Source organism: Streptomyces sp. NBC_00249, assembly GCF_026342355.1.
Classification (GTDB): domain Bacteria; phylum Actinomycetota; class Actinomycetes; order Streptomycetales; family Streptomycetaceae; genus Streptomyces.
This window is the reverse complement of the sequence record NZ_JAPEMV010000001.1, coordinates 1-114,667: the sequence shown is the minus strand read 5'-3', so window position 1 is coordinate 114,667 and position 114,667 is coordinate 1. Positions and strand designations below refer to the sequence as shown.

Below are 114,667 nucleotides of genomic sequence, written 5' to 3'. Positions count from 1 at the left end.
ACCGGTACCGGACGGCGCAACCCGCGGCAGCAGCTCGACAGCCTCAACGCGTACATCGACGGCAGCCAGGTGTACGGACCGGACGAGGGGCGGGCCGCGGCCCTGCGCGCAGTCCAGAACCTCGGGCCGGTAGCCGTCTACACGAGCACGCTGAAAACCGGCGTCGGCGTCGACGGGCCGGCCCTCCCGCTGAACACGGCAGGACTGTTCAACCAGACGGTCGGGCCGACGGCCGGCTACTTCCTGGCCGGCGACGAGCGGGCCAACACCGGCTACGGACTGATGAGCATCCATTCGCTGTTCGTCCGGGCAACGACGGCCAGGTCCTGCAGACCGTGCCGCACGGCCAGGCGCTGCTCAACATCGGGATCGTCAACCAGTACGGCATCGGCCCGGTGTTCAAGGGCTTCGCGTCCCAGATCATGCAGGAGGTCGACGTCTCGGTGATCGAGGCGATGCGCAGCATCCGGCTCCCCGGGGCGCCGCCGCTGGACCTGGTGGCCATCGACATCCAGCGCGCCCGGGACCACGGCATCCCGGACTACAACCAGTGCCGCAAGGCGTACGGCCTGCCCCCGCGCGCCACGTTCGCCGAGCTCACACCGGACCCGGGAGTCCGGGCGAAGCTGACCGCCGCGTACGGCGACATCCGCCTGCTCGACCCGTTGATCGGCGGGCTGGCCGAACCCCACATCACGGGCACGGCGTTCGGCCCGCTCCTCACCGCCGTCATCACCGAGCAACTCACCCGCACCCGGGCCGGCGACCGCCTCTGGTTCGAGAACGACCCGGCCCTCACGCCCGCCGAGGTCACCGCGATCAAGAGCACGAAAATGTCGGACGTGATCAAGCGCAACACGCAGATCACCAACATCCAGGACGACGTCTTCCATCTGCCCCTGCCCTGATCCTGCCGTCAGGTGGTGTACCCCCTCGATCTGCTGGGGCCACCTCGCGCGCTCGGTCCACCGCCTGGACGTACGTCGGCGCAACCGCCGCCCCCGCGTCAGCCAGCCGAGGCGGGCGCAGGGGTCTTCGGCCAGCAGGCGACAACGCTCAGGACGGCTCGCCGTAGCAGGTGACGATCGCGGCGGCGCGGTTGCGCAGGGAGGTGCGCAACGACTGCGGGGCCAGGGCTTCCGCATCCGTGCTGAGCTGCCACAGCGCCCATTCCGCGTGTCGTGAATCCTGGAAGGTCACCTCCAGCCGAAGCCATCCGTCCGCGTCGGGTTCTTCTGCGCGGACGGCCAGCGCGGTGTCCAGCAGTTCCTCCCGCCGCACCGGGTTCATCCGCAGCAGCACGGTGATGTGGTCGCCGCCGGAGAGGAACTGCGTGGAGCGTTCCCGCCAGATCCGGTCCAGATCGACCTGGTTCGGTCGCTGTGCCGTTTCGGGAAGTTCCTCGGCGGCCAGCACCCGCGACAGCCGGTAGGTGCGGTCCTCGCCGGATCTCGTGGCCAGCAAGTAGCCCCGGTCCCGTACGGTGACCAGGCCGATCGGGTCCACCGTCCGCCACTGCGGTGCCTGGCCCGTGGCCGCGTAGTGGATGCGCAGCTTGTGTCCGGCGAGCACCGCGCGCCGGACCTCGATCATCGTGGAGCCCGGTACCTCCTCGGAGACCAGTCGGCGCGAGAGCAGGTCGGCCTCCGGGTCGACGAGAAGTCGCTGGGCCGCGTCGCTCGCGGTGGCCCGGTGGCTTTCGGGCAGCGCGTCGACCACTTTCCGCATGGCCGAAGCGAGCGCCGAGCCGAGGCCGAACGCCTGCTCGCCGCGCGTCGATCCGGCGGTCAGCAAGGCAAGGGCTTCGTCGTGGTTCAGACCGGTGAGCTCGGTCCGGAAGCCGGGCGACAACGCGAAGCCGCCGTGCCGGCCGCGTTCGGCGTACACCGGGACACCGGCCGTGGACAGCGCCTCGATGTCGCGCAGCACGGTGCGGGTGGATACCTCCAGCTCGCGGGCCAGCGTGTCCGCGGTCAACCGACCGCGCTGACGTAGCAGCAGCACCAGCGAGACCAACCGGTCTGCGCGCATGCGGGAACTCTATCGGAATACATGACTAAGGATGTCGTGATTTCCTGCGAGGCTCGTTCCACGACGTCGAAGCCGGCGGCTTCCGAGCAGCCGAGCCGATGGACGTCCGTACTCCCCATGGATCGAATGGAGCTGAAGTGGCAGTGGAACGAACGGCGGTCAACCCGGTGACGTGGTCGGAGGAGTTGGGGTTCAACCAGGGTGAGGTCGTCTCCGGGCACACTCGGACCCTGTACATCTCGGGGCAGACCGCGATGAGCGGCGAGGGCAAGCCCCAGCACGACGGTGACATGGCGGCGCAGTTGGCGCTGAGCATCGACAACGTGGAGGCCGTGCTCGGCGAGGCGGGCATGTCTCTCGCGAACCTCGTCCGGCTCAACGTCTACACGACCGACGTCGATCTGCTCTTCCAGCACTACGGCGTGCTGGCGGCGCGCTTGGGCGCTGCCGGGGTGGCGCCGACCTCCACGATGCTCGGGGTGACGCGGCTGGCGATCCCCGGCCAGATGGTCGAGCTGGAGGGCACCGCCGTCGCGTGATGCGACCTCGCCACCTCTGCTGCTCGTGCCGGCTGAACCGGCACGAGCAGCAGGCGGGCGGCGACCTCGGCACGTCTCTCGCCGGCGGCGTCGCCAGTGGGGGGTCGAGCTGGTGGGCCGTGCCGTGGACGGGCCGGCCTTCTCACCGGGCGGGGGCAGGGTCGGTCAGAGGTAGAGGTCGATCGTGAAGCGCCTGCCCGCCTCGACCGTCTCGGCGTGGACCGAGCCACGAGCCCGGTCGTATTTCCCGGTGCCACCGGTGATCGCGTTGTCGAACGGGGGGCGAGGGCCCGGGTTGAGGATGCCGAAGTACATCCCCTGCACGGTGAGCTGGCCGTCCGGGAGGGTGTAGGTCACGACGCACTCCTCCGCTCCGCCGCTGTTCCCCGGCACCGCCGCCCGGGTGAGGGTACAGAAGCCGCCGGGGTTGACGGGCCTCGGCTCAAGGGCCGCCCGGAGCGTCCCGGCGCGACTCACCGGCAGATCCGACCGATCGGACCAACCCACGACGAGAGACGGCCCGCCCGACCGGACCAGTCGCGCCGGCGGGTCGACACCGGTGGAGCGGAGCCGTGTGAGGAGGTGCGAAACGGCTGGAGCGTCAGCCGGCGGCCGTGCGCCAGATCTGGATGAGGCAGTACTGATCCGTACCGCTCACCTTCTCTTCGAGACCCGGCGGCATGGGCAGCGGTTCCCGGATCCCCGCCAAGGGAGAGGTGAACCGCCCGCGCTCACGGTTGAATATCCACTGCCATCGCATCCTGTACAGACCGGACGAGGGAAGGACCAGGGGGATTTCCTGCTGCCCGCCGTCGATGGTTTCCAGCGCGAGCTCACCCTCGGGAAGCTCCACTTCCACGTCCTCCGCGCCGGACCACGAGGCATCGCTTGCCGGAGGAGCGGTTGACCAGCTCTCCAGACGGACCGACGCCCGAAGCACCTGGGGCGGCACTTGCAGATACACCATGCCGGGGGCGGAAAGGAGCCATTTCGTGCGATCCGCGTGCGGCGAGTAGGTATCGACGCTCGTATCGACCAGCCCGAATATGCGATAGCTCGGAGAAACCGCGGTCTCGAAGCTATCCAGCAGCCTTCTCAAGGGTCACCTCACGTGTCGTCATTCGAGTCGCGAGCAGCAGTATGCCCACGGTTTCGTGGACGGCTTTGTGGACGGTGAGTCGAGTCCAACGAGTCCGCGAGCAACGAATCGCCGGTGGCGGGAAAATGCTGAAGCTCCTGTCCTACTGCCCGGCCAGGGAATCCGCCGCTCCACTCACCGCAGAATCCCGCTCGCTTCGCAGCGTTCCCAGCGGAGCAGATCGCAACGGCGAGACACGGGGCCGCCTTGCTTGCGATCACGATCCGCATGCGCCGGGAGGCAACCCTGCGGGCGCGGACCGGGCAACGGGGTGGGGCAGGGGCTCGCGGAGGCGGGTCCGGATCCGGTGCTCCAGCGGTGGCTCGGCCTCGCGCACGCGGCCGAGGAGGACGACGACCACGGTGCCGAGGGCGGGGCTCACCGACGGGAGAAGAGCTGACGCAGCCAGCCATCGCGGCGCTTCACGGCGAGCGGCCAGGGGCCGTGGGATTCGAGCTCGTCGGCCAGCCGGGACAGGAAGTCGCGGAACTCGGCTTCACCGAAGGGCTCTTGTCCTTCGTACGGGTCGAATGCGCTCGCCAGCGGTGTGTCCGTGGCCAGCACCGCCCGCAGCGCCGCCACCTGCTCGGCCATCGGCCGGTCGTAGAGCGGTTCGACCTGCATGGCCACCGCGTACCGGCGCACCAGCTCCTCATCGAGCGCCGCGCCGGCCTCCCGGTACATCGCTTGGTACAGGATGCAGTTGACCAGCCCGAACGCCCATTCCCCCACCGCAGCCATCGCTGGGTCCTCTCCCTCTGGCAGATGACAGACGGCCATCAAACCAGCTGTCATCTGCGATGTTCCCGACGGCTGGGGATCAATGGGGTCAGCGGGGAAGGCGGCGATAGCCTGCTCGCAGGCGATCCTGTGCTGCTGGAAGGCAACGACGACGGCTGCGGCCGCTTCTCTCGCTCCTCACCCCGGGCCGGCCCCGCGCCGCGGCGTGGTCGAGCCCTGATACCCCGAGGAGAACCTCACCCTGCTTACCGCGGACGCCTGGCCCCCGCGCGACGGGACCACCGTAGGGCTACCTCCAGCGGATCCGGGCCAGCGCGACCACTACCCGGTCCGCCGGCCCCAGCGCCGGACCGTGGCGTTGTACTTCTGCGGTGCGCCGGATGCCGTCGCTGACGAGGTGGGCGGCCACCACATACGCCCGCGGGGTCGCCCCGCGCAACCGGCTTCAGCACCTGCCAGGTCGAGACAGCCCGCGACGGCAAGATCTACGTCTACGGCGCCCCCAGAGGCGTCCAGGCCCTCCGGCAGTCGCGAAAGGGGGCTGCGGCCCTGTGGCGGACCTCCCCGACTGGATACGGCTGCGCGGGGCGGCCTCGCTGTTGCGCCCGCCTCGCCGCCTCGCCTGAAGCACCGGGGTACGACAGAAGGGCCCGGATCCTTGCGGATCCGGGCCCTTCTAGTCAGTAGCGGGGACAGGATTTGAACCTGCGACCTCTGGATTATGAGCCCAGCGAGCTACCGAACTGCTCCACCCCGCGTCGGTGAACCCCACCCTACGGCACTGCGGGACTGCCCCTGACCAGTTACGACCCGCCGAAGACGTCGTTTCGTACGGCGTGATCATCAATAACGCATCGACGCCCGCAGGGCGGGGGCCGGCGTCGGGCCGGTGACCGCGAGGACCTGGCCGCGATGGGCCGGCCGGGCTGACCGGGGCGGGCGGGGTGCTCCCGGGCCGGGTCCCGGTGTCGGGAGCACCCCGTCCGGATCAGGTCACGGGCAGCCCGGGCCCGTTCCGGGGTTGGTGCAGACGTCGGTGCCGGGGCCGCCGTTGTTGAGGTTCGTGCCCGGGCCGCCGTCGAGGTCGTCGTTGCCGACGTCGCCGAACAGGGAGTCGTCGCCGGGGCCGCCGGTCACGGTGTCATTGCCCGGGGAGCCGTGGAGGGTGTCGTCGCCCGTGCCGCCCGCGACGCGGTCGTTGCCGGGGCCGCCGGTGATCGAGTCCGCCCCGGGGCCGCCGCATACGAGGTCGTCGCCCGCGCCGCTGTTGACGGTGTCGTTGCCGCCGCGGGCGAGGATGACATCGCGTGCCGGTGTGCCGTTGATCTGGTCGTCGCCGGGGGTGCCGGTGATGGTGGGCTGTTCGCCGAAGCAGGTGACCGCGTCGACGGTGGTGGTCTCCGTCGCGGTGTCGTTGGTCGGGTCCGGGTCGGAGACCGCGCCGGCCACGCCCGCCGTGTCGACGGCGATGTCCTCGGACGTGGCCGTCGCGGTGATGGTCCGCGCGGCGCTCGCTTCGGCGGTGAGGGTGCCGATGCCGCAGGTGACGACGTCCGGGGTGGTGCCGGACGCGGTGCACCCGGGGGACGCCGAGATGAACTGCAGTCCGGCCGGGAGCGTGTCCTGGAGGACGACCCCCTCGGCCGTCTGCGGGCCGTGGTTCGTCGCGGTGAGCGTGTACGTCACGTTCTGGCCCACCACGACGGGGTCGGAGCCCGTGTCGGACTTCGCGACGGCCAGGTCGGCGTCGGTCAGGTGGAGGTGCCCGATGAAGCTGGCGGTCTCGGCGAACCAGATGTCGTCGTCCGGGCCCTTGGTGATGCCCCAGGGGCCGCGCTCCGAGGAGGGCAGGGGGAACATGGCGATGACGCCGGACGTACTGATCCGCCCGATCTGCCCGCTGTTGCGTTCGGTGAACCACAGGCTGTCGTCCGGTCCGGCGACGATGTCCTGGGGCTGGGGCGCGAGGCCGTTCTCCGGTACGGCGTACTGGGTGATCACGCCGGACGGGGTGATCCGGCCGATCCGGTTGCCGCCGAACACGGTGAACCAGAGGTTCCCGTCGGGGCCGGTGGTGATGTCGGTCGGGCCGCCGCCGCCGGGTACCGGGAACTCGGTGACGACGCCGGACGGGGTCATGCGGCCGATGAGGTTGTCGCCGATCTCGGTGAACCAGAGGTTCCCGTCCGGCCCGGTGGTGATGTAGGACGGCTGGCCGGAGCCGGTCGGCAGCGGGTACTCGGTGAGGGCGCCGGTGGTGGTGATGCGGGCGATCCGGTGGGCGTTCTGCTCGGTGAACCACATGGCCCCGTCCGGGCCGACGGTGATGCCGGTGGGCTCGACGAACTGCTCGGGGAGGGGGTACTCGGTGACCGTGCCGTTCGTGTCGATCTTCCCGACCCGGGAGTCGAAGTGCTGCATGGTGAACCAGACGTTCCCGTCCGGGCCGGTGGTGATGTCGTGCGGGGTGCTGAACTCGCCGGGCAGGGGGTACTCGGCGATGAGGGTGCCCGCCGGGCTCATCCGGCCGATCTTGTTGCCGACCGCCTCGGTGAACCACAGGTTGCCGTCCGGGCCGGTGGTGATGCCGACCGGGGTGCTGGGGGTGGGCACGGGGTATTCGTCGACAGCGACGGCGGCCCGGGCCTGCGGCGCCCCGGCGGCCAGGGGCAGGGCGGCAGCCATCAGGATGCCGGTGAGCAGCGCCGCCAGACCGCGTCGACGGCGGGGTTTCGGCTGTTGGGGCGTCCCTGGCTCTGGCGCATTGCGGGTGGTGGGAGGCATGGGCGAGCACCTTTCGGTCGCGTCGGAACGCGCCCGTCGTACCAGGGCCCGATCGTTTCTTCGGATGCGGAGGCACCAGCGGCGCGCCGGATCCCACCCGCATTCCACCCGTTCGGAGCTGTGCCGGACCGGCGGGGACGGCGGGGCCGCTCTGGCCTGTGCGGCCGTTCGGCGTCATGGGTTGCACCGGTTCTGCGTCGGTCTTGGCTGCCTGCCGCGTGTCTCCGACTGGACCGGCAGCTCGCCGGCGACCTCGCCTGCCTTCGTGGCGCAGTGGGGTGCGGGCCCTGAGGTGTGGGAGCCACAGGCGCAAGGCGCCGGCGTAAGGCGCCGGCCTGGGTGTGGGCACCTGCACAGTGGGGGAGGGGCAGGTGCCCACGGTGGCGACCGGGGCCGCTCACCGGCCGGCCGCCACATTTCAGCGTAGGCCGGGGCTGCCCGGAGCGCCCGGGTTCAGTCGAGGACGCCGAGGGCGGTGTCCGGGCGGCGGCTGATGCGCGCGGGGACGCCGTCGGTCAGGGCCCCGCGCGCAGCCTCCACCGCGATGCGCTGCGTCGCGATGTGCGTCACCCGGGCCACTCGCACCTCGTGGGCGATGCACGCGAGCGTCGAGCGCACGACCTGCGCACCGCGCTCCGCGCGTTCCTCGGCACCCGGCTGCCCGGCACCGCCGCCCTCGACGACCGTCTCCTGTGACCGCCCCTCCCGACCGGTTCACTCGGCCGCCGCAGCCAGCTCCTCGTCGATCTCGACGGCCGACCGCAGCCGTATCGCCCGGCCGAACAAGTCCCTGAGCTCGGGGCACTGGCCGTACGGGTACCGGATGTGCCAGTGCGCGGCGACGTACTCCAGGAGGTCGAAGCGGCCCGCGTTGGCGATCGTCGACGCGGCCAGCAGGCTCTGCCGGACATCGAGCACGGTGGTCGGCGGGTCCTGGTAGTTGCTCTGCCGTACGAACATCATGGCCTGCATGGCCAGGGCGGGTTCGGGGGAGTTGTAGAAGTGCGGGTTGGCGGTCCACTTCGGCAGCTCGGCACCGCAGTCGGGGTTCCAGTCGGCGAAATCGGCCCGCAGCCCGGGCAGTACCGGTACGGGCCGCTCGCGCGGGCCGAAGGGGCGCCCCGCCAGCACGGCGCTCGTCAGGGCCGCGTGCTGGCTGTTCGCCCCGGCGAACGTCCCGCGCACGAGGCGGGCGTTGAGCCAGGGATCGTCCTGGGCGAGCAGCGCCGGGACGACCACGTCCTCGCGCAGGCCCCGCGGGCCACGGGAGTCCGGCGTCTTGACCGGCCAGCGCACCCCGGGGGCGTCGAGCAGCGCGTCCCACACGAGCCGGTCGCCGTGCTCGGCCAGGGCCAGCAGGGTGTCCGGGCTCCGGGTGGTCCGCACCAGTGCGACGCGGGCGGCCACATCGAGTTCACCCACGGCGGCGTCGATCACCTCACGGGGGGCGAGCCCGAGGAGGGCGGCCGGCGCACACCGCAGGAGGGTGTCCCGGCCCGGCTCCAGAGGCAGCTCCGACGCGGCGGCGTCGAGGAGTTCGGGCAGCGTGCCGTCGAAGCCCGCGGTGAGCAGGCGTACGGCGTGCACCCAGGGGCCGGCGGTCCCGCCCAGCCTCTCGCGGATCATGTCGGCCGCGTCGTCCCGCTCCGGCCCGACGAGGAAGTCGGCGGCGGGCACCACCTCGAGCGGGGCGCCGCCCCCGGCCAGCCGGACGGCGGTGCGCAGCAGCTGGGGCAGCGGGCCCGAGGAGTACCGGGTGAGGCGCCGCAGCGCGAGCCAGAACCCCGCCTCGGCGGTCGGCCCGCCCGCGCCCGCTTCCGTTTCCGCGCTGCCGAAGCACTCCTCGACGATCCGGCCGATCACCTCGCCCGGAGCGCCGCCGAGCACGCCCTGCGCCGGGCGGGCGTGCCTCAGTACCTCCTCGGGGGTGACCGCGGGCGCCCAGCCGGGCCGGGGGACGGCCAGGCCCACGACGTGCCAGGACTCGGTGCCGGGGAATCCCGGCCCGAGGTTTCCACGGGTCAGTGTCGCGAGGGCGGTGTCCCGGTCGGCGTACAGCCGCAGCAGGTCGAACGTGCCGGGCTCGGGATCGGCCAGGGCGACCGCGACGTCCGGCGGGCAGTCGGCGTGCGCCAGCAGGACCCCGTACCGTTCGCGTGCGCGGGCACGGTGGTGCCGTACGTCCGGATCGGCGAGGCGACTGCGTACGAGGTCCCAGTCCACCCGGTACGAAGGGTCCTCGGTGATGGCCCGGCTCGTGGCGGCGAGCTCGGCCCGGCTGAGCAGGCCCAACGCGTAAGGCTTCAGTCCGGACGGCAGACGCAGCCCCCATGTGCCCAGCGCCTCGTCCAGGAGGTCGCCCTCCCGGAGCGCCCGCGCGGCCGCTTCCAGCGGCTGCGCGGAGCCCTCGGCCAGCGCGCGGGCGAAGGCTTCGCGCACGGCCTCGTCCCGGATGCCGTCGCCTCGTGCGGCCAGCAGCGTACGCAGCCGGTCGGCCCAGCCCGCCTCCCACATCCGGATGCCGGCGGTCAGCTGCTGGTACGGGGTGAGCAGCGCCTCCTCGGTCTTGGGACCCTTGAAGGAGGCGGCCAAGGCCTGTGCGGCCAGACCCGGTTCGCGCGAGTCGAAGCACAGCCGCAGCAGGTCGCCCTCCCACGGCGCGGACGGCAGGGACGCGATCAGGGCGTGCACGGCGGGTGTGCGCGGCAGCGGGTCCGCGGCGTCCGGTGCGAAGGGACGGCCCTCCAGCAGGGCCAGCCGGGTGGCGGGGGCCAGCTCGTACCCCTTGTCCCGCGCCGCGCTGACCAGGCTGGTGAGCAGCCATTCGTTGATCTCGGGATCGTCCCGGAAGAGGAAGGCACGCTCGATCTCGGCCTCCCTGCCACCGGTGCGGGACTTCATGCCGTACGTGGCGTTGAACAGGTCCGCCCAGGCCTTGCGGTCGCCGGTGTCGATCAGCGGCTGGGCGAGCTCCGTGCCGGCGCTGCCGGAGGCGAGCATGTGCAGGGGCCACGGGGCGAAGCGGGCCAGGAGCCGTCGGGGCAGGTCGCCCGGCGCGAGCCGGATCAGCCAGGCCACCTCCTTCTCCGGGCTGACGCCCACGGCAGGGACGAGCTCGTCGGTGTCAGGGCGTACGGCAGCGTCGAGGAGGTCCGGCACGGTGCCCGTGAAGCCGGCTGCGAGCAGCTCGAAGGCCCGCTCCCAGGCCCGCTCGTCGCTGCCCAGGCGGGCCCGTACGCGTCTTTCCATCTCCGGCGACGGCGCACCGGTCCATCCGAAGCCGTTCCGGAGCTTCCCGGCGGGCGTGGTGAGCCACTGAGCCTCGTCCCTCCCGGCTGCCATCTCGGCCTGCCCCGTTCCCACCGCCGCGGCGAGCGCGGGATCGAGGTCGGACCGGGCGGCGACGAGCGCGGCCTGACGGCGGGTCAGTCCCCAGTGTTCGAGGAGAGCCGCCACTTCCCGGCTCTCGCCGTGCTCGGCGACCCAGTCGCGAAGCCCCTCCGGCAGTGCGTACCACCGTTGGTCCAGGATCTCCGCGCGCCCCTGAGGGCCGAGGGCTTCGGCGACCTGCGCCGCGGCGTCCTGCCCGGCGTACCGGAACAGGCGGAGGAACGCGGTGTCGGGCTCTTCGATTTCTGATGTGCTCACGCCATGACACGCTACCGGCCGCCGCCGCCGTGTGGATCAGGGGGACCGGCGGGCGCCCGTCAGACGGCGAGGCCTTCGATCAGCTCGGCGCCGGGGAGCTCCGCGAACAGCTTCCCGGGCGCGATGAGCTTTCCGCGCCGACGCCCGCTGCCGATCAGCACATGCGGCATGTCGCGGACGGCCGTGTCCACCAACAGCGGCCAGTCGTCGGGCAGTCCCAGCGGGGTGATGCCGCCGTACTCCATCCCCGTCAGCTCCACGGCCGTCTCCATCGGGGCGAAGGAGACCTTGCGGGCCCCCAGGTGACGCCGGACGGCGCCGTTCACGTCGACCCGGCCGGCGGAGGGCACCAGGCAGGCCGCGAGGGTGGTCCGGCCACCGCGCTTGGCGGCCACCACCACGCAGTTCGCCGACTGATCGAGCAGTTCCGGCCCGAAGTGCGCGACGAAGGCGGCGGTGTCGGCGATGGCCGGGTCGGTGTCGACGTAGAGGATCTGCCCGGCGGGCACGCCTCCGCGCCAGCCCCCGACCGCTCGGGCCACGGGCGGGACGAGCTCGGCGAGACAGTCGGGAGCGGGCACGGCGTTGCCGAACGGCCCGATGGGAGCACGCATACCCGCACGCTAACACCGAGTCAGCGCCGACACCGCGCCCCGTCAGGCCGTCGGTGAGCGCCCCGACGGACCGGGTGTGCGTCCGAAAGAAGGTGTCTGATAATTGATCACGGCGCGGTGGGGGTGAAACATGGCGGTGCGACAACCGGTAAGCGGCTGGAGCGCTGCCATGTCGAAGTGTGGGGGATCGCATGGGATTGCTGGTTGTGTCGGATGCTGCCGTGGCGCGTGGGGACAGGTTCGACTGGTTTTGTGAAACGGTGTCCACCGACGTGATGCCCGTCATGCTCAGTACCCGGCATGCAGCCGATTTCCGGGGGACCATCACCGACCTGGATCTCGGCGTGGTGGGGCTGTCCACTCTGGCTTGCTCACCGGTGCGCTCACGCCGCACCTTGACTCATGTCCGGCGTGGCGACCCCGAGCACTTGCAGCTGGCACTCATCACACAAGGTGCTTTCAGGATCTCCCAGCGAGGCACCGACTCGCTGATCACGGGGGGACTCGTGCTCACGGACACCTCGCGGCCGAGTGAGGGGGCATGCACAGGCGGGCAGATCGAGGCGGCGGTCCTGCAGATTCCCCGTCAGGCCCTGGCGTTGCGCGCGGACCGTGTGGACCGCCTCCTCGCACGGGGCCTGGCCGCGGACACGGGGTCCGGGGCGATCCTCGCCGCGTTCCTGAAGTCGCTGCTCTCGTACGGCCCGGGCTGTCGCCCGGAGGAGCTGCGCGGGATGGGGGCCGTCGCCCTCGACCTGGCCACCGCGTTCCTCGCCCACCAGCTCGGTGACCCCGGCGAGGCGCCCGCCGAGGCCCGTGCGCAGGAGACACTGCAGCGGATCCACCGCTTCATCGAGAACAATCTCGGCGACCCGGGCCTGACTCCCCAGATGATCGCTGAGCGGCACAACATGTCCCTGCGGCGTCTGTACTCCCTCTTCGGCGACCAGAGCCTGAGCATCGCGGCACGTATCCGCCAAAGCCGGCTGGAGCGCGCCCACACCGACCTCGCACGCGGGGAACTGAGCGGCCAGCCCGTTCAAGCGATCGCGGCTCGCTGGGGCTTCTCGAGCGCCACCGGTTTCAGCCGGGCATTCCGCGAAGCCTACGGAATCACCCCTACCGAACATCGTGCGCTCTCCCTGGCCGCCTCACGGCGCGCAGGGGACAGAAACCCTGCACGCCACGCACACCCCCGCGCGCTGCCCGGGCCTACATTCTCCTCCGGAGACACCGCCCCAGCGTGAACGGGCCCAGGGGGCAACAGCCCGGCCCGATGCCTTGGCATGCCGTCGACAGCGGCGGCCCGTAACAGCGGCGGAGTTCGACCCCCGAGCCGGCCGGCGACCCCTGGACGCCCAAGAGATTGAGATGCCCATGACAACCAAGATGGTCAAGTTCGTTCGCCGCGCTGTCGGGATAGCCGCGGCGGGCGTGTTCGTGTCCCTGTGTCTTCCCGCGTCGCCCGCGTCCGCGAGCATCGGCAGCAACTGGCAGAGGCTCAGCAACTACAACAGCGTCAAGTGCCTTGAGGTCGCGGGCTGGAGCACTGCCAACGGTGGTGCGGTCGGACAGTGGGACTGCCATCCGGGGAACAACCAGCTGTGGTGGTTCTGGGACAAGGGTGGCGCGGGAGACTTGCTGTACAACGCTCACAGCGGTAAGTGCCTCGAGGTCGCGGACTGGAGCGGCGCGAACGGTGCTGCGGTCCGGCAGTGGGACTGCCATGGCGGGGCCAACCAGCAGTGGAACTGGATGGGCACCACTGTCGACGGAACCGACTACGTGGTCCTTCAGAACGTACACAGCGGCAAGTGCCTCGAGATCGCGGACTGGCGCACGGACGATGGCGCTCCGGCCCGCCAGTGGGACTGCCACTACGGGGGGAATCAGCTGTTCTTCGCTGCCGACGCGTCGTGATCGGAACATGAGCGTTCCGGCATAGGCCGCCTGCCGGAAGCCGGGCAGGAATGCGAAGCGCCCGCAGGCGATGCCGGCAGGGGCGCTTCGCAGCATGTGCACGCTCAGACGGCACACGGGTCCGACGTCGAGCGGGGCGCCGACACGGTTCGAGCCCGTCATGGCCCGCATCCGCATCAAGCGGTGCGGGCCTGCCCGTCCCGACCCCTGCGGGCGGCCGGGGACAACGACCCCTCGTCCCGCAGGATCCGCGCCCGCCCGCGCAGACGGGCATCGCCCCCAAACGATCAGTCAGAGGGAGCCGCGCGGCGGCTTGAGGCTGCTGAACATCGCGCCGGCAACCAGGACCGCGACGCCCGCCAGAAGGGCGGGCCCACTGGTTGCGGGGTGCAGGACGACGGCCCACGGCTGCGCTCCGCCGCTGCCGCTCCTCCATCCCCCGACGGCGAGGACCAGGGGTACGGCGGTGAGGACCGGTGCTGCGATCCGGGCGCCGGTGAGGGGGTTGAGGACGAGCGCCAGGCCGAGGTAGAAGGCGGTGTTCCGGCCGATCGCCAGGGCCACGGCATCGGCGCCCGCGAAGTGTCCGAGGACGGCCATGCCCAGGGCGAGGGTTGCGCAGGCGGCGGCTAGCGAGGTGTCGAAGCGGTGGACGGCCCGCACGGCGACTGCTTCCGTGACGGCCCGGGCGCGGCCGGTGAAGGCGAGCCATGCCACGGCGGGGATGACGGTGATCAGCGCGGCGAGAAGGAAGTGCCCGGCCCCGCCGACCATCGCGGGTACGGGGATGAGGCTCTGCCCGAATGCCAGGCCCGCGCCGGCCGTCACAGCGGTGACGGCGGCGAGGGCGGAGACGCTACGGGATGCGGCCCACCAGTTCACCGGCCTGCTCCTTCAGGATTCAGGGCCGGCTTCTGGTCGCAGCCGGTGAGCGCGGCCCGGTTCGCTTCGTACCAGGCGCGCTGACGCTCGGAGGGCAGCGTGAGGACCTTCTGGGCGAGTTTGGCGTCGTCGGGGGAGACGCGGCCCTGGACCGGAGCCGGGGCGGCTTGGGTGGCGATGGCGGTCAGCCATGCGGTGAGCGGTCCCCGGGCGGGGTACGCCGGGTACTTGTGGCTGATGCGGGCGCATTCGGGGATCGGGGGCAGGAGGGTGTTGGCGAGGTTGGCGGTGATGTCCTGTTCGCGGACCTGGCCCTTGCCTCCGAAGCCGGCCTGCCCGGGCTTGAGCTCACGGTTCTGGGTGAGGGAGGAGACCATGGGAAGGCCGGCGTCCTTCAGGCGGCCGCTGTAGGTGCGGGTGGTCGCCGTGACCCGGGTGCGTCCCGGGGTCTCGGGCCACAGGCACACTTCCGGGACGCCGGCGGTGTCGCAGACCAGAGCGTCGGGGTTCCGGTCGGCGACCGGGTCGTAGTCCATGTCCACGACCAGGAACACCGAGGCCACGGACGCGGCGACAAGCACGGCCAGAGACTTCCAGCGGCCTGCCCGGGCTATCGCGAGGAGGCATGCGGTGATGATCCCGCCGGCGAACAGGAGCGGCGCCCACACGGCCACGGGGTCGATGACCGATCCGACCGAGCAGCAGCTGTCGTAGGCGCCCGCGACCAGGTGGCGGGGCCACGGGGTGTCCCAGGATCCGGGGAACGCGGTCAGGCAGAACCCGGCGATCATCGCCAACGGCGCGGCCGCAAGGTGCGGAAGACGGCCGCCCAGGAGGTACCCGGCCAGCGTGGCGGCCGCCATCAGCAGCGCGTACACCACGAACATGCCCAGGTGGGAGAAGGGCGGAAACGTTCCCGCGGCCGAGACCGCGACAGCGACCGCGATGAGCATCCCGACAACGCCCATCGCCCACACCGGGACCAGGAGCGGCAGCGCGATGGCGAGTCGGCTGCGGGAAGGAGCCTGCCCGAAGACGTTGCCCCGGCGCAGACGAGCGCTTTCCCACGCTCCGCTCGCCGCGCACGCGGCCGCGGCGAAGGGGATCGTGTAGGAGGCGTTGCCGAGGACGGACGGCCCGTAACCGGGGACGGTGCCCATGGTGATCGGCTCCGACAGGAGCAGCAGGACGTAGCCGGCGAGGAAGACGAGCATGAGTCCGGCGGAGGAGGACCGCAGGAGAGTGGCGATACGCATCGGTCAGATCTCCCGTCCGACGAGCGTCACGTAGGCGGCTTCGGCCTGCTCGCGTCCGCCTGCGGCGGCCGGCGCCAGGGCGTGGAAGTCGGCGGGGCTGCCCTGGAAGCAGATCTCGCCGTGGGTGAGGACGGCCACGTGCGTGTACAGGTCGGCGAGGTCTTCGGTCTGGTGCGTGGAGACGATCACCTGCACGCTGCCGGCGAGGTCGTCGACGAGCTCACGGAACACCAGGCGCTGCGTGGGGTCGAGGCCGGCGGTCGGCTCGTCCATCAGGATCAGCTCACTGCGATGGGTCAGCGCCCCCGCGATTCCCATGCGGCGGAGCTGCCCGCCGGACACCTGGTGGCTCTTGCGTTCCGCGAGGCGGGTGAGGTCGACGCGGCGCAGCGCCTCCTCGGACGCCTTCCACGCCGCGTCCTTCGGCATGCCCTTGAGCCATCCCGCGTAGGCGACCTGTTCGCGTACGGTCAGCCCGGGCACGGGGGTGATCTGTTGGGGTATCCACGCCACGCGTTCGCGGTAGGCGGCCAGATGGCGGCCCTTCGCGGCGCCTCCGTCGAAGGTGACCGACCCGGAGGAGGGGGGTAGGTGGGAGGCGGCGATGGCCAGCAGCGTGGACTTGCCGGCTCCGTTCGGGCCGAGGAGGACCGTTGCCCGCGCATCGATCCGGAGACTGAAATCATTGAAAACAGGCGTCTTTCGACCGTATCGGAACGAAACGTGATCAAAAATCAGAGACATGGAGGAACGCACAATCCGCCACTCCGCTGCCGGCGGGATGGCTTGGGTCGTGGGACAGTGGACGGGAGAGGGTCCCGGTGCTGAACCCACCGGGACCCTCGTACTGCTTGTTCAGCGGCCGTACTACCAGGCGACCTTCACGTACCCGACGCTCAGGAACGTGCCGCTGTGAATGTCCGTCAGCTGGAAGTAGTAGTTGCCCGCGTCGTCCGGGTCGCCGAAGTCGACCCACCCGCAGTAGTTCGTCCGGAACCCTTTGGAGCGGTCCGGCGCGGAAGAGATGTCCTTCCACAGCCGCAGCTCGGCGAAGTTGAACCCGCTACCGCCGTCCGAGACGCAGTTCGAGAAGTAGATGCCCGTGTAGTCCCAGGTGTCGTTGTTGTCCCACCAGCGGCGCGACTCGTCACCCCTTCGCCACCCGGTGATGGACGACTCGAACTGACCCTCCGCCGCGTGCGCCGGTATCACCGACACCGCACCGAGCAGCGCGGCACCGGCCATCGCTCCGGCCCACGACTTCAAACCGATCTTCACTTGATCCCTCTTTCCGTGTGTTCGGCACCGCCCCCACCGGGCGGCGCCCTCGGTGGTCGGAAATCCGGCCCTCCGACCCTTGATCCGGGCTGCGACTACCAGGCGACCTTGACGTAGTCGATCTTGATGTAGTCGCCGTTGCCGACGTCCGACAGCTGGAAGTAGTAGTTGCCCGCGTCGTCCGGATCGCCGTAGTCGACCCACCCGCAGTAGTTGTTCCGGGTGCCCTTGCTGCGGTCCGGGGCGCTGGAGATGTCCTTCCACAGGCGCAGCGACGCGTAGTCGTAGCCCCGGTAGCTGTCATCCGACTGGCATCCCGAGAAGTAGATGCCGGTGTAGTCCCAGGTGTCGTTGTTGTCCCACCAGCGGCGGGACTCCGTCGGAGCCGTCCACCATCGGATTTCGGACTCGAACTGGCCTTCCGCGGTGACGCCCGCGTTCGCCGGCGTGACGCCGCCGAACCCGAGGAGCGCAACACCTGCCATCAGACCGGCCGCTTTCTTGCGCCGGGTACTCATCGATTTCCCCTTTCCCTGCTCATTGGCCCTGTATGGGGGCATGCGGGAGGGAGGAGACGTTGTTGCGGGGCCTCCCCCCGAGGCGACCGAACGCTAACCGCGGAACACCCCGTTCTGTAAAGGGAGTTCGCGTATGGCTCAAACTCGATCCTCGCCTGCCCCTGCGTAGGAACAGGCCATATCCGCAGACCACCGCCCGGTCCACCTCGCCCGACGCGCCGCCGCTTTGGCCGAGACCCATCGGTTCAGGCGGAGGGTGGAGGGTGGACGGGCAGTCCGAACCCTGCACGGAATATCGAGAAACCGTGCATTGAGCGCACATTGCAGCCATCCCCGGAAGGGTTTAATCGGGTGCTGGCCGACCGGCAGCGGTACGCCGTGTGCCGCGACCAGGGAGGCCGCCTCTTCTGTAGCCAGGTCTGGTTCCGGCCTGCGTAATCGACGCCTTGTCGGCGGGATTAAAGAGATCACGTTACATTCGCCCGATTTGGGTGAAAGGCCGACTGTTATCGGCCATATGAGGGGGATTTTTTCGTGCGCCTGAACATCACCAAGTCCGTCCGCCGTGTCCTGAGTGCCGCCGGCGGCGCCCTGCTCATCTCGATGGCCCTGCCCGCCGCGCCCGCCTCCGCCGCCGACCTGTCCGGGTGGGGCGAGCTGATCAACTGGAACAGCGGTAAGTGCCTGGAAGTGGGCGGCTGGTCCACTGCCGACGGCGCCGGTGTCAACCAGTGGGCCTGCCACAACGGCGCCAACCAGCAGTGGACCGGGATCCCCCACGGCGCAGGGGTCCTCATCTACAACGCTCACAGCCTCAAGTGCCTTGAGGTCCAGGGCTGGTCCACCGCCAATGGCGCCGCCATCGGCCAGTGGGACTGCCACGGCGGCGCCAACCAGCAGTGGAAGGCCTCCTACGTGGAGGGAAGCGTCCTCCGCCTGGTCAACGTGAACAGCGGCAAGTGCCTGGAGATCGGCGGCTGGCGGACCGGCAACGGCGCCGCGGCCACCCAGTGGGACTGCCACTGGGGCGAGAACCAGACCTGGTACTAGACCACATCCGCCCTGAAGGAGAAGAACCCCATGCGATTCACAGCAGCCAAGAACCTCCGCCGCGCCCTGGGCGCGGCCGTCGGCGCCCTGCTCATTTCCCTCGTCCTGCCCGCCTCCCCCGCTGCCGCCGTCGACATGTCCGGGTGGGTCACGGTGGTCAACCTCAACAGCAACAAGTGCCTGGAGGTGGGTGGCTGGTCCACCGCCGACGGCGCCGGCGTCAACCAGTGGGACTGCCACGACGGCAACAACCAGAAGTGGCTCGCGGTCCCCTACGGCTCGGGGGCCCTCATCTACAACGCTCACAGCCGCAAGTGCCTTGAGGTCAAGGGCTGGTCCACCGCCAACGGCGCTCAGATCGGGCAGTGGGACTGCCACGGCGGCGCCAACCAGCAGTGGCAGGTGCGCCAGGGCACGCATCTCCAGAACCTGATCAACGTGAACAGCGGCAAGTGCCTGGAAATCGGCGGCTGGAGCTACGACAACGGCGCCCCGGCCACCCAGTGGGACTGCCACTGGGGCGAGAACCAGTGGTGGGCCTAGTCCGCACCGCCAGCCCCCTCCAGGAGAACCCCATGCGATTCACAGCAGCCAAGAACCTCCGCCGCACCCTGGGCGCGGCCGTCGGCGCCCTGCTCATTTCCCTTGCCCTGCCCGCCTCCCCCGCTGCCGCCATCGACCTGTCCCAGTGGGCCCAACTGGTCAAGGTCGACAGCAGCATGTGCCTGGAGGTGGGCGGCTGGTCCACGGCCAACGGCGCCGGTGTCAACCAGTGGAACTGTCACACGGGTGCCAACCAGCAATGGGCCGGGGTCGAATACGGAGGTGGGTACCTCATCTACAACCGGCACAGCGGCAAGTGCCTGGAGGTCAGGGACTGGTCCAAGGCGAACGGCGCCACCATCGGCCAGTGGGACTGCCACGGCGGCGCCAACCAGCAGTGGAGCCCGCGCTACGCGGGCGAATACCTGGTGACCCTGGTCAACGTGAACAGCGGCAAGTGCCTGGAGATAGGCGACTGGCGCACGGACAACGGCGCCCCGGCCACCCAGTGGGACTGCCACAACGGCCTGAACCAGCTCTGGTACTAGTCCACCCCGCTACCCCTAAGGAGAACCCGATGCGATTCAGAACAGCCAATAACCTCCGCCGCACCCTGGGCGCAGCCGTCGGCGCCCTGCTGATCACGCTGGCCCTGCCCACCTCCCCCGCGGCCGCCGCCGACCTGTCGCGATGGAACCCGGTGTCCAACTACAACAGCGGCAAGTGCCTGGAAGTGGGCGGCTGGTCCACCGCCAACGGCGCCGGCGTCAACCAGTGGTCCTGCCACGGCGGCAACAACCAGCTGTGGATGGGCGTTCCGTACGGCTCCGGTCAGCTCATCTACAACGGCAACAGCGGCAAGTGCCTGGAGGTCCAGGGCTGGTCCACCGCCAACGGCGCCGCCATCGGGCAGTGGGACTGCCACGGCGGCGCCAACCAGCAGTGGAAGGTCGTCGAGGTCGGCGACAACGAGCAGAGTGCCTTCCTCGTCAACGTGAACAGCGGCAAGTGCCTGGAGATAGGCGGCTGGAGCAAGGACAACGGCGCTCCGGTCACCCAGTGGGACTGCCACTGGGGCAAGAACCAGCGCTGGTACTGACCCGCACCCCCACCAGCACGCCAGACAACAGCCTTCGCTGCTGACTGCGGAACGGGCTGGTCCAGGAGGCGGAGCCGCCAGAAAAGCACGCGGCGAAGCATGATCACCCCGCGGCCGCAGCTGTCCGAGGTCACCAAAGGCGCGTGCAGCGCGGCCGCCGCCCCGGCGACGGTCTTCAAGCTCGTCGAAGATGCCGTGAGCCACCGCCCGGCTGGTCAGCGTGAGCGCGCCGACACGTACCTGATGTCCGCCTGGCCGGGCACGTGGCAGCCGTCGGCTTGGCCCCGGAGTCCGGCCGACCGCTACCGCACTATCCCGCGCTGCGCGGCGGCAATCGCTGTGTGATCCGGTCGAACAAGTCCGTCAGTGGATCACCGATGTCCTGGCCGAACTCAGTCAGCCCATAGGTGACTTGGGGCGGCGTCGTCGGCTCGACCTTCCGCCAGACCAGGCCGTCCTGAACCAGCGCGCGCAGTGTCTGAGCGAGCATCTTCTCGCTGACGCCCTGGATGCTGTCGCGCAGCTCGTAGAACCGAAGGTCGTTGCTCCGCAAGGAGATGAGAACCCAGATACCCCACCGGCTGGTCACGTGGTCGACCACGTCGCGCGCAGGGCAGTCGGTGTGAAACACCTCATACCGAGTGGCTGCCTCGGCCTGCGTCAGCTGCGCGCCTTCACTCATGTCCGGAGCTTACCTCTGGGTACGTCCTTACGAAAAGTAAGCCCGACTCCTAGCGTCAATTGCCGCAGCACACAACGGACTAGGAGCTGAACATGATCGTGGTGACCGGGGCTACCGGGAATGTGGGCCGGCCTTTGACGCAGGCCCTGGCCGAGGCGGGCGAGCAGGTGACGGCGGTCTCACGGCGCGCGGCGGTGGTGCCGGACGGGGTCCGGCACGTGCCGGCCGACTTGGCCGAGCCGCAGGGCCTGACCTCCGCGTTGGACGGGGCGAAGGCGCTGTTCCTCCTGCTGTCCGGCGACCTGCACGCCCCGGGCGCCAGGCCGGCCGACATCATCGCCCTGGCTGCGGCCAGCGGGGTCCGCCGGGTCGTCCTGCTGTCTTCGCAGGGCGTGGCGACCAGGCCGCTCGGCCCGTCGCGGATCGCGATGCGCGCGGTGGAGGACGCGTTGCGAGAATCCGGCCTGGACTGGGCCGTCCTGCGACCGGGAGGCTTCGCCTCCAACGCCTTGGCCTGGAGGGAGTCCGTCCGCACGCAAGGGACGGTCGCCGCACCCTTCGGCGATGTCGGGGTTCCGATCGTCGACCCGGCAGACATCGCCGAGGTCGCGGCAGCCTGCCTGCTGGACGACCGGCACACCGGCAAGGTCTTCGAACTGACCGGGCCCGAGGTGATCACGCCGCGTCAGCAGGCAGAGGCCATCGCCGCCGCGCTCGGCTCACCGGTGCGGTTCCACGAACTCACCCGCGAGGAGGCCAAGACCGCGATGACCCAGTTCGTGCCGCCGGAGCTCGCCGACGACACCCTGGACATCATCTCCGCCCCGAACCCCGCCGAACTGCGGATCAGCTCGGACGTGGAAGGAGTCCTCGGCCGCGCCCCGAGCCCCTTCCGCGACTGGGTCACCCGCAGCATCGCCGCATTCAGCTGAGGCACGACTCAGCTGAAGCACCCGGGTCGTCCTGCGCCGGAGATCCCGGATCCCGCTCACCCGACCTGCCAGAGCCACACCGTGTCATTGCTCCCGACGCTCGTGCCGCCGCTGCATCCCGCGGCCAGCGACTTCCCGTCCGGGCTGAAGGCCAGCGCCTCGACGGAGGCGCCGGGCTCGTAGGTCGCGGTCGAGGTGCCGGAGACGGTGGACCAGACGATCACCTTGCCGTCCCGGTCACCGCTGGCCAGCGTGGTCCCGTCCGGGTGGAAGGCGACCGCCTGGACCGGGGAGTCGTGGCCTTCCAGGGTGGCGACGTCCTGCCGGGTGGCGGTGTTCCACAGGCGCACCCCGTCGCCCTGGTCGCCGAAGGCCAGGAGCTGACCGTCGGGGCTGAAGACCGCGCCGGTCGCGACCGTGGCATCGAGGGTGGCCAGGACGGCGTCGGCCGAGCCCTTCCGCAGCTGGACCGGCGATCCGGCGAGCAGCATGGCCCCGTCCGGACTGTAGAGCGCCGGGCCGTTCTTGACGTCCTGGAGCAGGGCGAGCCGGGATGCGGAACCGGTGTCCCACAGATACAGGCCCCGGCCGCTGCTGGCGGCCAGCGTCTTCCCGTCGGGGCTGAGCCCCAGCCCGTGCACGAACCCGTCCTGGAGCTCGCCCGTGGTCTCTCCGGTGAACGTCCCGACCGTGCGGCCCGTGGCGACGTCCCACTTCAGGATCTTGTGCTCCTCCGCCCGGTAGAGCGTCTTGAGGTCCCGGCTGAAGACATGCGGCTGGATGTACTGGGCGATGCCGATCCGGGTGGTGCTGCTCTCCTTGCCGGGCAGCGACCAGCGCCAGATCTCGCCGCCCCCTCCGACGGCGGCGATCGTCTTCCCGTCGGGACTGAAGGCGAGCTCGTACGCGCTGCTCGGGCCCTCGAGGGCGTCGCTCTTCCGTAGCAGCAGGTAGGCGGGGACCCCGATCGCGGCCACCGCGGCGACCGAGGCGCCGCCGATGAGCAGCGCCCGCCGCGAGGGCCCACGGCGGGCCGGACCGGGTACGGGGGTGGTCGGCCGCCCAGGGACGGGGCTGCCGGGGCCGGGTACGGCGGCCCCGAAGCCCGGCGCCGCGGGGCCCGCCGGTGGCGCGTAGGTCCGCGTCACCGCGGCGGCCAGGGCGCGCGGGTCCTGACCCGCGCCCGCGGCCGGTCCCGGGCCCGCGGCACGGGCCCGGTCCGTGGGCGGCGGCTGCGGGCTCTGCGCGCTCCGCGGAGCCTGCCGGGTCTGTCCGGACGGGGCCGCCACCACGGTCGGTTCGCGGCGCGGCGGGTGGATCCGCGCCGCACCCGCGACGGCAGCCGCGAACCGGGCGGGCAGGCCCTCGACGGCGGGACGGTGGGCCGGGTCCTTGGCAAGGCACTCGGTGAGGATGGCCCGCAGCTCGCCGTCGATCCCGTCGAGGGCGGGCGGTTCGTCCAGGATCCGCTGGACGACGGCCAGCAGGGAGGGCGCGTCGAACGGGCCACGGCCCGTCGCGGCGAAGGCGAGCACCGAGCCGAGGGCGAACACGTCGCTGGCGGGCCCGGCCCGGTCGGCGCGGATCTGCTCCGGCGACATGTAGGCGTAGGTCCCGATGACCGATCCGGTCGCGGTCAGCGAACTCGCGTCCACGGCCCGCGCGATCCCGAAGTCGATGACGCGCGGCCCGTCCTCGGCCAGGATCACGTTGCCCGGCTTGAGATCACGGTGGACCAGGCCGCACCGGTGGATCGCCGCGAGCCCTTCGGCGAGCCCCGCCCCGAGCCGCAGCGCCCCCGCCGGATCGACCGGCCCGTGCTCGGCCACCGCCCGGTGGAGGGTCGGGCCCGGGATGAACGCGGTGACCAGCCACGGGGATTCGGCCGAAGGATCCGCGTCCACGACCTGCGCCGTGTGGAACCCGCCGACCTGCCGTGCGGCCTCCACCTCCCGCGCGAACCGCTCCCGGAACTGCGCGGTACCGGCCAGCTCCGCGCGGATCAGCTTCACCGCGACCCGGCGACCGCCCGGCGACGTACCGAGGAAGACCTGGCCCATGCCGCCCTCGCCCAGCCGTCCGTCCAGGCGGTAGGGGCCGACCCACCGCGGATCGTGGGGCAACAACGCGTCCATGAATACCGTTCCTTGAGACGAAGAGAGGGACAGCCGGTCAGGCGAGCTGCCAGAGCTGGATCGTGCTGTCCCACGGGCTGAAGGCCGCCGCGAGGGTCTTGCCGTCCGGGCTGAACGCCAGGGCGGAGAGCAAAGGAGCGGCGACCGACTCCTCCATGTCGGCGGTGAGGGTCAGAGCGACCCGCCCGGTGTTCAGGTCCCACAAGCTGATCGTGCCGCCCGTGGCGGCTCTGGCCTTGTCCTTGACATCGTCGTCCGGACCGAGCCCGAAGCCGCCACCCGCGATCATCGGGTGGCCCGGCCGGTACGCGGCCTCCTCAAGGCGCCGGTGCGGCGAGGTGAGGGTGGCGGTGGGTCGCCCGGTCTCGCGGTCCCACAGATGGACGCCGGGTCCCGCACCGCCGATGGTCTTGCCGTCCGGGCTGATCAGCACCCGGTTGAAGCGGAACTCGACGGAGTCGTCGGTGAACGTCCTGGGCTGTTCCCCGCCGTCGACCTCCCAGAGCAGTACCCGCTTCTGGGAAGCGGTGGCCACCGCCTTGCCGTCCGGGCTGAACAGCACGCCGGACGGCTCGCCCGCTTCGATCTTCTTCAGGCGGCGTCCGCCCGCCAGGTCGAAGAGCTGGAGAGTACCTCCGCCGGCGGCGGCGAGGACCGCGCCGTCCGGACTGACCGCGAGGGAGTACGGGGTCGGAACCGAGAGCGTCTCGAACCCCGAGAGCGCGGGCAGTGACGTCCGGGTCCGCACATCCCAGCGCCGCAGCGTTCCGTCCTGGCAATCGCCCACCAGCGTCCGCCCGTCCGGGCTGAAGGCCAGGCCGTAGACGCGCGGAGGCTCTCCCCCGAACTTGGTGATCGTGCGGCGCGTGACGGTGTCCCACAGCCACAGCTCACCGGCGGACCCACCGGCGGCCAGGGTCCGGCCGTCCGGGCTGAAGGCGAGACACACCAACGACTGGGGGTGCCCTTCGAGCCGGGCCACCGGCCGGGTCCGGTCCTGCTCCGACGCCGATCCCAGCCAGGAGTCCCGGAACAGATAGGCGGGTACGGCGACGGCGGCCGCCGCGGCGACCGTCCCGCCGAGGAGCAGCGTACGGCGGGACAACGCCGCCCTGGCGGGAGCCGGTGCGGTGGGCTCACCGTGCGGGCCGGGCCGGCCCGGTGGTGCCGCGGCCGGCTGCGTCGGCAGGGCATGGAAGGCCACACCGGGCGCCACGCCCGGCCCGGTGACCGAGAGCCGGGCCAGCACCTCGTCCATGCCGGGGCGCCGGGCGGGATCCTTGGCGAGGCACGCCCCGACCAGCTCGCTCAAAGGGGCGGTCAGTCCGCCGAGTCGGGGCGGCTCGGTGACGACCCGGTGCACGATGGCCGGCACGGTCGTCGCGTCGAACGGGCTGCGGCCGGTCGCCGCGAACGCGAGCACCGAGCCGAACGCGAACACGTCGCTGGCGGGCGAGAGCACCTCGCCCCGTACCTGCTCCGGTGACATGTACGCGTACGTCCCGATGACCGATCCGGTCCGGGTCATCGCGTCCGCGCCCGGCTCGAGCGCGATCCCGAAGTCGATGATGCGCGGTCCGTCCTCGGACACGATCACATTGCCGGGCTTGAGATCCCGGTGCACGAGCCCGCACCGGTGGATCGCGGCCACGCCTTCGGCGATCCCCGCGCCGAGCCGCAGTACGGCCGCCGGGTCGCGGGGCCCGTCGGCGTCGACCAGCCGCTGCAGCGTCGGGCCCGGTACGAACGCGGTGGCCAGCCAAGGCGGTTCCGCCGCCGGATCGGCGTCCACGACCTGCGCCGTGTGGAACCCGCCGACCTGCCGCGCGGCGGTGACCTCCCGCGCGAACCGCTCCCGGAACTGCGTGGTGCCGGCCAGCTCCGGCCGGATCAGCTTCACCGCGACCGGGCGACCGCTCGCCGACGTACCGAGGAAGACCTGCCCCATGCCGCCCGCGCCCAGCCGTCCCTCGAGGCGGTAGGGGCCGACGGTCCGCGGATCGCCGGGTCGTAGTGGCTCGACCGCGGAACTCCGGGTTCCACCAGGGCGTATGTACTCTGTCACGCTCGGCATTGAACCATGATCCGCCGCACTGGGGTTGAGGGCCGCATGGTCGACCCGATCCCGCAGTTGCTCTCAGCCGTTACGCCAGGCTGCTGGACCCGGGCGCCCTTGACGCTGACCCAGACGCCGGCAGGAGGTCCCGGTTCGTCACCCCCTGACCGGCCCCGGCTGCTTCCGCCCTGCGGCAGTCAGTTGTGCTGCCACTACCCGGTGCCGGCCGGGTGAGTACGCGGTTGCAGAGCCGCCGAGACCGTCCACGCAAAGGCGTGCGGTGTAGCGGGCGCCCCAGCCGGCTACGCGCGGCCGCTCCGAGGGGTCGGCGCGGACGTCGGGGTGGACGTCGAGGACGCCGGCGACCAGGCCTTCCACGATGGCGGGAATGAACGCGCGTACGAGGCAGACGTGTTCTCCGTATCCGAAGCTGACCAGAGGCTGCCGCCGACGGCGGAGATCGAAGGCGTGGGGCTGCTCGAACACCGTCTCGTCGCGGTTCGCGGAGCCGATCGCGGCCAGGACGCGTACACCGGCGGGCAGGCGCGTGCCGCCCAGCTCCACCGGCCGGGTGGTCATGCGTTCGACGAGCCCGAACGGTGGCATCCAGCGCAGGACTTCGTGGACGGCGTCGCCGAGGAGCTCCGGGTGGTCCCGGACAAGTCCCCGCTGGTCCGGGTCGTCGAACAGCGCGACCAGGAGGCTGCCCGCCGCCCACCCCGGTTCGGGAAGGGACGGGAGGACCACGCGGATCGTCGGGAGGACCTCCGCGGCGCCTCGCGGACAGACGCTTCCAGGGGTGATGTGCCGCCACCGTGCGATCGCCGAGGACGGGTCCGGGGCGAGACCCTCGAACCAGGGGGTGAGCGCGGCGTCGAGCTCGTTCATGGCGGCGGCCGACACCGCGATCTTGGTGGGGTCCCCCGGATCGAGGACGCCCAGCCACAGGTCCTGTGCCATGCGCAGCAGGGTCGTGCTGTCGACCTCGAGGCCCAGCATCCACCGGAACACCTCTGCCGTGACGGGTTGCAGGACCTCACCCATGAGGTCCGCTCGCCCGTGCATGCCGGAGACCCGCTCGATGACCAGCTTCCGTGCGTACTCCCGGGCCAGACCGGCCCGTTCGGGCTCGAAGACCTCCTCCACGCTGGCGCGCATCCCTTGGTGGACGTCGCCGCTGCTCGACAGGATGTTCTCCGATCCGAAAATCTCCGACATGGCGGACGGGAACCTGGTGGTGAAGGTCTCGCTGTGGCTCAACACCTGACGCACGTCATGCCAGCGCGTGACGAGCCAGCAGCCGAGCGCGGGGATCTCGGCCACGGGGTGGTCCCGTCGAAGCCGCTGATAGATCGGATAGGGATCCGCATGGAGCGCCTCCGGCGTGATGGTGTCCAGGAACGAGGTCATGCGTCCTCCCGAATTCTTCGCAGGTGGTCTTCGTCGATTTCCGACCCGGAGGTGGAGGCGCCCTCGGCGCCCTCGGCCTGTTGCCCCGCACGCGGGGACGTGCGGGGCAACAGCGCCAGGAGGCGGGCGCGGGCGGGCGGTTGCGGTCCGGCCGCCCGCCCCCGGGTCAGCGCTGGCGGGGGAGCGGGGGGCGTTCGGCGTCCTGGTCGGCGGAGCGGTCGAACGCTCCGGGGCGGGACAGGTCGTCAAGGAGCTCGTCGATGAGTTCCTGCGTGACGTGCGGCATCACGTAGACGTGGCTGTAGTCGTGCCGGCGGCCACCGAGGTTGAGCGGCACGCAGGCGAGCGAGTACTTCTGCGTGATCTCGGCGCGGGGCTGCTGGAACCAGATGCTGAGCGCGTGGTCGCCGTGGCCGACCTCGATGCCGTTCTCGGCCCAGGGCTCGCCGCGTTCCTGCAACTGCCTGCTGAGGGCCCTGAGCCGTTCCGCCGTGTACTCGGCGATCCGCAGGACCTCGGCGGCCTGCCGTACCTGCTGCTCCTCGCTGAACTGCGCGAGGTGGTTCCACATGGCCAGGGACGCGAACCCGCTGCGGGAGCCGGCGAAGGTGCTGTCCGGGGAGGAGACGACCGCCGGGTCGGACGGCGGCCGGAGCTTGGATCCCGCGCGGGACATGTAGATGCCGGTGGGGACGGGCGAGCCGGGGTACTTGTGGCCGCTGGTGACGATCGAGGACACCTCGGGGATCCGGAAGTCGAAGACCGGGGGCGCGGTGCTGATGAGCCCGGTGTCGCGGGCCTTCTCCAGATAGGGGGCGTACGCGCCGCCCAGTGCGCCGTCGACGTGGATCCAGTAGCCGTTGCGGACGCTGACCCGCTCGGGGTCGTCGGGGTCGAAGCACACGGTGCGGTCGACGAGGCCGTGCTTCTCGAAGACGGGGCGCAGGCGCTCGCAGGCGCCCTGGACATCGTCGTAGGCGCCCTTGAAGACGCTGCCGATGTTGAAGTTGACCAGGACGGGGTGGCCCTTGGCGGCGAAGAACTCCACGAGGGCGACCAGGGCGTCGACGTCGACCGTGCCCGGTCCCTCGTCGCCGCCGGTGGTCGGGACTCCGCCCAGGGGCCACCCGTTGTAGGTCTGCATCCCGGTGCCGGTCACGTCGACGGGGCACTCGCCGGGGTAGAGGCTGCCGCCCAGGTCGTAGAAGGTCGGGATGTCCAGCACCCGCATGGCCTTGATGTGCGAGTAGTGCGTCTCCTGGGAGAAGAACGCCACCGGGGCGTAGGCGTTGGGGTTGTCGTCGGGGTGCTTGGCCCGCAGGTAGCTGGTCCGGCAGCTGGCCTCGCCGGAGATCTCGTCGCGTACCAGGGCGTTGCCGTCGAGGTAGTCACGCGCGTTCCACATCGCGTACAGGTTGCCCTCGGTGCTGCCCATGGACAGGACGTAGCCCCAGCCGTCCTGGTCCTGCGGGTTGTTCGGGTCCTGCGGCAGGGGGGCGTGCCACAGGCGGGCGTAGTGTTCGAGGACCGCGCGTTCCAGCCACCTGGAGTGGAGGCTGTAGTTGCTGTCGACGAACGGGTCCCCGATGTTGTTGATGTGGTAGCCCAGGAAACGTCCGAGGGCGGCGTGGCCGTCGAGCGACAGGTTGACCTGGTACCCGAGAAGACGCCCGCTCTGCTCGCCGAGGTACTCCTCCAGCTTGGCGAGGACCGCGATCCGCTGCTCATCGGTGTAGGCGTCAGTACCCAACCGGTAGTCGTCGTTGGCCGGCGGCGCCGCCAGGAACGTGGCGGAGTGTTCGGTAGTCATTCCATGTCCGATTCTGAGCGGTTCTTCGAAGCGGAATTCAGGTCCTGAATCGCTACCGGACGGCAACGGCTTCGGCAGACGCTCGTATATGAAGAGATGAAGGCGGTTGCGAGACCGTCACCAAGCTGCCGGCCTGCGCAGACGGCCGCAATTGCCGTGTCCGGGTCCTGCCCGGGGCCTCGCGGCACACAGGATATGCATGACATGGCGCCCCGATTGCCCGCCTGTCTACGTTTGCTCTCGCTGTACTCATTTCGAGTGAAAAGGGTTTGCCTTGGACTTCCCGGGAGCACCTTCAGGAGTGACGTTTCGGCAGCCCTCGGGATGGCGACTTCGTGTCATGAAGATTGCACTGATGGCCGAATTCGGTGTACCCGGCCCGGCCCGGCCTACCTGCACAGCGCCTCAGCCCGAGAAGGCCTGCGCGAACGCCCCGGTGCTCTGCGGCACCCCACTGCAGTTCGTTGCCGCGTCGTCCGACGAGGTGCCACCGCCCTCGCACTGCCGGTCGCGAAAGGTCGACCACATCGACACCCAGGCGATGCCGTTGTCCTCGGCGAAGGACCGGACCCGGGCCGCGTCGGACAGCGTGAACGTCTCACCGGCGATGTCGTTGTCGCCGATCATCGAGGTGACGGCGAGACCGCGCCAGGCGTCGTATGAGGAGAGGCCGAAGACGTCCTGCAGTTGATCGTGCGCGGCCCGGGCGGAGGTGATCGCGTAGTCACCCATGTCGCCGGTGTACGTGTCGCCGTAGTTCATCGTCATGATGTTGACGGTGGCCACCTTCACGCCGTTGTCGTGGGCGGACCGCAGGAGTGCGAGGCCGTCCTCGTCGAGCCCTGAGGGCATGACGGGCAGGGTGAAGGAGACCGTGACGTCGGTGCGCTCCTTCTGGAGCAGCGCGATGGCCTTGGAGTGCATCGCGACCGCGTCCGGGTCGTCGAGGTCGTCGCCCTCGATGTCGAAGTCGGCCTGCGTCGCCCCGGCGGCGTCGAGCGCGTCCGCGTAGGCATCGGCAAGCGCGGGCGCGTCGGGGCAGACCGCTGCGAGCTCCGTGCCGGAGGCGCCGCCGAACGAGACGCGCACGCTGCTGCCGGACGATGTCGGCGCCGAGATACGGGACTTCACCGCCGGGTCGTCGATTGCCTGGCTCCCGTCCCACTGGGGCGTGCAGCCGCTTCCGTCCGAGATGACGAAGGCCAGGTTGTACGCCGAAGGGGAGCCGGCCGAGTCGTTGGCGGAGGCCGTGGTGGCACTGACGTAGGGGGCGTAGGACGTGCCCGCTGCCGCTGCCGTCGAGGGTGACGCACCGGCCCCGGACGGGGTCGACGAGCCTGCGTCGCCCGGTGGTCCGGTCCCGTCCGAGGAACATCCGGCACAGGCCAGGGCCGCCAGACAGGCGATCCAGGCGGCCGGCCTCAGGAAATTCCGCATTTTTCGCGCTCCCGCTCTCGTGATTGCTGTCTCAGGTCGAAGACAAAGCATGTTCCCGGAGCTGGAATGTCTCATATTCGGCTGAGTTTCATCGCGCAGGAAATCCACAGGTGACTCATGGAAACCTGCCGGAAGGGCAGATAGCTGAAGGCTGATACTCGGACAATCGGGCCCTATTCAGCGTCCCTGATTTCCGTGGGTGATGGTGGATTCGCTCAGGGAATGCACAGGTTGAGCTGTTGTTCATAGGCACCTCACAGGGAAGCCAGGGTTTTGGCTCAGGAAGAGGTCCTAACCTTCTGGAATGCATTCCGAGCCTCTTTTCGAAAACCGGTCCGCCCCGCGCGGCCGCCGCAAGCCCCGCAACGGGCGTGCGGAAGGCCCCGTGTTCGTCGACAACTCCGGGCGCAGGGCCAGACTGCTCCGCCGGATCGGACTCACCGGCGGTGCCGTCTGTGTCGGGTACGCGGTCGTGCTCGGCATGGCCTTCATGGGTTGGGGCACCTCGCTCGCCCCGTCATCGCTGCTGCCCTTCGGGGGCGCCGGCCCTGCTCCCGGCGCCCAGGACCCGGGACCCGGTTACGGCGGGCCGCAGGGCGGCGTCGGGGCACGCCGGCCGCGAGGCCCACCGGCGCCCGGCCGACAGCCACTCCCACCCCGTCTGTCCCCGCCTCCACCCGCGCCAGCTGACCGGAGCACGAAGAAACCCATGACGACCACCACTTCCTCGCGCGGTCGCAGGCGCGCCCCCTCCCGGATGACGCGGGCCGCGGGCAAGGCCGCGGCCCTGCGGAGACCGCGTGTGATCCTCGCGCTGATCCTCCTCGCCGCGCTCACCGGCGCATCACGACGACGTCCTGCGGAGGATGAAGCCGGGCCCCGTGGTCACCGGTTCGCTCGCGGCGCTGGCCTTCGGCGCCTGGTACGCGCTCACGCACCAGGCGGAGACGGGAAGCTACGACCTCGACGACATCCCCCTCGCCCAGACCTTCTACTCCGCCGGCTTCGTGGTGCTGCTGATGTACTTCAAGGCGCACTACAAGGTCGATTTCGCAGGCCTCGCGCGCTTCGGACGACTCGACCGGATCGTGACGGTGTTCAATCGCCGTGCCGTGACGATCTACCTCTGGCACGAGATCGCGCTGATCCTCACGGTCCCCCTGATCGACCGCTTCTGGGACGCTCCCGCCGTCGCCGCCCACCTGCCGCTGGACAGCCAATGGTTCCTGTTCGGCGTCGGGTGGCTCCTGCTCGCGGTCGCCGTCCTGCTGTGCGGCTGGGTCGAGGACGTGGCGGCGAAGAAGAGGCCGCGGCTGTTTCCGTAGGGGAGCCGGCACGCCGACGCCGAGCGCGCCACCGAACGCGGCCCGCCCGCTGTCCTGCGCCCCTGGTCATCGGACCAGGGCCGCAGGACACCCGTGACGACAGGCGCCGCCACGTCCTAGTGCTGTGACCGGAAAGGTTCACCGTGTCACGGCGCCCGGCACGGCACCTCGCCGCGTTGTCGGACCACCCGAGTACGTCCAGTACAAGCGGCGGCCCTCCGCCTTGCGAGGTACCGCACCGGACACCGCGACCCGGCAAACCTTTCCGGCCACAGCACTAGCGGCGTGCGTCCACCACCGCGAGGAGCTTGCCGCTGGTCGGGCTGCGGTCCAGCGACGCGCCGTCGACCGCCTCGACCACCAGGTCCAGCAGTTGCTCCGTCACCGCCGAGCGGAGCTCCGGGTAGCCGGAAAGGAAGACCTCCCGCAGGCGCTCCGGGTGCGTCGTCGGCGCCTGCTCCACCCGTACGGTCAACCGCTCGCGCGCGTCCGTACGGTCGAGCCTGATCTGCAACTCACCCCGATGGCCCCCCTGTTCCTCGGCCAGGGCCAGGAAGCGGCGGTGATTGAGGAAGTACGTCGCCACCCGCATCACGTCACCGGTGCGCCCCCTCAGCTCGAAGCGGGGTGCGTGCCGGCCGCAGGGGCAGCGGCCCGGTATCTCCCGGCCGAGGTCGCCTATCAGGTACCGGCTCAGGTGCTGGCCGCGCCGGGCGTGCGTGGTGAAGACCAGCCGGCCCGTCTCGCCCGGGGCCACCGGGCGGTCCTCGGCCAGGTCCACGATCTCCATCGTGTGGAGGTCGGCGTGCAGGTGGTGGACGCCGCCGGAGCTCTCTGTGCACTGGTAGCCCAGCGGGCCGAGGTCGGTGCTGCCGTAGGTGATCGAATGGACGACCTCGATGCCGAACTTCTCCCTCAGCGTGCGCTGTTGCTCCTCGGAGAAGTGCTCGCCGCCGTAGAAGACCTTGCGCAGGCCTCCGTACGCGCGCAGCGCGTCCGCCTCCGTGTGCAGCAGCTGCCACAGGTAGGAGGGCATGCCGAAGAGGGTGTCGGCCCGGTGCTCGATGACGGCCTGGGCCGTGGCCCGGTGGTCCGGTCCCGCGGACAGCGGCAGCTGCACCCCGCCGAGCCGTTCCAGTACGGAGAAGAAGCTGATGAAGCTGCCGTACATGCCGCCGCAGTAGAAGAGGTTGGCGGTGCGGTCCCCGACCGGGTCGTAGCCGGCGGCGAGCAGGCCGCGGGCGGCGGCGTGCATCTGGGTGTCGTAGTCGTCGTAACTGAAGACCGACAGGGCGGGAGCGCCCGTGCTGCCGCCGCTGCGGAAGTAGAGCTCGGCATCGGCCCGTGCCAGCTCGCGTGCCGGTTCCTGGACGTCCTCCTTGCCCAGCAGCGGGCCCGTCGGCAGTGGCAGGACGACGGGCCGGGCCAGGTCGTCGAGGCAGGCGGTGGTCGCGAAGCGGGCCGGGTCGGCCTGGACCGCGACGCGGCGGCTGTAGCGCTGCAGGGCGTAGACGCCGTCGTGCGGCTCGCCCGCGTAGCTCTCCAGCATGGCGCCGACCGGCGTGACGCGGGTGACGCCCGCGGCCAGGGCGGTGCGGGAAAGCTCGGCGATGTCGGACCGGCTGCCCGCGAGGCCCGCCGTCTGCAGGTAGCGGCGCATCGGGCGCAGGGTGGCGATCAGCCGCTTGCGGGGCAGCGGCTTGACCCACACGCTGCGGTGCAGCGGCGAGGCCGTGAGCGGCGACCGGGTGTCGGCCATGACCCGCCACGAGCCGTCGGGCGCGGCGAACACCCGGGTCAGGCCCAGGTGTTCCTCCAGCCGGGCCACCAGCTCGGTGGTGGTCAGCTCGGCGGCTTCGGCGGGGTCCGCCTCGCCCGCCGCAGCGGCGCCCGCGGCCGGTGGGCGGGCCGCGAGGACGGTGGCGAAACGCTCGGCGAAGGCGAACACCTCGCCCTCGTCCTCGGTGTCGAGGTAGACCACCTGGGGGCTGGAACACGCCTGCTGTTCGTGCAGGCACACATCGTCCGCGAGGGCCTCGAGCGTGCCGGGATCCGACCAGGCGTCGTCCGTCAGGTACGCGAAGGAGATCCGGTGTCCCCACTCCACCAGCCGGCATCCGGCCGGCACGTGGGCCGCCACTCCTTCGACGGCGCCTTCCCCGCCCCATACGGCGACGGCGTCCGCGGGCGCGCACATCAGGCGCAGCCACTCCTGCCGGGAGGACGGGAAGCGCAGAACGATCACCCGCGCGGCCAGGGCACCGCTCGGGTCCAGAGCCGCGAGCTCGGCCATCAGGTGCTGGGTCAGGAGGGTGTCGGCGCTGCTTGTCTTGAGGACGTTGACGTTCCCGGCGAGCAGCCCCTCCACGATGCTCAGCGGCGCGACCGTCGCGGCGTTGCCGGGGGCGATGTGGGCGACCAGGCCGACGGGCGCCCACGCCTCGTAGACCGTCTCGCGCGGATCGGCCCGGTTCAGCCGGCCGGGAGTCGCGCTGCCCAGCTCCCGGCGCAGCTTGCGGGTCAGTTCCCGTCGGCCGAGGGCGACGCCGAGCTCGGCCAGGACGGCCGGGTCCTCTCCCTCGGGCAGGTGTGGGGCGAGCCTGGCGTGCACCGGGTGGGCCGGGTCGCACAGGGCGGTGGCGAGGGCGTCGCAGGCGGCCAGGACGGTTTCGGTCTCCAGCCCGTCGGCCAGCGCGGCCTCGACGGCGGCCGGCAGACCGGCGAGCCGGCGCCCGGCCTCCTCCTCGCCGATGAAGGAGCCCTGCCAGTAGTGCTGCATCTCGGTCTCGGTCACGCCATGCCCTTCATCAGTTCCGCTGCGGCCACCGCGCAGCTGCGGTTGCGGCTCACCCCGGCACGGCCGTGGACGGTGAACCAGGGGGTCTGGAGCTCGCACCCGCAGGCGTCGCCAGGCTGGAGGGAGGCGAGGTCGCCCATGACCACGCTCTGCGCCGGTACCGAGGTGATGTACGGCGACACGAGGTGCAGGTAGCCCCGCTCCCCGTACGGCAGTGGTTCGAGCGTGCGCGTGGAGCGGATCGTGACCCGGGACCACACGGGGGCGTGCAGCCGGTGGTGGTCGCACTCGATGTACGGGATGCAGTGCTCCACCGACCCGAAGGTGTCCCGGATCCGCTCACCCGGGATGCCCAGCTGCTCGGTGACGCGGGCGTACAGCTCCTCCTTGCCGATGCGCCGGTCGGCGTGCCCCTTCCAGCCGCCGCCGAGGACGACGAGGGAGCCCTCGGGCAGGCGCAGCGGAGGCAGCCCCATGGCCCGCATCCGCTCCAGGGTGAAGAAGAGGAAGGCCGGGAAGCCGAGGATGCGGACCGGGGCGTCCTCCCGCTCGAAGCGGCGCAGCGCGGCGATGCAGCCGAAGGGGTCGAACTCGTGGTCGCCGCCGGTGTTGCGCAGCGCGTACTCGACGCTGCGCGCCGGGGCGAAATCGCACAGGTAGTTGTCGGTGAAGGCGGTCCCGAGGTTCAGGGAGGGGGCCGGTTCGTAGCTGTACAGGAGGTAGTTGACCTCCTGGTCAGGGGTGATCCAGCCATTGCGCTCGAAGATCCGGGCGACCATGCGCTGGGCCGAGCGGATGGTCCAGTGGTCGAAGAACATCTGCGACTTCTGGCCGGTGGTGCCGGAGGAGGTCAGGTGCAGCTCGACGTCCTCGCGCGGGATGGAGAGCACCTCGTGCCGCTTGAAGAAGTTCGCGTGGACGAGCGGCGTCCGGTACGGCTGCGCCGGGGGAGTGGCCTCGTACAGGGAGCGGAAGAACGGGGAGCGCTCGATGTGCCAGGCGTTGGTCTCCGCCATGGCGGCGGCGAACAGCTCGTCCTCCGCGGGGCCGAAGGCGTACGGGTCGGTCAGGTCGCACAGCCGTTGTACGTGCGGCAGGAGAGCCGGGTCGGGTACGGCGACCGGCGCGAGATGGGGGTTCATGAGGCAACCTCGGATGATGTGGGCAGGTGCGTCGACGCCCAGGCCGACACGTAGCAGTCCAGATAGGGCTGGAGGGGCGGTTCGACGGCGACGCCGCGGAAGTCGATGCGCTCGCTGGAACGGGACAGGACGGCGTAGTCGTGGAAGCCGTCGCCGTCCGCGCGCATCGCCGGGTAGATGGCCCCGGGGACGAACCCCTCGGACAGGAAGGCCGAGAGGACCTCCTGGTGCGCGAGCGGCACCAGGGCCTCGACGTAGCCCGCGCCCGCCCGGGCCAGGGCCCGGGTGACGGGTTCGAGGCACGCGGCCGCGGCGGCCGGGTCGGGGTGGGCCGTTAGCAGGGAGCAGTACCCTCCGGCGCGGTTGAGGTAGGCGTAGACCTCGAACCGGCCGTCTTCGGGAGTGAGCAGCACGTTCGGGGTGTGCAGCGGGTAGAACCAGCCCCCGGCGCCCGGGAACTGCTCGCGGAAGCGGCGGCGTACGAAGGCCGGCGCCTCGATCATCTCCAGCCGGTCGCCGGCGCCCTGCGGCGCGGGCGGCGTCGGGAGCGGGCCGGTGGCGGCCCGCACCCCGGGGTAGCCGATACCCAGCGCGGCCTCGGCGGTGCGCAGCAACGGCAGGAGCGGGGCGGGCACCTCGGTGACGGGGATCCGGCGGTCCAGCACCCCGACGGAGTGACGCGCGTAGAGTGCGAGGCTTTCGCGGCTGCGGAGATCCACCGCGTTGGGCAGGATGCCCAGCGGGCGGAAGCCGTTGCGTGCGACGACGCGCTGCGGGCCCGCGCTGACGGTGCGCACGGTCGCGTACACCGAGTCGAGCCGCCCCGTGTCCAGCATCCCCGCGCACAGGGCCTCGGTCAGGGCGGCGGCCAGGCCGCCCGAGCGGTGCCCGGGGTGCACGGCGATGCCCTCCAGGCGGCCGATGCGGCTGCCCGCCTCACCGCGGATGGCGGCGGACGCGGTCAGGGCCCCGGTGTCGGCGCAGCGGCCGACGAGCCACAAGGAGTACGGGTCCTCGATGAGCCGGGCCATTTCGGCCGGGTCGGTGCCGAGGGCCACGGGGTAGTGCGGTCCGTAGACGGCGTAGTAGAGCTGGCGCAGTTCGGCGATGTCCGAGCAGGCGGCAGGGGTGATGACGGGGCTCACCGCTCGCCTCCGGCGGGTTCAGCCGCGGCCGGCGCGGGTGTGGGGGACCTCAGCAGGGCCAGCGCGCAGGCCGCGGGGGCCAGTCCGACGCCCTGTACCAGGCACAGCGCCTGAGGGGAGAGGAAGTCGCCGGCGAAGCCGAACGCCAAGGACGCCACCGGCAGGGAGGCGCCCAGCACGGCCTGCATCACGGCGAAGAAGCCGGGCTTGTCCGCCGAAGGCACCAGCCGCTGGAAGAGGGCCACGAAGCGCACGCTGACGGCCCCGGCGCACCAGCCGGCCACGGCCAGGCAGCCCGCGACGACCGGACGGTGCGCGACCAGCCCCGGCAGCGCGAGGGCGAGGGCCATCAGGCCCAGGCAGTAGGCACCGGCGACCGTGGGGCGTCCCGGCACACGGGTGCCGGTGAAGGCGCCGACGAGCGCGCCGGTGCCCAGGGAGGCCTCCAGCAGAGCCACGGTGCCGCCACCGCCCGCGAGGACCGAGCGGGTGTAGAGGGGGATGACGACGAACACGGCGGTGGTGAAGAGGTTCGCCGCGGTGAAGCAGATCAGGATCCGCCGTACGTAGGGAAGTTCCCCGAGGATGCGGCGCAGCGTGCGCCGCTGGGGCGGCTGCGACGCGTCGGCTCCGACGCCCGGCACGACGGTACGGAAGCGGGCGCTCGCGACGAGGAGGGCGGCGACGAGGTAGGCGGCCGCGCAGCCGGCGGCCAGCCCGGCCACGCCGGCCCGGTCGACGGTCAGGGCGCCGAGCAGCGCTCCACCGAGGCCGGCCAGGGACTGGGTGGACAGCTCGAAGCCGGTGGCCGTCTCGATGTCGGCGTCGTCGACGAGTTCGGGCACCGAGGTGGTCAGGCAGGGGTCGAAGAACGCCTGGCAGGCCGCCAGGGCGAGACCGGCGGCATACACGGCGGCGAGCGGCAGGCCACCGCCGTACGCCCACAGCGCGAGTGCACCCGAGGCGCCCCCGGCCAGGGCGGCGGCGGTCCGCAGCACCGAACGGTGCGCGAACCGGGCGACGGCACCGGCCACCACGGGCGCCAGCGCCACGGCGGGCAGTGTGCAGGCCGCCATGAACAGCCCGGAGGCGAGCCCCCGGGTGTCGTGCACGGCGTAGGCGACGATCCACCAGGACACGCCGACCTGGAACATCCGTACGGCGGCCTGGGTGAGGACCTGGCCGAGCCACACGGCGCCGAAGGCGCGGTTGCGCAGGATCAGCGGAGCGCGCCGGCTGTCGGCCCCGGTCTCCGTCTCCGTGCCTGTCCCTGTCCCTGTTCTTGTCTCGGCCACGGGTGAGGCGGTCATGCGGTCGGCCTCTCGTCGAGGACCCGGACGAGCTTGCCCGAGCGCGGGTTGACGGCGAGGTCGCGGTGGCGCACCCATTCCACGGACAGCGGGTGCACGAATCCGGCGCGCACGCTGTCCGGATACAGCGGCCGCACGTTCTCCAGCTCCGCGACGACGGCCTCGGCCAGCTCCTCTCGGCCGTGGTCACCCGGGGCCGTCGCCAGCCGCAGGACGAGCCCGTCGCGGCCGTCCCAGCGGCGGACGACGAGCTGCATGCCGACCACCTGCCCCGCGGTGTCCGCCGTGGCCACGGCGTCCTGGGCATCCTGGGTGTAGAGGGAGACGGGGCCCACCCGTACGCCCTCCTCGGCGCGGCCGAGTATCCGGAAGTGCCCGGGCCCGCCGCCGGTCCACTCCGCCCGGTCGCCCGCGGGGTAGCGGATGATCGGCATGAGCCGCCGGAAGAGGCTGGTGACGACGACCCGGCCGGGCCGGCCCGGTTCGGTGATGGGCTCATCGGTGGAGTCGTCGAGGATCTCGACGACCGAGTACGGCGTGAAGGCACGGTGCACCCGGGCGTCGGAGCCGGGTACGGGGCGGCCGAGCAGGCCCGCGTCGACGCTGGCGTATCCGACGGAACGGGCCTCGGCGCGGGGGAACGCGGTAGCCAGCAGGCGCCGCTGGTCGTCGAAGAGGGCCTCACCGCCGAAGAGGAGCAATTCCACCGAGTCGAGCCGGACACCGGATGACACGGCCTGCTCGGCGAGCCGGCACAGGGTGGTCGGTGTTCCGGCCAGTACCTGGGCGGCGAGATCGCGCAGTGTGGGGATCGTCGACTCCAGCGGCGCGCCGCCACCGATGGGCAGGCGGACGTTGTCCACGGGCGCGTGGGCGAGCGAGTCGAGGACGAAGAGGAAGCTGGCGTACAGCTCCCCGGCGTAGAAGAGGTCGGCGACGCGGTGTCCCGGGCGCAGACCCGTGTCGACGAGTCCCTGGCCGAAGGCGGTGACGAACGTGTGCCACTCGTCGCGCGTGTAGACGGAGAACTTGGGGGACCCGGTGGTGCCGCCGGTCTTGTAGACCGTGGCCTCGCTGAGCGGGCCGGTCAGTACGCGGCTGTCGTGAAGGGTGTTGGCTGCCCAGAACGCCTGCTGGTCGACCACCGGCAGGTCGGTGAGACGGTCGGCGTGCGGCGGCAGGGATGCGTAAAGGTCTTGATAGAAGGGCGAGTTGTGACGGGCGAAACGTATGAGGTCCGAGAGTTGCTGGGCGGACATGGGCCTTTGCCTAGGTGACGGAATGGGACGGGAGTCACGGCGGAGCGCGGCGAGAGCGTGAACTCGCCTGCTGGCTGGGCCGGTGTGCAGGGGGACCCCCCGGTGCCCCCGACTCCTCGATGCGTGCCAGAACTTGACGCGCAGTCACAATGATGAAACATCGGGGTGCTTGTCACCAAATTGGGCAAATATTTCCGGCCAGGACGTCCGTATCCACCAGAGTTTCCAGCCCCTGTCGGGGACCTGGGTAGCTGCCGGGGTCGGCCAGGAGCCGCCGCGCAGCGCGCGCAGGACGCCGAGGTCGTCGGCACGGGGATCGCCGACGTGGTCCTGGGTGATCCGGCGGCTTTCGTCAGCCCCCCGGCGCCAGGGCCGGGCCGTCCGCCGGTGGTCGCGCAGGTGACCGGTTCCGGCCCTGCCGATCACCCGTCGAGGTGTGCCGTGGGGGCCGGCGGGGCGGGAGAGGTACCGTTCGGCCCTCCCCGTGGCGGGCTCCACAGGCGGAGACTGGGATCGGACTCGAACGGAGGACCGCCATGAGCACCGCTTCCCCCCACCGGCTCACCTCTTCACCCACCCGCTTCGACCGGGTCATGACCGCGGAGCAGCGCGCCCGCCTGGCCCACCTGGCCCATGAGGTCAATTTCGCCGCCGGAGCCCGTCTCTTCGACGAGGGCGGCCACGCGGACCGGTTCTGGATCGTACGGTCGGGCACGGTCGGCATGGACGTCCACGTACCCGGCAGGCAGGCGGCCGTGGTCGAGACGGTCGGTCCCGGCGAGCTGGTCGGCTGGTCGTGGCTGTTCCATCCGTACACCTGGCACTTCGGCGCCGAGGCCATGACACCGGTACGCACCGACGAGTTCGACGCCGACGGCGTGCGGCTGATGATGGATGCCGACCCCGTCCTCGGTTCCGCGATGGGGCACTGGGTGGGCCAGGTGCTCGCGCACCGGCTCGTCTCCGCGCGGATCCGGCTGCTGGACCTGTACGCCCCCCACGGCAGCGGGAGCGGCAGCTGAACCCCTGATCGATCACCCCCTGGCCGCACAGGTGCTCCTGCTCCTCGGACCTGCGACAATTCTCCTGAGACGTGACCCGACCCGAGGGTGTGGCGTGGATGTCCGATGCACCAGCTGCCGCCCCGGCCTCCATCAGGGTGTTCCTCCTCGACGATCACGAGGTCGTCCGCCGCGGGCTGCACGACCTGCTGGACGCCGAACCCGACATCGAAGTGGTGGGGGAGGCGGCGACGGCCGCGCAGGCCCTTGCCCGTGGGCCGGCGCTGAGGCCTGACGTCGCGGTGCTCGACGTCAGGCTGCCCGACAGCGACGGCATCACCGTCTGCCGCGAACTGCGTTCGCGCATGCCGGATCTCGCCTGTCTCATGCTGACGTCCTTCGACGACGAGGACGCCCTGCTCGACGCCATCATGGCGGGCGCCGCCGGGTACGTACTGAAACAGATCAAGGGATCGGACCTGGTCGCCGCCGTCAGGACGGTGGCGACCGGGCAATCGATGCTCGACCCGGCGACGACGGCACGTCTGATGCGCTCGCTGCGGGATCCGGGCCCCGCGAAACCGCCGGAGGACCAGCGGTTGACGGTCCTGTCCGAGCGTGAGCGCGCCGTGCTCGAGCTCATCGGTGAGGGGCTCACCAACCGTCAGATCGGCAAGCGGCTCTTCCTCTCGGAGAAGACGGTCAAGAACCACATCTCGCGACTGCTCGCCAAGCTGGGGGTCGAACGCCGCGTCCAGGCGGCCGTGATCGCCGCCGAGGTGCGCGAGCACGACGGGACCGGGCGCTGACACGGGAAGTCACTCGGAAGGCGCCTCCCCCGAAGGCTCCCCGGACACCGGTGCCCACCACTGCAACCAGGTGCCACCGCCCTCCGGCCGCGGCGAGAGGGTCAGCCCGCCTCCCCAGCGCTCGGCGCGTTCGGCGAGGTTGCGCAGACCGCTGCGGCGGCCGCCCGCCGGAACGCCGACACCGTCGTCACTCACAGCGACCCTCAGCGCACCGTCCGCGAGAGCGACGGTGACGTCCACCCTCCTCGCCCGGGCGTGCCGGGCCACATTGGTGAGGCCCTCGCCGAGGACGGCGATGACGTCGTCGGCGACAGGGGCCGGGACGTCGGTGTCGATCAGCCCCTCCATGCGCAGGGCGGGGACGAACCCGAGCGCCGCGGCCGCCGTCTGCACGGTCCGCACCGCGCGGACCCTCAGACGCGCCGACGCCCCTCCCACAACACCGTGGTCGCGGAGTCCGAAGATGGTCGCGCGGATGATCTTGATTGTCTCGTCCAGGTCGTGGATCGCGCGGTCCAACCGCTCCGACGCCTCGGGGTGCTCCACGAAGCGTTGGGCGCTCTGTAGCGTCATCCCCGTCGCGAAAAGCCGCTGAATCGCGAGATCGTGCAGGTCACGGGCGATCCGGTCGCGGTCCTCGAGCAGGCTCACCTGCTCGCTGTCCCGGCGCCGGTCTGCCAGTTCCAGGGCCAGGGCGGCCTGGCCGGCGAAGCCGGGCAGGGGCGCGACCTCGGCCGCGGCGAACGACGGCCGCCCGGTACGCCGCGCCAGCATCAGCACCCCCCGCAGCTTCGCCGCGGCGCCCACCGTGACGGCCACGGCCGGCCCGAATCCCGCCCAGGCCTCCGGCTGGGCGGCCACCCGGGCGTCGGTGGCCACGTCAGGGACGGTGATCAGACCGCCCTCGGCGAGGACGGCAGCGGCAAGGGTGGCCTCGCTGCCCGCCAGTACGATTCCGCGGTGCGCGTCGGCGCCCTCCCCCAAGGCCAGGGAGCCGCGCAGCTCGCCGTTCGGCCCGACGCGGTAGAAGACGCACATCTCGGCCGAGATGATGTCCCGGGCCCGCTCCAGCATGCCCTCCAGCACCTCGATCTCGGACGCCCCGGACAGCAGCGCGCTCGTGAATTCGGAACTGGCCGCCAGCCAGCGTTCCCGGAGCCGGACCTCCTCGTACAGGCGGGCGTTGTCGACGGCGACGCCGGCGGCGACGGCGAGGGTCGACAGGACCCTTTCGTCCTCGGCGTCGAAGTCCCTCCCGCCCAGCTTCCCCGTCAGGTACAGGTTGCCGAACACCTCGTCCCGGACACGGATCGGTACGCCGAGGAAGGAACGCATGGGCGGATGGTGCTCCGGAAATCCCGCGGAGGCCGGATGCTCCGAAAGGTCGCTCAGGCGCAGCGGCTCCGGGTGCCTGATCAGCTCGCCGAGCAGGCCGTGGCCGGTCGGCAGAGCCCCGATCCGCGCCCGCAGCTCGTCACCGATGCCCACGGGGAGGAACTCGGCGAGCCTCTCGTCGTCACCCACGACGCCCAGCGCACCGTACTCGGCTTCCACCAGGACGACCGCGGCCTCGACGATCCCGCGCAGCACCTGCGCCAGGTCGAGCTCCTGCCCTACGGACATGACGGCTTCCAGCAGGCCCGTCAGCCGGTCGCGCGTGCCCCGTGCCTCGTCGGTCCGCACCCGGAGCTCGCCGGCCCTCAGCCGTGGAACCCCGCTCGCTGCGGCATCACGGTCGTCCCCGGCCATGGACACCTCCGGCGGCATCGGCGGGCGCAGCGCGCCCTCCCTGACTTCAGCGTAGCCCCATGCCTTCGGGCCACTCACCGCAAGCAGGCGGCAGGCGAGCGCCACAGGGGGCGGTGACGGGACCGGAGGCCCCCTGTCCGGCTCCCGCCACGGCACGGCCGGCCTACCCGGGACCGGTCAGTCCTGGTACAGGACCGTTCGGCCCTCGCCGAGCGGGCGGGCCACGGCGGATGGTGGCTGATGAGGGCGCTCCGCGAGGCGCGTCCGCCGGCCGACGCCGACAGGAGGGCTGCACATGAAGCACGCCAAAGTCGGCTTCCTCATGACGGACGAGGTCGTCTCGGTCGTCGGGCGGACTCCGTCCAGGGACGTGGCCAGGCTGCTCGTCGAGCACGACATCAGCGGCGTGCCGGTCGTGGACGAGGACGATCGCGTCATCGGGGTCGTCTCGCAAACCGATCTGCACGCGACCGGCGACCTCACCGCCCGGGCACTCATGTCAGCGCCGGCCGTCACCGTCCACGCCGAGCAGACCGTCACGGAAGCCGCCCGCCTCATGACCCGGCGCGGAGTCGAGAGGCTCCCCGTCGTCGACGAAGAGGACCGTCTGGTCGGCATCGTGACCAGACGGGACCTGCTCCGTGTGTTCCTGCGCCCGGACCCCGAGATACGCCGGTGCCTGATCGAGGACGTACTGGCGGAGACGATGGGGCTCGGCGCCGACGCGGTGGACGTGCACGTCGTGGACGGGGTCGTCACCCTGGACGGCCGCCTGGCGAAGAGCAGCCAGATTCCCGTCGTCGTGCGGCTCGCCGGGCAGTTGGACGGTGTCGTCGCGGTCACCGACAGGCTCACCGCCCGGTTCGACGATTCCCCCCTCGCCCCGCCGGAGCGCCGCACCGACGGCATCCCCTGGTGACGTTCCGGTCCCGGCGGGGGAAAAGCATGGACTGTTCGGCCCCTGTCGGGCGGGTCCGTCCGGAGGGACGCTGGAAGCAGGCAGGCTCGCGGCGCCAAGCCGTCGTACGGGTACGGGCGCGCAGCCCTGCGACGGACCCGGGTCGTCCCCCCGCTGCTCCGCCACCGCAACCCGGGACCCCACCCCGTCGGGTGCGGTCCTCTCCGGGAGGAGCACCACCATGGGAGTTCTGATCGTTCTCCTGGCCGTCCTCGCGATCCTCGCCCTGCTGACACTCGTCATGGCGGTCAAGGTCGTCAAGCAGTACGAGCAGGGCGTGCTGTTCCGGTTCGGCCGGCTCATCGGCACCCGTGCGCCGGGCCTGCGCGTCATCGTGCCGTTCGCGGACGTCCTGCACCGGGTGTCCTTGCGGATCGTCACCATGCCCATCCAGTCCCAGGGCATCATCACCCGGGACAACGTCAGCGTCGATGTCTCCGCGGTCGCCTACTTCCGCGTCGTCGACGCCGTGAAGTCGGTCATCGCGATCGAGAACGTGGGCGCGGCCATCAACCAGATCGCACAGACCACGCTGCGCAAGGTCGTCGGACAGCACACCCTCGACGAAACCCTGTCGGAGACCGACCGCATCAACCTGGGCATCCGGCAGATCCTCGATGTCACCACCGCCGAATGGGGCGTGGAGGTCACCCTCGTCGAACTGAAGGACATCCAGCTGCCCGACAGCATGAAGCGCGCGATGGCCCGCCAGGCCGAGGCCGAACGGGAGAAGAGGGCCAAGATCATCAACGCGGAGGGCGAGTCGCTGGCCGCCGCCGCACTCGGTGACGCCTCCGACACCATGATGGCCCACCCCCTCGCCCTGCAACTGCGCAACCTGCAGAGCCTCGTGGAGATCGGCGTCGACAAGAACACCACCGTGGTCTTCCCCGCACCGCTCATGAGCACCATCGGCGAACTCGGTGCCTTCCTCGCCCGCGAAACCGCGGCCGCGACGCTCCGGGCGCCGCGCGCGACGGAGATCACCACGACGATCCCCGGCCCTCCTCTGCCGAACGGAGCAGCCAAGACCGTGTGACCGCAGGACCCGTCCGCCGTCGGGCACGTGCGCCGCCCGTTGTTGCCGCAACATGGCAACCGCATGGCAGTCGTGCCGGGCAGCGGCCGTAGGGGCACCGCGATGTCTAGGATCCCCGGCACGTGCCTCCGGCCTTCCGCGCAGGCCCTTCCCTCCTCTGCCAAGGACCCCGATCCGCCATGAGTGTTCCCGCCGCCCTGAGCGTGAGCGAGGCGTTCCCCCGCCGCCACGAGCTGACCGTCGTCGATGTCCGTACTCCGGGCGAGTTCGCGTCCGGCCACCTGCCGGACGCCGTCAACATCCCCCTCGACCGCATCGGGCGGGCGCTGCCGGATCTCCGGCAGGCCGCCGGGGACAGGCCCCTCCTGGTGGTGTGCGCTTCCGGCACCCGGGCGGAGAACGCCGTCGCCACCCTCGCCTCCCACGGCATCGACGCGTCGAGCCTCACCGGCGGCACCACCGCCTGGGCGGCAGAGGGGCACCGGCTCGACCACCCCCAAGGGCGTCCGCGGACCGTCTGGGCCATGGAGCGTCAAGTCCGCTTCACCGCGGGCTCCGTCGTGCTCCTCGGCCTGGCCCTCGGCTTCCTCGTCCACCCGGCCTTCCAGTTGCTGTCCGCGGGGATCGCGGCCGGCCTGGTCTTCGCCGCCGTCAGCAACACCTGCGGCATGGCGGTCGTGCTCGGCAGGCTTCCCTTCAACCAGCGGGGCCAGGCGCCCCTGGACACCTCGTTCCCGTCCGTCGCCCCCGAGGAGCCCCGCACGTGACCATCCCCGGCACGCCGAACCGTCCCGACCCGTACGAGGGCTTCGCCGGGCGGGTCGGCCGTACCTTCGCCGAGTCCGAGCCCGCGTGGCCGCCGCCGCGCAGGCCGGACGGCCGCGCCCCGAACATCGTCGTGGTCCTCGTCGACGACATGGGCTACAGCGACATCGGCCCCTTCGGCTCGGAGATCGCCACACCCGTACTCGACGGGTTGGCCGAGAGCGGTCTGCGCCTGGCCAACTACCACACCATGCCCCTGTGTTCCCCGGCCCGCGCCGCCCTGCTCACGGGACTGAACCCGCACCGGGTCGGCTACTCGACGGTCGCCAACTTCGATCCCGGTTTCCCCGGTTACGGCATGGAGGTCGGCGAGGACATCCCCACCCTGGCCGAGGTCCTGCACGACGCGGGCTACGCCACGTACGCCGTCGGCAAGTGGCACCTCACGCGCGACTCGGCCTCCAGTGCCGCCGACGACCGGCGCAACTGGCCGCTGCAGAAGGGCTTCGACCAGTACTACGGCGTGCTGGAGGGCCTGACCAGCCTCTTCCACCCGCACCAGCTGGTCCGCGACAACAGCCCGCTGGACATCGACGAACTGCCCGACGGCTACTACTACACCGACGACATCACCGACCAGGCCATCGCGATGGTGAAGTCGCTGCGCGCGCACGACCCCGACAAGCCGTTCTTCCTCTACGTCGCACACAATGCCGTCCACGGCCCCCTCCAGGCCAAGCCCGCCGACATCGAACGCCGGCGCGGGCACTACGACGGCGGCTGGGACGCCCTCCGCGACACCCGCTTCGCCCAGCAGATCGCCGACGGCCTCTTCCCCGAGGGGACCGCGCTGCCGGAACGCAACGCGGAGGCGGGGTTCGACGTAGGCCCCTGGGACGAGCTGTCCGCCGAGCAACAGCGCCGCTACGCCCGCTACATGGAGGTGTACGCGGCGATGGTCGACAACATCGACCAGAACCTCGGGCGCCTCACCGACACCCTGCGCGCGCTCGGCGAACTCGACGACACCGTCATCGTGTTCACCTCCGACAACGGCGGCACCGGCGAAGGCGGCGCCGAGGGCACGCGCAGCTACTTCAGCCGCTTCGTCCACCAGCCCGTCCCGGACGACTGGAACGCGGACGTCGACCGCGACACCGGTCTCATCGGCGGGCCGCGGAGCCTGGTGCACTATCCGCGCGGCTGGGGCATGGCCTCCAACACCCCCTTCCGCCTGTACAAGGGCCAGACCTACGCGGGCGGCGTGCGCGTGCCGTTCGTCATCTCCTGGCCCGGGGGACTGCGGCGGGCCGAGGACGACTGCGGGGTCCGGCAGCAGTACCAGTACGTCACCGACATCACCCCCACCCTCCTGGAACTCGCCGGCGTACGGCGCCCGGAGCTGTGGCGCTCGCGGCCCGCCCAGGAACTGGACGGCGTCAGTTTCGCCCCCGTCCTGCGCGACGGGCGGACGCCCAGCGCCCACACCGAGCAGTACTGCGAGATGTCGGGCAACCGGAGCTACTACCGCGACGGCTGGAAGCTGGTCACGCTCCACCGTCCCGGCACGCCGTACGACGACGGCGAATGGGCGCTGTACGACCTGCGCACCGACCCGACCGAAACCACCGACGTCGCTCAGGACCACCAGGAGGTGGTGAAGGAGCTGGCTGCGGCCTGGGAATCGGCGGGCTGGCGCAACGGCGTCTTCCCCCTCGCCGACGGCAGCGGCGCCCTGGCCGGCCGCAACCCCGCCGAGGAGCGGTTCCACCGCCCCCTCACCCTGCTGGCCGGCACACCCGAGCTGGAACGCTACCGCTCCTCCCGGCTCGTTTCCTTCCGCTCCTTCGACGTCACCGTCGAACTCGACGAGCACGCCGACTCGGACCAGGGCGTACTCGTCTCGCACGGCGACCAGGGCGGCGGCTACAGCCTGTACGTGGAGAACGGCCGACTCCACTTCGCCTACAACGAGTACGGAGAACTCCACGAGACCGACGCCGGCCCGCTCCCCGCAGGCCGGCGGACGATCACCCTCTCGGCCACGGCGGTGGAAGGCCTGCGCTGGGAGTTCCGCGTCCTGATCGACGGTGTCGAGACCGGCCGGTCGGACAGCGTCCACCAGCTCATCGGCATGGCCCCGCTGCAGGGCATCAGCGTGGGCGTGGACCGCAAGTCCCCCGTCTCCTGGCCGGTCTACGAACGCCACCGCGGCTTCCGCTACACCGGCCGCCTGCGCTCGGTGACCTACACCCCCGGCGCCCGGGCGCCCTACGACCCGGCGCTCGTGGCCCGCGCTCTGCGGGAGGCGGCCGCCGCCTTCGAATGAACAGCGGAAGATCGCCGCCCCGTCACCGTTTCCCGCCTCGCGGAGCGACACGCCGCCTCTGGCGCAATCGGCTCGTTGGGCCGACCCTGTGCGAACGTCTCGAAGAGCCGGTCCCCGTCCTGGCCGGCGGCAGGCCGCCCGGCGAAAACCTCGGGAGACGGCCTCCGAGTGAGTTCCCCGAGACAGCCGGACGAAGGGATGCGAGCAGCGATGGCCGAAGGCGGGCGGAAGCCGGGCACGTTCGGGGTGGACCGCTCGGAGGGGTTCGGTGAGCGGTTGCTGGGTGTGCTGCTGGACCGGGCTCACGAGATGCCTCCGCAGCTGATCGCCCCGCTCGTCGCGGAAGAGGTGGCCAGGGTCGGTGGCCGGGACCTCTCCATCCTCCTGCAGGACTACGAACAGATGATGCTGGTACCGCTGCCCGGCCGGCGCCTGGTTGTCGGTGACCCCCAACCGGTCGAGGACTCCCCTGCGGGCGAGGCGTTCCTGCGCCGCAGAACGGTGGAGGTGCCGCAGGACGGCAGCGTGCGCATGTATCTCCCGCTCCTCGACGGCAGCGACCAGATCGGGGCGATGGCCGTCACGCTGGACAGCGTCGATGACGACGACCGGCGGCTGCTGCGCCGGCTCGCCGGTCTGGTGGCGGACATGATCGTCACCAAGGACGCCTACACCGACCTGTTCTTCCGGACCCGCCGCCGCGCCCCCATGAGCCTGGCCGCCGAGATCCAGTGGTCGCTGCTGCCCCCGCTGTCGATGACCGTTCCGCAGGTCGAGGTGGCCGGAATCCTGGAGCCCGCGTACCAGGCGGCCGGGGACAGTTTCGACTACGCCCTCAACGGCGACATCCTTCATGTGGCCATGATCGACGCGATGGGCCACGGCCTGGACGCGGCGACCATGGCGACGGTGGCCATCGGCGCCTATCGCCACACGCGAAGGGCCGACACCGGTCTGTCCCAGGTGTACGCGTTCATGGACAAGGCCATCAACGAGCAGTTCGGCCACGAACACTTCGTCACCGCGCAGATGATGTGCCTGAACATCGCCACGGGCCGGCTGCAATGGGTCAATGCCGGCCACCCGGCACCACTGCTGATCCGCGACCGCGCCGTGGTGGACCGGCTGGAGAGCCCGACCACCCTGCCCGTCGGCTTCGGCGGTGAGCAACCGGAGGTCAGTGAGCGGATGCTGCAGCCCGGAGACCGGCTGCTGTGCTTCACCGACGGCCTGATCGAGGAGCATCAGGCCGGCGGGGAGCAGTTCGGTGAGGAGCAGCTCATCGAGTGGACCAACCGCGTCGTCCGTTCCCGCACCGGGGTGCGGCCGGTGGTGCGCGCGCTCTCCCACGCCCTGAAACAGGAGCGCGGCGGCATCACCACCGACGACGCGACGATCTTCCTCATCGAGTGGCGCGGGGGCGACGCCGATCATCTCGCCACCCTCGACTGACGACATCCGGGCCGCCCCCAGCCCCAGCCCCAGCCCCCCCTGAGCCTGCCCCCACGCCGCGCTCAGGGTGCGGCGACGCAGCGGAACCCCACGTGGCCCGTACTGCTGTCCTCGGTGTTCCCCGTCCGGGCCGCGGTGCGGTACCGGTTGCAGTACGAGTCGTGGCACAGGTACGAGCCCCCGCGCATCGCCCGAGTACCGCTGCCCGGAGCGAACTCATCGGCCGTCCACTCCCACACGTTGCCGACGGTGTTGTACAGCCCGTACCCGTTGGGCTCGTACGCGTCCACCGGAGCCGTGCCCAGGTGACCGTCCTCCTCCGTGTTGACCAACGGAAACTCGCCCTGCCAGATGTTGCAGCGCCAGACCCCGCCGGGGGCGAGGACGTCCCCCCACGGGTAGCGCGCCTGGTCGAGCCCGCCGCGCGCCGCGTACTCCCACTCCGCCTCGGTCGGCAGCCGCTTTCCGGCCCAGGCGGCGTACGCGGCCGCGTCCTGCCACGCCACGTGGACCACCGGATGCCCGGGCCCGGGCAGGGAACCGGGGCCGTACGGGCTGCGCCACGAGGCACCCTCGACCGCCCGCCACCACGGAGTGCCCGGCGGCGCGGCTGAGGCGAGTACGAGCTCCGGCTCGATCAGCCCCGCGAAGACGTACGACCAGCCGGCGTCCTCCGCGACCGTGCGGTATCCGGTCTGCTCCACGAAGCGGCCGAACTCGGTGTTGTCGACGGCGTGGACGTCGATGCGGAAGGGGGCGACCGTCACCTCTCGGACCGGGCCCTCGCCGTCGAGGGGGTTCGCGCTCCCGTCCTCGTTGCCCATCCGGAACGTGCCGCCGGGCAGCGCCACCATCTCGGTGGTCGCGCGGATGTGGGACGCCGGCAGCACCGCCGACGGTCCCGGCAGCCTGCGGGCGGCGGGCGACGCGGTGCGAGGGGCGCAGCACGCCCCGCCGTGCCCGTCGGCGTTCTTCCCCGCCCGGCCCTCGGCCACGGCCCCGGCAATCTCGATCGGCACGGCCTTCCCACCTCTCATCACGGCTCTGACCTGGCCAATGTCGCCCGCCCGCGGCCGCGGGAGAACCGGTCCGGACCCCCTGTCACACGATCTTCATACGCAGTGCATGGTCCGGGAACCCGCCACACGCTCATGATCGGCTCCACGTCCACGTCCACGACCAGTCCGCGGTGCCTCGCACAGCGCGGCAGCCTCAAGGAGTTCCCCGATGTCAAGCCGCCGTCACTTCCTGGCCGGTTCCGCCGCAGCGCTCGGCTTGACGGCCCTGCCCGCGGCCGCCTCGGCCACACCCGCGGCGGCGCTGACCACGCCGGGCGGGACGCCGACGCAGACCGCCACGCGCCCGCCGAACCTCATCGTCGTCCTGGCCGACGACCTCGGCTACGGCGAACTCGGCGCGTACGGCCAGAAACTGATCACCACCCCGCGTCTGGACGGGCTGGCCACCGAGGGGCTGCGCTTCACCGACGCGTACTCGACCGCCGCCGTCTGCGCGCCGTCGCGTTGCTCCCTGCTGACCGGCCTGCACACCGGCCACTCCACGGTGCGCGCGAACCCCTCCGCCGCCCAGGGCTCCCTCACCGCGACCGACACCACCTTCGCGCAGGTCCTGAAGGCCCGCGGCTACCGCACCGCCGTCATCGGCAAATGGGGCTTCGGTCCGGAGGCGGCCGACCAGGACAGCCACCCGGCCGCCCGCGGCTTCGAGGAGTTCTACGGCTACATCGACCACAGCCACGCGCACCAGTACTACCCCGAGTACCTCTGGCACAACGGGGCCAAGGAGGCGATCCCCGCCAACGCGGGCGGCGCGAAGGCGGTGTACGCCCCCGACCTGATCGAACAGCGTGCTCTGGAGTTCATCGACGCGCACGAGGACGAGCCGTTCCTGCTGTTCCTGACGCCGAACGTGCCCCACGCCCCCAGCGACGTGCCCGACACCAGCGCGTACGCCGCCCAGAGCTGGACGGCCGCCAACAAGGGCCATGCCGCGCAGGTCAGTTATTTCGACGCACTGGTGGGCAAGGTCGTCGACCGCCTGCGCGCGCTGGGCCTGGAGGACGACACGGTCCTGCTGGTCACCAGCGACAACGGGCCGCACGAGGAGGGCGGCGTCAACCCGGACCTGTTCGACGCCAACGGCCCCCTGCGCGGCTACAAGCGCAACCTGTACGAGGGCGGAGTGCGCGTCCCCCTCATCGCCTGGGGCCCGGGCCGTGTCGCACAGGGCACCAGCGACCGCCCCACCCCGCTCACCGACATCCTCCCCACCCTCGCCGAACTGGGCGGCGCCCCGGCACCCTCGGACGTGGACGGCCTCTCGGCAGCCCCGCTGCTGGCCGGCAGCCCCGACGCGGCCCGCCACGGCCACCTCTACTGGTTCCGCGACGAGCGCGGCGTCACCAGCCGGGCCAACGCACAGGACGCCCAGCGGGCCACGTGGCTGGCCGAAGCGGTGCGGCGGGACAACTGGAAGGCCGTGCGCTTCGCACCCGAACGGGACCACAACCTCCCCGACGACAAGTGGCAGGTCGAGCTCTACGACCTGGCCTCCGACCTGGGGGAGACCCGCAACGTCCTCGACGCACACCCCTCGACGGCAGCCGCGCTGGTGGCGCTGATGCGCTCCTCCTGGCAGGACAGCTACCCGCGCAGGGCGTTCGGCGCCCGCTTGGCCTTGCCTCAGATCGCCGTTCCCGGGCAGGCGTTCACGGTCACCGCGTCGCTCGCCAACGGTTCCGCCAAGGCCTGGACCTCGGCGGCGCTCGCGCTGCGCGTACCGCCCGGCTGGACGGTGACCGCGACGACGGCGACCACCGCCGAGCAACTCGCCTCCGGTGCGCAGCTGGACGCCACCTGGAAGGTCACCCCGCCCGCCGACGCGCCCGCCCGGACGCGCTGGGACCTCACCGCCGAGGGAACCGCACTGGCGCCGGGCGGGACGGTCACCTACCGCGCATCCGGCACGGTGCCCACGCCGCCGCCCCCGCCGACGAAGGACTCCTACCTCTCCGACCTGGAGTGGATCTCCGCCGCCAACGGGTGGGGCCCGGTCGAGCGGGACGCCTCCAACGGCAAGAACGCCGCGGGGGACGGCCCCCTGATCGCCTTCGGCGGTACGAAGTACGCCAAGGGCCTCGGCGTCCACGCTCCCAGTGACATCGCCTTCCACCTGGGCGCAGCGGGCAACCGCTTCACCGCACTGGTCGGCATCGACGACTTCTCGGCGAAGCAGAGCCCGGCCGGCGCGACCCGGGCCAAGGTGTACGGCGACGACCGGCTGCTGCTGACCACACCGACGCTCACGGCAGCCACCGGCCCGGTGGCGGTGGACGTGGACGTGCGGGGGGTGCGGGTCCTACGGCTGGTGGTGGAGGACGCCAACAACAAGACCTCCTTCGACCACACGTCGTGGGCGCTGGCCCGCGTCACGGTGCTCTGAGCCCCGTTCCGGCTCGCCGTTCTCGTTCCACCGGATGCCGCGGGAGGGCTGCGTTTCCTGTGGATGGGCGGCCCGGGGGAGAGGTGGTTACCGCTGGGCAATGAGGGTCGGCAGCTCGCGCATGTCGTAGAAGACGACGGTGTCGCGACCGTCGAGACGTTCCGCCGGGGTCAGCCCGCCGGCGTAGCCGAAGGCTCGCATGCCGGCGGCGCGCGCAGCCTGTACGCCGGGCCGGCTGTCCTCGACCACCACGCAGGCCGCGGGATCGACGCCCATCTGCCGGGCGGCGTGCAGGAACAGGTCGGGGGCGGGCTTGCCCTGGGAGACCTCGCTGGCACTGTAGATGCGGCCTGCGAAGCGCTCGTAGAGTCCGGTGCGGCCCAGGGTGTGCCGCATCTTGTCGTGGGAGCCGCTGGAGGCGACGCATGTCGGCAGAGTGAGTGCGTCGAGTGCTTCCGGCAGGCCCTCGACCGGGGCGAGCCCGGCATCCACGGACTCGCGGTGGAGCTGCTCGAATCTCTCCGACCAGATCGCGGCCGTGTCCGGGCCGAGCTGAGCGGCGACCTGCTCGCGGATGGCGGCGTGGGAGCGCCCGATGAACCGGTCCACGACCTCGTCCTCGGTGAGCGGCCAGCCCAGCTCCGCACCGAGGGCAACCTGGACACGCGCGGCGATGCGCTCACTGTCGACCAGCACGCCGTCGCAGTCGAATATGACGAGTTCAATGGGCTTGATCATCCCCGCAGCATAGGCCTCGCCGGTCACGCGGCGGCGATGCTCCTGGAGCAGCGGTACGCCGGGGAGCCCAGGCGGACCCGACACGGTCGGGCTCCTGGACCCGGCCGAAAACCCCGTGCCATCGCGGACATCGACCACGACGCCGTTGCTGCTGCGCTCCAGGAGCGGCAGGAAGGCGTGCAGGACCCGGACGATCCCCACGATGTCGGTGTGGAGTACGGCAGCGATGTCCGCTCCGGTGCAGTCCCCGGCGGACTCGCCCGCTCCGGGGATGCCGACGTTGTTGACCAGGGCGTCGAGGGAACCGTGTTCCTGGGCGGCCCGCTGCGCTATGACACAAGGGCCCGGATCCTTGCGGATCCGGGCCCTTGTGTTCAGTAGCGGGGACAGGATTTGAACCTGCGACCTCTGGGTTATGAGCCCAGCGAGCTACCGAGCTGCTCCACCCCGCGTCGGTGAACCCCACCCTACGGCACCGTCGGGCTTCGCCTGACCAGCTCGACCTGCTCAGGCCAGGCCGGGCCGAGTGGGTTCTGGTGCACCGGCCACCCTGGTCCGCAGTCGGCCGATGAGGTGAGTCCGCTGCTGCAATCGGGGCCCTCCCCGGTGGGGTCCTGGTGCTCCGCCGTCGCGCGCTGCCGATGATGTCGGCCGAATCCGCCTGGCCCCACGCGTACGGCATCAAGCCGGAAGCGGCCACGTACGCCCTGGTCGGATTCGCCTGATCGTCCGACGGCTTGAAGGAGCATCATGCGGTCTGCTCGCATTATGGGCTCGCTGCTTGGGGGTATGGCCCTGGTGGCGGCCGGCGCCCTCGTACCGGCGTCCGCCGCGGCGAAGCCACGCGACCTGGTTGTCCCCACGGCGGCCTATCCGACCATCCAGTCCGCGGTCGATGCCGCGAGCCCCGGGGACCACATCGCCGTTCGCCCCGGCGTCTACCGGGAGCAGGTGTCGATCGCCAAGGACGTCACCCTCACCGGCGCGGGGGCCAAGAAGACCACGATCCGCGCTCCCCAGCAGCTGGTGACGGGCGCGGACGGCCTCAACTCGATCGTCACCCTCGACCACGCGGCGCACGTGAAGATCTCTGGCCTAGCGGTGAGCGGGCCGGGTTCCGGCACCTGCGACGCGGGCGCGCTCGGGGCGGGCATCCGGGTCCTGGGCGGAGCCCACCTGGACCTGAGCCACGCGAGGGTGACACACATCCAGGACACGCCCATGGCTCCGTGCTTCCACAGTGCCAACGCCATCCTCATCGGTGCCCTGCCGGTAGGCACGGGGTCGGCGGCCATCCGCGACTCCGAGATCACGGACTATCAGGGCTCCGGGATCGTCGTGCTCAACGAGGGCTCGCACGCGACCTTGCTCCGCAACGTCGTGACCGGGCAGAAGCGGCTGTCGACCGACGGGATCGAGTTCGTCGGGGCGATCGGCAGGATCGAGGAGAACGTCGTCAGCGACAACGCCTGCCGCGAGCCCGATCCTGGGTGCGGCACCGACTTCTTCAACGACGTCCAGCATGCCGGCATCCTGGCGGGCGGTGCGGGGACGGTCATCGCCAAGAACCGCCTGTCCCGCAACCAACTGGGCATCTACGCGTTCGATACGGCGGAGATCCGCCACAACAACCTCATCGACAACGAGTTCTTCGGGATGGCCCTCCAGGACGGCACGTTCACCGCGACCAAGGACACCATCCGGGGCGGGGTGGGCGGCGTCGCAGCCATCGCCTCGGCCGTCGACACCACGGCGCGGCTGGACCACGTGAAGATCACGAAGACCTCGGGAGACCCGATCCAGACGTTCGAATGCTGCGGCTTCACCGCCACGGTGACCGCCGAGCCGTAGCGCATGCCGCGCCGGAAGGTCACGGCTGTCCGTACGAGCGCATCGAGAACGTGCTGACCGTGTGCGACGGAGAGCAGCACCGCGGCACCGGCGCCGCTACGAGGTGGGCGGCTGGGTGAGGCGCAGCCAGGCGGTGAGCGCGGCCTGCAGTCGAGTACGGCCGGGCGGTCGAGGGGTTCGGCCGTCCGGCCGACGCGCAGGGTGACAGCCTTGGCTGTGACCCGGGTGCGGCCGGGCATCGCGCGGGTCCTCCTCCGGAGGCAGCGGGTGCTCCTCCACCTCCAGGCGTACGCACGCCGGCGCGATGAGGACCTGGGCGTAGCCCTTCTTCGTGGCCTTGGCGTGGTGGTCACGCAGGGCGCTGATCGGGCCGGTCAGCATGTGTTCGCCCTTCATCCACGCCAGGTCGGGGTGCAGGTAGCGCAGAGGCAGTTTCGGCGGATCCAGTCTGGGCGGTTGCCCGTACAGACCGTGGGCACGGTGCAGCACGCCGGTTTCCGTGACGAGGACCGTCACCTGCCCGACCGGCGGGAGACGCCGATGCCGTACTCGATCCACCAGCACTCCCGGGCCCTGGTCGGACGGGCGGTTCAGCGCAGTCCGGCGAAGAGATCGTTCTCGGGTACGGCCGCGCCGGTGGCGTCCTTGACACGTACGAAAGTCTCCATGCCCATCAACCCGCCGAATCTCTCCTTGCCCATCTTGAGGAAGAAGATGTTCTCGCCCTGACTGGCGTGTGCGGCCAGCGCATCGAACTTCTGACCGCTGAACGCGGTGGTGTCCACCCACGTGGTGATCTCATCGTCGGGGAGGCCGATCTCGGCCATCGCGGCGGCCTCGGCGGGATCCGGCTCCGGCGTGTCCTCCTGGAACTCGCGCATGATCTCCCCGAACCGCCGCATCCCCGAGCGGGGCATCGTCGTCCAGTACACCTTCGGGGTCAGCGCGGTCATCTCCAGCGCCGCCATCGTGATGCGGTGGGCCTGGATGTGGTCGGGGTGGCCGTAGAAACCGTTCTCGTCGTAGGTGACGACCACATCGGGTCGGTAGTGCCGCATGAGTTCCGCAAGTCGTGCGGCGCCTTCCTCCACGGGGGTCTGCCAGAAGGATCCGGGGGTGTCGTTGCTCGGCCAGCCCATCATCCCGGAGTCGGCATAGTCCAGCATCTCCAGATCGCTGACCTGCAGGACGTCACAGCTCGCCTCGAGTTCTTGACGGCGCATCAAGGCGACGGCCGCCGGATCGTGCCCGGGATCGCCCGGCTTGACACCCCCCGGTCCGTCACCGCAACCGCCGTCGGTACACGTCACGAGAACCGTGCGGATGCCCTCCGCCGCGTACCGCGCGAGGACCCCTCCGGTTCCGGTGGCCTCGTCGTCGGGGTGGGCGTGCACTGCCATGAGCGTCAAGGGCCGGTCAGTCACGAAACAATCCTCCTGCAGAAGTACTTCTTGGTCCGAGTGCGCGGCGGGCGTACCGCGATCCTGGGGGCCCGGCTTCTGGTGGGGCGGACGACCTTGTGGTCTCCGTGTTCCCCGCCCGTGCGGCGCCGGTCCCTCGGTCGATGCAACCGCGCCGACCGGACCGGCTGTTCCCGGCACGGCCGCTCGACCTTCCAGACAGCCTCCGTCCTGGCCGGCTTCATGACACAACTTCACGTGCGCCCGCCAAATGTCGATGGCAACATTCAAGGCCCACTGTCACAGGACACGAGGTCGGAAGACAGAGAACAAGCTCAGGGCCTGTTGCGAAAGTCGATCTTGGTGACGCTAGGGTTCCTACCCGTCGGCTTTCGTGTAGGGAGGGACGGGGACCGTGGACGCTCACGTACAGACTCGTGTTTCGGCATACGCAATCGCGGTGGAGGACGATCGGCTGCTGCTGATCCGGCTGTCGGACGCCTCGCCAGTCTTCACACCGGGTCTGTGGCACATGCCGGGCGGGGGAATCGACCCGGGCGAACAGCCTGTGGAGGCCTTGTCCCGTGAACTCCGGGAGGAGACGGGGCTTGAACTCGCTGATGCTCGACTGCTCGACGCGCGGACCTACGCGGTCCGGCGGAACGGAGTGAGCTGGAGCCTCACGGCGTTGTTCTACGTCGTTGCCCTCAAGGGCGGGGCGCCGGCGGTGACCGAGATCGACGGCTCCACCGACGCCGTGGCGTGGATTCCTCTGGCCGACTTGCAGGACGACACCATGCTGTCGCCAGCGGCAGCCGACGCGCTCCGCATACTTGAGCAGGCGGAAGGCGCTGGTCACAGCCACGCGTTGAGGACTGCGACCAGCACGGTTGCCTCGTAACGGACGGCGAGCTTCTCGTATCGCGTGGCGACTGCTCTATGGCGCTCGAGTCGATTGATCCCGCACTCGGTCCGGCCGCTTGCGGGGCCGTCCCACTCCCAGACGCGGCACCCGGACCGCCTCAAGCGCGGGCTCGAACTGCGGGGAATCTCCGCGCTGCCCTGCGGTGATCACCACCGACCTCGGAGCGTCCGAGACCGTGGTCAGCCGGCTCTGCGACGAGACCGCCGCGTTGCCGGTCAGGCGGAAGGCGCCCTCCCCGACGGCGTCGGGCTTCATCCCGTTGCGGGTGATGTCCCCGCACGGCGGGACAGAGCCCGGCTGGCTGCTCGTGTCCCGCCGTTCCCGCCCGCACGACGGCGGGGACGCCGGCGGTGCAGGCGGAAGAGCGGTCAGGACCAACTCCGGCGCTCAGGTGCGGCCGTTCAGCGTCGGCGGACGGTCCAGGGACCCTCAGGTCGAGACAGGTGTCCACAGGTCCGCAGGTCAGAAAGTGGATAGTCCAGGGGCTGTCGCCATAGTGATCTTGGTGGTGCATTATGCAGTTCGCGCGCATCGAGACCGGGGCGCGAAGACTTGTATGGGGGATCTGATGGAACGTCGTACGGTCCTACGCGGGCTGGTGGCTCTGCCGGTCGGGGCGGTGGCCGTCGCCTCCGCCGCCCAGCCCGCCTGGGCGGACTTCTCCACGACGGTGAATCCGTCGGTCAACTGGGGGACTTGGGAGGGTTGGGGCACGTCGTTGGCCTGGTGGGCCAATCAGCTGGGCCCCCGGGAGGATCTGGCCGATGTGCTGTTCAGCCGGAAGACCGTCCAGTTCCGCGGGCAGTCACTGCCCGGCCTGGGAATGAACGTGGTCCGCTACAACGCCGGTGGCTCGGGGACGAACAGCATCGGCGGCAGGACGATGCAGCCCTCGCCGACGCTGGACGGCTTCAAGCAGATCGAGGGCTACCAGCTCGACTGGTACTCGGCCGACCCGCAGTCGGCGAGCTGGAACTGGTACGCCGACGCGAACCAGCGCGACATGATGTGGCTGGCCAGGGACCGGGGCGCCGACAAGTTCGAGCTCTTCAGCAATTCGCCGATGTGGTGGATGCTGAAGAACGACGATCCGCGCGGGGCTGCCGACCCGCTGAAGTGCAACCTGCAGGACGGTAACTTCGGCCGCCACGCGGCGTACCTGGCGACGGTGGCGCGGTACGCACACGACCACTGGGGCATCGACTTCACTTCCGTCCAGCCGGTCAACGAACCGGGGGCCAGCTGGGGTGGATATCCGCAGGGCTCCATAGGCGGACAGGAGGGCTGCCACTACGACCGGCGCCAGCTGGCCGAGATCATCCGGCAGACCCGTACCCAGCTGGACGCCCGGGGGCTGCAGTCGATGATGGTGGCGGGCCTCGACGACTGGGGCGTCGGCAGCGCCGTGTACAACTGGAAGAACAACGCCGACTTCGACGCCGCCACCCGCGCGGCCGTGGGGCGGGTGAACGTCCACGGCTACGAATTCGACGGTGACCGCGCCGCGCTTCACCGCGCCGTGGCGGCGGACGGCAAGAACATCTGGATGTCCGAGTACGGCGACGGGGACACCAGTGGCCTGTTCCTCGCCCGTAATCTCAATTTCGACCTGCGCTGGCTGCACCCCACGGCCTGGGTCATCTGGCAGATCCTCGACTGGGAGAACTACGGGGCGATCACCCTCACCAACGGGGTGATCGGCGCCGTCAACCCGAAGTACTTCGTCCTGGCCCAGTACATGCGGCACATCCGCCCAGGCATGCGGATCATCGACGCCGGCCATCCCGACGCCGTCGCGGCCTACGACAGCGTCAATCACAAGCTCGTCATCGTCGCCGTGAACCACGGCGACGGACAGTGGATCGACTTCGACCTGTCCCGGTTCTCCAAGCCCGGCCAGGACGGCGCCGTCGTCGACCGTTGGGCCACCGCGACGGACGCCGGTGGCGAGCGCTACCGGCACTACACGGACACCCTGGTACGGGGCAACCGGTTCTGGTCCTACTTCAATGCGCGTACCGTGCAGACCTTCGAGGTCTCCGACGTGTACCTGTAGCGGGTAGGGCCCGTCCCGCCCCTCGCGGCCCGCGCCCGTCGGCCGCGAGGGGTCCTGCTGGAAGCGGACGACGTCACGCGCCGACCTCGCATGCCTCCGGAGTCACCCAGGCACACCGCACCCGAACCGGAACCACACGCACTCCCCAACCCCGGGCGAGCGAACCGGAATCACACGCCGACTCGAACCGAACGTGTACGGGCGCCCGGCACCGCACACGAGCCGGGGGTGGCGTTCTCACGACCAGGCGCGTTGGGTTAGGTTCCCGGACGTGACTCACGATCGCGGACGACTGCTGGCCGGCCGGTACCGGCTGGCCGAACTGCTCGGTCAGGGCGGCATGGGGACCGTCTGGCGGGCCCACGACGAGCAACTCGACCGGGAGGTCGCCCTCAAGGAGCTCCGGCTCCCCGACGACCTCGACGCCTCCCTGTGCAAGGCCTGGATCGGCCGCCTCGACCGCGAGGCACGCGCGGCCGCCAGGCTGAAACACCCGGGGGTCGTCACCGTCCACGACCGGATAGCGGGTGACGACGGCCGCCCGTGGATCGTGATGGAACTCGTCCGAGGCCGCTCCCTGGACGACTTGATCAAGGAGGACGGTCCGCTTCCGCCGGCCCGGGTGGCCAGGATCGGCCGACAGGTCCTTCACGCGCTGCGCGCCGTGCATGCCACGGGCATCACCCACCGGGACATCAAGCCCGCCAACGTGCTGCTCGAAGGCGACCGGGTGGTGCTGACCGACTTCGGGATCGCCGCCGTGGAGGGCGAGCCCGGTCTGACCCGCTCGGGGGCCCTCATGGGGACCCCGACCTACATGTCCCCCGAGCAGGTACGCGGTCTGACGGCCACCGCCGAATCCGACCTGTGGTCCCTGGGCGCGACGCTGTTCACAGCCGTGGAGGGACACCCTCCGTTCAGCGGCTCCGGTTCCTGGGCCGTCTTCGTGGCCGTCGCCACCGAGGAACCCGCCGCCGCCGTCCGGGCCGGCGAGCTCGCCCCCGTGCTGACGGGCCTCCTCCGCAAGGACCCGGCGCAGCGCCTCACCGCCGAGGAGGCGTACGACCTGCTCGCCGGACCGGCGGGCGAAGCCGATCCCTCCCGGCCGAACCCCGCGCCGACATCCACGTCCACGCTGCGGCTGGGTGCGGCGCCCGGCACCGGCCCCGGAGCGGAACGGCTCACCCCACAGGCGCCTGGCCCCGCCCGTCCTGCCCGGCGGCGGGGGTACTTGCTGGCCGGCCTGGCGGCCGTCGTTGCGGCCGCCCTGATCGGGATGCCCTGGTGGCTACCGGAATCCGGATCCCCTGACGACGACGCCGGCCGCAGCCACGCGACCGACTCCACGACGCCCACCCACCGCTCCCCGTCCCCGTCTCCCTCCCCTGCCGCACCCACCACGGCCGCCCCCTCCAGCCCCAGCCCCAGCCCCAGCCCTACCCCCAGCCCCACCCCCAAGCCCACACACACCCCCCTCGACCGCCAAGCCATCGAGAGCGTCTTCGCGCTCTACATGAACGGCCTGGCCAACCACGACATGACCTCGCTGCGCCGAGGCACGTGCCCCCGGCTGCGCGCGAGCCTGCTCGGATTCGCCCTCAACGGCTACTTCGTGGACCGCTGGGAACTCCAGCCCTACGAGATCCCCCCGAACATGGACGAGCTCAGCGTGGAAGCGAAGATCACCCGGCAGGACCCCGAGACCGGGAAACCCGCCGGCGACGTCCTCAACCAATGGATCATCGAGCGGGACGCGGACCGGCAGTACTTCGTATGCGGCTGGCTCAACCAGGAGTGACCCGGCCGCACCATATGGCTGCACTGGGACGCCAGGACCTTCGCGACCGATGCGTGCACGCCATGGAGAACCTGCGCATGGGCTTGCTCATACTGCTCCCAGGCAGCAACCGGCGCTTGGTACTGGAAGTCGACGGCACGACGGCACGACGGACAGGGGCAGGCCGGTCCGCTCTGTGACCAAGTGGCTCTTTGACCCGAACTTGCCCCGGTCGACAGGCTCACCCGCCAGCGCGTCGACCTGGCCCAGCACCTGCTGGAATCCACCTTCTGGCCCGTCGACCGGGTCGCCGATCGCGCCGGATCCGGCACCGGTGTCTCCCTGCGCCAGCACTTTCATGCTCACGTGCTTCGGTGCCGGCCTTCAGCGCAGGAATGCCGCCAAGGCGTCAGCTGCGGAGAGCCGCCTTCGTGGCAGTACCTCACCGGACGGGACACCGTCTCCTGACAGTGCCACAAGCCCAAACGTCCCTTCGATGTCAGCCACTGAACTGCCAGGCTCCAGTGACACACAGGCGGCCCATGCATCACGTCGGTCTCCCGGTCTCTGCGATCTCGCCGGTGAAGGAACCGAAGATCACTGAGTTACGTCATTGAACATGTTCAAGCATCTGTGACCAGGGAGTTCCATCCATGACCGGACGACGTCGACGCAACGCAAAATGGGTCGGGGCCGCCCTCGCGGCAGCCGCGACCGTCGTGTTGGCGGCGGGCGGCTGGTACGCGTACCAGCTGGTGTCCGGTGTCACCGGCACCCTGGGCGTGCCCTGCGACCAAGCCGCCCACGCCCTCCGGGCCGCCCGCCTGCCCGACGGAACGCACGACCGCCGGTGCACCACGGGCACGTGGATGAGCGTCGAATACAAACTGGACTTCCGCGCGCCCAGGGAAGCCACCGAGGCCTGGCTGCGGTCCTCATATCCGGACGCGGAGCTTTCGGATTGCGCGGGCACCGACGCGTGCACGGACCCACAGCCGCGCCCCGTGCCGTTCACGGACAAGGACGGCCATCGGCTCATGGACGTGGTGAGGATCGAAGTCAACTACGAGAACGGGGACATCGCGCACGTACGGGCGTCCGGCGTGACCATCTGACAGCGGCCGACAGCGTGCGGCGGCAGGCCGCCACCGGGGTCAGGGCGGCGGCCCGCGCCGGGGTTCGTCAGGGGCGGCCTCTCGGCCGGTTCAGGCCCGGCCTGAGCGGTAGACGAGCAAGGCGATCTGGACTCGGTTGTTCAGGGCGAGTTTGGCCAGGACATGACGGGCTCCCCGGCGGCGGCCTGCCGTACCGCTTCGATGATCCGGTCGGGGCGGGTGTGCTTGAGGCGGAACCCTGCGGCGCCGGCCTGAAGGGCGCTCAGGACGTAGCCGTCGGTGGAGAAGGTCGTCAGCATCACGATTTCCGGGGCGCCGGGGCGTGCCCGCAGGAGGCGGGTGGCTTCCAGGCCGTCGATGCCCGGCATGCGGATGTCCATCAGGACGAGGTCGGGTCCGTGGCGGTCCACCATCGCCGCGGCAGCTGCGCCCGGACACGATGGGTCCGCCCGTCCCGGCCGTAGGTGAGGTCGCCACCCACGAGCGCGGCTCGTTCGCGTAGGCCGAACAGCCCGGATCCGCTGCCCGGCAGGCGGGGGCCGTCCCCGGTCGCGACCGTGTTCGTGACCTCCAGGCTCAGGCCCGCGCCCGGCCCGCCGCGCAGGGCGATCCGTACGCCGTGTCCGGGTGCGTGCTTGTGCGCGTTGGTGAGGGATTCCTGCACGATCCGGTAGGCGGTCCGTCCTGTGGTGGCGGGGACCTTCTCCCGGTGGAGAACGTCGTCGTCCACGTCGATGCGCATGCCTGCCGTCCTGGACTCCTCCATCAGCGGGGCCAGGTCGGCCAGCGTGGGCTGGGGTGGCTCCGGGCGGGCCCGCTCGGCCTGGGAGCGGGGTGCGCAGCACGCCGAGGACCTGCTGGAGGTCCTCCATGGCCTGGTGGGCGCTGGAGCGGATGACGCCGACGGCCTGGGCCACCTGCTCGGGCGGGGCGCCGGGATTCACCTCCAGGGCCCCGGCGTGCACGCTCAGCAAGGACAGCCGGTGGGCGAGCACGTCGTGCATCTCGCGGGCCAGCGATTCGCGCTCGCGCTGTCGGATCTGATCCGCGCGCAGAAGGGCCTGCGCCCTGGCCTGCTTGCCGCGGTCGTGCAGGCCGCGCAGGAACCGTCCCCAGCCCACGGCGCCGCCGACCAGCACGCCGCCGGTCACCGCGGTGGCCAGCGGGGCGGAGGAGAGGTCCGGCTGGAGGGCCAGGTACAGGGGCAGCGGGAGCAGGGCCACGGCGGTGACGGCGCCGGTGGTCGGGGTGGAACGCATCGAGGCGACGGTGAACAGGGCGGCCAGTGCGGCGGGGATGAGCGGCGTCACCGTGGACAGGACGGCCAGGATCAGCGCCACGGCCACTGGCCACCGCCTGCGCCACAGCAGCAGCGCGCTGCCGGCCAGCGGAACCATGCCGTAGTGGGCGAAGCCCGCGAGGTACACGGGTAGGTGGTCCACCGCCGGGATCGACAGGGGCAGGGACGACAGCCGCGGGTACACCGACAACCCGCGCGCCTGGGCGAAGCCGACGGTCACGCACAGCGCCGCGCTTCCGGCCGCGACAAGCAGTTCGGTGCTCCGCCCCGTGCTCGCCGCCGCAGGACTCGTCTTCGGCATCCTGGCCGTCGCCGCAGGCATGCCATTGGCCGCCCGCCTCACCGGACTGCTGTCGGACCTCCTCTTCGCCGACCTCTTCTACGGCCCGGTCCTGAGTCAGCTGATCCTTCTCGCGGCCGGCCTCACCGCCTTCGGCTTCGCCGTCCACCACACCCTGCGCCCCCTCGCCGACGCCGACAACCGGTGATCAGGAGCATGAACCGGACCGCCGCCCCCTGCTTCACACGGGGGTCGGCGGGATGGACCCGGTAGCGGGACTGCACGCTGACCCGACCCTTCAGGGCCGGGTCAGCGTCAGAGGCCCTCGGTCAGGCGGTGCAGCGGATCATGGTCAGTGGCCGGTTGGCGGCGTAGTCCGCCCAGTACTCCTCGCCGAACTTCTCCACTCCGGCATCCGAGACGTCGAGCGGGACCCACTCGATCCCGGTGAACCCGGCCGCCGTCAAGGTCTGTTCGTACGTCTCCTTCGACGGCGTGGTGGCCTCGAACGAGACCGGCGGATCCAGCAGGGCCGTGAGCCGGATGCCCCGGCCGATCTCGTTGTCCTTCCCGGTCGACTCGCACAGGAACCCGTACTTCTCCAGCGACGGACCGCCGAAGTCGAAGGCCGGGCTCTGTACGAACAGGAAGAACGCGCCGCCGGCGACGAGACTGCGCCGGATGTTGCGCATCATCCGCTCGATCTCGGCGACGTCGCTCGCGTAGTTGAACGCCTGCACGGCCACGGCGACGTCAAACGGCTGGTCGAAGACCTTCAGGGTGGCCGTGTCGCCGACCTCGTACTCGATGCCGAGCGGCTCGGCCTTCTCGAGTGCGTCGGCCGCATCGACCATCGCGCCGGAGATGTCGAATCCGAAGACACGGGACGCGCCGCGGCGCTTGAGCTCCCGGCTGTAGAAGCCGGTACCGCACGCGATGTCCAGTACGGACTTGCCGGTGACGTCGCCGACCAGGGCAAGGAAACCCGGTACCTCGGCGTAGCGGATGATGGGCAGGGTCTTGAAGCCTTCGAAGGCTTCGCCGATACCGTCGTACAACTGACCACTCATCGTGGTGGTTCCCCCTCGACTTGTGGCGTCGGCTCTCATGACGAGCCGCGGCCTCGGCGGGAAGTCTGCTCCGCCACCCATGGCACTTCGTACTGGTCGAATGCACGAACCTGCTGTTCGTAACGCCGAGATGAACACAAAGGAGCGCGGTTCCTTCGGGTCGGGGACGTCCGGCCCAACGGACAGACCGTGCCCGATGACTGGGGAACGCACGGGCCCGACGGCTGCGCCCGTGACCTTCCGCTTCCACCGTGGTGATCAAGGGCTGCCATGATCCACATGCCGCCGCGGCCTTCCGCTTCGGCGAGCGGGGCTGCGGGCATTGGGCAGGCCCTGGAGCAAGGGTGGTGTCGGGCGTGGCCTTCGCAGGGCCGAGGAGAGGGTGCGATGTGACTCCCGTCACTTCTCGTGACGGATGGGGTACGTGTGCCCAGCCGCCGGACCAGCACGCCGAATGTGGCACGTGCCGTAGGTGAACCGCGCTGCCGGAGGCGGATGCGGAAGCGGATGCGGAAGTGCAGCGTGTCGTGTCGGAGCGGGGAACCGTCCGTATCCCCGTGACCTGGCAGCCCCTGGTTTCGCGGGATCCTCTGCCCCCGTTCGGACTCCCCACCGGTCCGCCGACGCGTGGGCGCGGGTGCATCCGGCGCGGCTCCCCGGCGTGTGCGCTCGGTACAGCCGATGGGGCGCATTGCCGTGTCCGCGGTACGGAGGCGCGCGGGACGCGGGACAATCGGACGCATGGTCAGGCTCTCCTCCGCCGCTCCCGAGCTCCGGCCGGCCGGCTCCGCCGCCGCGTGAACCTCAGCGGCCTGCACCGGCGCCTGCTCGCCGCGGTGATCGACATCGGCGCCCCGTACCCGCTCGTCCTCACCGGCGGCTACGCGGTCCAGGCCCACGGCCTCGTCGACCGCCTCAGCCAGGACCTGGACGTGGCCACCGAGAACCCCGCCCCCATGTCCGAGATCGTCGGCAGCCTCGAACACGAGCTCACCGCACGCGGCTGGCGCGTACGCGTCATCGACGTCGACGCGCTCTCCGCCCGCCTGATGGCCACCGACCCGCAGACGGGCGAGGACTGCGAGGTCGACGTCCTCAAGGAGCACTTCTGGACCCCGCCGGCCCAGACCGAGTACGGCCCCGTCCTGGCCTTCGACTCGGTGATCGGCACCAAGGTCCGCGCCCTCGCCGACCGCGGCGCGGCACGCGACTTCATCGACGTCCGCGCCGCGTCCCGCCACCGCACCACCCACGACCTCGAACGCCTCGGCGAACGCCACGGCCGCGACGACTTCCGCCTCGAAGACCTCCGCGACCGCCTCACCGGCATCGACTGGGCCGGCGACGAGGAGTTCGCCGCCTACGGCCTCACCGAGGACGAGACGGCCGAACTCCGCGCCTGGGCCCAGCACTGGGCCGCCGACCTCGACCGACGCCTGCACGACCAGGACGCGGAAGCCTGAGCGCGCGGCCGCGGTTCTGCTAGGCCTCGCCGGCGCCACTTGGACGACAGGGCCCAGCCACTGCGGCCGGAGCCATCGAACCCGGCATCCACACCCGACCACCGCCACCAGATCCCGGCCGGGGCCGGGTGAACGTCACTGAGGCTTCGCGGACTTGAAGCTGCTGGTCAAAGGGATGGCCCTGCACGACAGGCCGCAGCGGAGTGACATGGTGAGGGGCCTGCGCAGTGGGGGAGGGGTAGGCGGTCCCCACGAGTGACGGCCGGGAGGGCCGCCACGGAGGCCGATGGGGGAGAATCCACGGTTGTGATCGAACTGAAGCGCGTCATCGCCACTCTCGCCGTTGCCCTTGTGGGCGCCACGGCCCTCACCTCGCCCAGTGCGGCCGCCGGCAACGCCCGGCACGAGCCCGCCCACGCAGGATCGCGCGCGGCAAGCAGCCCGGCGGCACCCGACAGAGTGACGGTCACCGAAGGGCAGGTCAAGGAGGTCGCGCCCGGGGGTGTGATCACCTATCCGAGCGTCACCAGCTGCCTGACCGTGACCGTGCGGTTGCGGGGCGGCGGCCTCGTCGGCGCTCACGCCAGCCTGTTCCAGGTGCCGGGTGAACTGCGGTCCGATGAGATCCTTGCCGCGCTCAAGCACCGCGTCGGCGACCGCCCCGTGACCGCGATAGAGGTCAAGGGGGCCGTCGGCGCCTGGCATCCGAGCTACTTCGGCAAGGCGATCGAGAGTTACGGCGAGGAGGAACAGCCGCCGTACCCGGCACACCCGGACCCCGAAGGACTGGCCCATGCGGTGGCGCAAGGACTCGAACTGCCCCGCCGCCTTGTGACGGTCGAGGACGTACCTGACGGGGACCAGATCGTCGGCTGACAACACAGCCGACCATCGCGCGGGCGGCCACAGGGCTCTGCGCGCGTCGTGCAACGGCAGCCTCCAGCGGCTGGCTCTGGGCAACTCCCCACATGGTGGCGGAGGGTGGGGTGACGTGCCTCGACCGTCGATCGGTGCGCAGGGTTACTGTGACTCATATGATCAGCGAAGCGGGGGACGCGGCCATGCCCGAAAACACTGTTCGGCCTGTGACGATCATGATCGGGGGTGGGCCCGCGGCCCTGGCACGCCCGGCGGGGGGCTTGCTGGTCGACGACTGCGGCGGCCTGTTCCACCGAGGAGTACTCGCCGACCTCGGCCACACCCCCGATCAACTACGAGACCTGAACAGGTGCGGCTTCGACCCGTACGCGTACGCGGCCCCCATGGAGCGCGTGCCGACGACGGCCGTCCGGATGTGGCTGGACCAGCTGGCCACCTCCGGCCCGCGGCTCAACGGCACCGCTGAGCTGGCCGTGGACGAGGAACGCCGTCTGGTCGCGGTCATCCACCCCGCAGGGGCCGCCGCCCCGGTCATCGCCGACGTCGAGGGCATACCGACGCTCGCCCCGGGCCTGCCCGCACAGCTCGTGCCCGGCACCGGCCCCGCGCTGCACTCCTTCAACTGGGCCGCCAGTGTCCTGCTGAACGATCTGGTCGGAATGGGTGCGGCCGCGAGCGAGCTGACGGCAGCGCTCTTCGACGTGCTCAACCAGAAAAGCAGCAGCCCGGCGGAAGTGCTGGCGTTGCTGGACCGCGCCGATCCGCTGCTACTGGCCCCGGTCACGGCGCCGATCGAGGCCATCCGAGCGTTCGCCGCCTTCCTGCGCGCCACCGAGGACGCCGCCGGACGGCTCTGCTTCGGGGACGCGTTGGTGTACGGGCAGCTCGCGGTGACGGCCGCCGACAGCTGGATCGTGGCCGGAGGTGGAGACCACGCGCTGGCCACGGCCGAGGCCCTCCTCACCGGCAACCCGGCCGCCAGGGTCACCGTGGTCGCCGCCGCCATCGAAACGGCAGCAGCCAACACGGCGCGGTACTCCGATCTGCGAAGCCGCCATACCGCGGACGGCGGTGGTGACGGGCGCCTGCAGTTCCGTACGGGCGCCGAGCCCGGCGCGATCACCCTCACCGGTACGGGCCGCTTCGCCGAGGGCGGGGTGGAGGCCGACGGATACGCGGCGTCGATCGGTCGGGCCCGCATGCTGCCGCGCGCCGTGGGCAGACTGGCGCGCTGGGCACGACAGGCCCGCGGACTGGTCACCGGCACCCTGCTCTTCGACACCGACCTGCAATACCTCGGCTACCGGCTGCACTTCGCCGCCGAGGGCCTGCTGCGCCAGGTGGACGTCACCGGCGCCGCCTCGTGGTTCCTGCCCGCCGACGTGTTCCCGGCGGAGCAGGCCCGTCGGGTGGAACTGATGGGGCAGCGTGCCGTGCCACCGGAGTCGGGCGTCGCTCCCACCGACCTGCTGCCGGTCGCGGAGCAGGGTGCCCGCCTGGCAGCCGCCCGACGGCAGGGGGCGGTGCGGGAGGCCGACACGGTACCGGAGCGCTGGGTGCCGTCCGCCTGAGCCGTCCGCCCGCTTCCGGCCGGTGGTCTCCCCTCCTTTGACCGCTCGGGCTCCGAGCAAATGCCGTGCAAGGCTCTCACCCATGATGACCAAGCCCACTCTGACGGAACACCGGTCCCCATGGGTGGTGTTCACCTCCCCGTCCGACCCATGGCTGGCGTCGGAAACGGCGCCAGGTTCGAGGTCCGGCGCGGCGATCGGCGGGGGCCGGTCGCCCCCGAAGGCCGGGGCGCGGCCCCTGCCGGCCAGGGCAGCCGCACCCCTTGCCTCTGAACGTACCCGCCACCTGGAGGCCACCCGTCAGCCGGTCATGCCGAGTACGTTCTCGGGGCCGCAGTAGGGCCCCGTGCCAACTCTGTGCGTGGCGCGTATGCGGCTTTCTTCCTCTGCAGGGCCTGCGCCGAAGGAGGTGCGCCCTCTCGCTATCGGCCGCTCATGACCCCTGGGGTAATCGACGGCTCTCGCCTCCACCGGCAGGATCAAGTGCATCGACGGGTACCCCCGCCGGGATCCCGGCCGCAGCCGCGAGGAGAGCGCAATGTTTGTCAAGTCCACAAGGAACAAGCCGAGTTCAGCCACCATCGCGAGTTCCGTCGCCGAGGCCACCCGGGCCGTCGTGCAGGAGTTCCTTGCCGCCCGGGTGGCCGGGGACACCGGGCGGCTCGTCGCGCTCTTCGCCGGCGAGGTCGACTGGTTGCTGGCCGAGAACCCGGCCGTCCCGTGGATCCGGCCGCGGTCCACCGCCGCCGAATGTGCTGCCCAGTTCACGGAGCTGATGGAGCACACTGTCCCCGAGGACGCGCGCGCCTCCGTCGACACCTTCCTCGTCGACGGCACCGACGCGGTCCTGATGGGGCACCTGTCGGGGACCGTACGAGCGACGGGAAAGTCCTTCGAGGGCCCGTTCGCGCTGCACCTCACCGTCGAGGACGGCCGGATCACCCGGCACCACCTCTACGAGAACAGCCTGTCGATCGCCGAGGCCTGCGCCCCGTGAGGGCGCAGGCGGCAGGCGGACTTGGTGCCGGGCCGGGCCCGTGAAGGCCGATACGTGAAGTGTGCGTGCGGACCTCGGAGGGCATGGCAACGCCCGTGCCGCCACCGCACCCGCCGAGCCCCTCTGCAACACCACGCGCTCGATGCCGGACGGTGAGGAACCCGTCATCTTCCACCAGTGCGACGCGGGACACCGCCCGGCCGTCAGGACGTGTCCGGAGGGGCGCCGCAGACCGTCGTACGCAGCACGGACCGCACTTCCGGTCCGTACAACCGAGAACGGGGGATCCGGCACACGATCCCAGAGAAGACCGACAGCCAGGCCGCAGCCACGCCGCCCGCCTGTGTAAAGGCTCACGCGGCGGCCGGCCACCAGGCTTCGACGAAGAGCGGTACAGGAAGCGCCACACCATCGAACGGACCATCAACCGACGGAAGCAACACAGGGCCGCGGCTGCCCGGTACGACAAGCGCCGCCACGTCTACCGCAGCACCGCAACCGCCGCCGCCCTCACCATCTGGCTCCGAACGTGGTCTCCCGGACAGTCCTGGTGGTGGGAGTCGCTAGACCAGCTGGGGGAACTGGGCGGGAACAGAGGGTGTTCGACGCCGTGGACAGAGGCCGGTGTACACGGCTTTCCGCTAGACAGCACCCCATGATCGTTGACAGTTGCAGCGGATCGGCGGCCCGCCGTCGATCTGTGTGCGAGGCGGGATGTCCGCCGAGAGTGGAAGGGAGCAGTCCATGTCGTCGAGACCGGTCTTCCGACTGAACCGACGTGCGCTGCGTGCGGCGCGGGAGTGGTCGCGCACGGCGGTCGTCGCGCTCACCGTGACACTGACCATCGCCGCCACGGCCGCTGGGGCGGGTGCCGAGCCGCAGCCCAACGTCCCGCCCACGTCCAGCAGCTCCTCGCGGCCGGCCGCCGCGGGGCAGGAGGAGAGGCGGGTACGGCCGGACGGCCAGGTGGATACCCGGACCCTGCCCGAGCCGCGGCGCGCCGCTGGGGAGGAAGCGAAGCCGTTCCTGCCCGCCCCGAAGCCCGCGCGTGCGGCGCAGCGGGTGCCCAGCCGACCGGTCACGACCGGGCTCCTGACCCCGAAGGCGGCCCCGGGCACCGCGTCCTCGAAGGCGGTGCCGTCCACAGCCGTTCTCGAGCGGCTGAAGACGTTCACGACGCTCGGGAACGTGAACAGCCGTATTCCGTCCGACGCGCAGCTCGCGGTGGGGCCCACGTACATCGTCGAGATGATCAACCGCAGCGGGCAGATCTACGACAAGGCCGGCAACACGGTGGGCGGCCCCTTCGACCTGGGTGCCTTCTTCGGCTTCGCGACGAACTCGGGAACTGACCCGCGGGTGCACTACGACGCCGCAGCAGGCCGCTTCTACGCCTGCTACGAGTCCAACGTGGCCGGCGGTGACGAGATCCAGCTGGCGGTCAGCGACGACGACGACCCGAACGGTACCTGGACCCGCTACAACGTCGGCAGCAACACCACGAACATCCAGCACGACCAGCCCAAGCTCGGCTACAGCAACAACAAGGTGACGCTGAGCTGGAACAACTACGACAAGGCCCGTACCGGCGATCCGGACAGCGGATTCCGGGGCGTGGTGACCGTGGTGGTCAACAAGGCCGAGCTGGTGGCCCGCGGCACGATCACCTTCACGACCTTCGCCCCCGACACGGCCAAGTTCCAGGTCGTTCCGGCCGTTTCGCTGTCGGGGATCGACGACCAGCTCGCGATGCGGCGCGACGACGGCGGCACGGACGTGCAGGTGGTCACGATCACCGGCGTGCCCGGCGATCCCATGCAGCCGGTCGCTCAAACCGAGAACACCATCGCCATCGGAGCCGCCGACACACCGCCGGATGCCACCCAGCCGTCGGGGGGCGACGCCAACATCAATGCCAACGACGGCCGGATGCTGTCGGTCGCCTGGCAGAACAACCGCCTCTGGGGCGTCTTCAACGTTTCGTGCACCCCGCCCGGCGACACGACCGCCCGCGCCTGCCAGCGCTTCATCCAGGTCTCGACCAGCGGCGGGCAGAGTCTGGCGACCAACTTCAACCTCGGTCTCGTGGGCGGACACATCTACTACGGGTCGGTCGTGATGAACGACGAGGACGACCTGTTCGCGGGCTTCACCGCCTCCTCGACCAGCATGTTCCCGACCGCGGTCGCGATCGGAGTCCCGGGCGGCAACTTCCCCGGCACGACGGTCGGCGACTTCTACGCCGCGGGCACGCAGGCCTACTCCGCCGGATTCCGCTGGGGCGACTACTCGGGCATCGCCCGTGACCCCAGCCACCCCAAGGACGTCTGGACGGTCCAGCAGATCGGCGGCCTGGCCGGCGGCGACTGGGGCACCGCGATGGACCGCGTCACGCTGTCCCCGCCCACGGTCACCGGCGTTACCCCGAACCACGGTCGCGAACTGACGTCGTGCGTCAACACCGTGACGGTGCGGGGTACGGAGTTCCCGACGAGCGGCACCACCGTCAAGTTCGGCTCCGTATCGGCCTCGAACGTGAACGTCATCGGGCCGGAGGAACTGACCGCGGAGGCACCGCCGCAGGCGCGGGGCACCGTGGACGTCACCGTGACCACTCCCAACGGCACCAGCCCGACCAGTGGCGCCGACCAGTACACGTACGACGCGGACACCTCCGCGCCGACCGCCTCCGCGAGCATCTCGCCGTCGCCGAACGCCGTCGGCTGGAACACCACCAGCCCGGCGACGGTCAACATCAGTGCCGGTGACGGGGCCTGCGGCTCCGGGATTCAGAAGATCACCTACAGTGCGAGCGGCGCCCAGCCGATCGCATCCACCGACGTGTCCAGCGCCAGTGCCGCCGTGCCGATCACGGCGAACGGCGTGACCACGGTGACGTACACCGCCACGGACAACGCCGGAAACACCTCGGCGCCGCAGACGATCACCGTGCGGCTCGACACCGTGGCGCCGTCGATCACCATCGTCCGACCGGCGGCCGGCACCTACCTGTACCGTCAGCCGGTCACCGCCTCCTACTCGTGCACGGACGCCACTTCCGGGGTGGCGAGCTGCGTCGGCACGGTTCCCAACAACAGCCCGGTCAACACCTCGACCCTCGGCTCGCACACGTTCACGGTGAACGCCAAGGACGTAGCCACCAACCCGGCCACGAAGAGCGTCACCTACAACGTGGCGTACCGGATCTGCCTGCTCTACGACCCGAACCGGCCGGTCCGCCTCCTCGGTCAGGTCGTGATCAGCCTGCGGATCTGCGACGCGAACGGCAACAACCTCTCCAGCCCGAACATCACCCTGACGGCCAGCCGCATCACCGGCCCCGTCACGAGGCCGGTCACCGGCCGGTTCAACTACACCCCCCTCCTCTCCTCCTACAGCCTCCCCGTCAGCACCCGGAACCTGCCCAACGGCAACTACAACCTCGAGTTCACCATCAGCGGAGCGGACACCACGACCCATGTAGCACCGTTCACGCTGCGCTGAGACACATCGGACAGCACCGGCCCGGACCCGAACCTCGGGTCCGGGCCTTCGGCCGCCCAGCGGGATGTAGCCGGGACCCCTCCCACCGGAGAGCCAAACCATGTGTCGTGCGGTCCGGGGCCACCGTGTATGCCCACGCCGGCCCGGTCCCGGCGCATCCGACGCAATGCCGTCATCTCGCTCGTCGCCTCATCGTTCCTTCTGGGGGCCACGGTCGTCCTCACGCCTGCCGCCACCGCGGCACCCGCTCCGGGGACGTGCACAGTCATGACCGAGGGCAACGGGACGCGGGTGGTGATCAGTGGTTGCGGCTGGGAACCCGACCAGGCAGTGTCCCTCAACGATGTTGACTCCACTCAGCCGCTGAGCCCCCGCGCCAGGATCAGGCCGCGGACGGGCGACGGCCCGCTCGAGGCCACCAAGGAGGGGCAGGGCATCATCATGCGCGTACCCCTCGAAGGCGGCGGCCGGCTCGTAGTCGAACTGACCCCGGACGAGGCCGATGCCCTCGCCGACGCACTCACGAACGTGTCGAATGATGTAGATGGTCAGGGAGACTGAGAAGTCAGCCGTCTTCACGATGGGCGCGGCCCCGTCAGCTCTTCTCCAGCTTCACCTTCGGCAGCACGCGGGCCAGCGGGGCGGGCATCCACCAGGTCCAGCGGCCCACCAGTTGCATGGCCGCGGGCACGATCAGCAGGCGGATGACGACCGCGTCGACGAAGATGGCCACCGCCATGCCGAAGCCGGTCTTTTGGCTACCGGGCGCCGTGAGGTCTCGTCGCTGTCCGGTGAGTCCGGTGAGTCCGGTGAGTCCGAGGCCGTACGGCTGCGGGCGGCCCGGAGGCACCCCTATCGCTCCGGCGTCAGCTGAGCCGGTTGCTCAACCGAATCGACAAGGAGCGGCCGGGCTACGGGTACGGCGCCAGTGGTGCGGCTACCGAGCGGCCATGGGCGCGAGTCCGAGGTCGGCCAGTGCGGACGCGCCCGTCGCGGCGTGCGCGCCCCCGGCGAGCAGGAGGGTGCGCGCCCACTGGTAGCGGCAGCCGGCCGCCTCGAACGCCGACGCGGTGGCGAGCAACTGGGGCAGATCGCCGCCGAGCAGTGCCTCCGCCCGGTCCACCAGGGCGGTGGCGACCGGGTTCCCGGCGACCACGGCCCGGGCGGCGGCGACCCGGCCCCGGGCGTCCGGGTGCCCGGCGAGGACCGCTGCCTCGGCCCGGAGCGCCGTGTACCAGTGCAGCCAGACCCAGCAGACCCACTTCCACACCTGCTCCGGCTCGGGCGCGATGCGCTCCAGGGCCGCGTGCGCGTCCCCGTGGTGGAGCAGGACCATGGCGTCGAAGACGGCGCCGTGGCCGTGGTGGTGATCCTCCTTGCTGCCTGTCCGGTCGGTGATCGTGAGCCAGGTCGCCCGGGCCTCGTGGTCGCCTCGCAAGCCGTGGATCATCGCGACGGACGCGGCGGCCGGACCGAGTGAGAACGACCGTTGCCGGCCGGCCTGCTCCCACGCGTCGAGGAAGCGCACGCTGCTGGTGAGCACCGCGTCGGCATGGCCCGCGAACGCGTCCGCGACCAGCAGCCAGGACGTGGCGTGGTCGCCCACCTCGGCCAGCTGCGGCTGGCCCGCGAGCTGGCTGCCCCACCGGCGGGCCGCCGACAGTTCGCCCGTGCCGACGGCGGTCGCGGCGGCCATGGCGAGGGCGTCGATCAGCTCGTGCGTCCGGGCAGGGGCGCTCGGTGCCGAGGTCAGGATGTCGATCCGGGCGCGGGCGGCGGCCGCGGCGGCGAAGCTCTCACCGGCCCAGCTCTGGGCGCCGGAGAGCGCGTCGAGGGCGGCGGACTGTGCCACCGGATCGCCCGCGCGCCGGGCGAGTTCGACGGCCCGTTCGGCGCACGCGACGGTGTCCGGTGCGGTGTTGTCGGGGGCGCCCTGGACCGCGCCGAACGCGTCCGCGACCACCGCGGCTTCGGCCAGCGCGAGAGCCGCCTCGGCGGCCGGGTCGTCGTCACCGGTCAGCTCGCGGGCCGCCGCGAGCAGGCCGGTCACCTCGTCCACGGGCGGAACCCGGCTGGTGAACGTGCTGGAGAAGCGGTAGGCGGCGGTGGCGGCAGCCGCCAGGTCGCGGGCGGCCCCGGCGGCGTCCCCGGCCCGGCGGGCGGCTTCGGCGGCGGCCCGGTGCAGGCGGTACATGTCGTCGCCGAGCCTGCGGCACCCGGCCACCCCGGCGGCCTGCCGCAATGCGGCGGCAGCGTCGGCGTCGGCAGCGAGCAAGGCCGCCTGTTCGTACCGCTGTTGGGCCTCGCCCAGCAGGTTCCGGGTGAAGGCCAGCTCGGCCATGGACAGGGCGAGACGGCACGCGTCCGCGCGCTGCTCCGGCCGGCCCGCGGCCCAGGTCAAGGCGGCCCGCAGGTCCTCCGCGACCGCGTCGAACCGGGCTCGCCAGTCCGAGCCGCCGTCTTCCTGGAGGCCGGCCGCACCGGCCAGGCCCCATGCCAGGTGGCGCGATCGGACGTCGCCGAGCTCACCGGCGTCGGCGAGCCGCTCCGTGCCGTACTGACGGAGGGTCTCCAGCGCCTGGTAGCGGGTGCCCGTGTCGGACGGTGTCACGGCGAGCAGGCTCTGCTCGGCGAGCCTGCCGAGCCCGTCGGCGACCGCGGCCGTCTCCAGAGGGGCGAACCCGGCCACCCCGGCGGCCGCCTCGGCAGTGAACGGAGCGACGAACGCCGACACCCGGCGCAGCAGTGCCCGGTCCTGCGGCTCGAGCAGGTCGTGGCTCCAGTCGAGGACGGCCCGCACCGACCGGTGCCTGCCGTCGGCACGGGGGCCGCCGGCGAGGATCCGGAGCTGGTCGCCGAGGCCGGCCGCCAGGCCGTCCAAACCGAGCGTGGACCACCGAGCCGCCGCCAGTTCGATGGCCAGCGCCATGCCGTCGAGCCGTTCGCACAGCACCGCGATCCGGTCGCGTTCCGCCGGAGCCGGGGCCCTGCCGACCGCCGCCGCCCGCTCCAGGAACAGGGCCACCGCCTCCGACTCGCCGCCGCCGACGCGCGACAGCGGCGGAACCGGGAAGACCCACTCGAAGGGCACCATCAGCCGCGCCCGGCTGGTCGCGAGCACCCGTATCCCCGGGCAAGCCACGAGCAGCCGTTCCAGGAACGGCGCCACCCCGTCGCGCACCTGCTCGCAGTTGTCCAGTACCAGCAGCGCCTGACGGTCCGCCAACGCGGCCACCAGCGCGTCGTCGATGCCACGCCCGGGCTGCTCGCCCACGCCCATGGCCGCCGCGACCGCCGAGCCCACCCGCCCGGGATCGGTGACCGGGACCAGGTCGACGAAGCACACCCCGTCGGCGAAGTCGCCCGCCACGTCAGCCGCCACCGCCAGCGCGAGCCGCGTCTTGCCCACCCCGCCCAGACCGACGGCGGTCACCAGCCGACGTACCGTCACCGCTGCGGCCAGCTCCCCGCGTTCCCGTGTCCGGCCGACGAACGCCGTCAGCGGGGCCGGGAGCGCGGGTGCCGGGCGCGCCTGCCCGGCGCGCGTCGGTTCGCTTGCGTGCCGGGACAGCGCCCGCCGGTCCGGCACCTCCAACTTCCTGAGCAGCGAGGAGACGTGCGACTCGACCGTCCGTACGGAGATGAACAGCCGCGCGGCTATCTCCGCGTTGCTCAGGTGCTCCCCGAGCAGCTCGAGCACGTCGGCTTCCCGAGCCGAGATCACTGAAGTGGACACCGGGCCATTATCCGTAGTGCTTTCCGTGGTCAGCACGGAGGCACCCCGTACCCCGCCCGGGGGAAGCTGTGATCACAGGGAACGAGCCCGGCGGACCACACCGGGCCGATCGGTTCCGCGACGACAGGAGTGACCGTGACCAGCTCTTCCACCCAGGGGATGAAGACCGTGCTGCATCCCGTGTCCGACCTCGCCCAGGCCAAGGCGGTGTACGCCGCGCTGCTCGGTGTCGCCCCGCAGACCGACGGGCCCTACTACGTCGGCTTCGAGGCCGCCGGCCAGCACGTCGGCCTCCTCCCGGGCGGCGGACCGCAGGGCCTGACCTCGTCGCTGGCCTACTGGCACGTGCCGGACATCGAGGCGAAGCTCGCCGAACTGACGGCCGCGGGCGCCACCGTCAAGGAGCCCGCGCACGACGTCGGCGGCGGTCGCCTGGTGGCCACCGTCATCGACCCCGACGGCAACCTCATCGGACTGTTGCAGGACTGATGAGCACCCCGCCCCGCTCCCGCGCACAGCGCCGTCGCGACACCGAGCACCGGCTCAGCCACGACATCGACGTCTGGGTGGCCAGTGCCTCGGCGGACGGCGCCCCACACCTGGTACCGCTGTCCTTCGACTGGGACGGCGAGGCGCTCTTGGCGGCCACCCCGGCAGAAAGCCCCACCGGCCGGAACCTGGCCGCCACCCGGACCGCTCGGCTCGCCCTCGGCCATACCCGCGACGTCGCCATGATCGAGGGCCACGTCGAGGTCCTCGCCATCGACGCACTGCCGCCGCACCTGGGTGACCGGTTCGCCGCACGCTCCGGCTTCGACCCGCGCTCCCTGACCACCCGGTACTGCTGGTTCCGTATCACTCCTCACCGCATCCGGGCCTGGCGGGAGGAGAACGAGCTGGCCGACCGTGAGCTGATGCGCGACGGTCGCTGGCTGGTCTGACGCCTCGCCCGGTCCCGCCGCACGGCCGAGGGGCCAAACCCTCCCGAGCCGGTGGCACGGCCCGGGCAGGGGCCCGTAAGGCCCCTGCCCGAGATTCACACATCCAGAGCCTCAAGAGGGAGATCCACCATGAGCAGCACCGACAACCGCGCACACGAGGGATTCACGGCCGAGGAGCGAGCCGCGATGAAGGACCACGCGCAGGAACTCAAGAAGGCGGCCCGCCGCGGCTCGAAGGCGGACAAGGCGGCGCAGGAGGAACAGGACGTGCTCGCGAAGATCGCGGAGATGCAGGACGCGGACCGGACCATGGCCGAGCGCATCCACGCCGTCATCACCGCCACCGCCCCGGTCCTCGCGCCGAAGCTCTGGTACGGGATGCCGTCCTACGCGCTGGACGGCAAGGTCGTCTGCTTCTTCCAGAGCGCGGAGAAGTTCAAGGCGCGCTACGCGACGCTCGGGTTCAGCGACCAGGCGAAGCTGGACGACGGCCCGATGTGGGCGGCCGCCTTCGCCCTGACCGAGGTGACGGCCGAGGTGGAGGCGCGGATTGCCGCACTCGTGAAGCAGGCAGTGAGCTGAGACGCACCTGGTAGGTGACCCTCGTCGCCTCCTGCTCCGCCCTGCAGGCGGCAGGAGGCCCGAAGGGCGGCCAGGGCACACTCGCATAGGCGACGGCAACGCCCGAACTGCCCCAGCCCGCGCAGTGGATCCGCCGTTTGCGGCTGGTGCCGATCCTGCTGGCTCATTCGGTCACGCGGCGAGGGAGAGGTCGAGGCCCTATACGGGACAAGCCTCAGCGGACAGCACCCCTGGTGTCCCCAACGCTGTGCCAGTGAAGATCCGACGCTTACTCGCATCCCTGGCCGTCGTGGCCCCGTTGCTCGCAGCAGTCCCCACCACGGCGGAAGCCGCTCCGCCACCGCCGCCCAACCGGGAGATCTGCAAGCGCCCCGGCGGCTATTACCAGCACAAGCAGGACGGCCGCTACTTCCATCAGTGCGACAACGCCTACCGCCCCTACCGGCACCGGTGTCCCGACGGCCTGCTGTTCAACGAGGAGGCCCGGCCCGGGCCGGTCTGCGACTGGCCCGACCAGGTCTACACCCACGGCCCGCGCCCCGCCGCGACCGCGCTGCGGGCCGAGCCCGCCCTCTACGACTCCGCCAAGCGCCAGGTCACCGGGCTCACCGCGATCATGAAGCAGGGGCTCATCGGCGAGAAGATCACCTTCACCACGATGACCGGCGTGGCGCTGTGTACCGCGACCACGGACAAGCCCGGCGGGTCCAACACCCCGGGACCCGACACCGTCCGCACCGCGTCCTGCAACAGCAAGACCGGGCTGACCATCCCGGCCGAGACCCTGCTGCGTGGTTACAAGGCGGTGTACGCCGAAAACTCCGAGATCTTCCACCCGGACCAGGCCACCGGGAGCATCAAGCGGGCCGGCTGCGCGAATCGGTATGGATGAACGACTTCCTCTTCGACGCGGCGAACATCATCAACTGGCAGAACGACGTGGTCTCCCTGGTCAAGGAAAGCAACCAGCACCACGTCAACAACCTCGTGTACATCCTGCAGAACCAGAACCGGTGCAGCCTGCAAGAGGCCGTCGACACCGCGTACGGCATGGCCACCGGCCTGAACGAGAAGATCTTCCGAGCGCAGCGGGAACTCCCCGGGATGATGGACGTCTTCCGCCTCGACGACATCGAACGCGACCACGTCCAACGCTGGTTCGACGGCGTCCTGCTGGCGCTGGGCGGCTGCATGGAATGGCAGGAGATCACCCACAACCGAAAACATGCATGGTCGCGACCGTGGTGGCCGCCGCTCTCCTGGTACCCGTGTCCACTGCATCTGCCGACGGTCCTCCCGACCACGTCGGTTTCGTCAAAGCAGTGCGGGACGATCCCATCGGCTTCGTCAACTGGAAGCTCGAACTCCCCGTCCCGGACCAGTACAAGGTGATCGCGAAGCCCCTCGTGAAGTGAGTCCGAGCGCGCGTGCCTGACCGGGCCGTGCATGCCAAAGCTGTAAAAGCCTGCAGGCCGTGCCGGTCGAGTTCCATGGAGCCGAGTTCGTCGAGGCGGAGCAGGTCGACGCGGCCGTAGCGGGCGACGGTCTTGCAGCTACTTCTCGTCGGCAGTCTTCACTCCTGACCGCTGCTGAGTTCAGGAGCCTTCGATCGGCCCGGCCCGGTCCCATCCAGGCGCCCGCACGTCGATCGTGAGACTTCCCGGCCCGACCTCCTCACCGCAGGTCCGGCACGTCGACGTCAGATCGAGGTCGTGCTCGGCGTCGTGCTCGGAGCCGGGACCGCCGCGATGCCGGAAGGCGACCGGTGGAGTGTCCACCGCCCAGCGGTCGCCCCAGGCCAGCAGCGCGCGCATCACCGGTGCGAGATCGCGGCCGGCCTCCGTGAGGTGGTATTCGAAGCGCAAGGGGCGCTCGCTGTAGGCGCGGCGCTCGACCACGCCCGCCTCTTCCAGTGCGCGCAGTCTGGCGGCGAGGCGGTCGCGCGGGGCGCCGGTGTTGCGGACGATCCGGTCGAAGCGCTGGTTGCCGTAGAAGATCTCGCGGATCGCCAGGAGGGCCCAGCGCTCGCCGACGAGTTGCAGCGTGGCGGCCACGGAGCACGGCCGACCGGGCACTTCGGGGTGCGGAACCGAGTTCTCGCTCTGCTTCGCGTTCGAGGTCATGCCCCCATCCTCTCCCGAGTCCGTTGTGTTTTCAAACTCACACGACTAGCCTCCGATCATGACAGTTGGAATTTCAAACTCGCCAAGAGCGTCCCGAGCCGTGTTCGCCACGGTCGCGACCGCCGTCTTCATGTCGAACCTCGACCTCTTCATCGTCAACGTGGCGCTCCCGGCGATGGGCCGCTCGTTCGGCGGCAGCGGCCTCGGCTCTCTCTCCTGGGTCCTCAACGGCTACGCGATCGTCTTCGCGGCGCTCCTCGTAGTCGCCGGCCGCGTCGCCGACCGCTCCGGCCACAAGCCGGTCTTCCTGACCGGACTGGCGGTGTTCACCCTCGCCTCGGTCGGCTGCGCACTCGCTCCCGACGTCGGAACGGTGGTCGCGGCACGGCTCGTGCAGGCCGCCGGCGCTGCGATGCTGATACCGACGTCGCTCGCGCTGCTGCTCGACACGACGGCGCCCGAGAAGCGCGCCGGGGCGGTGCGGGCCTGGGCGTCGATCGGCGGGATCGCCGCCGGACTCGGGCCGGTGGCCGGCGGGCTGCTGGTCGAGGCCGGATGGCGCTGGGTGTTCATCGTCAACGTGCCGGTGGGGATCGCGGCGTTCGCACTCGGTGTCAAGGTGCTGCCGTCGCCCGGACGCGCTGGGGCGCGGAAGAGTCCGCTGCCCGACCTGTTCGGCGCCGCCCTTCTCACCGGATCGATCGCAACGCTCGCGCTCGGCCTGGTCCAGGCTCCCGACTGGGGTTGGACGAGCGCCGGCACCCTCGGGGCCCTGGCTGCCGCGGTACTGCTCGGCGTCTGGTTCGTCCTGCGCTCGGCCCGCCACCCCGTGCCGATCGTCGAGCTGCCGTTGCTCCGGGTTCCGGCCTTCGCATCCGCCGCGGCCGCCCTGACGCTGTTCACCATCGCGTTCGCCGGAATGCTGCTCGGCGCGGTGCTGTGGTGCCAGGGCGTATGGGGCTACTCGGCTCTGCGCACCGGCCTCGCCATCGCGCCCGGACCCTTGCTGGTGCCGCCGGTCGCCTTGCGGATCGGGCCCGCCGTCGCCAGATTCGGTGCGGGCCGCATCGCGCTGGCGGGAACGGTCCTGTTCGCGGCCGGCATCCTGTGGTGGGCCGCGACGCTCGACACCGGCTCGTCCTACGCCGCCTCGCTCCTGCCCGGCATGATGCTGACCGGTCTCGGCGTCGGCATGACGCTCCCGGTCCTGACCGGGGCGTCGGCGGCCGCCCTGCCGCCGGCCCGCTTCGCCACCGGCTCGGCCATCACCTCGATGGGCCGCCAGATCGGCGCGGTCCTGGGCGTCGCGATCCTGGTCGGCATCCTGGGCACCCCGGCCCCCGGACACGCTGCCGCCGCGTTCCGGCACGGCTGGTACGCGGTCGCCGTGGCGTCCCTGCTCGCCGCGTGCGCGACGGTCCCGCTCGTCCGCAAGCCGCGACCGGCCGCCGACAAGGCGGCCGACGTCGCAGAGGCCGCGAAGGTCGGCGCCGCCTGAGAAGAGAGTCCCGTCCGTCGATGGACGGACGGGACTCACGCTCGCCCGAAGAGCCTCGACGTGGTCCGGAGGTGCCTGGTCAGAGCCCTGCACCGTGTCGTCCGATCCACGACGGACCAGGCCGTGCCAACACCTCCGCTCACGCATCGTTCACGCATTCGGCCGCGCCGCGCTCGCCGAGGGGTGTATCCGAGAGGTGACCCTGGCGTGGCCCGGTTGTCGTGTCGTTCAGGCGGCCGGGATCGTCGAGGTTGGGGTGTTCCAGCCGGAGATCCTCAGGTGAGGGGCGGATCCGCGCCGGTCCGCGGTCCGGTAGGTGGCCGTGAGGGTGGCCGATTCGCCCGGCCAGAGGCTGATCCCGTTGTCGCTCCACCGGACGGGCAGGACGGGTGTGCCGTCGGCCGTCACCAGGTGGAGATCGGTCAGCAGGGCGGGGGTGCCGCCGGTGCCCGCGTGGCGTACGGTCACGGTCGTCGTGGACACCCCGGAAGGACTGTCCGTCGTCGATCCGGCTGCGGTGACGGGTACTTGCCCCATCGTCCGCAGCCCTCGCAGATCGGCGAAGGACGTCGTGGGCGTGTGGTACCAGTCGGTGTGGTTGCGGTCGAGCACGTCCGGACGGGTGGAGAGCCAGTAGACGTTGCGGCTGACCTCGCGACCGGAGCTGTCGGTGAGGAGCAGACGGGCCAGGTGGGTCGGCGACAGCCCGGGGACCGAGGCGGGGAGGGTCAGCGCGGTGCTACTGGCCCCGCCGCCCGCGACCTTCAGACCGTTGACAGACCGGTCGTACTTCGCCGTGCCGTCGGTGTTGAAGAGGGTGACCCGCGCGGTGAGCCCGGAGGCCGCGGAGGTACGGCTGTTCACGACCGTCACCGAGCGGTCGTCGTACCCGTACTGGACGTGCAGCGGCTCGTTGGCCTTCTTCGCCCCGTAGTAGGCCCCGCCCTGGTCGAGGTAGCGGTCCACCAGCTGCCAGTGCAGGGAGGTCCAGCCGCTGTTGAACATCCAGTAGATGACCCCCGTCGACGGCGCCGAGGCGTCCTTGGCGTTGCGGGAGTACGCCTCGAACTGGGCGCGGACGTTCTCGTACTGGGCGAGCTGAGCCGTGCGCACGTAGTCCTCCAGGCCCGTCGGAGGTCCGTAGCGGCCGGCGAGTGCGGCGTCGTACAGCTTCAGCGTCGAGAACGTCGCCGAGGGGGAGCGGTGGTACTGGGCGGCTGAGGGGTTCCTCCACAGGGTTTCCAGCTCAGCCGGGGACATCATGCGGCGCAGCGTGTCGAGGGTCGGGACGGACGGGCCGGCGCTCGTCTCGGAGTTGAAGCCGGTGGCGCCGCCGTCCCGCTTCTCGTACCAGTAGCCGGGCGGGACCCAGTCGTAGGGCCCGGTCATCTTCATCCCGGAGCGCCCGGTGACCGGCGCGGAGGCGTCGGAGGCGGCCGGGACCACCGGGGGCGTCCAGTCGGCGGCCTCCAGCGCTTCCAGGTATCCCTTCTCGATCTCCGCGTTCGGTGCGGCGTCGCTGCCGATCAGGAAGGAGATGACGCTGGGGTGGTGGCGCAGCCTGGCTGCTTCGGCGGCCATGGAGGCTCTGGCGACGAGGTGGTCGGCGGCCGTCCACCGCTCCCCGCTGCCCGCGCGGTTGACCTCGCCCTCCCATTTGTCGCAGCACTCCCAGCCGGGCAGCGTCAGGATGCCGTACCGGTCGGCGAGGTCGAAGAACTCGTCGGGTTCGATGTGCCCTTCGAGGCGGAGGGTGTTCAGGCCGAGGTCGAGGGCGTACTTGAGGCGGTCCTCGACGTAGGTGCGGTCCCAGCGCAGGAACTCGTCGGGGGACCAGCCGCCGCCCTTGACCAGCAGCGGGCGGCCGTTGATCCGGTACTGGCGGTCGCCGTCGGCGTTCAGCGGCGCCCGTACGTCGCGGATGCCGAAGGACTCGTGCCCGGTGTCGGAGGTCCGGCCGTCGACCGTCGCGGTGACGTCGAGGTCGTACAGCGGCTGCCCGCCCATCGAGGCCGGCCACCACACGCGCGGCGCGCGCAACCGCAGGGCGGGATGGGCGGCGGGGGAGAAGACCACCGTCTTCACCTCACGGGGCGCCAGTGTGACACTGCCGCTCACGGTCGCCGGACCCGCCGTCGCGGACACCGTCGTGGTGACGGTGGCAGCCGAGTCGTTGCGCACCCGGGCCTTGACGGTGAGTTCGGCCGAGGCCATCGAGGGCATGTCCAGGGCGGTCACCACGTGTACGTCGCGCAGGGCGACCGGCCCGCCACGGCGGACAGTGACGTCGCGGACGATGCCCATGTTCTCGTCGGGCGGCGGCTGGAGCCAGTCGAGCCAGCCCATCGTGAGCTGCTTGCGCGGGTTGTTGGGGTGGACCCGGAAGGCGACCGTATTGGTGCCCGCCCCGATCAGGGCGGTGACGTCGAATTCGTGCCGGGTGTACGCGCCGGCGACCGTGGCGGCTCCGGCGACCCGGCGGCCGTTGACGAAGACGTCGGCGGCGGAGATCACTCCGCTGAGGTCGAGGTACGTACGGGCGGTGGTGTCGGCGATCGTGAAGTCCGACCGGAACCACCACGGCACGGCGAAGTCCGCGGCCGGGATCAGCTTCTGGCGGGTGGAGTAGAAGGGGTCAGGATGGACGCCCGCGGCGAGCAGCGCCGCGAGGACGGTGGAGCGGGGCCCGGCCGGGTACCAGCCGGTGATCCCGTAGCCCGGCCGGGAGACGGCCTCGGCCGGGTCCGTCACCTTGGCCGTCGACTGGATCGCGTATCCGGACAGGGCCGTCGTACTGCCAGGGGCCCCGGCGACCGCGGTCGCGCGCGGGACCGGAGCCGGATCCGGGGTGGGAGCCGCCCGGGTGGTGCCCGCGGTCAGGGCGAGGATCAGACCGAGGACGGCCACTGCCGTGGTCCTTGCGCGGACGGAGGAGAGGCTGCGCAGCACGGGACCTCCGGGAGGGGGGCGGGTCCGGACCGGCCCGAGTCTGACACGGGAGTGCGGGTACGCAGTGCGGACAACCCGCGCAGGGTCACACAGGTGGAGTACCGACCCCGGGTAAGGCCTCCCCGAGGTCGCCGCACCCGGCCGGTGACGGCCGGAAGGCCGAGCCGTCAGCACCGTGACGAGGGGGCTGTTCGGCGGCGCTGTGGCGCGCCGAGGAGGTCGACGTAGTGGCGCCGGTCCCAGAAGGGGCCGGGGTCTTCGTGCATGCCCGGGATGATGCGGCGGTGGGGCCGGGCACGTTGTCGTGGCCGAGGATGTGCTGGCGGTCCAGCGGGACACCGTACTTCTCGGCCCGGTACGCCACGAGCCGGGCGGAGGACCGGTACATCCGCTCCGAGTACCAGGTGTCCGGCAGCGTGAGGAAGGAGGATGCCTTCCGCCGGCGCCACGACCAGGACACCTTCTGGTGCGGGCTGCTGCTCGGCGGCCGCGGTGGGCAACTCGGGACAGCGCTGCATACCGACCGCGCATGTCACTTCGCGCACCATCCGGGCACCGACGGGCTCTGCGGGGTGGCGGTGTTCAGGTCCGGGCTGCCACGGCGGCCGCGGCCGCGTCCAGGATGCGGTGCAGGACGGGGACGGGGATCGCCGGATTGGTGACCGCCGAGCATGCCGTGTCGCGGTCGTGCAGCAGGCTAGAGCAGGACGCGGGCCGGCAGCCGCGGATTGCGCATCGCGGTCTCGCGGACGTGGGCCGCTGGATCGTTCAGCAGCCGCACCGCGTCGGTCGGTGACAGCCGGGTGTCCTCGGCCGCGCGGCGGCGCACCTCGGCTTCTGGGTCGCGGGCGAGGCGTGCGACGTCGGCAGACGTGGACTCCGGATCGTCCAAGGCCAGGCGGCGCATCCGCCCATCAGGGTCGCCGGCGTAGCGCAGCAGCCCCGTACGGGGGAAGTTGGGGTGGCTGCGGGGGCGGTCGGGGTGAGTGAAGCTGCCGTCCCACCAGCGCCAGACCTCCAGCAGCATCCCGGCCGGCGCGCCATCGCACGATTCGGCGAGGAACAGGCGGACCGTCCGGTCCTCGTCCCGAGCCAGACGCTCCACGACGTCCGGTGGAAGATCCTGGGCGCGGGCCACGCTTCGGCGGATGAGCGGATGGGACGAAACCGCGAGGCGGCGCATCGCGTCGGCGTCACCGTGCAGGCCCTCGACCCAGGGCAGAGTGCGCGACATCGACGTCGGGTCGAAGTCGTAGCGCACCGCGGCACGCTGCTCCTCGTCGAGGTCGGGCCGCAGCGCCACCGCCGAGCGGATGTCGCCGTACGGGTCCTCCGCCAGGACGGCGACGCTGTGAGCACTGAGCCGCGGGTTGGCGGCCAGCGCTCGGCGTACCTCCGCGTCCCCCTCCCGGACCAGCTCCGCCTCCAGCTCGGGCGAGAGACGGCACTGTTCGAGCGCGCGCCGGGGCGCGGGCAGCGCGGCAAAGACCTCGCGAGGCATGGGGACGCCCTTGTGGTGGGCGAGCAGTGCCGCCGTACGCACCGCGTCGTCGGTGTCGGCCAGCAGCCGCGCCCGCAGCGGCGCGGCGAGGTCTTCCCACCGGGCGCAGGCAGTCGTCCGCACCCGGGGATCGGCGTCGGCGGCGAGGCTGGGGAGGTGGTGTGCGGGGAGCCCCGGGAGCTCGGCGGCCTGAGCGCGGGACGGGCCGGCGAGGAGGTCGTCGTACAGGTCCCCGGGCAGTTCGACGCCCCAGGCGCAGGCATGCTCGGCCCAGAGCACGCGTCGGCTCGGCGACGGTTCGGCGCGGACCAGGCGTACCCATTGATCGGACGTGAGCTTGGGCCGGAAGGTGTCCGCAGGACTCGAACGCACCTGCGGATCGGGATGCGCCACGGCGGCGTCGAGTACGGCGGGCCGGTCGCAGCCGTGCAGGAAGCCCACCTCCACATCCAGCAGCCGGATCAGCAGCTCGTCCGGCGCGGCCGGATTGGACCCGATCCACTCCGCCCAGTGCAAAGGCCACGCCGGCCGGCCGGGCACCACTGCCCACACCTCGGCGCGCTCGACCTCCGTCTCGCGCCCGGCTGCCGCGGCGGCCTCCTCCAGCCGCTCCGGCAGTCGGTCGAGGGCCGTCACCCGAGGCCCGTCCGCGCCGGGCACCTCCGCCAGCAGCACCTGCCCGTCGAGGGAGAGCGCCACGAACCCGGGGTCGCCGGTCAGCCCCGGCACACCGCCGCCGGCGTAGCGGACCCGGGTCCACCAGGAGTCGTTGCCGCCGATCCGATGTCCGAGGACGGCCACCAGGAACTCTCCGTCGGCATCTGCAAGGCGGCGCCACCACGCGGCGTCGAGCGCTTCCCGGACCGCGCCGTCCGGCGCCGCGATCCCCCGCGCGATCCGCCAGCCGGCCTCCGGCGGGAACAGGCTGCCCGGGCGCATGTCCTCGACGACCGTGAGTCCGGCGCACGGGAGCAGTTCGTGGAGTTTCTCTCGGTGTTGCACGCGGTCATGATCCCCGCCGACTCGCGGTGGGACAAGCTGCCCGGGGGCACTGCTCGGGCGCGCCGTGCATGCAGCATCCCGCGCCGCGGACCCCTGCGACAGAGCACCGCTCCGTAGGACCTGACCAGCTCCGAACGTGTTGCGGCCCCGAACGCGATCCCCACCTGGACCCGACCAGGCTGGTGTGGCAGACGCCTGCGGGGGCAGCCATCTTCCCCGTCACCGGTACGCCGGGATCCGGGCGTACCGGGCCGATGCCCGAAGCCGCCCAGCGCTCCTCCAGCGCGGCCATGACGGCGCGGACGGTGTCCTCGTCCCCGCCGGTGATGTCCAGCACCACCAGGCCGGGCTCCGCGATGTGCTGCTCGTCGATTCATGGCCGTGCGTCGGGCGGGTGTACCGGCCTGGGCGAGGCCAACGTCAGCGTCGTCCACAAGCAGCGCAACGTGGCGGAACGATGCTTCAACCGCCTCAAACAGTGGCGAGGCATCGCCACCCGCTACGGCAAAACCGCCGAGTCCCACGAAGTAGCCGTCACCCTGGCTGCACTCCTCATGTGGGCGTGAACCTCATGCCCGTCTCCTGTGGTGCCGCCGAGGAGACGACCGCGATCAACGCGTATCGAAACCCAGACGATTCGGGACATCGCCCATTGTGCAGAGCGCCGTGACCTGCTCCTCCAAACGGCTCAGGGCGTCCGTGAGGGAAAGTTGATCGATCCGCTCAAAATAGAGGGCGTGGACACCGGCGCCGAACTCTCCCAGGGGTCGTTCAAGGTCGACATCCACCATGGCTTCAACAATGCACCCGGCCGAGGTGGTGGTCACACCTGCCGAGAAGCGCAGCTCACTGACATCCGAATCGCCCTCCGCGAAGAAGCCGAAGCAGTGGTGGGTCCTCAGTTCAGGTCCCGCAGCGTGCTTTTCGATCAAGATGGCAGGCACCAGCCCAGACCCATCACCGAAGTTGTAGGCGATGTAGAGCTGAGTGGTGAAATCGTCCAGCTGCTTGTGCAGCCGATGCATCGTGGTCAGCAAGAGAGCTGTGCTTTCGGCATCGTCCGCGCCGGTGACGTTCAACATCGGTGAATCATCGCCCAGGCGCAGCAGCGCTGGCACGCGGGTTTCGCCCACCAGGCCGCCCCGTCCTCCACACCGTTCAACCCCAACCTCACGGTCCGTTTTGACGACACGGCAGATCTTTGACCCGCCGTGGTCACGTCCGGCTCACAGACACCGCCCCGCACCGGTCCTGTCCTGACCAGGCCCGTACGGGGCGGAAGGGGTGCCGTGTCGGCGCACACGCTGCTCTGTCAGGCAGAGGGCCCCACGGGCCTGCTGTCGACCGTCGACCAGCTCTTGCGCGGCTACACCGCCACCTACACCGGAAGCCGTCAGATCACCGGCGCCACCGCCAAGGGAACCGTCACCCTCCTCCAGCCACAGCGGTGCGCGCCCCTCTGGCCAAGCTGGTCCGCAGGCACCTTGGCCGGGGCCCTCGTCCGCCGTGCGGGCCGATCCCGCCGGCGGTCCGCCCGGCGTGCTGGGCGCCTTCGGGGATCGACTCCCAGTCCCCGAGGCGCCCACGTCCGGCACGATCGCGGCCAGGCGCGCCCTGTCGTCCAAGAGCTGGGCGAGGTAGGCGTAGTTGCGATGTCCGTGTTCGCGCCAGTGGGGGAGGGGTTACTGAGCATCCGGCCGTCGCATTCTGAGTACCCGCACTCATTCCCCGGCGTCGCCGGTCTTCCAGACTTGGTGCGTCACCACAGGTCAGCGCCAGGGAGTCCGACATGTTCGCAGCATCCGCACGCCAGAGGACGGCTGTGCCGAACAGGGCCCTCGTGGTGGCCGCGGCGGTCCTTTGGGCCGTCACCGGGTCGGCAGTGGGGTTGATCCTTTTTGTCGTGGCCGCGCTGAGTCTGTTGGGCGCGGCGACCGGTGGGGACATGACCGAACTGGTGCTCTGGCCGGTGTGTATCGTCGGTGGCGCGGGCACGGTCCTCACCCTGCTCTACTTCGCCCCTGGCATCCGGCGTCTGTCGCGCGAGGCCCGCTTCACTCTGCTGGGCGCCCTGGCCTGCCCCGCGCCCCTGGCCTTGGTCATCTACGTCATGACCCGCTGAGCGTGCCCCCGTCGGTGGAGCCGGGGGTACGGCGATGCCAACGAGGGCCCGTGCCGGGGTCACTGAGTTCGACCAGATGCCTTCGACGGGGTTCAGGCCGGGTACGCAGGGCGGCAGGTGGTAGACGGTGAGCCAGTCGTGTGTGTCGATGAAGGCCCGCATGCGGCGGTCTTCGTGGACGTTGAGGTTGGCCGGCGTCCGGGTCGCGTAGCGGGCGCAGGGCTCGGTGCGCCCGGTGCGGACGGCCGCCACGGCTACGCGGGCATGTCAGGGGCGTGTGCTCTTGGCCGTGGGGCGGCGGCCGCGGCGGGATTTGCCCCAGGGCTTGTAGATCGACAGTGCCGTCGCCGTGACCAGCAGTCCCAGGGCGATGCTCATGACGATCACCAGCTGCAGGCTGAGGGATTCAGGGGCCTTGCCCACCTCTGCCTGTTCGCGCAGCCAGTGCTGGAGGAAGAAGTGGCCGTTCAGCATCAGGGCGACGGTGATGACGAGCTTGGTCACGATCCAGTAGTACTTCAGCACGCCCCACTGCGTCGCCGCCGAGAGGATCAGGCCGGTCAGCAGGGCCGTCCAGGCGATACCGGCGATCAGTTCGATCCCGAGGATCTCCATGACGACGCGGGTTGCGCGGACGACTCCGGCGTCGTCGGTGGTGAGGCCGGCCAGCCCGAGAATGAGCTGGGCGATCTCGATTCCCACCCAGCCGACGGCCACCGTCACATGGAGGGTGAGGATCGCCTTGCGCCATCGCTGGGGCAGGCGTCGAACCTTTCCAACGGCGGGCGGTGTCCGGGGTGTCCGGGGTGTCTGGGGGTGGGGTGCCGGGCGGGCTGCGGCCTCTGCGCTGCCCGCGCTCGCGACGGTCCCGGGGTGCTTCCCGCTCGTGGTCCGCGTCATGTGTCATGCCTCCGGTCGTCGTCGCCCAGGCCGCCGGCGAGGGCGGCGCGGTGCGAGCCATGGGTGGGTTCCCGGTTGCCGGGCCTGGGGGATCTGCGGTTCTCACGTACGCCCGGCGCTACGCCGAGCGCCAGGAACGCGCATGCGGGGGCCATCGTGACGCCCGCGCTCACCACGGCCGTGGTGGCCGGGGTGGCGAAGGTGAGGCCGGCCGCGGCCGCGGCGGTGACCAGCGCGACGACGGCACCGTACGCGGCGACGGTGAGGCGGATCAGGCGTAGCCGCTCAGGCTCCGGTCGTCGGGTACGGCTCAGAAGCCAGGCCAGGGAGGGCAGCAGCAGGACGGCGTGCATGGTGACGGCATGGGCGGGGCGCAGGAAACCCGCTGCCCGGTAGGCCTCGGCCGCGCGGCCCGCTCCCTCCAGCGTCAACCCGTAGGCGATCATCACCGCTCCAGCCGCCATGGAGCCGGTGAGCGCCACCAGTCCGGCGCGGAGCGCGAGCCGCATGCTGGGGGCGGCTCTCGGGTGGGGCCGCAGTGCGGCGACGGTGAGTGCGACGACGACCGCGATGAGGGTGACGCCGCCGGCCGCGAGGGCGCGCGTCACGAAGGTGTCGAAGGTGGTCTCGGTGTTGAAGTGCGAGGGGACACCGCGCCACGCCTGCAGGGTGATCAGACCGGTCTCCAGCAGGGACGCCGCGGTGAACGCGCCCAGGAGGAGGGTGCGGGTGCGCGCGGCGAGCGGGAGGAGCCGGCAGATCCAGGTGACGGTCAGCACGCTGACACCGAAGGACAGCCCGAAGGTGAGCGGCTTCCGCCAGGAGACGGGGCCGTCCCACGGGCCGCCGGCGAGCAGGAGGACGACCGTGTGGAAGGCGGCGGACGCGAGCAGGAGAAGGGCCGCGCCGACGGGGATCTGCCAGGCCGAGCGCGATCGTACGGGCGAGGCGGCGGTGATGCGTTCGTCCGCGGTGATGTGCTCGCCTGCGGTCATGTGCTCGCCCGCGGTCATGCGTTCGTCCGCGGTGCGGTCGGGCGCGAGCGGAACAGTGCGAACGCGGCCCACACCAGCCATGCCGTGCCACCGAAGCGTACGACGGGCAGCAGGTAGCCGAAGTCGATGGCGAGGAGCGTGAGGGTGGCGGCCAGTCCGGCGGCGGCGATGACCAGCCCGGTGGTGGCGCAGGCGCGCGGCAGGAGCCCGCTCCCGCGGGCTGCCAGGCAGGTGCCTGCCGCCAGGAGGGCGAAGGACACGGCGTATCCGACACCGCCGGCGAGGAAGGACAGGTCCGCCAGGGCACGGGCCAGGGCTGCGGGTGCGTCTTCCGGAAGCCGGCCGAGGGTCCAGGTGAGCGCGGCGCTGGAGGCCAGTGCGCCACTGGCCAGTAGTCCGCCGGCGAGGACTGTCGCCGCCGCGGCGCCCTGGTCCTGTCCCTGCGCCTGCCGCACCAGCCGGGCCAGGGTGGCGGCCACGGGCACCAGGAGAACGGCGGCGACGAGCAGCAGGAAGGCGCCCAGGTCGATCGCCGTGCCGTGGTCGCGTACGTACTGGCTCAGGATGTCGCGGCCGGAGGCGTCGGGCTGCGGGGTGGCGCGGTTGGTGACGACGTACGCGGCGGTGAGCACGGCGTAGGAGAGCGAGACGGTGAGCAGCGCGACGGCGCCGCGCGGGCGCCGGGCCGCGCCCCGGAGCGAGGCCGCGTGGGACTCATGTACTGATGTGGGCATGACATCTCCTGGATCGTCGGTGAAGGGATTCGGCGTGGGATCCCGGCGGGTGGTGTGGGCGTGGAACCCCGGTGCGCGACAGCCAGAATGCCGCTGCGGGGGCGCCGTGGTCGTCCCGCGGCGGAAGGCGGTGCGGCTACTCCCTGGGGAGTAGCCGAAACCACCGACCCGCCCATGGACCCACGCATCGGTAGGCCGCCCGCACGGGACTAGAAGACCTGTGCACACGGCCTTGCTCGTCAGGGCTATCTGTGAACAGCCCAAATCCCGAAAGGAATACTGCACGGTTCAAATGACGCTCACCGCCAGCTGAGCGGACGGCGTGGAGTGCGGCCCGTCGTGAGGCGTATGCCAACGACCAGAACAGCCCCGACACCCTCATCGCGGTCTCCGCCGCCTCCAACCGGTCCAAGGCAGACAAGGATCCGGCGGAGTGGCTCCCGACGGACGATTCCTACCACTGCACCTACGCGGCGACCTGGGTGGGTACGAAGCTGCGTTGGGACGTGGCCGCGGACGAGGCCGAGCGCCAAGCCTTGCTGGGGATCGCGGAGGACTGCCCGACCACCACGGTGGTCTACGAGCCGGCCCGCTAAGCCGGCCCACGGCTACAGGGGTAAGGCATGGCATCCGGGGACGACATCGACGGCGAGCGGGAACTGGTACCTCGCCCCTCCCGGCGGCACGTACGTGCCGGGCTCCAAGGTCTCCTGGACGCCCCGCGTCGTCTGCGATCAGGGCCCGTGCACCTACGACACCGACTGGAGGCTTTCGGTCAGGGCCCTTTCCGACGCGGAGTTCCTCAACGAGGTGGGGTCTTCCTTCGCCCTGGTCAAGGGCCGAGACGGCGCCCACGTCGGGACCTGCACCGTGGACAGCCGCACCGAGGTGCGCTGCGCGTCCCAGGGGACCGGATCGGTCGGCACCGGGGACGACCTGCGACCCGCGCGGGAACTCGTTCTGAGGGTTGCGTCTTCGTCTTGTACGGCGACGGCTGAGGTGTTCTGGTTCGAGGTGGGCGGCACCGTCGAAGCCGGCCCGGACGACGACGTGATCACTCCCACCACCGGCGGGAGCTGCGAGCAGACGTAAGGGCGTACCTCCGGCAAGGCGATGGTGGCGGGGACCGTGCGCGGGGTCGGCCGGGAGGGCGGTCTGCCGGTCGGGTGGGTGGACGAGGGCGAGCGCCAGGTGCTCCTCGGCTTTGCGAAGGGCTGCCCGGTGACTTCCACCCGGCCCGCGTCTGCGGGGAGGGCGGCGATACCCGCTCTGCGGGGGTGGGTGGGGCGGTGCTGCGGCCGCTCGCTTTCATCGGGTGGGTGGACGGGCCATATAGCCGCGCTCGGACAGGACGGGCAGGCGGTAGCGATCGCGCGTGGACTCGTCGAAGTCGTCGAAGAACCCGTGGAGCAGGTCGGCGAGGTGGGCCAGGGATTGGACGGTGAAGAGGACGGGCTGGTAGCCGGCGACCTGGTACGGCATCCGGACCAGCTCGGCGAGGTCGAACGGCCGCAGGTCGGCCTGGGTGAACCGCCCGAGCTCGCCGTAGGAAGACAGCAGGGCCGCCCCGTACGCTCTGGGCCGCCGCCGCTCGAGAACGGTGCCGTATTCGAGGGTGAACCAGTACACGCGGCTGATCAGATCCAGCGCGTCGGCCGTCTCCACCCGGGCAGCGGCCCGGCCCACCGTGCGGTAGAGGTCGGCGAAGAACGGAACGGCGAGATGGATGCCGTGCCCGAACACATCGTGCAGGACGTCCGGTTCCGGCGTGTACAGGGGCATCGCTGGATGCCGTACGTACTGCACGGCATGGAAATACCCCTTGGCCATCGCGCCCAGGAAACGCTTGTTCGCAACGATCCCGCCTGCCAGCGTGAAGCGGAAGCCCGTCAGGGCCTGCAGCCGGTCGGAGACCTCCTCGTGCTGCGGGACACCGCCGGCCGGAATCGGCGCGACGCCCCGGCCCCCCAGAACTTCCCGGCAGGCCCAGAGGTCCTGCGCGCGCAGCAGCGCACCGTGCACGGCGCGCCAGGTGGCATGCTCGGCGTCGGTGTAGTGCACCTCGGGTGAGGGCTCGCCCACCGGGTGGCCCTCCGCCCGTTCGGCGATCAGGTTCCTGCGGCGCACGTAGGCCGGATCTGCGAAACCGGGATGTTCCCCGGCGCAGCCCACCGTGGTACCGCCCGCGTCCAGCGGGGTCAGACTCATCCAATCGATCATGAACTGCATCGTGGACCGCCACCCGCTTCACCGTGCTGGCCCCGCCGTACACCTCACCCACACCAGCGACCCGGCACCCGGCCGCGAGCACTCACCGAGTCGGCTCTTCTCAATGTTCCAGTCCAGGTGCGCGGCTCCTGTCGAGGGTCAGCGAATCTGTGAAGTCGTCAAGCTTCTGACGTTGTGCAGTTTGGTTGAGCGGGTTGCCGACTGGCTGGCTCACTGGATCTGCGCAGGAAGCGGTGCTGCCAGTCGTCTGACCTGCAGAGTTTCTAGCCTCGGGCCTGGTTGCGCAGGGTGGTTGGTTGTTGCGCAGTTTCACTGATCGCCGGTATGTGGTGTGGTCTCGGGGGTGGGCTGGTTGTCGAGCCAGGTGGTGAGGATGGGTTTCTCGCCGTTGCGCCAGTTGTAGCGGAGGGCTTCCTGGTACCAGGCGTGTGGCAGGTCGGCGTGGTCGCTGACGGTGATCTGGAAGTCGGGGGAGAGTCCGGTGAGGACCTGGTGCATGGGCTGGAAGAGGCGGGTGAGGGTCGCGCGGTCTTCGTCCAGTGCTCCAGCCGTCCCCGTGCTTTGGCCATGTCGGAGGGGTAGTAGGGCTGGGTCGGCTAGTCACCCTCCGGCCCGCCGTGACGGCTCGTGCCGCGCTCGTCGTCGAAGCGGTGCGAGTGACGGCGCCGAGACCGCCGCTCGACGGTTGCTGCTGTGACTGTCAGAGCCGGCGTCTAGCCTTCCGGCCATGGGACTTCACATTTCGGTTGGCATGCTTCAGAACATGGCCGGCGTCGAGGAGCACGAGGCGCTCGTACGCTGGCAGGAGAGATTCGACCTTCTCAGCCGGGCCTTGGCCGATGAGGGAATCGTCTGGCAGGAGCCGGCGTTGGACGAGCCGTCACGTCTGCGTTTCATAAGTTTCCCCACCAGCCACCTGCACCACCTGCGCCGCGTCTTCGTGCTGGCGGCCCGGGGCGAGTCCGTCACGCCCGCATCGGCCACCAGCGCTGAGCAGTACGAACGCGACGAGGACAAGGTCTTCGACGAGTCAACGATGATGAGCTCCCACCTGCTGTGCCACTCGGACAGTGCGGGCTTCTACGTGCCGGTCGACTTTGACGATCCACTCTTCCTACCGGCGGAGAAGCAGGTGGAGGGCGGCGGGATGGTCGGTTCCAGTCAGCAGCTGCTCGCCGAACTGTGCGGCTTCGCTCCCGCCATCGGAGTCCGGCTCGACCGGGACCGGCACCTCTCAGACGAGGAGAGGGCCCGCCTGGACACCGCATCCGACGACCTCTTCGACATGGAGAGGTCCGCCTGGCACCAGCTGTACCAGGTGTGCCGCACGAGCATCGCCACCGGTCGCGCCGTCGTGTTCCACTGACCGGACCGGGACCGGCGCGGTGGTTGATGCTTCGGTTCCAGTCCCTGCCTGGCGTGAATGTCCTGTCGCATTCGGCGCTGGTGTGGGCGAAGTGATCGTTTCCGCGGTGAGTCCAGCCGCCCACACGGGTGAGTTGGCTGCTCACGCCCTGTCGCAGACCACGAGGGCCGCGCTAGACCCACTCATGTGATCAAGAACCTGATGCGGCGCGGCCTGCCCGCGTTCGTCCCCGCCGTCCTGTCTGTGCTCGGCGCCGCTCCCGCCTCCCACGCCCTGGACGCACGGCCGGCCGCGGCTGCCACGCCCATTTTCGACGCAGAACGGATAAGGCTCCCCGGCGGCTGAGCGAGACGTCTGACTCTCGACTCTTCCGCCGGGGAGCCTCGTTGGTGCACGGACCACGAACTCCTGGCGCACTCGAACGCCCTGGGCCGCAGGCTCCCTGCCCGAAGGAGCAGCAATTCCAGCTCTTCCATCGCTTCGGACGACGGGTCTGTCCCGTTGGCTGGACACGCCCGCTGCTCACTGACGGCAACCTCCCGGCGATGCCTTCACCCCCCCGCGCGGAGATCGACACCTTGCGGGGTCGTTGTTACTGCGTCTCCCGGTTGAATGCCCAGATGCTGAACGCTGCTCCTTGCGGGTCGCGCAGCGCAGCCAACGGCCCGACGGGGGTGTCGATCGGACCGTGAACGACGGCTCCGCCGAGTTTCCCGACGCGCTCGACGGCCTCGTCGACGTCCGCGACGCAGAAGTAGACCATCCAGCGAGGCTGGACGCCCTCGCGCTGCGGAGGGATGAGCCCGCCGATCATCTCCGCGCCCACCGTGAAGCCCGTGAAGGGGGTGCCGGCCAGATCGACGGTCGTCGTGGTGAGGCCGAAGACCTGCTCGTAGAACGCCGCCGCCGCCTCCGTGCGGGGGGTCATGAGCTCACTCCAGATGAAGGCGCCGGGCTCGTTGACCACCGTGGCGCCGATGTGGTCCTTCGCCTGCCACAGGCCGACCCCCACTCCGATGACATCCTCCCCGAACGTGACGCGGCCGGATTCCAGGGCATCGACCGGCGGCGTCAGCAGCCGGCCGCCTCGAAGCCGGTCGCCGTGGCGTCGACGTCATCGACGGCGAGGTAGGTCCGCCAGGTCGCAGAGGTTTCCTGCGTCGCCGTGCCAGGGGCTGGAGTCGGCGGGCGCGGCGCGGGTTCTGACGGTGGCGTCCGCGCGGCTAGCTACGCCCTCGCCTACCCCCGCGTGGGGTGCACCGCGGTTCACCCGCCCGGGCACCCCGGTCCAGTGCTCGGTGTCGTCGGGAGGTGTGCGACGTGAGCCTGCCTGCCGGGGAACCCGGTCAGGACGGCCTGCTCCCCGCGTGTGTGGGGATGGCGTGTTGGGCCAGGGTGGGTTGTCGAGGGTGTGGGTGAGGCCCGGCGCCTGGACGCGCTCCAGGGGCAGCACCACAGGGACGCCCACCCCTTTCCCGTATCCCGCTCCTCACATCCCCCTGGTGGGCCGTCAGGCCCCTTCATGGCGGCTCTTGATGATGCGGTCGAGGGCGGCGCGCAGGACAGTACCGGTCGTGGTGACGTGGGCGGCGTGCCGGGCGCGCTCGTCAAGTACCTCCTGTGGCACGGCTGCCCGTCCTGCGGCACGCCCTCTGCCCCACTGGTCCGTCCACGCCTGGAGGGCTTCCAGGTGCGGCAGGTTGGTCCAGTACAGGCCCCGGTGAAGCGGCATCCAGATGGCGTCGGGGAGAGCGACGCACAGCCGCCCGGTCAGCCCGGCCCCGGCATGAGGACCGGTGCCCCCGAGCATCTGCCCGGCCTGCTGCGCACCCTCGGGCACCGGCTCCCATTGCTGGAGCAGGCCGCGCTGTTCCAGTTCGGTGTGCAGGGCGGGGGTGAGTGCGCGCCGGCGGGTGACCCGGTGCCGGCCGCTCTCGCGCAGCCGGTCCCGCTCGGCGCGGATCCTTGCGCGGGCCGTACGCAGCCCCGGGCCCCTCAGATTGAGGACGCCGGCGGTCTGCTCGGCGTCGGCCTGCCATTTAGTCTCGGCGGTCTGGTGCTCCTGGACCAGGGCGTCAAGGCGGTCCAGGTCTGAGGGGGATACGGCGATGACCATGGTGTGTCCCATGCCGCTATGGTCCGCCACCCCGGGTTCCTGAATCTATATAGATACTTGGCAGGACCGGCGGGCAGGGCCGCGTTTAGTCCGCGTGAGGAGATGTTGATGTTTTGGCGCAGAGGATCGTACCGGCCGCTTCCTGTGCCTGTGGGGTGCGGTGGCGGTCGCCATGTGTTGCGTACTGCCCGGCTGGTGCTGCATACCCCGCGCGATGTCCTGGACATGGAGATCGGAATGGCGACCGGCGTTGACGCCGGGGCGCAGTGGTGGCTCGGGTCGATCGCCGATTCGCTGGTGACTGCTGAGACGGCCGAGTACCTCCTCGGCATTGACGACCGCAACCGTGTTGCGCGGCTGCGCGCCTTCCCTGCCGCCATGCGCCGCGAGCTGGTCCAGCCGGTAGTGCCTCCCGAGCCGGTCCGAACGCAGTGGCTGCTGGCTGTCGACCCGGCGACGGGCCGCGTCGCTGGCTTGAGTTCGCTCACCCCGGACGACGACGGCGCCATCGGCGTTCGACTCGCGCCGGCCTCTCGTGGCCTGGGTCTGGGTGCCGAACTCCTCGCGGGAACTGCCCAGTTCGGCCATGCCCACCTCGGTCTGGAGTGTGTACGGGCAGGCACCGAGGTGTCGAACGACAGCTGCCGGCGGGCTCTGAGCGCTGCCGGCTTCGTCCCGTGCGACGGCCCGGTCCGGCATACGCTTGCCAATGGGCGCGTGACCGACGGCGCCTGGTACCGGCACGGAACAAGCGAGATCTCCTGGTGCGCCTCCATCCGGGAGGCCCCGGCCATGCAGGCGTGACGGGGCTTTCAAGTCGCCAGTCAGTGAGCCTGAGCATTCGTCACGCGTATGACCTGGGGTTGTGCAGGTTGGCTGACCGAGTCGTGGCTCTACTGCCTCGCTGAATCTACGCAGGGACAGCGCGCGCTGCCGCCTGACCTGCGGATTTCCCGGCTCAGGGCCTGGCTGTGCAGGTAGGTTGGGTATTGCGCAGTTTCACGGTTGCCGACAAGAAGTCCTGACCGCTCTCATCTAATCGAGTTGTTTACTCGGCGAACCCAATCGTTCCGCCTTCTGTCTCAGTGAAGCTACTGAACTTGGACTCGTCATGTCGGGCGGATCGTGGTGTCGTGCAGATCGGATACCGCTGGACGCTGGACGGTCGGGATCAAGAGTGTGTCTGCAGCCAGTGACGCGCGGCGGCCAGTGTCACTTCGATGTCGTCACTCCATGAACAGACTTCCAGCGATGACAGGTAGCCGCCCTGCGTGAAGACCAGGACCTCACCGGGGCACTCGCCGGCTTCGGTGACGAGCTGCGCTTCGGCCGCCACGACTGTGGTGGGGCCGGTGGGTGCGGGCTCCACCTCGCTGGTGTCGAGTTCGAAGGAAGCGGTACCGCACCCGCATGTGCAGCGCGCTCGCACGCTGAGGTGCGGAACCTGCCTTCGGAGCGCGACATGAACCGGATTGTCCGCGTTCAGGACTGCCGCAAGTACGTCGGCTACGTCGGCAGGCAGGCTTTCGGTCATCCCGGCACAGTATCTGACCAGCGACTTTTAGCTTTGACCGTGCCTGCCTATCGCCGTTCGGCCAGCCAGTGTGCTCACGCGTCCAGGACCAGGCCGGTGCTGGCGAGGCAGCCGCGATGACCTCCGGTCGGTACTGCAGCATCTTGAGCTTGAGCTTCACGGCGCGGGTGATCTGGCTGAGGTCTGCGGCGGCGAGGTTGCCGATGTCGTGCTTGACCAGTGGTTTTGTTCACGAGTAGGGGGTCTGTCTCAACTTCTGTGGACCTGGACCGACGTCGCAGTGCGTGCGCTGGACAAGTTCCAGGTCGGCTGCGGTACCGACGGGATTTGAACCCGCGGACAGATAGGGGCAGGCCCGCCCCGTCTCCGTAGTCGCCGTGAGCGGGACCTCGCCCACGGCGATCGCAATGGACCGCTCTGCCACGGCACCGCAGCCTGCGAGAATGCGCGCCATCCCGCTCCGGCTTAAGGTAGAGGATCGTCCTCTACGCAGCGAGCCGTTATCCAGCACCGGCAACCGCTGCAGCAGGACCACAGAAGTTGAGCCAGAACCCGAGTAGGGGTTCTGGCTCACATTCCGTGGAGCATGAACTCTGAGTGACGGTTGTCGGGCGAATGAGCCCTGAGGAAGATGCCCGGAATTGAGCCGTACCGGGTGCGGTGTGGCTGACAGTTCGGCCCGTGGAAGAAGTGGTGCTCCGGCTGGAGGAGTTGCTGTTCCCGTCGATCGCCGACGTGGTGGTGCTCTCCGTGGCCGTGAACGACGAGGCGGTAAACATCGAGGCCCGAAGCACGGTGGCTGGGGCCATCTGTCCTGGATGCGGGAGCTGGTCACGACGGATCCACTGCTCCTACCTGCGCTTTCCCGCTGACGTCCCCAGCGGAGGCAGACGAGTCGCTCTCTGTTTACGCGTCCGCAATTTCCTCTGCCCAGTCATCTCGTGCGGGCGGCGGACCTTTGTCGAACAGCTGTCGGGCTTGACCCGTCGGTACGGCCGGCGGACCGAGCGCCTGCGGTCGACGCTGGCCGCGGTCGGCCTCGCGCTCGTTGGCCGGGCCGGTGCCCGCATGGCGAGAGTCTTCGGCGTGTCGGTCAGCCGCAGCACGGTGCTGAGGCTGGTCGAAGCCTTACCCGACCCGGAAGTTCCGGCCCCGCGCGTGGTTGGCGTCGATGAGTACGCGACCCGCAAAGGCCGCCACTACGGAACCGTCCGGGTCGACGTCGAAAGGCGACGCCCGGTGGACCTACTGCCCGACCGGGAGGCTTCCAGCCTGGCCGCGTGGCTCGCGAAGCGGCCCGGGGTGGAGGTCGTCTGCCGTGATCGTGCACCGTTCTTCACCGAAGGCGCCCCGGCCGTGGCGCCCCAGGCGGTGCAGGTGGCGGACCGGTGGCATCTTTGGCATAACCTGAGCGAGGCTGCAGAACGTTGTGTCGCAGACCACCGTGGATGCCTGCGGGTGCTGGCGCCGGATCCGTCCCAGCCTGTCCCCGAACCGGAGAAGTTCGAAGATCCGTCCGGCTCGCCCTGGCCGAGGGGACACCGCTTCGCTGATCGCACCCGCGTCAACCACGCGACTGTCCACGAACTGATGGCCGCCGGGCTGAGCCCGAGGGCGATCGGCCGCCAACTCCGTATGACCTCCCGCACCGTCAAACTCTCTTGGCCGACGCAGCCACCCCGGAGGACCTCTTCCACGGGCAGTGGCAGGGCCGGCCACCCAAACTCGACGCCTTCAAGCCCTACCTGGATGACCGCTGGAACCAGGGCTGCACGAACGCCTGGACCGTGTGGGAAGAGATCGTGCCGCTCGGCTACAAGGCAGCTACCAGCGGGTTGCGCCTACTTCCGGGAGAAGCGGCTCTCGCCGGGCCCCAGCACCGCTCGGCCACCGTCACCCCGCGTCGTCGCCGGATGGATCCTCCGCCGACCGGAGACCCTCAACGAGACGGAGCAACTTCGACTCAAAGCCGTTCTGGTCCACTGCCCTGAACTGGACGCCCTCACCGGCCACGTCCGCTCCTTCGGCCAGATGCTCACCGAACGCCACGAAGCCGCGTCTGCGCTTCAGCGCCACCTATGGCTGCGCTGGATGTAGCCGGTAGTGATCGGCTCGATTTGTTTGCTCGGAGCCGTCAGTTGCCCCTCGCGCTCGAAGAACTGGGCTGCGGCGGTGCAGCGCAGGCCGCGCACCCGGCCGCCAGGGGCGCCGAGGGGTGAAGTGGGTGCCGCGATGCTTCGTAGCCCGCAGGCATGTTGTCGGGTAACCGTTGCGGCGCGGGGGCGTTGAGCCGGTGTGCCGCAGCCGTTGCCGTCTGGCAGGTGGTGTCCTTGCACGCTGGTCTCCGGCAGTCCGGGGACAGGACGCCGGGATGCCCGTGGGCATGCACCAGCCCGCGGTTCCCGCCTCGTTTTGTTCTGGTCTGGAGTTCTGTGTACTCACCCCCTGATGCGAGCCCGTTCCAGCCGGTCCCTGGGCGCCGCTGGCATCCCCTGCTGGCGGTTCCCGCCGTGATCGCCGCGACGCTCATCGTTCCCCCGCTGGGTGTTGCGCTTGCGTTTGTGGCCCGCTGGGACAAGGCCGGCAAGGCGGTGACGGTGGTTCTGGCCTCGCTCTGGTTCGCGGTCCTGGTCGTCGCCGATGCCAGCCCGAAGAACACGCAGGATGACGCGAAGGTGCGCCCGCAGCCGGCCGCCACGGTCACCGTCAGCGCACCGGCCCCAGCACCCTCGGCTTCCACCCCTGCGCCGTCGGCCACACCGGCGCCCGCATCCTCCGCTCCGGCGGCCACTCCGTCGTCACCGTCTACCCCGCCCGTTGCTGCTCCTGCGCAGCCGCAGCCGCAGCAGCAAGCACCGGAGCCGCCGGGCAGGCCCCGGCCCCCAGCAGCAGACGACAGCAAGGCCGGCACTTCTGGAGACACGCAGCCGGGCGGATCGTCATCCGACGACAGCTCCAGCGCCGGCGGTGGCAGCGTCTCCTACCGCAACTGCACCGCCGTCAGGGCTGCGGGGGCGGCTCCGATCCGCCGCGGGGACCCGGGCTACGGATCTCACCTGGACCGGGACGGCGACGGCGTCGCCTGCGAGTGACCAGGCAACCACTCTTTCCGGCCTGCGGCTGAGAAGTGACTGGGCGGGAGGGGCGTCCATGTCCTTGGGGCTCTGGGGTGGGGGCGAGGTCCGAGCGGTCCTGGGCCTGGGCCCGGGCTTCCTAGAAGGCGACGGGATAGCCCAACCGAGCCTTCCCGCTCATGGCGGAGGTGAGCTCAGCCCCGGGGGCATCGGCGCCGGACGCGGCGATGACGACGGCGACAGAAGGTATGGCGACCACTGCTTCGGGTGCGGTCACGGCGACCGGGGCGGCGACGGCGGCGGCGATGGCGAGGACAGCGGTGGCCCGCAGGGTCCACTTCAGCAAGACGAGGCTCCGATCTCGGCGTGTGAGGGTATGCGCCTTGACCGTCGCCACCTCGCCAGTGTCGGGCATCGTCCGAAGGTCGCGGCTGCCTCCCCCGCACGGGGGAGGCAGCCGCCGCAGAGTGCCTTCCGTCCTCGGCAAGCCGTAGGGGATCCTGGGCAAGCCCTCCGCGAGGGAGGCTTGCCCAGGGGCCTGTGGGTGGCTATGGGCCTTCCCGTCCCGGGCGCAGGACGTCGGCGTAGATCCGGGCCCGGACCCCGGGCTCGCCGGGGCCCCGGCGTACGGGGGCGGTGCCCGAGGTCGCCCAGTGCCCTTCCAGCGTGGCCATGACGGCGCGGACGGTGTCCTCGTCTCCGCCGGTGATGTCCAGCACCACCAGGCCGGGCTCCGCGATGTGCTGTTCGTCGATCGGTTTCATGACCGCTGCAACGGCGGGGGACCGAGGCGGTTCGCCGGCGGCCTCGGCTCCACCCGCACGAGGGACTGGAACCGGGATCCGGCCACGGGCCTCGTCTGGCAGGACGTTCTCGTGCTGGCGGGGTGCGGCCTCCGCCGCGGCCCCGGTGGCCAGGGCAACGCTGCGCCGGATCGCTACCGAGCAGTGGGTGCTGAACGACAACCACATGCTCGTCACCCTCGTTGACGACCGGATCTCGGGCCTGTCGTTCCCTGTGGGAACGAAGCTCTCTGTCCGGCGGCCGTCGCTGTTCGAGCTACGTGACGGGCTGATTTGCCGGGAAGTCTCCTTCGAGATCTGGCGCCCGGCCGGTGGCGAAACCGACCGCGACGAGGTGCCGGGCAACGCCCGGCCTGTCTTCCCCGACGCGTCCTGACCTGGCCGGACAACCTCTGCTCAGAGCCATTTTCACGGATCCTCATCAGCACTCCGTTGCCGTGTTCGCCCGCCGCTCTCGACGCCGAGCTGCACGCCGCCCTGGCCGCTTTCGACGCTGCGGCCGCTCCGTGGCGTGAGGCCCTCGAGGACCTGGACGAAGACGTCCTCGCCGAGGCCACCGCCGAAGTGCGGGCTTTCGGCGCCGGCCCGGCGGCCGCCGTCGACGAGCTGGTGCGCGGCCTGCTCGGGCAGTTGGCCGACTGGCAGCAGTCGATCGGCGAGCTGGGCCGCGCGCTCACCACGGCAACTGAAGGCCGACCGCTACCCGGCTGGTCCACCGACGCCGGCCGCACCGAGGACATCGGGTGGCGCCAGGCCCGAACCACGCTGCTCGAGGCCGTCGCACGCCACCACCACGCTCACCTGCTCGCCGCCATCGTCGAGCTCGGCGGTGAGCTGGAGCTCCCAGCTACCCGTAACGGGCGCTTCAGGGGCGCGGTCATCCCAGAAGGCTGCGCGGTCAGCGCCGACCGCCGCCGATGCGGCGGTCGTCGGCCAGTGCGGTAAGCGGGCCGAACTCGCGGGCAAGCTGGTTCCACGTCAGAACCTCGCCACAGCGGGCCGGGAACTCCTTCGGGTTGAACTCGGGCATGGTCCAGGTGCCAGTGCCCCGGTCCCGCAGCCACAGGTCCCCGTCACCGTCGACCACAGTCGGTGGGACCGGTACGGGCTCGGCCTGATCGGTGGGCTCCCAGGTGACCCGGCCCGGGTGGGAAACGCGGCGCAGCTCGGTGGTGGCCAGCCGCGCGGCCAAGTCACGGGTGGACTCTTCGGCGTCCTTGACCGACGCGAGTCGGAATGCGTCGTCAAGTACGGGCAGGGCTGGATTCTTGCTGCGCTTTGAACTCATACGCTGACTACCTCCGGTGGGGGGGGCGTCACATCCGTTATGGCACCCCGTAGAGGAACACGGTATCCGAGGCGGGAGCCGGGCCGGCTACGACCACTGTCCAGGTGGAGTCGCTGGCACACCGGGCGGTGGGGCTAGTCTTCTGAGTCAGGAATTCTGTTCAGATGTATAAGCTTGGTCTGTGGCACGTACTGGGCGGCCGAAGGCCGAGTTGATCCTCTCCGGCGAGGAACGGGCTGCGCTCGAGGGGTGGGTGCGGCGTCGTTCCACGCCGCAGGCGTGGGCTCTTCGGTGCCGGATCATCCTTGCCTGCGCCGAAGGCGCTTCCAACAGGGACGTCGCGGCTCAGCTCGGCTCGACTCCCCATGCGGTGGGCCGCTGGCGGGCAAGGTTCGTCGAGCACCGGATCGCCGGCCTGGGCGACATGCCACGTTCGGGTGGCCCCCGGTCGGTCACGGACGAGCAGGTTGGCGCGCTGGTCGCCCGGACGCTGGAGTCCGCCCCGAAGAACGCGACGCACTGGTCAACACGGTCGATGGCGAAGGAGACCGGCCTGTCGCAGTCGACGGTCTCGCGGATCTGGCGGGCCTTCGGCCTGCAGCCTCACCGCTCGGAGACCTTCAAGCTGTCCACCGACCCGTACTTTATCGACAAGGTCCACGACGTCGTCGGGCTCTATCTGGACCCGCCGGAGCGGGCACTGGTCTTCTGCGTGGACGAGAAGTCGCAGATCCAGGCCCTGGACCGCTCGCAGCCCGTCCTGCCGATGATGCCCGGCGTCCCGCAAAGGGTGACGCACGACTATGTCCGCGCCGGCACCACCACCCTCTTCGCCGCCCTCGAGGTCGCCACCGGCAAGGTGATCGGCTCACTCCACCGCCGCCACCGGGCTGAGGAGTTCAAAAAGTTCCTCATCAAACTCGACAAGGAAGTACCGACCGGTCTCGAGGTCCACCTGGTGCTGGACAACTACGCCACCCACAAGACCCCGGCGATCAAGACCTGGCTGCTGGCCCACCCCCGGTTCCACCTGCACTTCACGCCGACCGGATCGTCCTGGCTCAACCTGGTGGAACGATGGTTCGCCGAGCCGACAAACAAGCAGATACGGCGAGGCGTCCACAAGAGCGTCCAGGCCTTGGAGCAAGACATCCGGGCCTGGATCGCAGCCTGGAACACCGACCCCAAGCCCTACATCTGGACCAAGACCGGATGAGATCCTCGAACGCCTCGCCTCATATCTGAACAGAATTCCTGACTCAGAAGACTAGGCCCCCGGCGGCGCGGTGAGCGGCCCGGTCTCGCTCCCGCCAGTGGCGTGGCACCTCTGGTGGGGCCAGGCTGGAGGTGTGGCGTGCAGCGCCGAACACCCTCTGGCGGCGGGGGAGGCAGGCGATGGAACTTGCACCGACGAGAGTCGAGGAAGAGATCGTCAGCGCGATATCGGATGTGCTTAAGGATCCGGAGATCGTCTCAGGTATGAGCGAAGCCGGAACGTCGGTCGAAGATCTGAAGGGGGAGCTGGGGAGGCGCAGGGCGGATCTGGACGCGGCATCCTCGGTCGAGTTCAGCCGCCTACGGGATCTCGAAGAGCGTTATTATGGGATGGGATATCTGCTGCGATGGAAGAGCCGCAGGATGGTCTCACGGCGCCTGCTGGGACTGGGACTATTCGTCGGCCTCATGACAGTTGTCACTTCATTCTTCGATGGCGGTAACAGTCAATGGACACTGGGCGGAATCGCCCTCTTGCTCCTTGCCAGCTCCGCGGTGACAGGCTATACCGCTCGAAATCTTCGTGAACGCTACGGTGGTGGGAGCCTTTCCGTCGCCGACTACCCGTTGCTGGAGGGGCGGGTTGAAGCGGCCCGGGAGGAGTGGCGATCGGCGCTCCGCAAGCGAGCGGTCGCGGGGCTGGCGCGCGAGGAGATCAACCGGCGGCTGCCTTCGTACTCGCTAACCCTCGACATAGGGGAGCCCAAGGGCCTGGCGGAACTGGAGGACCCGCAGTTCCTCGTCGCCGTGCCAGCCGAATCCGAGATCGAACATCTGATCTCCACTATGCCGGGTGGGAGCATTGGCATATCCGGACCACGCGGGGTCGGGAAGACCACGCTGTTGCGTCACTTCTGCTCGAAGGAGCATGCGCCGCCCGGCGAGTTCGCCGAGGAGAAACCTCCGCTGCGCATCATGCTGTCCGCGCCCGTGAAGTACGACGCGCGGGAGTTCGTCCTGTTGCTGTTCTCCAAGGTGTGCGGCGCCGTGGCACCGCAGGCCGACCGACTGACCCCGGATTCAGAACCGCAAGAGGTCCGTAAAGCCAGGGTAGTCAACGTCGCGGTCATGCTCGTCCTAGTGCTGGCGATGGGCCTGGGACTGTTCCTCCTGCTCAGCACGGTCTACAAAGTGAACCTCCCGCCGAACCTGGAGCTGGCGGCAGTCCTCATCTGCGCCCCCCTCATCGCTCTGCCCGTCTGGTGGAGGTACCGAAAGGGCTGGCTGCATGACCCCGGGCAGGACGAGTATCGTGAGATCGAATCGCGGTTCGGCAAGGACGCGGCAGAGGCTTCGGTCCTGCTTCGCGGACTGGCCTACCAGCAGTCGGTCTCACGAGCCTGGTCGGCAGGTGTGAAGATCCCGGTCGGCGTCGAAGGCGCAATGTCCTCCAACATCACGATGACTGAGCGGCCGCTGGGATTCCCAGAACTCGTGGGGGACCTGAACGACTTCCTTCGGAAGCTGTCAGTCAGCAGGCGTATCTTCATCGGCATCGACGAACTCGACAAGATCGACTCGGATGAACAGGTCTATCAGTTCATCAATGACATCAAGGGCATCTTCGGCCGGGAGGAATGCTTCTACCTGATATCCGTCTCGGACAATGCGATGAGTTCCTTCGAGCGGCGCGGGCTGCCCATCCGTGATGCTTTCGACTCCTCCCTTGACACGGTTGTCACCCTGTACCCGGCCGAACTTTCCATGTCGAAAACGGTGATGCGACGCCGGGTCATCGGGATGCCCGAGGCATTTCTCTGCCTCTGCCACGCGGTCTCCGGAGGCCTGCCCCGCGACCTCATTCGCGCGGCGCGCGAACTGGTGTCGCTCGCACGCGGAAAGGAGGGCGCCGAACGCATGCTTGGCCCCCTCACCCAGGCCATGGTGCACGCGGACCTGCGGCGAAAGGCCCGGGCAGCGGAGATCATCGCCCAACAGGTCGATCTTGAGCCGCACGCCGGGGAGTTCGTCTGCTCGCTGCGCGACATCCTGGCAGGCTTCCAGCCGGCACGTGCCCAATCACTGCTGGCGGCGGCGAACGAGCTGACCTTGGGAATGACCACATCGGCGAGCGTTCCGGATCACGCACGGTCCGCTCACGACACCCTGAGCCGGCTCCGCCTGGAGATGGGGGCCTACATGTACTTCTGCGCGACGCTGATTGAGACGTTCGACGATTCCCTCGTGCGGACCGAGGTGGAACGCCTCAAGTCTGATGGCGGCTGTCTCGCGCGCCTGGCACAGGTCCGCTCCGACTTTGCGGTCAATCCGAGGATGGCCTGGTCGACCATCTCGGCCTTCCGGGAGGCACGTGGCCTCGCGTCGACGCCCTACCCGATGTGAACCGTTTCGGGTTGCGCAGAAACCTCAGATTGTGGCTGTGACCTTGGGGTTTCGTGGTTGCTCGGTAGAGGTTGGAACGGTTCACCTACTGGGTGCAGGCTGCGGAGTCGCTGCCGGGCCTGGCTGCGCTGCGTGCGGGGGTGGCGTACGAGCGCGCTGACAGTGTCAACGAGGCGAACGGCCTGATCGACCACTCCTTCAACAGGGACCGCGGCCCGAAGCGTTTCCTCACGGAGGACATCACTAGGGTCGAGCCTCAGGAGGTGGTGGAGATCGAGGCCAGGCCTGTCATCGTGGAGGAAGCACCCCGGCCGGTCATCGTCCGCGAAGTGGACTTCGACAGGGACCTCGTTGTCGCCGAACGCGTCGAGCAGGACGAGCTCGTGGAAGCGCTCGTGTCCGACTTTCTCGGCGACGACGATGGCGAACTCATCAGGGTTGATAACGAGAACGACTAGCGGCTTTCCCGGAAGTGCCGGTCACGGGTGGGCCGAGCTCAGTGTGGTTGCACGGCTCCGCATCTTGGCGGGCGCGAAGTGAGCGTCGTGGTCGGCCAAACGGGCCAACTACGATGCTCAGCTAGCCGTTTAACGTCCGGCCTCGAACCCGGCTCGAACTTGATCTGTGTTTTCGCTGTTCAGCGGACGTGAAGGCGGCCTTCGTCTGATCCTGTGCTCCGTCACAGAGGCATAGGAACAGCGCGAAGGCCGGGGTCGTGAGTTTGGTGCGTCAGGGTGTCCTGCGGGATGCGTTCGCGGAAGTGTCACACTTCCGGACGGAGTTGTACGCCTCCGTGACCACGCGGGGCGACGCGTTGTTCGAGTTATGCGACGCGTTGTTGTGCACGGACGGGCCGGTGCGAACGCTGGTCGACCTGGCGCTCGCGCCGGAGCACCGCCGCGGGTACGGGGCCCTTTACGCCGGGCTCAACCGGGGCCGGATCGACGTAACCCGGCTGCGCCGGACTCTGGCTGGGATGCCGCTGCCGAGGGCGGCGGATGGCCGACTCGTGCTGGCCGTTGACGTCTCGCCGTGGCTCCGGCCGGACGCCGGCACCAGTTCTGACCGGGCCTTTTGCCACACGTTCGGCCGGGGCGAGGGCAAACACCAGATGGTGCCTGGTTGGCCGTACTCGGTCGTGGCCGCGCTGGAGACAGGCCGGACATCCTGGACGGCGGTGCTTGACGCTGTCCGTCTGGAGCCCGGGGCGGACGTTGCCGCGGTGACCGCAGTGCAGATCCGCGAGGTCGTCGAGCGGCTCGTCGACGCCGGCCAGTGGCAGCCAGGTGACCCCGAGGTCCTGGTCGTGCTGGACGCCGGATACGACGCCCCGCGCATCGCCCATCTGCTGGCCGGACTGCCCGTCGAGATCCTCGGTCGTCTCCGTTCCGACCGGGCAATGCGGCGGCCGCCCCCACCGCGGTCTATGACCCCAAGGGCGGCCGCCCGCCCATGATGGAGATCTGTGAAATCGGCTCTGGCCGGAATTCCGTGAAGCGGCCTGGGGTTGCTCGTGGCGACCCCGCTGACGATGTGGTCATACGGCCACGGCATCATGGCGGCGAAGAGTGATCGAGAGGGCATGACATGACCAAGTTCATCGTCCATGACGATCCGGTTGGTCGGGCCCAGAGGAACTACATCGCCCAAGCCGACCTGGCGCCGTTCGGGTTGGACGGTCAGGTGGAACAGCTGTGGCTGAAGCCCCTCAACGACGGCACTTTCTCCATCGCCTGCATCCCGTTCCAAACGTACGGACTTGCTCTCGGCGACCGTGTGCGCCTGTCAGCGAACGACCAGGTCAGCGAGGTCGTGGGTCCCTCTTCCCACCGTGTCCTGCGGATGCTTCTCATGCCTGCCCCAGACCCGAAGCAGTTGACGGAACGACAGATCGGATCCGGACCGAAATCGATGCCGCAGGTCTGCTGAGCGAGTGGAGCGGTGACCGCCACGTCGCCGTTGACATTCCACCTGAGGCGCATCCTTCGATGCTGTTCGACATCATGCAACGCGAGGTGTCCGAGGGCCGGGCCTTCTGGGAGTGGGCTGACGCCATGCCATTCTCCACCCAAAGCTGAGCTATCGCGCTGGACCTGGAGCACAGCCTCCTCACGACTTCGTGAGGATCCGAGTTCGGAGAAGCGTGAACGATGCGCGGCCGTACATGGCCCTCTTCAGCGTTTTGACCCTGTTAACGTGACCTTCGACGACGCCTGAGCTCCAGTGGAGGGTGAGGCCGGCGGTGACGGCGTCGAGGTCCTGGCGGAGGAATCCGGCGAAGCCATTGACAGGCTTCGGAGCATCCTGCTCGGCCTGGCGGATCCACTCAATCAGCAGGAAGCCACGCCGGTGACGGAGAAGCTCGGCGAAGGCGCGGGCAAGGTCGCAGGCCCGGGCAATGTCTGGACAGGCGATCCGTACGTCCAGAAGGCGGCGTTCGAGTTCCGGAGTGAGCGTGTCCTGCGGGCGCATGATCCAGCTGGTGATCTTGCGTGGACTGGGTATGTCGGCGCGGACGGGTTCTGCGTGCCCGGCGCGGAGGGCTGCAAGGTGCTTGCGGACAACCTGTCGGCTGCCGCGATAGCCCCGCTCGCAGATCTCCAGAAACAGGCGGCTGCCGCTGACCTGGCCGAGGCTATCGATGAAGCGGGTGTTCAAGTACGGCTTGAACGGGTCCAGCTCTCCAGCCGGCTGGCGTTCGTTTGCCGAGGCCAGGAGCTGATCGAGGTCGGTGTCACGGAAGCGCCGGACAGTCTTGCGGTCGAGGTGGAGACGGCGGGCGATGGCGCTGATGGTCCAGCCTGCCGCGACGAGGTTCTGGACGTCAGCGTGGCGGTGCCGGGTCCGGTCGAGGATCGGTGTCCGCGGGAGTTCGTGGAGCGGGAGCTGCATCAGCGGCGGTGCCTCCGGGATACGGCTGGTCACCTCGTCGACGCGTTTGCGCAGGCAGGCGCGGTGCTGGTGGCAGGTCTTCTCCACTGCGGCGGCAAGGTTTTGGAGCAGGTGCCACCGGTCGGCGACTTCCACAGCGTCCGGTGCCGCTTCCTTGATCGCGCGAGTGTAGGCCGAGGCCCGGTCACGGCAGATGATCTCGGCGCCTGGATGCTCGCGGAGCCAGGCGGTGAAGGTCTCGGAGGTACGGTCGGACAGAACATCCACGACCTGGCCGGCCTCCACGTCGACGAGGATGGTTCCGTAGGTGCGGCCCCTGCGGAAGGCGAACTCGTCGACACCGAGCACCCGCGGGGCTCGCTCCGGCACCGGCGGAGGAACCAGCAGCTCCAGCAGTCGCGTGCGTCCGGCCGCGAGGTGCATGCGGCGGCACAGCCGTTCGCCAGCCCGCCCACCGAGCTCGACGGCGACCTGTCGGAGCCAGGTATTCAGACCGAGACTGGAGCGGCGATACCGCTCGCTCAGCCCGCCGACCTGTTCGACGAACGTTCGCCGCCGGCACGCGGCCCGGTCACAGAAGAACCGCCGGACCCGCAGCCTGACCAGCAACTTCCTCCCAGATAGGGGCCGCTCGGCAAGGCGCCGTTCATAGCAGGAATGCACCCGCCGAGCCCGGGCACGGCACCCCGGGCACCTGGGCGGCGGACCGCAAGCGGCGGCTGCCACCACCAACGCCTCGGCCGTGAACTCCACGGCCTCCAACCGCACATCGATGTCCCGGAACGACACATCATCCAGCGAGCAAACCCCCACCAGCGAGCTATGCCCTGCCGAAACGTTCCGCTATACGGCCCCTGACCTGGGATTTCACGGAACTCCGGTCAGAGCCGTTTTTCAAGGAGTCTCATCAGCGTTGCGGCTACGGGCCAGGTCTGTGGCCAACGCCAGGACTTCCTTCGCGCTTTCGTCGTGCATCCGCTCAACCGCCTTTCGCGGACGCGGAGACGGTCCCATGGTGATGGCATGACGTGCGTGCCACTTGGGGCGGCCGTTACCAGCCGAATGGGTCCCGGACGAAACGCACGCGGCGGGAACGGGTCGATCCGGGAGCCAGCAACGCCAACAGCCTCCTGCGGCCCTGAGTGCCGCACTCACCCGCCCGTAGGGCGTCACGCATTTCGCCGGCCAGCCGCAAGGGCGTGCCGCCGCGCCGCAGCCCCGCTCCTACGGCTCCGCTGGCCGGGTCACTCGTCGTACTGACTCGATCACGGCCTCGCGGTGCCGGGCAAGCCGCTCCTTCGGCCAGGCGGCCTCCGGGACGCCGGCGGCCGGGCCGCCCACGGCGCCCGTCCAGGCCTGGGCCAGGCCCACGACCAGCGTGAGGAGGTCCGCCGGATCGAGTGCCGGGTCGATCAGCCCGGCCCGCTGCGCCCGCTCCACCGCGGCGATCTTCGCCCGGTAGGACTCCGCTTCGGCGTCGCCCCTGCCAGGTCGCTCCAGCTGCTTCCACTGCACCAGCCGCATCAGGTCCGGCCGGGCCACGAGGTGGTCGAAGACGGAACCCGCGTACCGGGGCAAGTCCTCGGCGTCGAAGGGCACCGACTCCGAGCCCGTCTCCAGCGCACGCTGGAGCACGGCGTCGAAGAGCTGCTCCTTGTTGCCGTAGTACACGTAGATGAGCCGCTTGTTCGCCTGGGCGGCCTCCGCGATGCGGTCGACGCGAGCCCCGGCGATGCCGTACGCGGCGAATTCGGCGAACGCCGCGTCGAGCAGCCGCGCCTTCGTTGCGCTGGAGTCCCTTGCCATGTTGGTAAGCCTAGCAAGTAACTATCTGGTTATTGACATGCAAGCGCCCCGTGCTCCACACTCAAACTATCCAGTTAGTTACATCCTTGCTCCCCAGGAGATCACCATGGAGATCCGCTCGCTCGGCACGCAGGGCCTGAAGGTCGGAGCTGAAGGTCTCGGCCTGATGGGCATGAGCGCCCACTACGGAGCCACCGACGAGACCGAGTCCCTTGCCACCATCGACCGCGCCCTCGAACTGGGCGTGACCCTGCTGGACACCGCCGAGGGCTATGGTCCCTTCATCAATGAACAGCTCCTCGGCAAGGCTCTCGCCGGCCGCCGCGACGCCGCAGTCATTGCCACGAAGACCGGCGTCGAGTTCACCGACGAGGGAGCCTTCCGGGGTCACAACGGCACCCCGGAGTACATCCGCCGTGCCGCGGACCGGTCGCTGCGCCACCTCGGCACCGATCACATCGATCTGTACTACCTCCACCGGGTCGACCCGAACGTCCCGATCGAGGAGAGCATCGGCGCCATGGCCGAGCTGGTGGCCGCCGGCAAGGTCGGCCACATCGGCATCAGCGAGGCATCCGCAGCCACGATCGCCCGCGCCCACGCGGTCCACCCGCTGGCCGCCGTGCAGACCGAGTACAGCCTCTTCGAGCGCGGCATCGAGCACGACGGCGTCCGGGACACGCTCCGCGAGCTCGGGATCGGCCTCGTGGCGTACTCGCCGCTCGGCCGCGGATTCCTCTCCGGCGCCGTGACCAGCCCGGACGACTTCGCCGCCGACGACTTCCGGCGCACTGACCCCCGTTTCCAGGGGGACAACTTCGCCCGCAACCTGGCCGTTGTCGAGCGGGTCGGTCACCTCGCCGAGGAGAAGGACGTCACACCGTCGC

Annotated in this window: 100 protein-coding genes, 3 tRNA genes and 11 pseudogenes (1 of these 114 cut by a window edge); 55 read left to right on the top strand and 59 right to left on the bottom strand. The window is 70.5% G+C overall.

The genetic code is table 11. The features are described 5' to 3' along the window. Positions 1–447: the 3' portion of a peroxidase family protein gene (locus OOK31_RS00565; RefSeq protein WP_267010291.1), read on the top strand. Its footprint begins 381 nt before the window's first position; 447 of the gene's 828 nt are visible here — the last part of the coding sequence; its start codon lies beyond the left edge, outside the window; it ends in the stop codon at positions 445–447. After that, positions 336–908 (top strand): peroxidase family protein, encoded by a 573-nt coding sequence (locus tag OOK31_RS00560; RefSeq protein WP_267010290.1) that lies wholly within the window; start codon positions 336–338, stop codon positions 906–908. The genes OOK31_RS00565 and OOK31_RS00560 overlap by 112 nt, the downstream gene beginning before the upstream one ends. A gap of 148 nt (positions 909–1,056) precedes the next feature. Here the strand turns inward: OOK31_RS00560 and OOK31_RS00555 are convergent, their stop codons facing one another. Then, positions 1,057–2,031, bottom strand: a complete 975-nt coding sequence (locus OOK31_RS00555) for a YafY family protein (RefSeq protein ID WP_267010289.1) — start codon at positions 2,029–2,031, stop codon at positions 1,057–1,059. A 143-nt stretch (positions 2,032–2,174) separates the two neighbouring features. On the opposite strand from OOK31_RS00555, the gene OOK31_RS00550 reads away from it, so the two are divergent. After that, positions 2,175–2,570: a RidA family protein gene (locus tag OOK31_RS00550; RefSeq protein ID WP_267011787.1), complete on the top strand. Its 396-nt coding sequence runs from the start codon at positions 2,175–2,177 to the stop codon at positions 2,568–2,570. Between the two features lie 165 nt (positions 2,571–2,735). On the opposite strand, the gene OOK31_RS00545 is transcribed toward OOK31_RS00550, so the two are convergent. The 7 genes from OOK31_RS00545 to OOK31_RS00515 form a co-directional block, all read right to left on the bottom strand. Beyond that, positions 2,736–2,927 carry a hypothetical protein gene (locus OOK31_RS00545; RefSeq protein ID WP_267010288.1) on the bottom strand — a complete coding sequence of 64 codons (192 nt, stop codon included), beginning with the start codon at positions 2,925–2,927 and terminating at the stop codon, positions 2,736–2,738. A gap of 244 nt (positions 2,928–3,171) precedes the next feature. Next, complete coding sequence (locus tag OOK31_RS00540; RefSeq protein WP_267010287.1) at positions 3,172–3,669, bottom strand: hypothetical protein; 498 nt, start codon at positions 3,667–3,669, stop codon at positions 3,172–3,174. A 417-nt stretch (positions 3,670–4,086) separates the two neighbouring features. After that, entirely contained in the window at positions 4,087–4,449 is a 363-nt protein-coding gene (locus OOK31_RS00535; protein ID WP_267010286.1) for a hypothetical protein, read from the bottom strand. Between the two features lie 684 nt (positions 4,450–5,133). Continuing rightward, positions 5,134–5,207, bottom strand: a tRNA-Met gene (locus tag OOK31_RS00530). A gap of 235 nt (positions 5,208–5,442) precedes the next feature. Further along, entirely contained in the window at positions 5,443–7,233 is a 1,791-nt protein-coding gene (locus OOK31_RS00525) for a hypothetical protein (RefSeq protein WP_267010285.1), read from the bottom strand. Between the two features lie 714 nt (positions 7,234–7,947). Next, positions 7,948–10,881, bottom strand: a complete 2,934-nt coding sequence (locus OOK31_RS00520) for a hypothetical protein (RefSeq protein ID WP_267010284.1) — start codon at positions 10,879–10,881, stop codon at positions 7,948–7,950. A gap of 59 nt (positions 10,882–10,940) precedes the next feature. Continuing rightward, positions 10,941–11,495, bottom strand: coding sequence for a YbaK/EbsC family protein (locus OOK31_RS00515; RefSeq protein WP_267010283.1), 555 nt, complete (start codon positions 11,493–11,495; stop codon positions 10,941–10,943). Positions 11,496–11,686: 191 nt separating this feature from the next. Between OOK31_RS00515 and OOK31_RS00510 the strand changes: the two genes are divergently transcribed. Next, positions 11,687–12,742 (top strand): helix-turn-helix domain-containing protein, encoded by a 1,056-nt coding sequence (locus tag OOK31_RS00510; protein ID WP_267010282.1) that lies wholly within the window; start codon positions 11,687–11,689, stop codon positions 12,740–12,742. A 130-nt stretch (positions 12,743–12,872) separates the two neighbouring features. After that, positions 12,873–13,415, top strand: a complete 543-nt coding sequence (locus tag OOK31_RS00505) for an RICIN domain-containing protein (RefSeq protein ID WP_267010281.1) — start codon at positions 12,873–12,875, stop codon at positions 13,413–13,415. A 291-nt stretch (positions 13,416–13,706) separates the two neighbouring features. On the opposite strand, the gene OOK31_RS00500 is transcribed toward OOK31_RS00505, so the two are convergent. The 5 genes from OOK31_RS00500 to OOK31_RS00480 all read right to left on the bottom strand — a co-directional run bounded on the left by OOK31_RS00500 (position 13,707) and on the right by OOK31_RS00480 (position 17,349). Further along, positions 13,707–14,297 (bottom strand): hypothetical protein, encoded by a 591-nt coding sequence (locus OOK31_RS00500; RefSeq protein WP_267010280.1) that lies wholly within the window; start codon positions 14,295–14,297, stop codon positions 13,707–13,709. After that, positions 14,294–15,553, bottom strand: a complete 1,260-nt coding sequence (locus OOK31_RS00495) for a hypothetical protein (RefSeq protein WP_267010279.1) — start codon at positions 15,551–15,553, stop codon at positions 14,294–14,296. Before OOK31_RS00495 ends, OOK31_RS00500 begins: the two co-directional genes overlap by 4 nt. A 3-nt stretch (positions 15,554–15,556) precedes the next feature. Beyond that, complete coding sequence (locus tag OOK31_RS00490; RefSeq protein WP_267010278.1) at positions 15,557–16,297, bottom strand: ATP-binding cassette domain-containing protein; 741 nt, start codon at positions 16,295–16,297, stop codon at positions 15,557–15,559. A 123-nt stretch (positions 16,298–16,420) separates the two neighbouring features. Continuing rightward, positions 16,421–16,831: a hypothetical protein gene (locus OOK31_RS00485; RefSeq protein ID WP_267010277.1), complete on the bottom strand. Its 411-nt coding sequence runs from the start codon at positions 16,829–16,831 to the stop codon at positions 16,421–16,423. Between the two features lie 95 nt (positions 16,832–16,926). After that, positions 16,927–17,349: a hypothetical protein gene (locus OOK31_RS00480; RefSeq protein ID WP_267010276.1), complete on the bottom strand. Its 423-nt coding sequence runs from the start codon at positions 17,347–17,349 to the stop codon at positions 16,927–16,929. Between the two features lie 534 nt (positions 17,350–17,883). On the opposite strand from OOK31_RS00480, the gene OOK31_RS00475 reads away from it, so the two are divergent. Genes OOK31_RS00475 through OOK31_RS00460 form a run of 4 tightly spaced genes read left to right on the top strand, consistent with a single transcriptional unit; the run spans position 17,884 to position 20,041 of the window. Beyond that, entirely contained in the window at positions 17,884–18,399 is a 516-nt protein-coding gene (locus OOK31_RS00475) for an RICIN domain-containing protein (RefSeq protein WP_267010275.1), read from the top strand. Positions 18,400–18,429: 30 nt separating this feature from the next. Further along, complete coding sequence (locus OOK31_RS00470) at positions 18,430–18,942, top strand: RICIN domain-containing protein (protein WP_267010274.1); 513 nt, start codon at positions 18,430–18,432, stop codon at positions 18,940–18,942. Positions 18,943–18,974: 32 nt separating this feature from the next. Next, positions 18,975–19,490 carry an RICIN domain-containing protein gene (locus tag OOK31_RS00465; protein WP_267010273.1) on the top strand — a complete coding sequence of 172 codons (516 nt, stop codon included), beginning with the start codon at positions 18,975–18,977 and terminating at the stop codon, positions 19,488–19,490. A gap of 29 nt (positions 19,491–19,519) precedes the next feature. Continuing rightward, positions 19,520–20,041 (top strand): RICIN domain-containing protein, encoded by a 522-nt coding sequence (locus OOK31_RS00460; RefSeq protein WP_267010272.1) that lies wholly within the window; start codon positions 19,520–19,522, stop codon positions 20,039–20,041. A gap of 310 nt (positions 20,042–20,351) precedes the next feature. On the opposite strand, the gene OOK31_RS00455 is transcribed toward OOK31_RS00460, so the two are convergent. After that, positions 20,352–20,723, bottom strand: a complete 372-nt coding sequence (locus OOK31_RS00455) for a helix-turn-helix domain-containing protein (protein WP_267010271.1) — start codon at positions 20,721–20,723, stop codon at positions 20,352–20,354. A 92-nt stretch (positions 20,724–20,815) separates the two neighbouring features. On the opposite strand from OOK31_RS00455, the gene OOK31_RS00450 reads away from it, so the two are divergent. Then, complete coding sequence (locus OOK31_RS00450) at positions 20,816–21,655, top strand: SDR family oxidoreductase (RefSeq protein WP_267010270.1); 840 nt, start codon at positions 20,816–20,818, stop codon at positions 21,653–21,655. Between the two features lie 56 nt (positions 21,656–21,711). Here OOK31_RS00450 and OOK31_RS00445 read toward each other — a convergent pair whose 3' ends face one another. The 5 genes from OOK31_RS00445 to OOK31_RS00425 all read right to left on the bottom strand — a co-directional run bounded on the left by OOK31_RS00445 (position 21,712) and on the right by OOK31_RS00425 (position 30,503). Continuing rightward, on the bottom strand, positions 21,712–23,790 hold the full coding sequence (locus tag OOK31_RS00445; RefSeq protein ID WP_267010269.1) for a WD40 repeat domain-containing serine/threonine protein kinase: 2,079 nt from the start codon (positions 23,788–23,790) through the stop codon (positions 21,712–21,714). 37 nt (positions 23,791–23,827) lie between these two features. Beyond that, entirely contained in the window at positions 23,828–25,855 is a 2,028-nt protein-coding gene (locus OOK31_RS00440; RefSeq protein WP_267010268.1) for a WD40 repeat domain-containing serine/threonine protein kinase, read from the bottom strand. A gap of 147 nt (positions 25,856–26,002) precedes the next feature. Then, positions 26,003–27,256, bottom strand: a complete 1,254-nt coding sequence (locus OOK31_RS00435) for a cytochrome P450 (RefSeq protein ID WP_267010267.1) — start codon at positions 27,254–27,256, stop codon at positions 26,003–26,005. A 166-nt stretch (positions 27,257–27,422) separates the two neighbouring features. Then, entirely contained in the window at positions 27,423–29,066 is a 1,644-nt protein-coding gene (locus OOK31_RS00430) for a pyridoxal-dependent decarboxylase (RefSeq protein WP_267010266.1), read from the bottom strand. A gap of 405 nt (positions 29,067–29,471) precedes the next feature. Next, positions 29,472–30,503, bottom strand: a complete 1,032-nt coding sequence (locus tag OOK31_RS00425) for a chitinase (RefSeq protein ID WP_267010265.1) — start codon at positions 30,501–30,503, stop codon at positions 29,472–29,474. 304 nt (positions 30,504–30,807) lie between these two features. Here OOK31_RS00425 and OOK31_RS00420 point away from each other — a divergent pair. Together OOK31_RS00420 and OOK31_RS00415 are read left to right on the top strand one after the other, a co-directional pair. Beyond that, a pseudogene (locus OOK31_RS00420) lies at positions 30,808–31,110 on the top strand (hypothetical protein); the annotation flags it as partial. A gap of 232 nt (positions 31,111–31,342) precedes the next feature. Then, positions 31,343–31,828: pseudogene (locus OOK31_RS00415) on the top strand (acyltransferase); the annotation flags it as partial. Between the two features lie 277 nt (positions 31,829–32,105). Here OOK31_RS00415 and OOK31_RS00410 read toward each other — a convergent pair. The 5 genes from OOK31_RS00410 to OOK31_RS00390 are packed head-to-tail and all read right to left on the bottom strand — an operon-like array spanning position 32,106 to position 39,481. Then, a complete protein-coding gene (locus OOK31_RS00410) occupies positions 32,106–34,622 on the bottom strand; it encodes an acyl-CoA reductase (RefSeq protein ID WP_267010264.1) in 2,517 nt (838 codons plus the stop codon). After that, complete coding sequence (locus OOK31_RS00405) at positions 34,619–35,767, bottom strand: acyl-protein synthase (protein ID WP_267010263.1); 1,149 nt, start codon at positions 35,765–35,767, stop codon at positions 34,619–34,621. Before OOK31_RS00405 ends, OOK31_RS00410 begins: the two co-directional genes overlap by 4 nt. Then, positions 35,764–36,912 (bottom strand): GNAT family N-acetyltransferase, encoded by a 1,149-nt coding sequence (locus tag OOK31_RS00400; protein WP_267010262.1) that lies wholly within the window; start codon positions 36,910–36,912, stop codon positions 35,764–35,766. Before OOK31_RS00400 ends, OOK31_RS00405 begins: the two co-directional genes overlap by 4 nt. Further along, a complete protein-coding gene (locus tag OOK31_RS00395) occupies positions 36,909–38,222 on the bottom strand; it encodes an MFS transporter (RefSeq protein WP_267010261.1) in 1,314 nt (437 codons plus the stop codon). The genes OOK31_RS00400 and OOK31_RS00395 overlap by 4 nt, the downstream gene beginning before the upstream one ends. Then, entirely contained in the window at positions 38,219–39,481 is a 1,263-nt protein-coding gene (locus OOK31_RS00390) for a phenylacetate--CoA ligase family protein (protein WP_267010260.1), read from the bottom strand. The genes OOK31_RS00395 and OOK31_RS00390 overlap by 4 nt, the downstream gene beginning before the upstream one ends. A gap of 536 nt (positions 39,482–40,017) precedes the next feature. Between OOK31_RS00390 and OOK31_RS00385 the strand changes: the two genes are divergently transcribed. Both OOK31_RS00385 and OOK31_RS00380 read left to right on the top strand, forming a co-directional pair. Continuing rightward, positions 40,018–40,503 (top strand): Crp/Fnr family transcriptional regulator, encoded by a 486-nt coding sequence (locus OOK31_RS00385; RefSeq protein ID WP_267010259.1) that lies wholly within the window; start codon positions 40,018–40,020, stop codon positions 40,501–40,503. A 98-nt stretch (positions 40,504–40,601) separates the two neighbouring features. Next, the gene (locus tag OOK31_RS00380) at positions 40,602–41,291 is read left to right on the top strand and encodes a response regulator transcription factor (protein ID WP_267010258.1); all 690 of its coding nucleotides are present in this window, start codon (positions 40,602–40,604) and stop codon (positions 41,289–41,291) included. 9 nt (positions 41,292–41,300) lie between these two features. Here the strand turns inward: OOK31_RS00380 and OOK31_RS00375 are convergent, their stop codons facing one another. Then, positions 41,301–43,040: a GAF domain-containing sensor histidine kinase gene (locus tag OOK31_RS00375; RefSeq protein WP_267010257.1), complete on the bottom strand. Its 1,740-nt coding sequence runs from the start codon at positions 43,038–43,040 to the stop codon at positions 41,301–41,303. A 295-nt stretch (positions 43,041–43,335) separates the two neighbouring features. On the opposite strand from OOK31_RS00375, the gene OOK31_RS00370 reads away from it, so the two are divergent. From OOK31_RS00370 to OOK31_RS00350, 5 genes are all read left to right on the top strand, one after another. Then, positions 43,336–43,959, top strand: coding sequence for a CBS domain-containing protein (locus OOK31_RS00370; protein WP_267010256.1), 624 nt, complete (start codon positions 43,336–43,338; stop codon positions 43,957–43,959). Between the two features lie 220 nt (positions 43,960–44,179). After that, the gene (locus tag OOK31_RS00365) at positions 44,180–45,037 is read left to right on the top strand and encodes a slipin family protein (RefSeq protein ID WP_267010255.1); all 858 of its coding nucleotides are present in this window, start codon (positions 44,180–44,182) and stop codon (positions 45,035–45,037) included. A 179-nt stretch (positions 45,038–45,216) separates the two neighbouring features. Further along, positions 45,217–45,804, top strand: coding sequence for a rhodanese-like domain-containing protein (locus OOK31_RS00360; protein ID WP_267010254.1), 588 nt, complete (start codon positions 45,217–45,219; stop codon positions 45,802–45,804). Continuing rightward, positions 45,801–48,131: an arylsulfatase gene (locus OOK31_RS00355; RefSeq protein WP_267010253.1), complete on the top strand. Its 2,331-nt coding sequence runs from the start codon at positions 45,801–45,803 to the stop codon at positions 48,129–48,131. The genes OOK31_RS00360 and OOK31_RS00355 overlap by 4 nt, the downstream gene beginning before the upstream one ends. A 198-nt stretch (positions 48,132–48,329) precedes the next feature. After that, positions 48,330–49,583, top strand: coding sequence for a PP2C family protein-serine/threonine phosphatase (locus tag OOK31_RS00350; RefSeq protein WP_267010252.1), 1,254 nt, complete (start codon positions 48,330–48,332; stop codon positions 49,581–49,583). Between the two features lie 62 nt (positions 49,584–49,645). Here the strand turns inward: OOK31_RS00350 and OOK31_RS00345 are convergent, their stop codons facing one another. Then, positions 49,646–50,473 carry a formylglycine-generating enzyme family protein gene (locus OOK31_RS00345; protein WP_323188193.1) on the bottom strand — a complete coding sequence of 276 codons (828 nt, stop codon included), beginning with the start codon at positions 50,471–50,473 and terminating at the stop codon, positions 49,646–49,648. Between the two features lie 337 nt (positions 50,474–50,810). On the opposite strand from OOK31_RS00345, the gene OOK31_RS00340 reads away from it, so the two are divergent. Next, positions 50,811–53,045, top strand: coding sequence for a sulfatase-like hydrolase/transferase (locus tag OOK31_RS00340; RefSeq protein WP_267010251.1), 2,235 nt, complete (start codon positions 50,811–50,813; stop codon positions 53,043–53,045). Positions 53,046–53,132: 87 nt separating this feature from the next. On the opposite strand, the gene OOK31_RS00335 is transcribed toward OOK31_RS00340, so the two are convergent. The 3 genes and pseudogenes from OOK31_RS00335 to OOK31_RS00330 form a co-directional block, all read right to left on the bottom strand. Beyond that, positions 53,133–53,783 carry an HAD family phosphatase gene (locus tag OOK31_RS00335; protein ID WP_267010250.1) on the bottom strand — a complete coding sequence of 217 codons (651 nt, stop codon included), beginning with the start codon at positions 53,781–53,783 and terminating at the stop codon, positions 53,133–53,135. A gap of 120 nt (positions 53,784–53,903) precedes the next feature. Then, positions 53,904–54,116 (bottom strand): annotated as a pseudogene (locus tag OOK31_RS39520) (SDR family NAD(P)-dependent oxidoreductase); the annotation flags it as partial. 45 nt (positions 54,117–54,161) lie between these two features. Next, positions 54,162–54,235: transfer RNA gene (locus OOK31_RS00330), tRNA-Met, on the bottom strand. 316 nt (positions 54,236–54,551) lie between these two features. Between OOK31_RS00330 and OOK31_RS00325 the strand changes: the two genes are divergently transcribed. Further along, on the top strand, positions 54,552–55,634 hold the full coding sequence (locus OOK31_RS00325) for a nitrous oxide reductase family maturation protein NosD (RefSeq protein ID WP_267010249.1): 1,083 nt from the start codon (positions 54,552–54,554) through the stop codon (positions 55,632–55,634). 96 nt (positions 55,635–55,730) lie between these two features. Here OOK31_RS00325 and OOK31_RS00320 read toward each other — a convergent pair whose 3' ends face one another. Beyond that, the gene (locus OOK31_RS00320) at positions 55,731–56,123 is read right to left on the bottom strand and encodes a hypothetical protein (protein ID WP_267010248.1); all 393 of its coding nucleotides are present in this window, start codon (positions 56,121–56,123) and stop codon (positions 55,731–55,733) included. 101 nt (positions 56,124–56,224) lie between these two features. After that, positions 56,225–57,058 carry a PIG-L family deacetylase gene (locus OOK31_RS00315; protein ID WP_267010247.1) on the bottom strand — a complete coding sequence of 278 codons (834 nt, stop codon included), beginning with the start codon at positions 57,056–57,058 and terminating at the stop codon, positions 56,225–56,227. A gap of 391 nt (positions 57,059–57,449) precedes the next feature. Here OOK31_RS00315 and OOK31_RS00310 point away from each other — a divergent pair, with 391 nt between their 5' ends. The 4 genes from OOK31_RS00310 to OOK31_RS00295 all read left to right on the top strand — a co-directional run bounded on the left by OOK31_RS00310 (position 57,450) and on the right by OOK31_RS00295 (position 62,907). After that, on the top strand, positions 57,450–57,935 hold the full coding sequence (locus tag OOK31_RS00310; protein WP_267010246.1) for an NUDIX hydrolase: 486 nt from the start codon (positions 57,450–57,452) through the stop codon (positions 57,933–57,935). Positions 57,936–58,527: 592 nt separating this feature from the next. Beyond that, positions 58,528–60,015, top strand: coding sequence for a glycoside hydrolase (locus tag OOK31_RS00305; protein ID WP_267010245.1), 1,488 nt, complete (start codon positions 58,528–58,530; stop codon positions 60,013–60,015). 271 nt (positions 60,016–60,286) lie between these two features. Beyond that, entirely contained in the window at positions 60,287–61,813 is a 1,527-nt protein-coding gene (locus OOK31_RS00300; RefSeq protein ID WP_267010244.1) for a serine/threonine-protein kinase, read from the top strand. Positions 61,814–62,445: 632 nt separating this feature from the next. Beyond that, positions 62,446–62,907, top strand: coding sequence for a hypothetical protein (locus OOK31_RS00295; protein ID WP_267010243.1), 462 nt, complete (start codon positions 62,446–62,448; stop codon positions 62,905–62,907). A 140-nt stretch (positions 62,908–63,047) separates the two neighbouring features. Here the strand turns inward: OOK31_RS00295 and OOK31_RS00290 are convergent, their stop codons facing one another. The 3 genes and pseudogenes from OOK31_RS00290 to OOK31_RS39515 all read right to left on the bottom strand — a co-directional run. After that, entirely contained in the window at positions 63,048–63,287 is a 240-nt protein-coding gene (locus tag OOK31_RS00290; RefSeq protein ID WP_267010242.1) for a response regulator transcription factor, read from the bottom strand. Continuing rightward, positions 63,287–63,649: a sensor histidine kinase gene (locus OOK31_RS00285; RefSeq protein ID WP_267010241.1), complete on the bottom strand. Its 363-nt coding sequence runs from the start codon at positions 63,647–63,649 to the stop codon at positions 63,287–63,289. The genes OOK31_RS00290 and OOK31_RS00285 overlap by 1 nt, the downstream gene beginning before the upstream one ends. 148 nt (positions 63,650–63,797) lie before the next feature. Continuing rightward, positions 63,798–63,911 (bottom strand): annotated as a pseudogene (locus OOK31_RS39515) (histidine kinase); the annotation flags it as partial. 553 nt (positions 63,912–64,464) lie between these two features. Between OOK31_RS39515 and OOK31_RS00275 the strand changes: the two are divergent. Next, positions 64,465–64,695, top strand: coding sequence for a hypothetical protein (locus OOK31_RS00275; RefSeq protein ID WP_267010239.1), 231 nt, complete (start codon positions 64,465–64,467; stop codon positions 64,693–64,695). Between the two features lie 121 nt (positions 64,696–64,816). Here OOK31_RS00275 and OOK31_RS00270 read toward each other — a convergent pair whose 3' ends face one another. After that, entirely contained in the window at positions 64,817–65,557 is a 741-nt protein-coding gene (locus OOK31_RS00270; RefSeq protein ID WP_267010238.1) for a class I SAM-dependent methyltransferase, read from the bottom strand. Positions 65,558–66,354: 797 nt separating this feature from the next. Between OOK31_RS00270 and OOK31_RS00265 the strand changes: the two genes are divergently transcribed. The 6 genes from OOK31_RS00265 (at position 66,355) to OOK31_RS00240 (ending at position 74,532) form a co-directional block, all read left to right on the top strand. Then, complete coding sequence (locus OOK31_RS00265) at positions 66,355–67,020, top strand: nucleotidyl transferase AbiEii/AbiGii toxin family protein (protein ID WP_267010237.1); 666 nt, start codon at positions 66,355–66,357, stop codon at positions 67,018–67,020. 306 nt (positions 67,021–67,326) lie between these two features. Further along, positions 67,327–67,896 (top strand): hypothetical protein, encoded by a 570-nt coding sequence (locus OOK31_RS00260; RefSeq protein ID WP_267010236.1) that lies wholly within the window; start codon positions 67,327–67,329, stop codon positions 67,894–67,896. A 209-nt stretch (positions 67,897–68,105) separates the two neighbouring features. Further along, positions 68,106–69,470 carry a hypothetical protein gene (locus OOK31_RS00255; RefSeq protein ID WP_267010235.1) on the top strand — a complete coding sequence of 455 codons (1,365 nt, stop codon included), beginning with the start codon at positions 68,106–68,108 and terminating at the stop codon, positions 69,468–69,470. A 538-nt stretch (positions 69,471–70,008) separates the two neighbouring features. Next, positions 70,009–70,467: a nuclear transport factor 2 family protein gene (locus OOK31_RS00250; protein ID WP_267010234.1), complete on the top strand. Its 459-nt coding sequence runs from the start codon at positions 70,009–70,011 to the stop codon at positions 70,465–70,467. 744 nt (positions 70,468–71,211) lie between these two features. Beyond that, complete coding sequence (locus OOK31_RS00245) at positions 71,212–73,971, top strand: IPT/TIG domain-containing protein (protein ID WP_267010233.1); 2,760 nt, start codon at positions 71,212–71,214, stop codon at positions 73,969–73,971. Between the two features lie 363 nt (positions 73,972–74,334). After that, entirely contained in the window at positions 74,335–74,532 is a 198-nt protein-coding gene (locus OOK31_RS00240) for a DUF3117 domain-containing protein (protein ID WP_267011785.1), read from the top strand. A 34-nt stretch (positions 74,533–74,566) separates the two neighbouring features. Here the strand turns inward: OOK31_RS00240 and OOK31_RS00235 are convergent, their stop codons facing one another. After that, positions 74,567–74,821, bottom strand: coding sequence for a hypothetical protein (locus tag OOK31_RS00235; RefSeq protein WP_267011876.1), 255 nt, complete (start codon positions 74,819–74,821; stop codon positions 74,567–74,569). A gap of 87 nt (positions 74,822–74,908) precedes the next feature. Next, complete coding sequence (locus OOK31_RS00230) at positions 74,909–77,707, bottom strand: LuxR C-terminal-related transcriptional regulator (protein WP_267010232.1); 2,799 nt, start codon at positions 77,705–77,707, stop codon at positions 74,909–74,911. Between the two features lie 135 nt (positions 77,708–77,842). Between OOK31_RS00230 and OOK31_RS00225 the strand changes: the two genes are divergently transcribed. The 5 genes from OOK31_RS00225 to OOK31_RS00205 all read left to right on the top strand — a co-directional run bounded on the left by OOK31_RS00225 (position 77,843) and on the right by OOK31_RS00205 (position 80,622). Next, positions 77,843–78,196, top strand: coding sequence for a VOC family protein (locus OOK31_RS00225; RefSeq protein WP_267010231.1), 354 nt, complete (start codon positions 77,843–77,845; stop codon positions 78,194–78,196). Further along, positions 78,196–78,648 (top strand): pyridoxamine 5'-phosphate oxidase family protein, encoded by a 453-nt coding sequence (locus OOK31_RS00220; RefSeq protein WP_267010230.1) that lies wholly within the window; start codon positions 78,196–78,198, stop codon positions 78,646–78,648. The genes OOK31_RS00225 and OOK31_RS00220 overlap by 1 nt, the downstream gene beginning before the upstream one ends. A gap of 129 nt (positions 78,649–78,777) precedes the next feature. Continuing rightward, complete coding sequence (locus OOK31_RS00215) at positions 78,778–79,230, top strand: iron chaperone (protein WP_267010229.1); 453 nt, start codon at positions 78,778–78,780, stop codon at positions 79,228–79,230. Positions 79,231–79,483: 253 nt separating this feature from the next. After that, on the top strand, positions 79,484–80,122 hold the full coding sequence (locus tag OOK31_RS00210) for a chitin binding peritrophin-A domain-containing protein (protein ID WP_267010228.1): 639 nt from the start codon (positions 79,484–79,486) through the stop codon (positions 80,120–80,122). Continuing rightward, a complete protein-coding gene (locus OOK31_RS00205; RefSeq protein ID WP_267010227.1) occupies positions 80,119–80,622 on the top strand; it encodes a terpene synthase family protein in 504 nt (167 codons plus the stop codon). Before OOK31_RS00210 ends, OOK31_RS00205 begins: the two co-directional genes overlap by 4 nt. Before the next feature lie 73 nt (positions 80,623–80,695). Here OOK31_RS00205 and OOK31_RS00200 read toward each other — a convergent pair. Continuing rightward, positions 80,696–80,779 (bottom strand): annotated as a pseudogene (locus OOK31_RS00200) (AAA family ATPase); the annotation flags it as partial. A gap of 46 nt (positions 80,780–80,825) precedes the next feature. Continuing rightward, entirely contained in the window at positions 80,826–81,353 is a 528-nt protein-coding gene (locus OOK31_RS00195; RefSeq protein WP_267010226.1) for a helix-turn-helix domain-containing protein, read from the bottom strand. 100 nt (positions 81,354–81,453) lie between these two features. Between OOK31_RS00195 and OOK31_RS00190 the strand changes: the two genes are divergently transcribed. Further along, a complete protein-coding gene (locus tag OOK31_RS00190; protein ID WP_267010225.1) occupies positions 81,454–82,851 on the top strand; it encodes an MFS transporter in 1,398 nt (465 codons plus the stop codon). 228 nt (positions 82,852–83,079) lie between these two features. Here OOK31_RS00190 and OOK31_RS00185 read toward each other — a convergent pair whose 3' ends face one another. The 4 genes and pseudogenes from OOK31_RS00185 to OOK31_RS00170 form a co-directional block, all read right to left on the bottom strand. Continuing rightward, on the bottom strand, positions 83,080–85,758 hold the full coding sequence (locus OOK31_RS00185; RefSeq protein WP_267010224.1) for an exo-beta-D-glucosaminidase: 2,679 nt from the start codon (positions 85,756–85,758) through the stop codon (positions 83,080–83,082). A gap of 239 nt (positions 85,759–85,997) precedes the next feature. Then, positions 85,998–86,224: pseudogene (locus OOK31_RS00180) on the bottom strand (N-acetylmuramoyl-L-alanine amidase); the annotation flags it as partial. A 273-nt stretch (positions 86,225–86,497) separates the two neighbouring features. Next, entirely contained in the window at positions 86,498–88,303 is a 1,806-nt protein-coding gene (locus OOK31_RS00175; RefSeq protein WP_267010223.1) for a hypothetical protein, read from the bottom strand. A gap of 4 nt (positions 88,304–88,307) precedes the next feature. Next, a complete protein-coding gene (locus OOK31_RS00170; protein ID WP_267011784.1) occupies positions 88,308–88,640 on the bottom strand; it encodes a DUF6207 family protein in 333 nt (110 codons plus the stop codon). A 91-nt stretch (positions 88,641–88,731) separates the two neighbouring features. Between OOK31_RS00170 and OOK31_RS00165 the strand changes: the two are divergent. After that, a pseudogene (locus tag OOK31_RS00165) lies at positions 88,732–88,869 on the top strand (transposase); the annotation flags it as partial. Between the two features lie 45 nt (positions 88,870–88,914). Here the strand turns inward: OOK31_RS00165 and OOK31_RS00160 are convergent. After that, the gene (locus OOK31_RS00160) at positions 88,915–89,436 is read right to left on the bottom strand and encodes a hypothetical protein (RefSeq protein WP_267010222.1); all 522 of its coding nucleotides are present in this window, start codon (positions 89,434–89,436) and stop codon (positions 88,915–88,917) included. 656 nt (positions 89,437–90,092) lie between these two features. On the opposite strand from OOK31_RS00160, the gene OOK31_RS00155 reads away from it, so the two are divergent. Continuing rightward, a complete protein-coding gene (locus OOK31_RS00155) occupies positions 90,093–90,425 on the top strand; it encodes a hypothetical protein (protein ID WP_267011875.1) in 333 nt (110 codons plus the stop codon). A 69-nt stretch (positions 90,426–90,494) separates the two neighbouring features. On the opposite strand, the pseudogene OOK31_RS00150 reads toward OOK31_RS00155, so the two are convergent. The 4 genes and pseudogenes from OOK31_RS00150 to OOK31_RS00135 form a co-directional block, all read right to left on the bottom strand. Continuing rightward, positions 90,495–90,614, bottom strand: a pseudogene (locus OOK31_RS00150) (IS630 family transposase); the annotation flags it as partial. Between the two features lie 78 nt (positions 90,615–90,692). Next, the gene (locus tag OOK31_RS00145) at positions 90,693–91,148 is read right to left on the bottom strand and encodes a hypothetical protein (protein WP_267010221.1); all 456 of its coding nucleotides are present in this window, start codon (positions 91,146–91,148) and stop codon (positions 90,693–90,695) included. 173 nt (positions 91,149–91,321) lie between these two features. Further along, positions 91,322–92,338, bottom strand: coding sequence for a hypothetical protein (locus OOK31_RS00140; protein ID WP_267010220.1), 1,017 nt, complete (start codon positions 92,336–92,338; stop codon positions 91,322–91,324). After that, on the bottom strand, positions 92,335–93,054 hold the full coding sequence (locus OOK31_RS00135; RefSeq protein WP_267010219.1) for a DUF4386 domain-containing protein: 720 nt from the start codon (positions 93,052–93,054) through the stop codon (positions 92,335–92,337). Before OOK31_RS00135 ends, OOK31_RS00140 begins: the two co-directional genes overlap by 4 nt. 317 nt (positions 93,055–93,371) lie before the next feature. Between OOK31_RS00135 and OOK31_RS00130 the strand changes: the two are divergent. Then, positions 93,372–93,650: pseudogene (locus OOK31_RS00130) on the top strand (HNH endonuclease); the annotation flags it as partial. A 94-nt stretch (positions 93,651–93,744) separates the two neighbouring features. Beyond that, positions 93,745–94,146 carry a hypothetical protein gene (locus OOK31_RS00125; RefSeq protein WP_267010218.1) on the top strand — a complete coding sequence of 134 codons (402 nt, stop codon included), beginning with the start codon at positions 93,745–93,747 and terminating at the stop codon, positions 94,144–94,146. 216 nt (positions 94,147–94,362) lie between these two features. On the opposite strand, the gene OOK31_RS00120 is transcribed toward OOK31_RS00125, so the two are convergent. Continuing rightward, on the bottom strand, positions 94,363–95,262 hold the full coding sequence (locus OOK31_RS00120) for a phenylalanine 4-monooxygenase (protein ID WP_267010217.1): 900 nt from the start codon (positions 95,260–95,262) through the stop codon (positions 94,363–94,365). Between the two features lie 330 nt (positions 95,263–95,592). After that, entirely contained in the window at positions 95,593–95,781 is a 189-nt protein-coding gene (locus tag OOK31_RS00115) for a hypothetical protein (protein ID WP_267010216.1), read from the bottom strand. A gap of 253 nt (positions 95,782–96,034) precedes the next feature. Here OOK31_RS00115 and OOK31_RS00110 point away from each other — a divergent pair, with 253 nt between their 5' ends. Beyond that, on the top strand, positions 96,035–96,649 hold the full coding sequence (locus OOK31_RS00110; RefSeq protein ID WP_267010215.1) for a hypothetical protein: 615 nt from the start codon (positions 96,035–96,037) through the stop codon (positions 96,647–96,649). A 186-nt stretch (positions 96,650–96,835) separates the two neighbouring features. Beyond that, positions 96,836–96,994 (top strand): hypothetical protein, encoded by a 159-nt coding sequence (locus OOK31_RS00105; RefSeq protein WP_267010214.1) that lies wholly within the window; start codon positions 96,836–96,838, stop codon positions 96,992–96,994. A 247-nt stretch (positions 96,995–97,241) separates the two neighbouring features. Here the strand turns inward: OOK31_RS00105 and OOK31_RS00100 are convergent, their stop codons facing one another. Together OOK31_RS00100 and OOK31_RS00095 are read right to left on the bottom strand one after the other, a co-directional pair. Further along, entirely contained in the window at positions 97,242–97,661 is a 420-nt protein-coding gene (locus OOK31_RS00100) for a VOC family protein (protein ID WP_267010213.1), read from the bottom strand. Between the two features lie 498 nt (positions 97,662–98,159). Further along, entirely contained in the window at positions 98,160–98,777 is a 618-nt protein-coding gene (locus OOK31_RS00095; RefSeq protein ID WP_267010212.1) for a hypothetical protein, read from the bottom strand. A gap of 183 nt (positions 98,778–98,960) precedes the next feature. On the opposite strand from OOK31_RS00095, the gene OOK31_RS00090 reads away from it, so the two are divergent. Continuing rightward, complete coding sequence (locus OOK31_RS00090; protein ID WP_267010211.1) at positions 98,961–99,569, top strand: GNAT family N-acetyltransferase; 609 nt, start codon at positions 98,961–98,963, stop codon at positions 99,567–99,569. A gap of 367 nt (positions 99,570–99,936) precedes the next feature. Here OOK31_RS00090 and OOK31_RS00085 read toward each other — a convergent pair whose 3' ends face one another. Together OOK31_RS00085 and OOK31_RS00080 are read right to left on the bottom strand one after the other, a co-directional pair. Beyond that, positions 99,937–100,299 carry a hypothetical protein gene (locus tag OOK31_RS00085; protein WP_267010210.1) on the bottom strand — a complete coding sequence of 121 codons (363 nt, stop codon included), beginning with the start codon at positions 100,297–100,299 and terminating at the stop codon, positions 99,937–99,939. Between the two features lie 312 nt (positions 100,300–100,611). Next, a tRNA-OTHER gene (locus OOK31_RS00080) sits at positions 100,612–100,729 on the bottom strand. Positions 100,730–100,980: 251 nt separating this feature from the next. Here OOK31_RS00080 and OOK31_RS00075 point away from each other — a divergent pair. After that, positions 100,981–102,396, top strand: coding sequence for an ISL3 family transposase (locus OOK31_RS00075; protein WP_267010209.1), 1,416 nt, complete (start codon positions 100,981–100,983; stop codon positions 102,394–102,396). A 413-nt stretch (positions 102,397–102,809) separates the two neighbouring features. Continuing rightward, complete coding sequence (locus OOK31_RS00070; protein WP_267010208.1) at positions 102,810–103,391, top strand: excalibur calcium-binding domain-containing protein; 582 nt, start codon at positions 102,810–102,812, stop codon at positions 103,389–103,391. Positions 103,392–103,512: 121 nt separating this feature from the next. On the opposite strand, the gene OOK31_RS00065 is transcribed toward OOK31_RS00070, so the two are convergent. Both OOK31_RS00065 and OOK31_RS00060 read right to left on the bottom strand, forming a co-directional pair. Then, the gene (locus tag OOK31_RS00065; protein ID WP_267010207.1) at positions 103,513–103,719 is read right to left on the bottom strand and encodes a hypothetical protein; all 207 of its coding nucleotides are present in this window, start codon (positions 103,717–103,719) and stop codon (positions 103,513–103,515) included. A gap of 202 nt (positions 103,720–103,921) precedes the next feature. Continuing rightward, positions 103,922–104,137: a DUF6207 family protein gene (locus OOK31_RS00060; protein WP_267010206.1), complete on the bottom strand. Its 216-nt coding sequence runs from the start codon at positions 104,135–104,137 to the stop codon at positions 103,922–103,924. A gap of 187 nt (positions 104,138–104,324) precedes the next feature. Here OOK31_RS00060 and OOK31_RS00055 point away from each other — a divergent pair, with 187 nt between their 5' ends. Continuing rightward, positions 104,325–104,552: a hypothetical protein gene (locus tag OOK31_RS00055; RefSeq protein ID WP_267010205.1), complete on the top strand. Its 228-nt coding sequence runs from the start codon at positions 104,325–104,327 to the stop codon at positions 104,550–104,552. A gap of 56 nt (positions 104,553–104,608) precedes the next feature. After that, entirely contained in the window at positions 104,609–105,121 is a 513-nt protein-coding gene (locus tag OOK31_RS00050) for a hypothetical protein (protein WP_267010204.1), read from the top strand. Here the strand turns inward: OOK31_RS00050 and OOK31_RS00045 are convergent. Then, positions 105,075–105,464, bottom strand: a complete 390-nt coding sequence (locus OOK31_RS00045) for a hypothetical protein (protein WP_079403197.1) — start codon at positions 105,462–105,464, stop codon at positions 105,075–105,077. The genes OOK31_RS00050 and OOK31_RS00045 overlap by 47 nt on opposite strands. 181 nt (positions 105,465–105,645) lie before the next feature. Here OOK31_RS00045 and OOK31_RS00040 point away from each other — a divergent pair. From OOK31_RS00040 to OOK31_RS00020, 5 genes and pseudogenes are all read left to right on the top strand, one after another. Continuing rightward, a pseudogene (locus OOK31_RS00040) lies at positions 105,646–106,735 on the top strand (IS630 family transposase). A gap of 124 nt (positions 106,736–106,859) precedes the next feature. Further along, entirely contained in the window at positions 106,860–109,082 is a 2,223-nt protein-coding gene (locus OOK31_RS00035) for a hypothetical protein (RefSeq protein ID WP_267010203.1), read from the top strand. A 71-nt stretch (positions 109,083–109,153) separates the two neighbouring features. Beyond that, positions 109,154–109,540: a hypothetical protein gene (locus OOK31_RS00030; RefSeq protein ID WP_267010202.1), complete on the top strand. Its 387-nt coding sequence runs from the start codon at positions 109,154–109,156 to the stop codon at positions 109,538–109,540. A gap of 302 nt (positions 109,541–109,842) precedes the next feature. Next, a pseudogene (locus OOK31_RS00025) lies at positions 109,843–110,545 on the top strand (transposase); the annotation flags it as partial. Positions 110,546–110,669: 124 nt separating this feature from the next. Further along, the gene (locus OOK31_RS00020; RefSeq protein WP_267010201.1) at positions 110,670–111,011 is read left to right on the top strand and encodes a DUF4265 domain-containing protein; all 342 of its coding nucleotides are present in this window, start codon (positions 110,670–110,672) and stop codon (positions 111,009–111,011) included. Positions 111,012–111,191: 180 nt separating this feature from the next. Here the strand turns inward: OOK31_RS00020 and OOK31_RS00015 are convergent, their stop codons facing one another. Together OOK31_RS00015 and OOK31_RS00010 are read right to left on the bottom strand one after the other, a co-directional pair. Continuing rightward, positions 111,192–112,700, bottom strand: coding sequence for an ISL3 family transposase (locus OOK31_RS00015; protein WP_267011783.1), 1,509 nt, complete (start codon positions 112,698–112,700; stop codon positions 111,192–111,194). A 498-nt stretch (positions 112,701–113,198) separates the two neighbouring features. Further along, on the bottom strand, positions 113,199–113,780 hold the full coding sequence (locus OOK31_RS00010; protein WP_267010200.1) for a TetR family transcriptional regulator: 582 nt from the start codon (positions 113,778–113,780) through the stop codon (positions 113,199–113,201). 106 nt (positions 113,781–113,886) lie between these two features. Between OOK31_RS00010 and OOK31_RS00005 the strand changes: the two genes are divergently transcribed. Then, positions 113,887–114,667, top strand: a 781-nt coding sequence (locus OOK31_RS00005) for an aldo/keto reductase (protein WP_267010199.1), incomplete at its 3' end; no start/stop codon positions are given.

What these genes read in the sequence shown, in the direction of transcription:
- OOK31_RS00360 (WP_267010254.1), top strand. Translation starts at nt 45,217, where the DNA reads ATGAGTGTTCCCGCCGCCCTGAGCGTGAGCGAGGCGTTCCCCCGCCGC.
- OOK31_RS00095 (WP_267010212.1), bottom strand. Translation starts at nt 98,777, where the DNA reads ATGGGACACACCATGGTCATCGCCGTATCCCCCTCAGACCTGGACCGC.
- OOK31_RS00085 (WP_267010210.1), bottom strand. Translation starts at nt 100,299, where the DNA reads ATGACCGAAAGCCTGCCTGCCGACGTAGCCGACGTACTTGCGGCAGTC.
- OOK31_RS00505 (WP_267010281.1), top strand. Translation starts at nt 12,873, where the DNA reads ATGACAACCAAGATGGTCAAGTTCGTTCGCCGCGCTGTCGGGATAGCC.
- OOK31_RS00245 (WP_267010233.1), top strand. Translation starts at nt 71,212, where the DNA reads ATGTCGTCGAGACCGGTCTTCCGACTGAACCGACGTGCGCTGCGTGCG.
- OOK31_RS00555 (WP_267010289.1), bottom strand. Translation starts at nt 2,031, where the DNA reads ATGCGCGCAGACCGGTTGGTCTCGCTGGTGCTGCTGCTACGTCAGCGC.
- OOK31_RS00335 (WP_267010250.1), bottom strand. Translation starts at nt 53,783, where the DNA reads ATGATCAAGCCCATTGAACTCGTCATATTCGACTGCGACGGCGTGCTG.
- OOK31_RS00395 (WP_267010261.1), bottom strand. Translation starts at nt 38,222, where the DNA reads ATGACCGCCTCACCCGTGGCCGAGACAAGAACAGGGACAGGGACAGGC.
- OOK31_RS00110 (WP_267010215.1), top strand. Translation starts at nt 96,035, where the DNA reads ATGCTTCAGAACATGGCCGGCGTCGAGGAGCACGAGGCGCTCGTACGC.
- OOK31_RS00370 (WP_267010256.1), top strand. Translation starts at nt 43,336, where the DNA reads ATGAAGCACGCCAAAGTCGGCTTCCTCATGACGGACGAGGTCGTCTCG.
- OOK31_RS00450 (WP_267010270.1), top strand. Translation starts at nt 20,816, where the DNA reads ATGATCGTGGTGACCGGGGCTACCGGGAATGTGGGCCGGCCTTTGACG.
- OOK31_RS00215 (WP_267010229.1), top strand. Translation starts at nt 78,778, where the DNA reads ATGAGCAGCACCGACAACCGCGCACACGAGGGATTCACGGCCGAGGAG.
- OOK31_RS00220 (WP_267010230.1), top strand. Translation starts at nt 78,196, where the DNA reads ATGAGCACCCCGCCCCGCTCCCGCGCACAGCGCCGTCGCGACACCGAG.
- OOK31_RS00385 (WP_267010259.1), top strand. Translation starts at nt 40,018, where the DNA reads ATGAGCACCGCTTCCCCCCACCGGCTCACCTCTTCACCCACCCGCTTC.
- OOK31_RS00195 (WP_267010226.1), bottom strand. Translation starts at nt 81,353, where the DNA reads ATGACCTCGAACGCGAAGCAGAGCGAGAACTCGGTTCCGCACCCCGAA.
- OOK31_RS00205 (WP_267010227.1), top strand. Translation starts at nt 80,119, where the DNA reads ATGAACGACTTCCTCTTCGACGCGGCGAACATCATCAACTGGCAGAAC.
- OOK31_RS00405 (WP_267010263.1), bottom strand. Translation starts at nt 35,767, where the DNA reads ATGAACCCCCATCTCGCGCCGGTCGCCGTACCCGACCCGGCTCTCCTG.
- OOK31_RS00295 (WP_267010243.1), top strand. Translation starts at nt 62,446, where the DNA reads ATGACCGGACGACGTCGACGCAACGCAAAATGGGTCGGGGCCGCCCTC.
- OOK31_RS00350 (WP_267010252.1), top strand. Translation starts at nt 48,330, where the DNA reads ATGCGAGCAGCGATGGCCGAAGGCGGGCGGAAGCCGGGCACGTTCGGG.
- OOK31_RS00510 (WP_267010282.1), top strand. Translation starts at nt 11,687, where the DNA reads ATGGGATTGCTGGTTGTGTCGGATGCTGCCGTGGCGCGTGGGGACAGG.
- OOK31_RS00380 (WP_267010258.1), top strand. Translation starts at nt 40,602, where the DNA reads ATGTCCGATGCACCAGCTGCCGCCCCGGCCTCCATCAGGGTGTTCCTC.
- OOK31_RS00465 (WP_267010273.1), top strand. Translation starts at nt 18,975, where the DNA reads ATGCGATTCACAGCAGCCAAGAACCTCCGCCGCACCCTGGGCGCGGCC.
- OOK31_RS00035 (WP_267010203.1), top strand. Translation starts at nt 106,860, where the DNA reads ATGGAACTTGCACCGACGAGAGTCGAGGAAGAGATCGTCAGCGCGATA.
- OOK31_RS00375 (WP_267010257.1), bottom strand. Translation starts at nt 43,040, where the DNA reads ATGGCCGGGGACGACCGTGATGCCGCAGCGAGCGGGGTTCCACGGCTG.
- OOK31_RS00425 (WP_267010265.1), bottom strand. Translation starts at nt 30,503, where the DNA reads ATGCGGAATTTCCTGAGGCCGGCCGCCTGGATCGCCTGTCTGGCGGCC.
- OOK31_RS00435 (WP_267010267.1), bottom strand. Translation starts at nt 27,256, where the DNA reads ATGACCTCGTTCCTGGACACCATCACGCCGGAGGCGCTCCATGCGGAT.
- OOK31_RS00495 (WP_267010279.1), bottom strand. Translation starts at nt 15,553, where the DNA reads ATGCGTATCGCCACTCTCCTGCGGTCCTCCTCCGCCGGACTCATGCTC.
- OOK31_RS00120 (WP_267010217.1), bottom strand. Translation starts at nt 95,262, where the DNA reads ATGAGTCTGACCCCGCTGGACGCGGGCGGTACCACGGTGGGCTGCGCC.
- OOK31_RS00445 (WP_267010269.1), bottom strand. Translation starts at nt 23,790, where the DNA reads ATGGACGCGTTGTTGCCCCACGATCCGCGGTGGGTCGGCCCCTACCGC.
- OOK31_RS00010 (WP_267010200.1), bottom strand. Translation starts at nt 113,780, where the DNA reads ATGGCAAGGGACTCCAGCGCAACGAAGGCGCGGCTGCTCGACGCGGCG.
- OOK31_RS00250 (WP_267010234.1), top strand. Translation starts at nt 70,009, where the DNA reads ATGTTTGTCAAGTCCACAAGGAACAAGCCGAGTTCAGCCACCATCGCG.
- OOK31_RS00060 (WP_267010206.1), bottom strand. Translation starts at nt 104,137, where the DNA reads ATGAAACCGATCGACGAACAGCACATCGCGGAGCCCGGCCTGGTGGTG.
- OOK31_RS00340 (WP_267010251.1), top strand. Translation starts at nt 50,811, where the DNA reads ATGTCAAGCCGCCGTCACTTCCTGGCCGGTTCCGCCGCAGCGCTCGGC.
- OOK31_RS00135 (WP_267010219.1), bottom strand. Translation starts at nt 93,054, where the DNA reads ATGCCCACATCAGTACATGAGTCCCACGCGGCCTCGCTCCGGGGCGCG.
- OOK31_RS00305 (WP_267010245.1), top strand. Translation starts at nt 58,528, where the DNA reads ATGGAACGTCGTACGGTCCTACGCGGGCTGGTGGCTCTGCCGGTCGGG.
- OOK31_RS00455 (WP_267010271.1), bottom strand. Translation starts at nt 20,723, where the DNA reads ATGAGTGAAGGCGCGCAGCTGACGCAGGCCGAGGCAGCCACTCGGTAT.
- OOK31_RS00470 (WP_267010274.1), top strand. Translation starts at nt 18,430, where the DNA reads ATGCGATTCACAGCAGCCAAGAACCTCCGCCGCGCCCTGGGCGCGGCC.
- OOK31_RS00390 (WP_267010260.1), bottom strand. Translation starts at nt 39,481, where the DNA reads ATGTCCGCCCAGCAACTCTCGGACCTCATACGTTTCGCCCGTCACAAC.
- OOK31_RS00480 (WP_267010276.1), bottom strand. Translation starts at nt 17,349, where the DNA reads ATGAGTACCCGGCGCAAGAAAGCGGCCGGTCTGATGGCAGGTGTTGCG.
- OOK31_RS00365 (WP_267010255.1), top strand. Translation starts at nt 44,180, where the DNA reads ATGGGAGTTCTGATCGTTCTCCTGGCCGTCCTCGCGATCCTCGCCCTG.
- OOK31_RS00490 (WP_267010278.1), bottom strand. Translation starts at nt 16,297, where the DNA reads ATGTCTCTGATTTTTGATCACGTTTCGTTCCGATACGGTCGAAAGACG.
- OOK31_RS00115 (WP_267010216.1), bottom strand. Translation starts at nt 95,781, where the DNA reads ATGCACCAGGTCCTCACCGGACTCTCCCCCGACTTCCAGATCACCGTC.
- OOK31_RS00460 (WP_267010272.1), top strand. Translation starts at nt 19,520, where the DNA reads ATGCGATTCAGAACAGCCAATAACCTCCGCCGCACCCTGGGCGCAGCC.
- OOK31_RS00525 (WP_267010285.1), bottom strand. Translation starts at nt 7,233, where the DNA reads ATGCCTCCCACCACCCGCAATGCGCCAGAGCCAGGGACGCCCCAACAG.
- OOK31_RS00285 (WP_267010241.1), bottom strand. Translation starts at nt 63,649, where the DNA reads ATGCGCATCGACGTGGACGACGACGTTCTCCACCGGGAGAAGGTCCCC.
- OOK31_RS00020 (WP_267010201.1), top strand. Translation starts at nt 110,670, where the DNA reads ATGACCAAGTTCATCGTCCATGACGATCCGGTTGGTCGGGCCCAGAGG.
- OOK31_RS00140 (WP_267010220.1), bottom strand. Translation starts at nt 92,338, where the DNA reads ATGACCGCGGGCGAGCACATGACCGCAGGCGAGCACATCACCGCGGAC.
- OOK31_RS00515 (WP_267010283.1), bottom strand. Translation starts at nt 11,495, where the DNA reads ATGCGTGCTCCCATCGGGCCGTTCGGCAACGCCGTGCCCGCTCCCGAC.
- OOK31_RS00430 (WP_267010266.1), bottom strand. Translation starts at nt 29,066, where the DNA reads ATGACTACCGAACACTCCGCCACGTTCCTGGCGGCGCCGCCGGCCAAC.
- OOK31_RS00325 (WP_267010249.1), top strand. Translation starts at nt 54,552, where the DNA reads ATGGGCTCGCTGCTTGGGGGTATGGCCCTGGTGGCGGCCGGCGCCCTC.
- OOK31_RS00045 (WP_079403197.1), bottom strand. Translation starts at nt 105,464, where the DNA reads ATGAGTTCAAAGCGCAGCAAGAATCCAGCCCTGCCCGTACTTGACGAC.
- OOK31_RS00155 (WP_267011875.1), top strand. Translation starts at nt 90,093, where the DNA reads ATGTTCGCAGCATCCGCACGCCAGAGGACGGCTGTGCCGAACAGGGCC.
- OOK31_RS00270 (WP_267010238.1), bottom strand. Translation starts at nt 65,557, where the DNA reads ATGAGTGGTCAGTTGTACGACGGTATCGGCGAAGCCTTCGAAGGCTTC.
- OOK31_RS00290 (WP_267010242.1), bottom strand. Translation starts at nt 63,287, where the DNA reads ATGGACATCCGCATGCCGGGCATCGACGGCCTGGAAGCCACCCGCCTC.
- OOK31_RS00535 (WP_267010286.1), bottom strand. Translation starts at nt 4,449, where the DNA reads ATGGCTGCGGTGGGGGAATGGGCGTTCGGGCTGGTCAACTGCATCCTG.